Source organism: Comamonas badia DSM 17552 (assembly GCF_000484635.1).
Lineage (GTDB): Bacteria > Pseudomonadota > Gammaproteobacteria > Burkholderiales > Burkholderiaceae_C > Comamonas_C > Comamonas_C badia.
The window spans coordinates 392,453-504,250 of record NZ_AXVM01000002.1 but is presented as its reverse complement, the minus strand read 5'-3'; the positions used below and the strand labels follow the sequence as shown (position 1 = coordinate 504,250).

At 63.9% G+C, this 111,798-nt stretch carries 108 protein-coding genes, 3 tRNA genes and 2 pseudogenes (1 of these 113 running past the window's edge); 48 read left to right on the top strand and 65 right to left on the bottom strand.

The features are described 5' to 3' along the window. Nucleotides 1-42 precede the first annotated feature (42 nt). Nucleotides 43-1,983: a SpoIIE family protein phosphatase gene (locus K320_RS0106535; RefSeq protein WP_024538032.1), complete on the bottom strand. Its 1,941-nt coding sequence runs from the start codon at nt 1,981-1,983 to the stop codon at nt 43-45. 224 nt (nt 1,984-2,207) lie between these two features. Between K320_RS0106535 and K320_RS0106530 the strand changes: the two genes are divergently transcribed. After that, nucleotides 2,208-2,543, top strand: coding sequence for an STAS domain-containing protein (locus K320_RS0106530; RefSeq protein ID WP_024538031.1), 336 nt, complete (start codon nt 2,208-2,210; stop codon nt 2,541-2,543). A 30-nt stretch (nt 2,544-2,573) separates the two neighbouring features. Continuing rightward, entirely contained in the window at nt 2,574-3,035 is a 462-nt protein-coding gene (locus K320_RS18060; RefSeq protein WP_024538030.1) for an ATP-binding protein, read from the top strand. 67 nt (nt 3,036-3,102) lie between these two features. Here K320_RS18060 and K320_RS0106520 read toward each other — a convergent pair whose 3' ends face one another. Then, nucleotides 3,103-4,089: a GlxA family transcriptional regulator gene (locus K320_RS0106520; RefSeq protein ID WP_024538029.1), complete on the bottom strand. Its 987-nt coding sequence runs from the start codon at nt 4,087-4,089 to the stop codon at nt 3,103-3,105. Between the two features lie 380 nt (nt 4,090-4,469). Between K320_RS0106520 and K320_RS0106510 the strand changes: the two genes are divergently transcribed. From K320_RS0106510 to K320_RS18055, 3 genes and pseudogenes are all read left to right on the top strand, one after another. Then, complete coding sequence (locus K320_RS0106510; RefSeq protein WP_024538028.1) at nt 4,470-5,303, top strand: amidohydrolase family protein; 834 nt, start codon at nt 4,470-4,472, stop codon at nt 5,301-5,303. Between the two features lie 24 nt (nt 5,304-5,327). Continuing rightward, nucleotides 5,328-5,600: pseudogene (locus K320_RS19475) on the top strand (enoyl-CoA hydratase-related protein); the annotation flags it as partial. Beyond that, nucleotides 5,491-6,105, top strand: a complete 615-nt coding sequence (locus K320_RS18055) for an enoyl-CoA hydratase/isomerase family protein (protein ID WP_245593832.1) — start codon at nt 5,491-5,493, stop codon at nt 6,103-6,105. The pseudogene K320_RS19475 and the gene K320_RS18055, both read left to right, overlap by 110 nt. Nucleotides 6,106-6,146: 41 nt before the next feature. Here K320_RS18055 and mfd read toward each other — a convergent pair whose 3' ends face one another. Continuing rightward, a complete protein-coding gene (mfd, locus tag K320_RS0106500; protein ID WP_024538027.1) occupies nt 6,147-9,737 on the bottom strand; it encodes a transcription-repair coupling factor in 3,591 nt (1,196 codons plus the stop codon). Between the two features lie 263 nt (nt 9,738-10,000). Between mfd and K320_RS0106495 the strand changes: the two genes are divergently transcribed. The 7 genes from K320_RS0106495 to K320_RS0106465 all read left to right on the top strand — a co-directional run bounded on the left by K320_RS0106495 (nt 10,001) and on the right by K320_RS0106465 (nt 16,231). Next, the gene (locus K320_RS0106495; protein ID WP_024538026.1) at nt 10,001-12,328 is read left to right on the top strand and encodes a xanthine dehydrogenase family protein molybdopterin-binding subunit; all 2,328 of its coding nucleotides are present in this window, start codon (nt 10,001-10,003) and stop codon (nt 12,326-12,328) included. Continuing rightward, nucleotides 12,321-13,016, top strand: a complete 696-nt coding sequence (gene ispD / locus K320_RS19470; protein ID WP_024538025.1) for a 2-C-methyl-D-erythritol 4-phosphate cytidylyltransferase — start codon at nt 12,321-12,323, stop codon at nt 13,014-13,016. The genes K320_RS0106495 and ispD overlap by 8 nt, the downstream gene beginning before the upstream one ends. 105 nt (nt 13,017-13,121) lie before the next feature. Then, nucleotides 13,122-13,616 (top strand): 2-C-methyl-D-erythritol 2,4-cyclodiphosphate synthase, encoded by a 495-nt coding sequence (gene ispF / locus K320_RS19465; protein WP_029695875.1) that lies wholly within the window; start codon nt 13,122-13,124, stop codon nt 13,614-13,616. Between the two features lie 15 nt (nt 13,617-13,631). Next, complete coding sequence (locus K320_RS0106480) at nt 13,632-14,135, top strand: ecotin family protein (protein ID WP_024538023.1); 504 nt, start codon at nt 13,632-13,634, stop codon at nt 14,133-14,135. 26 nt (nt 14,136-14,161) lie between these two features. After that, a complete protein-coding gene (locus K320_RS0106475) occupies nt 14,162-14,767 on the top strand; it encodes a LemA family protein (protein WP_024538022.1) in 606 nt (201 codons plus the stop codon). A 64-nt stretch (nt 14,768-14,831) separates the two neighbouring features. Then, nucleotides 14,832-15,695 carry a TPM domain-containing protein gene (locus K320_RS0106470; protein WP_245593831.1) on the top strand — a complete coding sequence of 288 codons (864 nt, stop codon included), beginning with the start codon at nt 14,832-14,834 and terminating at the stop codon, nt 15,693-15,695. 2 nt (nt 15,696-15,697) lie between these two features. Then, a complete protein-coding gene (locus K320_RS0106465; RefSeq protein ID WP_024538020.1) occupies nt 15,698-16,231 on the top strand; it encodes a TPM domain-containing protein in 534 nt (177 codons plus the stop codon). A gap of 1 nt (nt 16,232) precedes the next feature. Here K320_RS0106465 and K320_RS0106460 read toward each other — a convergent pair whose 3' ends face one another. From K320_RS0106460 to K320_RS0106390, 15 genes are all read right to left on the bottom strand, one after another. Beyond that, entirely contained in the window at nt 16,233-16,919 is a 687-nt protein-coding gene (locus K320_RS0106460) for an FAD-dependent oxidoreductase (RefSeq protein WP_024538019.1), read from the bottom strand. A 17-nt stretch (nt 16,920-16,936) separates the two neighbouring features. Beyond that, nucleotides 16,937-18,016, bottom strand: coding sequence for an ADP-ribosylglycohydrolase family protein (locus tag K320_RS0106455; protein WP_024538018.1), 1,080 nt, complete (start codon nt 18,014-18,016; stop codon nt 16,937-16,939). 101 nt (nt 18,017-18,117) lie between these two features. Further along, nucleotides 18,118-20,262: a 5-histidylcysteine sulfoxide synthase gene (gene ovoA / locus K320_RS0106450; RefSeq protein ID WP_024538017.1), complete on the bottom strand. Its 2,145-nt coding sequence runs from the start codon at nt 20,260-20,262 to the stop codon at nt 18,118-18,120. Between the two features lie 106 nt (nt 20,263-20,368). Then, the gene (gene phaR / locus K320_RS0106445; RefSeq protein ID WP_024538016.1) at nt 20,369-20,908 is read right to left on the bottom strand and encodes a polyhydroxyalkanoate synthesis repressor PhaR; all 540 of its coding nucleotides are present in this window, start codon (nt 20,906-20,908) and stop codon (nt 20,369-20,371) included. An 84-nt stretch (nt 20,909-20,992) separates the two neighbouring features. Then, a complete protein-coding gene (mgtA, locus tag K320_RS0106440; protein WP_024538015.1) occupies nt 20,993-23,707 on the bottom strand; it encodes a magnesium-translocating P-type ATPase in 2,715 nt (904 codons plus the stop codon). A gap of 169 nt (nt 23,708-23,876) precedes the next feature. Next, nucleotides 23,877-23,953: transfer RNA gene (locus tag K320_RS0106435), tRNA-Pro, on the bottom strand. A gap of 24 nt (nt 23,954-23,977) precedes the next feature. Beyond that, nucleotides 23,978-24,358 carry a MerR family transcriptional regulator gene (locus K320_RS0106430; RefSeq protein WP_024538014.1) on the bottom strand — a complete coding sequence of 127 codons (381 nt, stop codon included), beginning with the start codon at nt 24,356-24,358 and terminating at the stop codon, nt 23,978-23,980. An 85-nt stretch (nt 24,359-24,443) separates the two neighbouring features. Further along, nucleotides 24,444-24,782: an integration host factor subunit alpha gene (locus tag K320_RS0106425; RefSeq protein WP_029695874.1), complete on the bottom strand. Its 339-nt coding sequence runs from the start codon at nt 24,780-24,782 to the stop codon at nt 24,444-24,446. Further along, nucleotides 24,779-27,208, bottom strand: coding sequence for a phenylalanine--tRNA ligase subunit beta (pheT, locus tag K320_RS0106420; RefSeq protein WP_024538012.1), 2,430 nt, complete (start codon nt 27,206-27,208; stop codon nt 24,779-24,781). The genes K320_RS0106425 and pheT overlap by 4 nt, the downstream gene beginning before the upstream one ends. Nucleotides 27,209-27,327: 119 nt before the next feature. Further along, nucleotides 27,328-28,401: a phenylalanine--tRNA ligase subunit alpha gene (gene pheS, locus K320_RS0106415; RefSeq protein ID WP_024538011.1), complete on the bottom strand. Its 1,074-nt coding sequence runs from the start codon at nt 28,399-28,401 to the stop codon at nt 27,328-27,330. A gap of 102 nt (nt 28,402-28,503) precedes the next feature. Further along, nucleotides 28,504-28,863: a 50S ribosomal protein L20 gene (gene rplT / locus K320_RS0106410; RefSeq protein WP_024538010.1), complete on the bottom strand. Its 360-nt coding sequence runs from the start codon at nt 28,861-28,863 to the stop codon at nt 28,504-28,506. A 26-nt stretch (nt 28,864-28,889) separates the two neighbouring features. Next, entirely contained in the window at nt 28,890-29,093 is a 204-nt protein-coding gene (gene rpmI / locus K320_RS0106405; protein WP_024538009.1) for a 50S ribosomal protein L35, read from the bottom strand. Nucleotides 29,094-29,273: 180 nt separating this feature from the next. Continuing rightward, nucleotides 29,274-29,882, bottom strand: coding sequence for a translation initiation factor IF-3 (infC, locus tag K320_RS0106400; protein ID WP_084301183.1), 609 nt, complete (start codon nt 29,880-29,882; stop codon nt 29,274-29,276). 80 nt (nt 29,883-29,962) lie between these two features. After that, nucleotides 29,963-31,882 carry a threonine--tRNA ligase gene (thrS, locus tag K320_RS0106395; RefSeq protein WP_024538007.1) on the bottom strand — a complete coding sequence of 640 codons (1,920 nt, stop codon included), beginning with the start codon at nt 31,880-31,882 and terminating at the stop codon, nt 29,963-29,965. Nucleotides 31,883-32,082: 200 nt separating this feature from the next. Continuing rightward, nucleotides 32,083-34,359: an arginine/lysine/ornithine decarboxylase gene (locus K320_RS0106390; RefSeq protein ID WP_029695873.1), complete on the bottom strand. Its 2,277-nt coding sequence runs from the start codon at nt 34,357-34,359 to the stop codon at nt 32,083-32,085. Nucleotides 34,360-34,500: 141 nt separating this feature from the next. Between K320_RS0106390 and K320_RS0106385 the strand changes: the two genes are divergently transcribed. The 7 genes from K320_RS0106385 (at nt 34,501) to K320_RS0106355 (ending at nt 39,211) form a co-directional block, all read left to right on the top strand. Beyond that, nucleotides 34,501-34,938, top strand: a complete 438-nt coding sequence (locus K320_RS0106385; protein ID WP_029695872.1) for an NfeD family protein — start codon at nt 34,501-34,503, stop codon at nt 34,936-34,938. Nucleotides 34,939-34,970: 32 nt separating this feature from the next. After that, complete coding sequence (locus K320_RS0106380; protein WP_024538005.1) at nt 34,971-35,894, top strand: SPFH domain-containing protein; 924 nt, start codon at nt 34,971-34,973, stop codon at nt 35,892-35,894. A 48-nt stretch (nt 35,895-35,942) separates the two neighbouring features. Beyond that, a complete protein-coding gene (gene pgsA / locus K320_RS0106375; protein WP_024538004.1) occupies nt 35,943-36,509 on the top strand; it encodes a CDP-diacylglycerol--glycerol-3-phosphate 3-phosphatidyltransferase in 567 nt (188 codons plus the stop codon). Nucleotides 36,510-36,615: 106 nt separating this feature from the next. Then, nucleotides 36,616-37,011: an HU family DNA-binding protein gene (locus tag K320_RS0106370; protein WP_281172616.1), complete on the top strand. Its 396-nt coding sequence runs from the start codon at nt 36,616-36,618 to the stop codon at nt 37,009-37,011. A 16-nt stretch (nt 37,012-37,027) separates the two neighbouring features. Next, nucleotides 37,028-37,103: transfer RNA gene (locus K320_RS0106365), tRNA-Val, on the top strand. Nucleotides 37,104-37,165: 62 nt separating this feature from the next. After that, nucleotides 37,166-39,088, top strand: coding sequence for a SurA N-terminal domain-containing protein (locus K320_RS0106360; RefSeq protein ID WP_024538002.1), 1,923 nt, complete (start codon nt 37,166-37,168; stop codon nt 39,086-39,088). 47 nt (nt 39,089-39,135) lie between these two features. Then, nucleotides 39,136-39,211, top strand: a tRNA-His gene (locus tag K320_RS0106355). Between the two features lie 183 nt (nt 39,212-39,394). Here the strand turns inward: K320_RS0106355 and K320_RS19000 are convergent. From K320_RS19000 to K320_RS0106320, 8 genes are all read right to left on the bottom strand, one after another. Continuing rightward, on the bottom strand, nt 39,395-39,688 hold the full coding sequence (locus tag K320_RS19000) for a hypothetical protein (RefSeq protein WP_156913860.1): 294 nt from the start codon (nt 39,686-39,688) through the stop codon (nt 39,395-39,397). 377 nt (nt 39,689-40,065) lie between these two features. Next, nucleotides 40,066-40,752, bottom strand: a complete 687-nt coding sequence (locus K320_RS0106340) for a hypothetical protein (RefSeq protein ID WP_024538001.1) — start codon at nt 40,750-40,752, stop codon at nt 40,066-40,068. A 158-nt stretch (nt 40,753-40,910) separates the two neighbouring features. Then, nucleotides 40,911-43,229 (bottom strand): AAA family ATPase, encoded by a 2,319-nt coding sequence (locus tag K320_RS18355; RefSeq protein ID WP_051384847.1) that lies wholly within the window; start codon nt 43,227-43,229, stop codon nt 40,911-40,913. Next, complete coding sequence (locus K320_RS18995; RefSeq protein WP_156913858.1) at nt 43,229-43,594, bottom strand: hypothetical protein; 366 nt, start codon at nt 43,592-43,594, stop codon at nt 43,229-43,231. The genes K320_RS18355 and K320_RS18995 overlap by 1 nt, the downstream gene beginning before the upstream one ends. A 1-nt stretch (nt 43,595) precedes the next feature. Then, nucleotides 43,596-43,829, bottom strand: a complete 234-nt coding sequence (locus K320_RS0106325) for a hypothetical protein (protein ID WP_024537998.1) — start codon at nt 43,827-43,829, stop codon at nt 43,596-43,598. Between the two features lie 163 nt (nt 43,830-43,992). Then, nucleotides 43,993-44,874, bottom strand: a complete 882-nt coding sequence (locus K320_RS18990) for a hypothetical protein (RefSeq protein WP_156913856.1) — start codon at nt 44,872-44,874, stop codon at nt 43,993-43,995. A 467-nt stretch (nt 44,875-45,341) separates the two neighbouring features. Next, nucleotides 45,342-45,998: a hypothetical protein gene (locus K320_RS18985; RefSeq protein WP_156913854.1), complete on the bottom strand. Its 657-nt coding sequence runs from the start codon at nt 45,996-45,998 to the stop codon at nt 45,342-45,344. Beyond that, on the bottom strand, nt 45,995-47,350 hold the full coding sequence (locus K320_RS0106320) for a tyrosine-type recombinase/integrase (protein WP_029695869.1): 1,356 nt from the start codon (nt 47,348-47,350) through the stop codon (nt 45,995-45,997). Before K320_RS0106320 ends, K320_RS18985 begins: the two co-directional genes overlap by 4 nt. A 945-nt stretch (nt 47,351-48,295) precedes the next feature. Here K320_RS0106320 and K320_RS0106315 point away from each other — a divergent pair. The 3 genes from K320_RS0106315 (at nt 48,296) to K320_RS0106300 (ending at nt 49,153) form a co-directional block, all read left to right on the top strand. After that, on the top strand, nt 48,296-48,574 hold the full coding sequence (locus tag K320_RS0106315) for a BrnT family toxin (protein WP_024537996.1): 279 nt from the start codon (nt 48,296-48,298) through the stop codon (nt 48,572-48,574). Then, complete coding sequence (locus K320_RS0106310) at nt 48,549-48,827, top strand: BrnA antitoxin family protein (protein WP_024537995.1); 279 nt, start codon at nt 48,549-48,551, stop codon at nt 48,825-48,827. Before K320_RS0106315 ends, K320_RS0106310 begins: the two co-directional genes overlap by 26 nt. A 62-nt stretch (nt 48,828-48,889) precedes the next feature. After that, entirely contained in the window at nt 48,890-49,153 is a 264-nt protein-coding gene (locus tag K320_RS0106300; RefSeq protein WP_211236095.1) for a BrnA antitoxin family protein, read from the top strand. A 75-nt stretch (nt 49,154-49,228) separates the two neighbouring features. Here the strand turns inward: K320_RS0106300 and K320_RS0106295 are convergent, their stop codons facing one another. Both K320_RS0106295 and K320_RS0106290 read right to left on the bottom strand, forming a co-directional pair. Beyond that, nucleotides 49,229-49,582, bottom strand: coding sequence for a BrnA antitoxin family protein (locus K320_RS0106295; RefSeq protein ID WP_051384846.1), 354 nt, complete (start codon nt 49,580-49,582; stop codon nt 49,229-49,231). After that, nucleotides 49,566-49,835, bottom strand: a complete 270-nt coding sequence (locus tag K320_RS0106290; RefSeq protein ID WP_024537992.1) for a BrnT family toxin — start codon at nt 49,833-49,835, stop codon at nt 49,566-49,568. Before K320_RS0106290 ends, K320_RS0106295 begins: the two co-directional genes overlap by 17 nt. Before the next feature lie 198 nt (nt 49,836-50,033). Here K320_RS0106290 and K320_RS19460 point away from each other — a divergent pair, with 198 nt between their 5' ends. Both K320_RS19460 and K320_RS18045 read left to right on the top strand, forming a co-directional pair. Next, complete coding sequence (locus tag K320_RS19460) at nt 50,034-50,183, top strand: hypothetical protein (RefSeq protein WP_245593830.1); 150 nt, start codon at nt 50,034-50,036, stop codon at nt 50,181-50,183. Further along, on the top strand, nt 50,184-50,747 hold the full coding sequence (locus K320_RS18045; protein WP_051384845.1) for a type II toxin-antitoxin system HipA family toxin: 564 nt from the start codon (nt 50,184-50,186) through the stop codon (nt 50,745-50,747). A 195-nt stretch (nt 50,748-50,942) separates the two neighbouring features. On the opposite strand, the gene K320_RS0106280 is transcribed toward K320_RS18045, so the two are convergent. Next, nucleotides 50,943-51,206, bottom strand: a complete 264-nt coding sequence (locus tag K320_RS0106280) for a helix-turn-helix domain-containing protein (protein WP_024537991.1) — start codon at nt 51,204-51,206, stop codon at nt 50,943-50,945. A 240-nt stretch (nt 51,207-51,446) separates the two neighbouring features. On the opposite strand from K320_RS0106280, the gene K320_RS19620 reads away from it, so the two are divergent. Beyond that, nucleotides 51,447-51,569: a hypothetical protein gene (locus K320_RS19620; RefSeq protein WP_281172609.1), complete on the top strand. Its 123-nt coding sequence runs from the start codon at nt 51,447-51,449 to the stop codon at nt 51,567-51,569. Nucleotides 51,570-51,771: 202 nt separating this feature from the next. Here K320_RS19620 and K320_RS0106270 read toward each other — a convergent pair whose 3' ends face one another. Together K320_RS0106270 and K320_RS0106265 are read right to left on the bottom strand one after the other, a co-directional pair. Then, a complete protein-coding gene (locus K320_RS0106270) occupies nt 51,772-52,161 on the bottom strand; it encodes a type II toxin-antitoxin system HicB family antitoxin (RefSeq protein WP_024537990.1) in 390 nt (129 codons plus the stop codon). Nucleotides 52,162-52,190: 29 nt separating this feature from the next. Continuing rightward, entirely contained in the window at nt 52,191-52,373 is a 183-nt protein-coding gene (locus tag K320_RS0106265; RefSeq protein WP_024537989.1) for a type II toxin-antitoxin system HicA family toxin, read from the bottom strand. 99 nt (nt 52,374-52,472) lie between these two features. Here K320_RS0106265 and K320_RS0106260 point away from each other — a divergent pair, with 99 nt between their 5' ends. The 10 genes from K320_RS0106260 (at nt 52,473) to K320_RS18980 (ending at nt 59,592) form a co-directional block, all read left to right on the top strand. Further along, complete coding sequence (locus K320_RS0106260) at nt 52,473-52,844, top strand: BrnT family toxin (protein WP_245593829.1); 372 nt, start codon at nt 52,473-52,475, stop codon at nt 52,842-52,844. Then, nucleotides 52,822-53,079: a BrnA antitoxin family protein gene (locus tag K320_RS0106255; RefSeq protein ID WP_024537987.1), complete on the top strand. Its 258-nt coding sequence runs from the start codon at nt 52,822-52,824 to the stop codon at nt 53,077-53,079. Before K320_RS0106260 ends, K320_RS0106255 begins: the two co-directional genes overlap by 23 nt. A gap of 189 nt (nt 53,080-53,268) precedes the next feature. Next, nucleotides 53,269-53,583: a helix-turn-helix domain-containing protein gene (locus K320_RS0106250; protein WP_024537986.1), complete on the top strand. Its 315-nt coding sequence runs from the start codon at nt 53,269-53,271 to the stop codon at nt 53,581-53,583. Nucleotides 53,584-53,651: 68 nt separating this feature from the next. Further along, nucleotides 53,652-54,959 (top strand): nucleotide sugar dehydrogenase, encoded by a 1,308-nt coding sequence (locus K320_RS0106245; protein ID WP_024537985.1) that lies wholly within the window; start codon nt 53,652-53,654, stop codon nt 54,957-54,959. 117 nt (nt 54,960-55,076) lie between these two features. Next, nucleotides 55,077-55,649, top strand: coding sequence for a nucleotidyltransferase domain-containing protein (locus tag K320_RS0106240; protein WP_024537984.1), 573 nt, complete (start codon nt 55,077-55,079; stop codon nt 55,647-55,649). Then, on the top strand, nt 55,642-56,091 hold the full coding sequence (locus tag K320_RS0106235) for a hypothetical protein (protein ID WP_029695868.1): 450 nt from the start codon (nt 55,642-55,644) through the stop codon (nt 56,089-56,091). The genes K320_RS0106240 and K320_RS0106235 overlap by 8 nt, the downstream gene beginning before the upstream one ends. Before the next feature lie 66 nt (nt 56,092-56,157). Continuing rightward, nucleotides 56,158-57,240: a glycosyltransferase family 4 protein gene (locus K320_RS0106230; RefSeq protein ID WP_211236094.1), complete on the top strand. Its 1,083-nt coding sequence runs from the start codon at nt 56,158-56,160 to the stop codon at nt 57,238-57,240. A gap of 14 nt (nt 57,241-57,254) precedes the next feature. Next, a complete protein-coding gene (locus K320_RS18630; RefSeq protein ID WP_084301182.1) occupies nt 57,255-57,707 on the top strand; it encodes a hypothetical protein in 453 nt (150 codons plus the stop codon). After that, a complete protein-coding gene (locus K320_RS0106225; protein WP_024537981.1) occupies nt 57,704-58,732 on the top strand; it encodes a glycosyltransferase family 4 protein in 1,029 nt (342 codons plus the stop codon). Before K320_RS18630 ends, K320_RS0106225 begins: the two co-directional genes overlap by 4 nt. Further along, a complete protein-coding gene (locus K320_RS18980) occupies nt 58,729-59,592 on the top strand; it encodes a glycosyltransferase family protein (RefSeq protein ID WP_156913852.1) in 864 nt (287 codons plus the stop codon). The genes K320_RS0106225 and K320_RS18980 overlap by 4 nt, the downstream gene beginning before the upstream one ends. Here K320_RS18980 and K320_RS18625 read toward each other — a convergent pair. The 8 genes from K320_RS18625 to K320_RS19615 form a co-directional block, all read right to left on the bottom strand. Then, on the bottom strand, nt 59,538-60,536 hold the full coding sequence (locus K320_RS18625) for a glycosyltransferase family 2 protein (protein WP_084301181.1): 999 nt from the start codon (nt 60,534-60,536) through the stop codon (nt 59,538-59,540). The two genes, K320_RS18980 and K320_RS18625, sit on opposite strands and share 55 nt — an antisense overlap. Nucleotides 60,537-60,542: 6 nt before the next feature. Next, nucleotides 60,543-61,403 carry an FkbM family methyltransferase gene (locus K320_RS18620; protein WP_084301180.1) on the bottom strand — a complete coding sequence of 287 codons (861 nt, stop codon included), beginning with the start codon at nt 61,401-61,403 and terminating at the stop codon, nt 60,543-60,545. Nucleotides 61,404-61,415: 12 nt separating this feature from the next. Continuing rightward, entirely contained in the window at nt 61,416-62,666 is a 1,251-nt protein-coding gene (locus tag K320_RS0106215; RefSeq protein WP_156913850.1) for a lipopolysaccharide biosynthesis protein, read from the bottom strand. Then, a complete protein-coding gene (locus tag K320_RS0106210; RefSeq protein ID WP_024537978.1) occupies nt 62,663-63,904 on the bottom strand; it encodes a type II toxin-antitoxin system HipA family toxin in 1,242 nt (413 codons plus the stop codon). Before K320_RS0106210 ends, K320_RS0106215 begins: the two co-directional genes overlap by 4 nt. An 11-nt stretch (nt 63,905-63,915) precedes the next feature. Further along, nucleotides 63,916-64,188 (bottom strand): helix-turn-helix domain-containing protein, encoded by a 273-nt coding sequence (locus K320_RS0106205; RefSeq protein WP_156913848.1) that lies wholly within the window; start codon nt 64,186-64,188, stop codon nt 63,916-63,918. A gap of 167 nt (nt 64,189-64,355) precedes the next feature. Continuing rightward, the gene (locus tag K320_RS0106200) at nt 64,356-65,216 is read right to left on the bottom strand and encodes a glycosyltransferase family 2 protein (RefSeq protein ID WP_024537976.1); all 861 of its coding nucleotides are present in this window, start codon (nt 65,214-65,216) and stop codon (nt 64,356-64,358) included. 10 nt (nt 65,217-65,226) lie between these two features. Next, complete coding sequence (locus K320_RS18975) at nt 65,227-67,053, bottom strand: hypothetical protein (protein WP_156913846.1); 1,827 nt, start codon at nt 67,051-67,053, stop codon at nt 65,227-65,229. A gap of 86 nt (nt 67,054-67,139) precedes the next feature. Beyond that, nucleotides 67,140-67,559, bottom strand: coding sequence for a pilin (locus K320_RS19615; RefSeq protein WP_029695867.1), 420 nt, complete (start codon nt 67,557-67,559; stop codon nt 67,140-67,142). A 223-nt stretch (nt 67,560-67,782) separates the two neighbouring features. Here K320_RS19615 and K320_RS18350 point away from each other — a divergent pair, with 223 nt between their 5' ends. Together K320_RS18350 and K320_RS18030 are read left to right on the top strand one after the other, a co-directional pair. Beyond that, complete coding sequence (locus K320_RS18350) at nt 67,783-68,298, top strand: hypothetical protein (RefSeq protein ID WP_156913844.1); 516 nt, start codon at nt 67,783-67,785, stop codon at nt 68,296-68,298. Between the two features lie 111 nt (nt 68,299-68,409). Next, nucleotides 68,410-68,663, top strand: a pseudogene (locus K320_RS18030) (helix-turn-helix domain-containing protein); the annotation flags it as partial. A gap of 25 nt (nt 68,664-68,688) precedes the next feature. On the opposite strand, the gene K320_RS0106170 reads toward K320_RS18030, so the two are convergent. The 5 genes from K320_RS0106170 to K320_RS0106150 all read right to left on the bottom strand — a co-directional run bounded on the left by K320_RS0106170 (nt 68,689) and on the right by K320_RS0106150 (nt 72,320). Then, on the bottom strand, nt 68,689-69,474 hold the full coding sequence (locus K320_RS0106170) for a peptidylprolyl isomerase (RefSeq protein ID WP_024537973.1): 786 nt from the start codon (nt 69,472-69,474) through the stop codon (nt 68,689-68,691). A gap of 64 nt (nt 69,475-69,538) precedes the next feature. Then, nucleotides 69,539-69,832: a BolA family protein gene (locus K320_RS0106165; protein ID WP_024537972.1), complete on the bottom strand. Its 294-nt coding sequence runs from the start codon at nt 69,830-69,832 to the stop codon at nt 69,539-69,541. Further along, a complete protein-coding gene (locus K320_RS0106160; protein WP_024537971.1) occupies nt 69,829-70,386 on the bottom strand; it encodes a septation protein A in 558 nt (185 codons plus the stop codon). Before K320_RS0106160 ends, K320_RS0106165 begins: the two co-directional genes overlap by 4 nt. Before the next feature lie 39 nt (nt 70,387-70,425). Then, entirely contained in the window at nt 70,426-70,833 is a 408-nt protein-coding gene (gene msrB / locus K320_RS0106155) for a peptide-methionine (R)-S-oxide reductase MsrB (protein ID WP_024537970.1), read from the bottom strand. After that, nucleotides 70,830-72,320 carry a protein adenylyltransferase SelO gene (locus K320_RS0106150; protein WP_024537969.1) on the bottom strand — a complete coding sequence of 497 codons (1,491 nt, stop codon included), beginning with the start codon at nt 72,318-72,320 and terminating at the stop codon, nt 70,830-70,832. Before K320_RS0106150 ends, msrB begins: the two co-directional genes overlap by 4 nt. A 151-nt stretch (nt 72,321-72,471) precedes the next feature. Here K320_RS0106150 and K320_RS0106145 point away from each other — a divergent pair, with 151 nt between their 5' ends. The 6 genes from K320_RS0106145 to K320_RS0106120 all read left to right on the top strand — a co-directional run bounded on the left by K320_RS0106145 (nt 72,472) and on the right by K320_RS0106120 (nt 79,251). Further along, nucleotides 72,472-74,112, top strand: coding sequence for a 3-(methylthio)propionyl-CoA ligase (locus tag K320_RS0106145; RefSeq protein WP_024537968.1), 1,641 nt, complete (start codon nt 72,472-72,474; stop codon nt 74,110-74,112). 131 nt (nt 74,113-74,243) lie between these two features. Further along, nucleotides 74,244-75,482: a branched-chain amino acid ABC transporter substrate-binding protein gene (locus tag K320_RS0106140; protein WP_024537967.1), complete on the top strand. Its 1,239-nt coding sequence runs from the start codon at nt 74,244-74,246 to the stop codon at nt 75,480-75,482. Nucleotides 75,483-75,550: 68 nt separating this feature from the next. Then, entirely contained in the window at nt 75,551-76,498 is a 948-nt protein-coding gene (locus K320_RS0106135) for a branched-chain amino acid ABC transporter permease (protein WP_024537966.1), read from the top strand. A gap of 13 nt (nt 76,499-76,511) precedes the next feature. Next, on the top strand, nt 76,512-77,789 hold the full coding sequence (locus K320_RS0106130; RefSeq protein WP_024537965.1) for a branched-chain amino acid ABC transporter permease: 1,278 nt from the start codon (nt 76,512-76,514) through the stop codon (nt 77,787-77,789). Further along, the gene (locus tag K320_RS0106125; RefSeq protein ID WP_024537964.1) at nt 77,786-78,556 is read left to right on the top strand and encodes an ABC transporter ATP-binding protein; all 771 of its coding nucleotides are present in this window, start codon (nt 77,786-77,788) and stop codon (nt 78,554-78,556) included. Before K320_RS0106130 ends, K320_RS0106125 begins: the two co-directional genes overlap by 4 nt. Continuing rightward, nucleotides 78,556-79,251 (top strand): ABC transporter ATP-binding protein, encoded by a 696-nt coding sequence (locus K320_RS0106120; RefSeq protein ID WP_024537963.1) that lies wholly within the window; start codon nt 78,556-78,558, stop codon nt 79,249-79,251. The genes K320_RS0106125 and K320_RS0106120 overlap by 1 nt, the downstream gene beginning before the upstream one ends. A gap of 108 nt (nt 79,252-79,359) precedes the next feature. On the opposite strand, the gene K320_RS0106115 is transcribed toward K320_RS0106120, so the two are convergent. The 8 genes from K320_RS0106115 to glnA form a co-directional block, all read right to left on the bottom strand. Then, nucleotides 79,360-80,841, bottom strand: coding sequence for a glutamate synthase subunit beta (locus tag K320_RS0106115; protein WP_024537962.1), 1,482 nt, complete (start codon nt 80,839-80,841; stop codon nt 79,360-79,362). 53 nt (nt 80,842-80,894) lie between these two features. Next, nucleotides 80,895-85,700, bottom strand: coding sequence for a glutamate synthase-related protein (locus K320_RS0106110; protein WP_051384844.1), 4,806 nt, complete (start codon nt 85,698-85,700; stop codon nt 80,895-80,897). Between the two features lie 187 nt (nt 85,701-85,887). Then, nucleotides 85,888-86,556, bottom strand: coding sequence for a transposase (locus K320_RS0106105; RefSeq protein ID WP_024537960.1), 669 nt, complete (start codon nt 86,554-86,556; stop codon nt 85,888-85,890). Between the two features lie 45 nt (nt 86,557-86,601). Then, complete coding sequence (gene ntrC, locus K320_RS0106100; protein WP_024537959.1) at nt 86,602-88,029, bottom strand: nitrogen regulation protein NR(I); 1,428 nt, start codon at nt 88,027-88,029, stop codon at nt 86,602-86,604. Between the two features lie 11 nt (nt 88,030-88,040). Continuing rightward, entirely contained in the window at nt 88,041-89,132 is a 1,092-nt protein-coding gene (gene glnL / locus K320_RS0106095) for a nitrogen regulation protein NR(II) (protein WP_024537958.1), read from the bottom strand. A 51-nt stretch (nt 89,133-89,183) separates the two neighbouring features. Beyond that, a complete protein-coding gene (locus tag K320_RS0106090) occupies nt 89,184-90,401 on the bottom strand; it encodes an LL-diaminopimelate aminotransferase (RefSeq protein WP_024537957.1) in 1,218 nt (405 codons plus the stop codon). Between the two features lies 1 nt (nt 90,402). Beyond that, entirely contained in the window at nt 90,403-91,239 is an 837-nt protein-coding gene (dapF, locus tag K320_RS0106085; protein WP_024537956.1) for a diaminopimelate epimerase, read from the bottom strand. 12 nt (nt 91,240-91,251) lie between these two features. After that, a complete protein-coding gene (glnA, locus tag K320_RS0106080) occupies nt 91,252-92,667 on the bottom strand; it encodes a type I glutamate--ammonia ligase (protein ID WP_024537955.1) in 1,416 nt (471 codons plus the stop codon). 271 nt (nt 92,668-92,938) lie between these two features. Here glnA and K320_RS0106075 point away from each other — a divergent pair, with 271 nt between their 5' ends. Together K320_RS0106075 and K320_RS0106070 are read left to right on the top strand one after the other, a co-directional pair. Beyond that, on the top strand, nt 92,939-95,035 hold the full coding sequence (locus K320_RS0106075; RefSeq protein WP_024537954.1) for a 3-hydroxyacyl-CoA dehydrogenase NAD-binding domain-containing protein: 2,097 nt from the start codon (nt 92,939-92,941) through the stop codon (nt 95,033-95,035). Nucleotides 95,036-95,125: 90 nt separating this feature from the next. After that, entirely contained in the window at nt 95,126-96,301 is a 1,176-nt protein-coding gene (locus tag K320_RS0106070) for an acetyl-CoA C-acyltransferase (RefSeq protein WP_024537953.1), read from the top strand. Between the two features lie 108 nt (nt 96,302-96,409). On the opposite strand, the gene K320_RS0106065 is transcribed toward K320_RS0106070, so the two are convergent. Next, the gene (locus K320_RS0106065) at nt 96,410-96,850 is read right to left on the bottom strand and encodes a thioesterase family protein (RefSeq protein WP_024537952.1); all 441 of its coding nucleotides are present in this window, start codon (nt 96,848-96,850) and stop codon (nt 96,410-96,412) included. Between the two features lie 86 nt (nt 96,851-96,936). Continuing rightward, entirely contained in the window at nt 96,937-97,608 is a 672-nt protein-coding gene (locus tag K320_RS0106060) for a TetR/AcrR family transcriptional regulator (protein ID WP_342667226.1), read from the bottom strand. 72 nt (nt 97,609-97,680) lie between these two features. Here K320_RS0106060 and K320_RS0106055 point away from each other — a divergent pair, with 72 nt between their 5' ends. Together K320_RS0106055 and K320_RS0106050 are read left to right on the top strand one after the other, a co-directional pair. Beyond that, a complete protein-coding gene (locus tag K320_RS0106055; RefSeq protein ID WP_024537950.1) occupies nt 97,681-99,294 on the top strand; it encodes a 4-hydroxyphenylacetate 3-hydroxylase family protein in 1,614 nt (537 codons plus the stop codon). Nucleotides 99,295-99,405: 111 nt separating this feature from the next. Then, the gene (locus K320_RS0106050) at nt 99,406-99,681 is read left to right on the top strand and encodes a hypothetical protein (protein ID WP_024537949.1); all 276 of its coding nucleotides are present in this window, start codon (nt 99,406-99,408) and stop codon (nt 99,679-99,681) included. 109 nt (nt 99,682-99,790) lie between these two features. Here the strand turns inward: K320_RS0106050 and K320_RS19445 are convergent, their stop codons facing one another. From K320_RS19445 to K320_RS0105990, 11 genes are all read right to left on the bottom strand, one after another. Beyond that, complete coding sequence (locus K320_RS19445) at nt 99,791-102,313, bottom strand: Tex family protein (RefSeq protein ID WP_024537948.1); 2,523 nt, start codon at nt 102,311-102,313, stop codon at nt 99,791-99,793. Nucleotides 102,314-102,488: 175 nt separating this feature from the next. Next, nucleotides 102,489-104,222, bottom strand: a complete 1,734-nt coding sequence (gene soxB, locus K320_RS0106035; RefSeq protein WP_024537947.1) for a thiosulfohydrolase SoxB — start codon at nt 104,220-104,222, stop codon at nt 102,489-102,491. A gap of 109 nt (nt 104,223-104,331) precedes the next feature. Beyond that, entirely contained in the window at nt 104,332-105,006 is a 675-nt protein-coding gene (gene soxX, locus K320_RS0106030; protein WP_024537946.1) for a sulfur oxidation c-type cytochrome SoxX, read from the bottom strand. 17 nt (nt 105,007-105,023) lie between these two features. Then, the gene (gene soxA, locus K320_RS0106025; protein ID WP_029695864.1) at nt 105,024-105,833 is read right to left on the bottom strand and encodes a sulfur oxidation c-type cytochrome SoxA; all 810 of its coding nucleotides are present in this window, start codon (nt 105,831-105,833) and stop codon (nt 105,024-105,026) included. An 85-nt stretch (nt 105,834-105,918) separates the two neighbouring features. Continuing rightward, nucleotides 105,919-106,230 (bottom strand): thiosulfate oxidation carrier complex protein SoxZ, encoded by a 312-nt coding sequence (gene soxZ / locus K320_RS0106020; RefSeq protein ID WP_024537944.1) that lies wholly within the window; start codon nt 106,228-106,230, stop codon nt 105,919-105,921. 53 nt (nt 106,231-106,283) lie between these two features. Next, a complete protein-coding gene (gene soxY, locus K320_RS0106015) occupies nt 106,284-106,748 on the bottom strand; it encodes a thiosulfate oxidation carrier protein SoxY (RefSeq protein WP_024537943.1) in 465 nt (154 codons plus the stop codon). A 92-nt stretch (nt 106,749-106,840) separates the two neighbouring features. Further along, a complete protein-coding gene (locus K320_RS0106010; protein WP_024537942.1) occupies nt 106,841-107,914 on the bottom strand; it encodes a c-type cytochrome in 1,074 nt (357 codons plus the stop codon). Next, nucleotides 107,898-109,277: a sulfite dehydrogenase gene (gene soxC / locus K320_RS0106005; protein WP_024537941.1), complete on the bottom strand. Its 1,380-nt coding sequence runs from the start codon at nt 109,275-109,277 to the stop codon at nt 107,898-107,900. The genes K320_RS0106010 and soxC overlap by 17 nt, the downstream gene beginning before the upstream one ends. A gap of 100 nt (nt 109,278-109,377) precedes the next feature. Then, complete coding sequence (locus K320_RS0106000) at nt 109,378-109,707, bottom strand: hypothetical protein (protein ID WP_024537940.1); 330 nt, start codon at nt 109,705-109,707, stop codon at nt 109,378-109,380. Between the two features lie 34 nt (nt 109,708-109,741). Then, nucleotides 109,742-110,230: a thioredoxin family protein gene (locus K320_RS0105995; protein ID WP_024537939.1), complete on the bottom strand. Its 489-nt coding sequence runs from the start codon at nt 110,228-110,230 to the stop codon at nt 109,742-109,744. Beyond that, complete coding sequence (locus tag K320_RS0105990; protein WP_245593828.1) at nt 110,227-111,192, bottom strand: MBL fold metallo-hydrolase; 966 nt, start codon at nt 111,190-111,192, stop codon at nt 110,227-110,229. Before K320_RS0105990 ends, K320_RS0105995 begins: the two co-directional genes overlap by 4 nt. Before the next feature lie 180 nt (nt 111,193-111,372). Here K320_RS0105990 and K320_RS0105985 point away from each other — a divergent pair, with 180 nt between their 5' ends. Beyond that, nucleotides 111,373-111,798, top strand: partial view of a carbonic anhydrase family protein gene (locus K320_RS0105985; protein ID WP_084301179.1) — the 5' portion only. Its footprint extends 282 nt past the window's final position; 426 of the gene's 708 nt are visible here — the first part of the coding sequence; the start codon lies at nt 111,373-111,375; its stop codon lies off the right edge, out of view.

Genomic DNA, 111,798 nt, shown 5'->3' with positions numbered 1-111,798 from the left:
ACCGCGTGCGCCATTGGGGTATGCGGGCGGCGATGTACGCCATCAGCCGCCGCGCTCGCGGGGCGCTGCGAGCAGGTGGACGGCCATCACCGTGATGTCGTCCGACTGCGTGGCGCCCGCCGCAAATTGATTGACATCGGTGGTGATGGCGGCGGTGGTCTCCGCGGCGCTGCGGTCTTCGAGCGTCGCCAGCGTGGCCAGCAGGCGTTGTTCGCCATAGAACCCGCCCCAGTGGTTCTGCGCTTCCGTGACGCCGTCCGTATAGAGCAGCAGGCGGTCGCCTGGATCGAGCTGGGTTGTTGCGTTCTGATAGACGTAGTCTTGCATCGCACCGATGACGAGTTGGCGCTTGCCCTGCAGAAAACGCGGCTCGTTTTGGGCAGGCGCCAGCACCGGCGGGTTGTGCCCGGCGTTGACCCAGGTCATGCAGCGTGTTTGCAGGTCGATCACGGCATAAAAAAGCGTGACGAACATGTTCTGCTCGTTGTCTGCCGCAAGCTGAGCGTTCAGCTTGCCCAGCACCAGCGCAGGGTCCATTTCGTCGGCTGCCAGGGCCTTGAGCAGCGTGCGGCTCATGGCCATGAAGAGTGCCGCGGGCACGCCCTTGCCGGAAACATCGGCCATGGCCAGGCCCAGACGCCGTTCATCCAGCCAGAACCAATCGTAGAAGTCACCGCCCACTTCCTTCGCCGGCTCCATCACCGCGCACAGATCGACCACGCCCTGACCTGCAAAGGGCTGGGGCACCCTGGGCACCATGGCCCTCTGGATGGCGCGTGCGACGCCCAGCTCGCTGGCGATGCGCTCGCGGGCGGAGTTGGCCTTGAGCAGTTCGCGGATGTGCTGCTGCAGATCGTTCTGCATCTTGATCAGGGCGCGGCTGAGGTCCCCGACCTCGTCCCTGGCGCGCCCTGCCGGCGGCACTGCGCTGAAATCCCCGCCGCTGATGCGCGCTGCCGCAACGGCCAGATCGCGCAGCGGCTGGGTGATGGTGCGCGAGACGACCAGGATGACGAGCGCAATCAGCAGGATGCCGATGGCGCCGATGACGGCGGCGACGAAGGTGAGCCGGTTGGCGCCGCGAAACAGCTCGCGCTCCGGGAACACGATCCCGAGCGACCAGCCGGCGCTGGACACCGGGCCGTAGTAGAGCCGCACCTTGGTGCCGCCGGGGGTGGTGTGGGCAATGAACCCGGTCTCGCCCTTCATCATGTGGTCCGCGAGCTGGCCGAGGCCGGGGCCGAAAATGCTTTCCTCCGCGGATGGGGCGATCCGCTGCATCGCGTACCCGCTCACGGGGTGGTAGATGATTCTTCCTTCGCGTGACAGCAGAAAGACATAGCCGGTATCCAGGATCTTGACGCTGGAGAGCGCCCTGGCCAGCCAGCCCAGCTCCAGGTCGCCCGTCACTATGCCCGCCAGCTGTCGCGCTTCGCCCCGCCCACGGTAGAACGGCACTGAGTAAGTGGTCATCGGGCTGTCGCCGCCGCCGGCGTCGAAATACGGCTCGCTCCACCTGGCGCGCCCTTCATCCGCTGGCAGCCGGTACCAGTCCTTCTGAAGATAGTCGTAGCTTTGGCCGAGATCGCGAAAGGCAATTTCCGCGCCCTGGCGCCACGCATAGGGGGCGTAGAGCGCGGATGGCCCACCGCCCGCGGCGGGCTGAAATGCCGCTGCGCTGCCGTAGATCTGCGGGTTGTTGTCCAGTATCCCGCGCAGCAGGCTGTGCAATGCCGTGCCGCCGGATTGGTCCTCCTCCAGATGGACGGCGGCCTTCTCGATCACCCAGGTGGTGTCGTCCAGTATGGCGGCGATCTGGTTGGAGGTGGACTGAATCAGGTTTCTGGCATCCGTGACCGCATCCTGCTCCAGCATGTGCCGCGCATACCACTGGATGGACGCGAGCAGCAGCGCGAAGACCAGCGTGGTGCCCAGGCCTATGGCCAGGACGAGGCGGGTGGCAACGCTGTGTCTGGATCGCATGGTTAAGAGCCTGGTCATGATCTTTTCATGGCGCCCGTTGCCCCGCCAAAGCGGCACTCGGCGTTGCGCGCCTTGCCCAGGCCGCCAGCATGGCCTGCGGCGCGCGCCTTGATTGCGGCTGTTTGCTGCCTTGCGGGCACCATGAAAAGATCATGAACAGGCTCTAAGATTCAGCAGGGCTGCATTCTGCAAGACGCTGCTTTGCGTTCAGAGGAATTTCCGTCATGGACATCATTACCGAAACAACGGGCAACGCCACCATCGTTGCACTGCAAGGGCAGGTGAACAGCGCCAATGCGCAGGCGCTGGAAGTGCAGTTGGTGGCGCTGGTCGATGCAGGGGCGCGGCAACTGGTGCTCGATTGTGCCGGGCTGGATTACATCTCCAGCGCGGGTCTGCGGCTGGTGCTGGTACTTGCCAAGCGGCTGAAGCTGGAAGGCGGAAGATTGGTCTTGTGTGCCATGCGCTCGCATGTGCACGAGGTGTTTGATATCAGTGGCTTTCTGGCGATCCTGGACGTGCAGCCCACGCGCGAGGGTGCGCTGGCCCGGCTGTTGTAGCCGGCACTCCCATATGCAACGGCGTATCTGATGACAGTCCACGCCCCCCGGCACCCGTGGCCCGATTGGCAGGGTGAGCCGGCGCAGTTTGCGCCAGGCCGCGGAGCGCAGGCAGTACAGGCGGCCATCGACTGGCTCGAGTCGCTGTGCGGGCAATGGACCTTGCCGGGCAAGCTCGCGCTGGCCATCGGCCTGTGCGCCGATGAGCTCCTCGCGAATGTGACATCGCATGCGCGGCGACCGGATGGATCGGCCGCCGAAATTGGACTGCGCCTTGGCAAGCTGGCGGGTGGCATCGGCCTGCTGGTCAGCGATGATGGCGCGGTGTTTGACCTGACCGCGCAGGAAAGCCCCGAGCTGGCGGCCAGCCTGGACGATGCCGTGCCGGGTGGACATGGCCTGAGGCTGATACGCCACTACACGCGGGCCATGCACTATCGCCGCGAGGCCGGGCGCAACCAGCTGCTGCTGGAATTTGACTATCCCTCCTGAGGCCCGCCTCGGGCGGTGATGGCTGCCTTTTCCGGTGGATTCGATCCGCGCAGCAGATCGTGCGTGGTCACGGTTGCCTCTGGAAGCGGCTGCGATAGCTGCCGGGGCTCATGCCCACGCGTTGGCGAAAGAGTCTGGAGAAGGAACTGGCGTCGTTGTAGCCGACCTGGCTTGCCACTTCTTCAACGCTGTGCGAACTGGTCTCCAGCAGCGCGCGCGCTGCCTCCAGGCGAAGATCCTGAAGGTAGGCGAGTGGCGTTTGGTCCAGCACGCTGCGAAAGCGCCGGATCAGCGTTCTGTCGCTGACCGCAAGCGCGCCGGCAAGCTCGGTGATCCTGAGGTCCTTCGTCATATTGCCTTGCAGCCAGCGTTGGGCCCGGTGGATCAGCGCGTCGGAGTGGTTTTTTTGTGCCAGCAGCGGAAGGTAGGGGATTTGGCTGGTTTGGCTCACGTCGATCAGCATCGCCTTGGCGCATTGCGATGCAATGGCCGGCCCTGCAAAGCGCTCGACAATGTATACGGTTTGAATCAGGTATGACGCTGATGCGCCTGCGCAGATCAGACGGTCCATCTCCGTGACCACGGGACGCAGCTGCAGGTCCACACGCGGAAACTTGGCCCTGAATTGCCGCTCCATCCACCATGTGGTGGTTGCCGTGCGTCCATCCAGCAAACCGGTCTGCGCCAGGATGAAGGTGCCAGTGCAGTTCGCGGCCACCCAGGCTCCGGCGCGCCATTGTGCCGTCAGCCAGGCACAGGCATCGGCTTGCCGCTCAAGGAACTGGTCGAACTGCCGGTGCCCGCCATAGTGGAAGCTGGGCACAAACACCAGGTCATACCGCTCGCGTGGCCCCAGCTTGTGGGTTGGCAGCGGCAGGCCGTTGCTGGCCATCGCCGTCTCGCCGGATGGCGAGACGAAACGCCAATCGAACAAGGCGGATGCGGGCGCCCGGTCCAGCCTCAGATGTGAATTGGCGATCTGAAGAATGTCGGCAAATCCCGCCACGCTGGAGGCGTAGCAGCCGTCGAAGGCGAGGATGGCGGCACGTGGCATGGTGAGTCGCAAATAGCACGGTTTGAGCTATTTTCGCCACTTCGCATGGTGCTGGTGGTTTTGCACGGTAAATGGCGAAATTCGCATGAATAAAGTCAATTTCGCCAATGTACGGCGAGGCTGTCGTGTCGGTTAATGCAGGGGGCGGCATTCGGGCCGGGCACGCATGGAAGAAATTCCCCATGAGCCAACGCATTGACGAAGAAATAACTGAGTTCGACGTGGCCGTCCGCCGCCGAAAGGCCATGGAGAGCACGTCATGAAACGCGCGCACATCGTTGATGCGCACCCGGAACCGAATTCCCTCGTCGCGGTCGTGCGCGACGGGACCAGGGAAGCCTTGGAGAAGGGTGGCTGGCAACCGCTCAAGGAGCAATGAAATGACCGAAATCATCGACGCATGGATGCAGCTTCCGAACCAGGCGTACCTGCTCGACCCCATGTTCGATTCGCTGCGCCGCTGGCCGACGGCCTGGCGGACGCTGGCGCAGGACAAGCCCGGCATCGCGCACGACGAGGCGCTCCAGACCTTTCGCGAGCAGGGTGTCACGCGGGCGATCGCCAGCGCGTGGTGGGGGCCGGCCGGGCCGATGATCACCAACGACGAAGTGGCTGCGGCGGTCAAGGCGAACGCCGGCTACGTGGTCGGCGTGGCATCCGTCGATATCCACCGGCCGATGGACGCGGTGCGGGAGCTGCGCCGGTGCGTCAGGCAGTTGGGCTTCAAGGGGCTGCGTGTTTTGCCCTGGCTGTGGGGAATTCCTCCGGATGATCGAAGGTACTACCCGCTCTATGCCGAATGCGTCGAACTCGACGTCACCTTCTGTCTGCAGGTGGGCCATGCTGGGCCGATGCGGCCTTCGGAGCCTGGGCGGCCGATTCCCTATCTGGACAACGTCGCGCACGAATTCCCGGAGCTGCGCATCGTCGGCGGACACATCGGGTTCCCCTGGGTGAACGAGATGATCTCGCTCATGATGAAGCACCCGAACGTGTACGTTGACACCTCGGCTTACAAGGCGTCCCGCTTTCCGCCGGAGCTGGTGGCCTACATGCGCGGCCCCGGCAAGCACAAGGTGCTGTTCGGCACCAACTACCCGATGCTGACCCCGGCGGAGTGCCTGAAGGACATCCAGGCGCTGGAGCTCGGCGACGATGTGCTCCCCCGGTTCCTCGCGGGCAACGCACGCCGCGCGTTCAGGCTGGAAGCATGAATCAACCACTGAAGGAGACCGCCCATGGCATGGGATATCGAAGTCATCGATGCATGCGCCGTCGTGCGCATGAACACCAACAAGGTCAACGTCCAGAACGACCAGTTCTTTGCCGACCTGCACGCGGCATTCGACCGCCTGGAACGCGAGTTCAGCGCGCTGCCCGTCGTGCTGACGGGGCAGGGCGATGCGTTTTCGGCGGGGATTGATTTCCAGTACAGCTTCGAGATCTTCGGCAGCGGCAGCCACGACAAGATCCGCGACTGGTACAAGGCCTACCGCGAAACCAATCTGCGCATCTTCCGCTACCCCCGGCCGACGGTGGCGGCCATCAACGGCCACGCCATCGCGGGGGGGCCTGATCACCGCGCTGGATTGCGATTTCCGCGTCGCGGCCCGCAAGAGCGCGAAGTTCGGCCTCAACGAAGTCCCCATCGGCATTCCCATGCCCGCCGCCTACGTGGAAATCATCAAGTACGCCCTGGGCGACAAGGTGGGCGCGCTGACCACCCTGCGGGGCGAGCTGTACGGTCTGGAAGCGGCCGAGCGCCTGGGGTTCTTTCATGAAGTGGTGGAACCGGACCAGCTGCTGCCGACGGCCATCCGCTATGCGCGCTGCATCACGCCCGACTGCAACGTGGCCTATGCGATGTCCAAAAGAGCGCTGCAGGATGCAACCAACCGGCAGATCGACGAGCGCACCGTGGCTCTCGATGCCTTGCTGCCGAACGGCATGAGCGACCCCGGCAACCGGCAGGCCCAGGACCTGCGCCGACAGGAAATCATGCACAAGGGCAAATAAGGCCAGCGTGCCATGCGCGCCCTGCGGCTTTTGGCGTTTTTTCAGGCCGCCACGGCTTCTCGTTCTGGCTGCCCCAGGCTGCGCAGCAGGTCACGCACCATCTGCGCGCGCAGGTTCGGCTCGGGTAGCGCGCGCTCAATCCGCAGTTTCTCGTTGCCCGCCAGCTTGATGTCGCGGTTTTTCTGCACCAGCCGGATGATGGCCATGGGGTCGATGGGCGGCTGCGGGGTGAAGCTGATGCTGATCACGCCGGGGGCTGCGTCCACCTTGGTCACGCCGTACGGTTCGCACAGTACGCGCAGGCGGTGGGTGTCGATCAAGGTCTGCGCCTGGGCCGGCAGCTTGCCGAAGCGGTCGACGATTTCTTCCAGCAGCGTGTCGATCTGCGCGCTGGTATGCGCGGTGGCCAGTTTTTTGTAGAGCGACAGGCGCGTCTGCACGTCGGCGCAGTAGTCCGAAGGCAACAGCGCCGGGGCGTGCAGGTTGATGTCGGTCGTCGCCTGCATCGGTGCGAGCAGGTCGGGCTCCTTGCCGGCCTTGAGGCAGCGCACGGCCTCGGCCAGCATCTCGTTGTAGAGCTGGAACCCCACCTCGACCATGTTGCCTGACTGGTTCTCGCCTAGCACCTCGCCGGCGCCGCGGATTTCCAGGTCGTGCATCGCGAGGTAAAAGCCGCTGCCCAGTTCCTCCATCTGCTGGATGGCTTCGAGGCGCTGCGCCGCGTGGCCCTTGAGTCCGTGCACATCCGGCACCATGAGGTAGGCGTAGGCCTGGTGGTGGCTGCGGCCCACGCGACCGCGCAGCTGGTGCAGCTGCGCCAGGCCGAACTTGTCGGCGCGGCTGATCAGGATGGTGTTGGCCGTCGGCACGTCGATGCCGGTTTCGATGATGGTCGAGCACAGCAGCACATTGGTGCGCTGTGCGACGAAGTCGCGCATCACGTGCTCCAGCTGCCGCTCCGGCATCTGGCCGTGGGCCACGGCGATGCGCGCCTCGGGCAGGATGGCGGCGAGCGCCTCGCGCCGGTGCTCTATCGTTTCCACCTCGTTGTGCAGAAAGTACACCTGCCCGCCGCGCTTCAATTCGCGCAGCACCGCTTCGCGGATCACGCCCTGGTTTTCCTCGCGCAGAAAGGTCTTGATCGCCAGACGCCGCTGCGGCGCGGTGGCGATCACCGAGAGATCGCGCAGGCCTTCCAGCGCCATGCCCATGGTGCGCGGAATCGGCGTGGCGGTCAGCGTGAGCACATCCACTTCGGCGCGCATGGCTTTCATCGCCTCCTTGTGGCGCACGCCGAAACGGTGCTCTTCGTCGATGATGAGCAGGCCGAGGTTTTTGAACTTCGTCGGGGGCGAGAGCAGCTTGTGCGTGCCGACGACGATGTCCACCGAGCCCTCGGCCAGGCCCTTGAGCGCGGCAGTCGTTTCCCTGCCCGAGGCGAAGCGGCTGACCTGCGCGACCTTCACCGGCCAGCGCGCGAAGCGATCGACCAGCGTCTGGTAATGCTGCTCCGCGAGCAGCGTGGTGGGCGCGAGCAGCGCCACCTGCTTGCCGCCGGTGACGGCGATGAAGGCGGCGCGCAGCGCGACTTCGGTCTTGCCAAAGCCCACGTCGCCGCAGACCAGGCGGTCCATCGGCCGCGGGCTGATCATGTCCTGGATGACGGCGTGGATCGCGGCGTTCTGGTCGGCGGTTTCCTCGAAGCCGAAGTCGCTCACGAACTGTTCGTAATCCTGTGGCGAGAAGCGGAAGGCAAAGCCCTCGCGCGCGGCGCGGCGGGCGTAGATGTTGAGCAGCTCGGCGGCGCTGTCGCGCACCTGCTCGGCGGCTTTTCTCTTGGCCTTTTCCCACTGGTTGCCGCCGAGCTTGTGCAGCGGCGCTTCGTCGCCCGCGATGCCGCTGTAGCGGCTGATCTGCTGCAGCTGGCTTACCGGCACATAGAGCGTGGCCTTGTCGGCGTATTCCAGGTGCAGGAATTCCTGCAGCGCAGGCGTGCCGTCGGGGTTCTTCTGCCCCATGTCCATGTTGACCAGGCCCCGGTAGCGGCCGATGCCGTGCTGCGCATGGACGACAGGGTCGCCGATCTGGAGCTCGGCGAGGTCCTTGATCATGGATTCCAGGTCGCTGGTCTGCTCCTGCTTCCTGCGCCGGCGCACGGTGCCGCCTGCGGCTGCAAACAGTTCGGTTTCGGTGACGAAGTCGATGCCTTCTTCCACCCAGGCGAAGCCGCTGGCGAGCACCGAGGTGGCGATGCCCACGCGCTCGCCCTGCGCGCCGAGAAATTCTTCCAGCGAATCGAAGGCCGGCGGGTTCAGGTGGCTGGCGCGCAGGAAGTCCAGCAGGCTCTCGCGCCGCCCGTCACTCTCGGCCAGCAGCAGCACGCGGTGCGGCGTGCGCTGGATGTGGGCCTGCAGCTTGGCAATCGGGTCTTCCGCGCCGCGCACGGCCGTCAGATCCGGCAGCGCCGTGAATTCCACCCTCCCGCTCTGCGGGGGCGCACCCGGTTCCACCCTCCCCCCCTGGGGGAGGGCAGGGGTGGGGGCTGTCTCGGGCGCAGCCTGTCCTTCTGCGCCCCTCTCCCCAACCCTCTCCCCGGAGGGGCGAGGGAGTGAACCCTGCCTGAGCGATAGCTGCGGGTGCGGCCTGGCGCTGGCGTAGAACTGCTCGGCGCTGAGGAACAGCGCCTCGGGCGGCAGCGCGGGGTGCTCGGGGTCGCCCGCCAGCAAGCGGTGGCGCTCGCGCGTGTCCTGCCAGAAGCGGTGGAACGCCGCCTCCAGGTCGCCATGCAGCACCAGCGTGGCGGCATCGCCCAGGTAATCAAAGACCGTGGCGGTCTGCTCGAAGAACAGCGGCAGGTAGTATTCAATGCCCGCGGTCGCCAGGCCCGCGCCCATGTCCTTGTAGATGCGGCTCTTGGTCGGGTCGCCCTCCAGCAGTTCGCGCCAGCGGTTGCGAAAGCGCGTGCGCGCCTCCTCGTCCATGGGAAATTCACGCCCGGGCAGCAGGCGCACTTCGGGCACGGGGTAGAGGCTGCGCTGGGTGTCGGGGTCGAAGGTGCGGATGGAGTCGATCTCGTCGTCGAACAGGTCGACGCGCAGCGGCTGCGGCGAGCCCATGGGGTAGAGGTCGATCAGTCCGCCGCGCACCGCGTATTCGCCGTGGCCCACCACCTGCCCCACGTGCTGGTAGCCCGCCAGCGTGAGCTGCGCGCGCAGCTTGGCTTCGTTGAGCCTCTGCCCGGTCTTGAAGTGGAAGGTGTAGCCCGCGAGGAAGGAGGGTGGCGCCAGCCGGTAGAGCGCGGTGGTCGCCGGCACCAGCACCACGTCCGCTTCCGCCTCGCGGATGCGCCAGAGCGTGGAGAGGCGCTCGCTGATCAGATCCTGGTGCGGCGAGAAATGATCGTAGGGCAGCGTCTCCCAGTCCGGGAACAGCGCGCAGCGCAGCTCGGGGGCAAAGAAGGCGATTTCATCCTGCAGGCGGCGTGCGTCCGAGGCGTCGGCGCAGACGATGGCGGCGATGCACCGGTCGGCGCGCACGCTCTGCGCCAGGCGCGAGAGCAGCAAGGCGTCGCTGGAACCGGCGCAGCGGGGCAGGGTGAAGCGCTTGCCGGCGGTGAGGGTAGGGAGTTGCATGGCGGGCTGAAAACGGCAAAAACCCCCGGCGGTAAGGGCGGGGGTGCGAGAGGCGCTATTTTAGGCCAGGAGATGGGGTGGATGGATTTGAATGAAAAACGTTGATTGCGCTTTACTGGCGTGCGCTTGCAGCTATCAAAAATATATTCTCCGGCGCGGCCGATTCGCATGGCCGACAGCAAGGTCTGCAGGTCGGCGCCTGACCCCCTATAGTCAGGGGATTGCATTTGCATCCGCGGCCCGTGGGGCCGCGCATTTTCCTTATGACTGAATCCACCTCGCCCATTGCGACGCGCTTTGGCAGCGGGCGCGCCGTGCAGCGCGTCGAAGATGCGGCGCTGCTGCAAGGCCGCGGCCATTACGTGGACGACCTGGAACGGCCGGGCGATGGCTGGGCCGTGTTCGTGCGTTCACCCCATGCGCATGCGCTCATTCGCAGCGTGGACGCCGCCCAGGCGCGCGCCATGCCCGGTGTGCGCGGGGTGTTCGGCGGCGCGGACCTGAAGGCTGCGGGCGTGCCGCCGATGCAGATCGGGGCACCGTTTCAGCGTGCGGATGGAACGGCCTGCGCCACGCCGGAGCGCTATCCGCTGGCCGTCGATACGGTGCGCTTCGTCGGTGAGGCACTGGCGGTGGTGGTGGCCGATACGCAGCAGCAGGCACGCGATGCGGCAGAGGCCGTGCTGGTGGATTACGAGGCATTGCCCGCGGCGGCCACGTTGCAGCAAGCCCTTGGCGCACAGGCGGCGGTGACGCCGCTGGCGCCGGACAACATCGCCTGCGAGGCACGCCATGGCGACGCGCAGGCCGCCGCTGCGGCGTTCGCGCGCGCGGCGCATGTGGTCACGCTGGATCTGACGCACCAGCGCGTGGCCGCGCTCACGCTGGAACCGCGCAGCGTGCGCGCGGCCTGGGACGCGACCGCGGCGCGGCTGGACATGCACATCTCCTCGCAGATGCCGACGGCGGTGCGTGGCAATGTGGCGCGCACCCTCGGCCTGGCGCCCGAGGTGGTGCGCGTGCGCGTGGGCGATGTGGGCGGGGGCTTTGGCATGAAGACCGGCTCCTACCCCGAGGATGCGGTGATCGCCTGGGCGGCGCGCGCCACCGGCGGGGCGGTGCGCTGGGCGGCGGACCGCAGCGAGGAATTCCTCTCGTCCATGCACGGGCGCGATCTGCAGTCGCATGCCGAGCTGGCACTGGATGCCGATGGCGCCATCCTCGCGCTGCGCGTGCATTCGCTGGCCAATATCGGCGCCTACGCGCTGACCACCGGCGTGGTCATCCAGTTGCTGATAGGCCCCTGGGTGCAGACCAGCGTCTACCACGTGCCGGTGATTGATTTCCACTTCCGCGCCGTGCTGACCCACCAGGCGCCCACCGGCGCCTACCGCGGGGCGGGCCGGCCGGAGGCGATCTTCAACATCGAGCGTCTCATGGACGAGGCCGCGCGCCAGATCGGCATCGACCGCGTGCAGCTGCGCCGGCGCAACTTCATCCGGCCGCAGCAGATGCCCTACACCAACCCGATGGGCCAGACCTACGACACCGGGCGCTTCGAGCATGTGCTGGACCAGGCGCTGCCGCTGGCCGACTGGGCGGGGTTCGATGCGCGCGTGGCGCAGTCCAGGGCGCGCGGGCTGTGGCGCGGGCTCGGCATCGCCACGTTTCTGGAATGGACCGGAGGCAATGCGTTTGAGGAGCGCGTCACCGTCGACGTGCAGGCCAGCGGCGTGATCGAGGTGTACTCGGCCGTGAACCAGATGGGCCAGGGTATCGCCACCTCGCTGGCGCAGCTCGTCGTCGATGCGTTTGGTGTTCCCATCGAACAGGTACGCGTGGTGCTGGGCGATACCGACCGCGGCAACGGCTTCGGCACGGCGGGTTCGCGCTCCTTGTTCACAGGCGGCTCGGCCATGTTCACGGGCGCGCGCCGCACGGTGGACGAGGCCAGGAAGCTCGCCGCCTCGGAGCTCGAAGTGTCGGAGGCCGATATCCGCTACGAGGCCGCGCGTTTCACCGTGGCAGGCACTGACCGCAGCATCGACCTGTTTGCGCTGGCGGGCAAGCAGGCGGGCGGCCATATCTACGTCGAACATACCCACACCGTGGCCGGGCCGACCTGGCCCAACGCGGCGCATGTGAGCGAGGTGGAGATTGACCCGCAGACCGGCACGGTGGAGGTCGTTGCGTATACCGGCGTGAATGACATCGGCCGCGTGGTGAACCCTACCATCGTGCGCGGGCAGCTGGTGGGCGGTGCGGTGCAGGGCATAGGCCAGGCACTGATGGAGCGGCTGGTGTACGACGATGAAACCGGACAGTTGCTCACCGGCAGCCTGATGGATTACTGCGCGCCGCGTGCGCAGAATTTTGCCTGCGGGTTCCACATGGAAATGGATGAATCCACCCCCTGCGCGAACAATCTGCTGGGCGTCAAGGGCGTGGGCGAGCTCGGCACCATTGGCGCCACCCCGTGCGTGGTCAATGCCATAGCCGATGCGCTTGCGCGCAATGGCCGTGCTGAAGCGGCGCCACGGCTGCAGATGCCGCTCAGCCCCGCGCGGCTGTGGTCTCTGCTTCATGAATGAGGCGCCGCGGCTGATCGCGCTCGTCCCCTGCGCCGGCAGCGGCGCGCGCGCGGGCGCGCAACGGCCCAAGCAGTACCAGCCGCTCGCCGGGCGCATGCTGGTGCAGCACACCCTGGCAGCGCTGGCGGCGGTGGGCCGGATCAGCCGCGTGCTGGTGGTGGTGGCGCCGGACGATGCCACGCTGGATGCGCAGCCGGGTGTGGAGGCTGCGCATTGTGGCGGTGCCACGCGTGCCGAGAGTGTCTTCAACGGTCTCGTGCATCTGCGGGCCAGCGGCGCCGCCGATACGGAGTGGGTGCTGGTGCACGATGCGGCACGCTGCCTCGTCACGCCCGCACTGGTCGATGCGCTGATCGATGCCTGCCTTGAGAGCGATGAAGGCGGGTTGCTGGCGCTGCCCCTGCCCGACACGCTCAAGGTGGTGCAGGGCGGGCGTGCTGTTCGGACCATGGCGCGCGACGGCAAATGGCTGGCGCAGACGCCGCAGATGTTCCGGCTTGGCCACCTGCACGCTGCGCTGCAAGCCCATGCGGCCGGCGGCTTTGCCGGCATCACGGACGAGGCCAGCGCGATGGAACTGGCAGGCTGCCAACCCTTGCTGGTGCGTGGCGGCGCACTCAATCTGAAAGTGACCTACCCAGAAGATTTCGCCGTCGCCCAGGCACTGCTGCTGGCGCGGCAGCAATGACAAAATGACCAGTGCGCCAGGTATCCGCCTGCCGTCATCGGCCGCGCCAGCGGCGGGTCATCGAGCGCAGCGAGGTCATTCCGTCATTTGTCACCCAAGCCCCACATGAATCCAATTGCAACATCTCTGCGCATAGGCGAAGGCTGGGACATCCACGCGCTGGTACCCGGCCGGCCGCTGGTGATCGGCGGCGTGCGCATCGACCACGTGGCGGGACTGCTCGGGCACTCGGATGCCGATGTGCTGCTGCATGCCATCACCGATGCCTTGCTCGGCGCCGCGGCGCTGGGCGACATCGGCAGCCACTTTCCCGATACCGATGCGCGCTGGAAGGGCGCCGATTCGCGCGTGCTGCTGGCCGGTGCGGCGCAGGCGGTGCGTGCCGAGGGCTGGCGGATCGTCAACGTGGACAGCACCGTGATCGCCCAGGCGCCGGGCCTGGCGCCGCATATCGTCGCCATGCGCGAGTGCATCGCCCAGGTGCTGGGGCTGCAAGCGGGCTGCGTGAGCGTCAAGGCCAAGACCGCCGAGCGCCTGGGGCCGGTGGGGCAGGGCCTGGCGATGGAGGCGCGCGCCGTCGCGCTGCTGGCGGCAGGCTGATACAGTGCCGTTCCCATGAAAAATCATTTCGGAAAGCGCCGCCTGGTGCTGCTGCTGGGTGCCGCGGCGCTCGCAGCCTGCGCCCAGCAGCCCATGGCCAACACCTCCAATCCGGATGCCGCCAAGGAGCTCAAGGCCTTTCCCAGCGAGATGGCAGGCCACCGGCGGTACGTTATCGAACTCCCGCGACTGCCTGATGAGGCTGAGCACAAACTCGAATTGATAGGCGGCAAAACCACGCAGGTCGATTGCAACAGCCGCGGCATGGATGGCCGGTTCGAGGCGCGTGAGGTGCAGGGCTGGGGCTATTCCTACTGGGTGTTCGGCAGCCAGGGCCGCGTGCTCTCCACCATGATGATGTGCCCGCCGGGCAGCGCCAGGCCCGGCTTTGTGCAGGCCGAGCCGCTGCTGGTGCGCTACAACAGCAAGCTGCCGGTGGTGGTGTTCGTGCCCGAGGGCTTTGAGCTGCGCTGGCGTGTCTGGCAGGCCGGCGCAGTGCAGGAAGCGATGCCGCGTTGAGTGGCCATGATCTTGAGGAAACGGTGATGAAGCGCTTTTTTCAACTGATGGCGGCCGCGCTGCTGGCCAGCCTGCTGATGGGCTGCGGCTACAACGACTTCCAGCGCCTGGATGAATCGACCAAGTCGTCCTGGAGCGAGGTCGTCAACCAGTACCAGCGCCGCGCCGATCTGATCGACAACCTGGTGGCCACCGTCAAGGGCGAGGCGAATTTCGAGCAGGAGACGCTCACCAGGGTCATCGAGGCGCGCGCCAAGGCCACCAGCATCCAGGTGACGCCCGAACTGCTGAACGACCCGCAGGCCTTCCAGAAATACCAAGCCGCGCAAGGTGAGCTGGGCAGCGCCCTCAGCCGCCTGATGGTGACGGTGGAGCGCTATCCGGACCTCAAGGCCAACAAGGCGTTCGCCGATCTGCGCGTGGCGCTGGAGGGCACGGAAAACCGGATCGCCGTGGCGCGCGGGCGCTATATCGATGCGGTGAAGGCCTACAACGTGCTGGCGCGCGAGTTCCCGACCAACCTCACGGCCAAGGTCTTTGGCTATGCGCCCAAGGAGAATTTCGGCGTCGCGGATGAAGCCGGAATCAGCAAGCCGCCCAGGGTGGACTTTGGCACGGGTACGGCCAAGTAAGCAAAATATTTAGATAAAAATGCCTCTGGCGCTTATGCTTAAAGCGCTGACAGCTATCTTTTTGATGGTTGGCTTGCTCTGTGGTTCCTGGGCGCAGGGCCTGCCGCCGGTACCCCTGCTCACGGGCCATGTGATAGACCAGACCGGCACGCTCAGTGCGCCGCAGCGTGAGGCGCTGGAGCACAAGCTCGCTGCCCTGGAGCGCGACAAGGGCGCGCAGGTGGTGCTGCTCATGGTGCCAGGCACGGCACCGGAAGACATTGCCGCCTACGCCAACCGCATCGGCAATGCGTGGAAGATGGGCCGCGGGAATGTGGGCGATGGCCTGATCGTCGTGGTGGCCAAGGACGATAGGCGCGTGCGCATCGAGGTGGCCAAGACGCTGGAGGGTGCCGTGCCCGATATCGCCGCCAGCCACATCATCAGCGAGGTGATGGCGCCGGCTTTTCGCCGGGGCGACTACGCCGCCGGGCTGGACGGCGCGGTGGACCAGCTTGCCGCGCGCATCCGTGGCGAGGCGCTTCCGCCCGTGGCAGGCGGGGGCGCTTCCACGCCGTCGTCCATCGCGTTCGATCCCGTGGAACTGCTGGTACTGGGACTGTTTGTCGTGCCGTTCGCCAGCAGCGTGCTGCGCGGCGTGCTGGGGCGCAATCTGGGATCGCTTGCGTTGGGAGCCGGGGCCGGCGCGCTGGCACTCTGGCTGGGCATCGGGCTGGTGCTGGCCGTGCTGGTCGGACTGGGCGCCATGCTGTTTGCGCTCTTCAGTGCGGTCGTCAGCCCCGGGCTTGCGCGCTCATCGCGTGGCGGCTACGGCGGGCATGGCGGTTTTGGTGGCGGGGGGTTCGGAGGAGGCTCGGGCGGCGGCGGGGGCTTCAGTTCCGGTGGCGGTGGTGATTTCGGCGGCGGCGGCGCCAGCGGGAGTTGGTGAGCATGCTGACGACGCTGCTGCGCCTGTGGCGCCATTGGTGGATGGATGAGCGCTCGGTGCGCCGCGCCGTCCCCGCGGATGCGCTGCAGCGGCTGCGCGCGCGCGTCGCGGCCAGCGAACAGCGGCACACGGGGCAGGTGCGCCTGTGCATGGAAGGCAGCCTGCCGATGAGCTATCTCTGGCGCCACCTGCGCCATGGCGTGCCCATGGCGCGGCTGCGGCGTCAGCGCGCGCTCATGATGTTCTCCAGGCTTGCCGTCTGGGACACCGAGCGCAACAACGGCGTGCTGATCTACCTGCTGCTGGCCGAGCATGCGATCGAGCTGGTGGCCGACCGCGGTCTTGCGCCGCAGGTCACTCAGGCGCAGTGGGATGCGATGGTGCAGCGCCTGGGCGCGGCGCTGCAGGCCGGGCGCTTCGAGGAAGGCCTGACGCAGGCGCTGGAGGAAATCTCCGCGCTGCTGGTCGAGCGCTTTCCACGCCAGCCTGGCGCATTCACGGCTAACGAACTGCCCGACGAACCCGTTCTGCTCTGAGTCAATACCCTTCGAATTCCTCGGTGCGGAGATTGTCTTCATCCGCGCCTGCCGCCAGCGCGACGGCCCGCAGCGCGTTGACGGTCGCGATCGGCCCGGAGATATAGACGCGGGCCAGCGCCAGATCATCGGCCTGCCTGCGCAGCGCGGCGGCATCCAGCGCAGGGGCCAGGACGGGCGCGTAGGTGAAGCGTGGGTTCCGTACGGCGAACTGGCGGAAGTCGGCGTCATACGCCGCCTGCCCGGGTCGCTCGTTCACATAGACGAGGGTGATGCGGTGCTGCGCCTTCTCGTGCGTGGCCTGCGCGATGATGCCGCGCACCGGCGTGATGCCGATGCCGGAAGTGAGAAACACGGCGGGTGTTGCCGGGTTCTTGTGCAGCACGAATTCGCCCCAGAGCGCCAACAGCTGCACCATGGTGCCATCGGCCACCTTGGCCGCCGCCTGCTTGAAGGCGCTCGCGCGCATCAGCGTGGTCATGCGCAGCCGGTCTTCAAACGGCGCGCTGGCAAAGGAAAACCCGTGCTTGTTGTTGCTCTCGGTCAGGCCGGTGGAGGCGGGCAGCACCATGTCGCCGAACTGCCCGGCGCGGTACTCGAACCCCTGGGGTTTCTCCAGCGTGAATTCCAGCGTGTTCTCGGCAACCTCCTGCTTGTGCAGCAGGCGTACGTCATAGGCGGTGACCATCGACGCTCTCCCGGCCTTCAGGCATTGGCCTGGGCTGCGATGCGCTGCGCCAGCGCCAGGCGCTCTTCGTGCCGGTCCAGACCTTCGATGAAGCGCTTGGGGATGCCGCTCACCCCCACCATCGCGCCCACCAGGGCGCCGGTGAGGATGGCGCGCGCCTGGTTCTGCCCGCCGCCGTTGACGGCGTTGAGCACCGCCGCCTCATAGTCATCGGCAAACCGCGCCGCCAGGTGGTAGGCCGCGGGGAACTGGTGGTACACCGCGCAAGGCATGCCGTAGACCTCGGATACCTTCCACGCGGGCTCTATGCGTACCGCCGGATCGATCGCGGCACCTGCTATCTGCCCCATGCCGATGAGCGCATCGGGCGATGGATACTGCCCGGGTTTGCGCGCACGCTCGGGTCCGTCAGGCACGGCGTCCTCGCCTTCCTTGGTCACGCTGTGAAACGGCAGCGCGCCGGCGCGCACGCGCTGCATCAGCTTGTCCGTGATCTGCCCGTCAAAGCGCTCGCCTTGTACCAGCAGGCCCAGCGCCAGGCCGTAGGCCGTCGTCATCGCGCCGACCACGCCGTCGCATTGCGTGAGCGCGGTATTGCTGCTCACATGCTCGGCCAGCGCACCGACGTTCCTGGCGTCGCGCACGGCGATCGCCAGCACCCGCTCGGCGGCTTCCGTCGTGTCGGCCCAGCCGCTGGTCTGCCCCCAGGGTCTGCCCAGCGTGACGCGCAGCCGGTAGGTTTCGCGGATGGACTGGCTGGTGTAGCCGCCCGGTCCATGGTTGGGCGTGCCGTCGATCCGCGGGAAGAAATCGTGGTCCAGCCGCCGGCAGAAATCGGCTTCGTCGTACTGTCCGCGCTCGGCGAGCGAGCGCATGGTGAGCTCCAGCAGCACGCCCGCCTGGGATGATTCGCCGGCCTTGAGTCCCTCGTGGTAGCGCCCGGGCTTGGGTGTGGTGTAGCCACTGATCCACGGGCCGTAGGCGGTGCGCAGTTCGTCCAGGTTGTAATACCAGTGCGGGCCGACGGCCAGCGCGTCGCCGATGAGGGCACCGATCAATGCGCCGGTGGCGCGGTCTTCAAATGCAAGGTCCGCCATGAAGGTTCCTGTCCGAATGTTGACTGCAGGGTAGGACGATGCGACGACGCGCGCAGTGGCGTGTCTTCAAGCCCCTACTCGCTGCTTTGCCAGCGAGGATTTCAGCGCACGCGTTTCCAGATCGTTGCCTGCGCGAGCGTGTGCTGAAATTTGCGCCTGGTTTCGCGGATGACGAAGGGCACGTCCCGCGGTTCGCCCTGCAGCACGAAGTGCGCGCCCAGCGAGAGCTTGAGGGCATCGAGCGTGCGCCAGCTCTCGCCATCCTTCTTGAAGCCGCCCAGCCATTTCTCGCGCGGCGTGTGTTCGGTGAGCCAGGTGTAGGGCGAGGTAATCATGAGGATGCCGCCGACGTTCAGGCGCTCATGGATCATCTGCAGGAAGTGCGCGGGCTCGTAGAGCCTGTCGATCAGATTGGCCGCAAGGATCAGGTCGTAGCCGGAAAACTGCGGCTTCAGATTGCAGGCGTCGCCTTGCCAGAACTGCACGCGGGCGGCCGTGTCCGCAAGGCCCAGGTCGGCAAGGTTTGCCGCCTTGTATTCCACCAGATCACCTTCTTCCGTCGCGGTGTAGCGCACGGTGTCGCCGCGTGCCAGCGCCACGCCCTGGTCGATGAAGCGGGCCGAGAAATCCATGCCCACGACGCCATCGAAGTGCCGGGCAAGCTCGAAGGTGGCGCGCCCTACGGCGCAGCCCAGATCCAGGGCGCGGCGGTGCGCTCCCGCGCCTGTGGCCTCGATGGCGATTTGCGCCAGCGCCTTGGGGAAGTTGGGTACGCCCCAATACTCGGCGCCAAAATGGAATTCCATGTACTGGGTCACCAGATCATCGGTTTCATAAAGCGATGCCAGCGGAACGACGGGAGCGTCCGCCACCACGTAGCGAAAACCGGCGTGCTGGAAGAAATGGCGCCTGAAGGCGTAGCGTGATTCGGGCTCGGCCTCGTTGCCGGCCGAAATCCAGGAGCCGCCCTTGATCAGGTTGTGCCGGTCGTCAAACGTGGGCGTGGTGAAATCGTCATAGATCGGATGGGTCTTGAAGCCTTCGAACGGGTAAGTCGGTGTTTCGGTCCACTGCCACACGTTGCCGACGGCATCGCAGAGCGGCCCATGCTCGAAGCGATCCACGGGACAGGGAGAGGCCCAGTGTTCGAGGTAGAGATTGGCATCGGCCGGTTGTGCCGAGGGCGGCTCCCATTCGCTCGTCGCCAGGATGCGGTGCCATTCGTCCTCCGTGGGCAGACGCACGCTCTGGCCGGTTTCGGCCGCCTTCCAGCGGCAGAAGGCGCGTGCTTCCAGGCAGTTGACTTCCACCGGCCAGTTCCACGGCATGGGGATTTCCTGCGCCAGCAGGCGCAGCCGCCAATGCTCGCCATCCGGTACCCAGAAGGTGGGGTGCGTGGCCTTGGCAAAGTCGCGCCAGCGCTGCCCCTCATCGTCCCAGCAATCATCGCTGGCGTAGCCGCCGGCTTGCACGAAGGCCAGGAATTCGCCGTTGCTCACCAGCAGGCGGCTGGCCTGGAAGGCCGGCACGTCGGCCTCGTGGCGGCCGTATTCGTTGTCCCAGCCGTAACGCGGGCTGTCAAACGGCTTGCCCAGCCGTACATGCCCCTGGGCAATATCGACCAGGGTGTTGTGCGGCGCCTTGCCGCCATCGCTGCAGACGGGCCAGTCCGCCTGCGGCCGCACCCGGTCCAGGCGATGCTGGCGCATCAGCACGGAGGAGGTTTCTATATGGATGCGCTCATGCTCCACCCCCATCACGATTGCCCACCACGGGTTTTCCCAGTTCACCGGCAGGGTGAGCGGCGCGTGATCAATGAGGTTCAGAACCATCGCCCGTACCTTGTTGCGGTAGTCCTGCACCCGGGCGATGCTGGGCCAGTCGTAGTGGGCATCGTTCAGGTCATCCCAGCTCATCTCGTCCACGCCGACGGCGAAGATGGATTCAAGGTGCGGATCGATGCGCTCGCTGATCATGCGCGTGAGCAGCAGCTTGTTGGTGAAGAACGTGGCCACATGGCCGTAATAGAAAATCAGCGGATGGCGCAGCGTGATCGGCCGCTGATACCAGGCGTCTTCGCAGGCCAGGGTGCGGAAAAGCGATTCAGTGCAGTCAAAAGTCTGCGTGAAATAGTGGCGCAGCCGCTGGCGGAAATCTTCCGGGCTGTCGGTCCTCAGCTCAAAGCGCCGAGCGAGAGAAAAGGGCTTTTGCGGCGTCGTGAGCAGGGCAGGGTCGATTCGGTTCATGGGATGGTCTGACGAGAAAGGCCGGAGCCAAAAAGGGTAACATCAATATCGCTTGGATGCCTGAACCCGGTTTTTCGCTCCCGATCGCCGCCGGGGCGATGGCACATCAGCGCGGCTTGATCCCGAAAGCCCCCAGCATTTGCTCGGTCTGCTTGTTCATCTGTTCCTGAAGATGTTGAAAGACCGTCTGGGACTGCTCCACGTAGCTGCCCATCAGGCTCTGCATCATGGGCGATTGCAGGCTCATGAAGTGGTTCCACATCTCGGGCGTGATGGTCTTGGTCTGCTGCGCGAGTTTGGCCTGCACCTCGGTGAACATCTGCACGTTCTTTTCGAGGTAGGCGCCCATGAAGCCCTGCATCGCATGACCGTAGAAGCGGATGATGTTGGCAAGAGCCGCCTCGCTGAACATCGGGGCGCCGCCGGCTTCTTCTTCCAGGATGATCTGCAGCAGGATGGAGCGCGTGAGGTCCTCGCCCGATTTGGCGTCGCGCACCGCGACCTGCGCGCCGTCGATCACCAGCTGGCGCACTTCGGCCAGCGTGATGTAGGTGGACGTGGATGTGTCGTAGAGCCGCCGGTTCGGGTATTTCTTGATGATCCGCGGCGCGGTTTTGGATTCCTGGGGGGCGGTATTTTCTGGCACCGTTGTCTCCTTGAGGCAATCGCCTGCGGAGGCAGGCTGTATCGCAGTGCAGCAGATTTTAAGGGCGAGCCCCATTGGGTGGGTTTACTGCCATCCCCAGCGGCGGCGGTAAAACCCCTTCATGGCCTGGGTCAGCGCCACATAGCCGAAGACGATGAACGGCAGCAGCACGAAGTAAAGCCAGGGCAGCGGCTGCAGCTTGAAATAGTCGGCCAGTGGTCCTTCGGGCAAGAAAAGGCCGATGCACACGATGATTCCGGTCATCGCCAGCAGCGCATTCGCGGGGCGGCTCTGCACGAAGGGGATCTTCGGGGTGCGGATCATGTGCACGATCAGCGTCTGCGTGAGCAGGCTCACGACAAACCAGCCTGATTGAAACAGCGTCTGCCGCTCGGGCGTGTTCGCGCCGAAGACGAACCACATCATCGCGAAGGTGATGATGTCGAAGACCGAACTCAGCGGCCCGAAGAAAAGCATGAAGCGGCCGATGTCGCCGGGCTGCCAGCGCTGTGGAAGCAGCAGCATTTCTTCGTCCACGTGGTCCAGCGGAATGACGATCTGCGAGATGTCGTACAGCAGGTTGAGCACCAGCAACTGCATCGGCAGCATCGGCAGGAAAGGCAAAGCCGCCGAGGCGATCAGCACCGAGAAGACATTGCCGAAGTTGGAACTGGCCGTCATCTTGATGTACTTGAGCATGTTGGCGAAGGTGCGCCGGCCTTCCTGCACTCCCTGTTCGAGCACCATCAGGCTTTTTTCGAGCAGGATGATGTCGGCCGCCTCCTTGGCGATGTCCACGGCGCTGTCCACCGAAATGCCGATGTCCGCGGCGCGCAGCGCAGGGGCATCGTTGATGCCGTCGCCGACAAAGCCGACCACGTGCCCGCCCGCCTTGAGCTGGCAGACGATGCGCTCCTTGTGCGCGGGCGTGAGGCGGGCAAAAACGTTGTGCTCTTCCACCGCGCGGGCAAGCTCGGCATCGCTCAGGCGCTCGACTTCATCGCCCACCAGCAGACCTTGCTGCGCCAGCCCGACTTCACGGCAGATCTTGGCCGTGACGCGCTCGTTGTCGCCGGTCAGCACCTTGACGGCGATGCCGTGCGCCGCCAGGGCCTTGAGCGCGGGAGCGGTGGATTCCTTGGGCGGATCCAGAAAGGCCACATAGCCGATCAGCACGAGCCCGCTTTCATCCGCGCGGCCATAGACCTCGCGCGCGGGGGGCATCTCCCTGGCCGCGACGGCCACGACGCGCAGGCCGTCTTCGTTGAGCGTGGCAGTCACCGCGCGGATGCGTTCAAGCAACGCGGCGGTGAGCACCTCCTCTTCGCTGCCGTGGCGAACGCGGGTGCAGACAGAGAGAATTTCCTCGACGGCCCCCTTGGTGATGAGCAGGTGTTGCTGCGCCTGCGTGGCCACGACCACCGACATCCGCCGGCGGCTGAAATCGAACGGGATTTCATCGACCTTGCGGTAGTGGTTCGCCGGGCTGAGCTTGCGCTGCATTTCCGCGTGTTCCAGCACTGCCACGTCCAGCAGGTTTTTCAGGCCGGTCTGGTGGTAGCTGTTGAGGTAGGCGAGCTCCAGCACTTCATCGGATTCTTCGCCCCAGACGTCGACGTGGCGTGCAAGAAAGATTCGATCCTGCGTCAGCGTGCCGGTCTTGTCGGTGCACAGCACATCCATCGCGCCGAAGTTCTGGATGGCATCCAGCCGTTTGACGATCACCTTCTTGCGCGAGAGGAACACCGCTCCCTTGGCCAGCGTGGAGGTGACGATCATCGGCAGCATTTCGGGCGTGAGCCCGACGGCGACGGAGAGCGCAAACAGCAGCGCCTCCATCCAGTCGCCCTTGGTGAACCCGTTGATGAAAAGCACGGCTGGTGCCATGACCAGCATGAAGCGGATCAACAGCCAGCTCACGCGGTTGACGCCGCTTTGGAACGAGGTGGGCGCGCGCTCCGTGGCGCTCATGCGGCTGGCCAGGGCGCCGAAATACGTTGCGTTGCCGGTGGTCAGCACCAGGGCATGGGCGCTGCCGGAGACCACATTGGTGCCCATGAACAGGATGTTGTCCAGCTGCAGCGCGTTGACGGTCTCGAGGTCGCGCTGGATCGCAAATTTTTCGACCGGGAGAGACTCCCCCGTCATGGCGGCCTGTGCCACGAACAGGTCCTTGGCGTTCAGAATCCGGCAGTCGGCCGGGATCATGTCGCCTGCGGACAGTGCGATCACATCGCCCGGCACCAGTTGCTGAATGGGCAGTTCCAGGCGGCGGGCGGAGCCGCTGTCGTCCGGGCGCAGAACGGTGGTGGTGTTGCTGACCAGACTTTTCAGCGCTTCGGCAGCCCGGTTGGACTTGCCCTCCTGCCAGAAGCGCAGGAGCGTCGAGATGAGCACCATGGCGCCGATGACCGTGGCAGCCTGCATGTCCGCCGTGGCCAGGGACACCAGCGCCAGCAGCGTCAGCAGCAGGTTGAAGGGGTTGCTGTAGCAGTGCCATAGATGGCGCTGCCAGGACAGCGGCTTTTCCTGCTCGATTTGATTGGGGCCGACGTGGGCGCGCACCAGATCAGCCTGAGGCTCGGGCAAACCCACCTCGCGGCTGCCAAGGCGAGTGAGCAGCTCGACGCTTTCGCTGCGCGCCGCGGAGACCAGTGCGCGCCCGAGAGCGGCAGGCAGTTCGCGGCTGGCGTCAGGGCGCGCCAGCGTCTCCAGCAGCGCCAGGCGCCGGAAGTGCCGTGTGATGTGGCGCGTGCGCAGAAAGCCTGCGAAGAATTCCCGGAGTGCATTCAGAAGCATGGGTTTTCCAAACCTTTTGCTCAGGCTGGGCGGGTGCAAAAGCGGGTTGGATGAGTGCTTCAGCCGGCGTGTGCTGTTGCGCGGCTCTCCCGCAGTGCTTCACCTCTGTGGTTTCCGAGTGCACGCAAAAGGGGTTGCAACTTCAACAGTTGCAACCCCTCTCCAGGTATGGTCGGCGTGGCGGGATTCGAACTCGCGACCCCTTGCACCCCATGCAAGTGCGCTACCAGGCTGCGCTACACGCCGAAGCGTGCAATTGTAGCGTGACTGTCACTGGTCCAGCAGCAATCTGCGGATTTCTTCGAGCTCGGTGCGCATCTGCTCCGGCGTCAGTGGCGGCAGGGTGGCGCCAGCCGCTTCGGGCGTGGCGAGAACCGCGGACGCCGTGGGCACATGGGCCAGCTCCTGGAGCCGATTGCGCGCCCCGCTGATGGTGAAGCCCTGTTCGTACAGCAGATCGCGGATGCGCCGAATCATCAGCACTTCATGGTGCTGGTAGTAGCGCCGGTTGCCGCGGCGCTTCATGGGCCGCAGCTGTGAAAATTCCTGCTCCCAATAGCGCAGCACATGGGCCTTGACGTTGCACAGTTCAGCCACTTCGCCAATGGTGAAATAGCGTTTTGCGGGGATCGCGGGCAGCACGGAACTCATGTCGGTCAGATCAAAGGATGCGCCACAAGCCACATAGGGTACCGCAGGCAGTCATCGACAGGCGGCGCCATGGCGGGAAGCCGCCTTACTCCTGCAGTTGCTCCTTGAGTTTGTTGCTTGCATGGAAGGTCACCACGCGCCGCGCCTCGATGGGTATCACCTCGCCGGTGCGCGGATTGCGCCCCGGGCGCGGAGCCTTGGTGCGTATCTGGAAATTTCCGAAGTTGGACAGCTTGACGTCTTCGCCGCGTGCCAGGCTTTCGACGATCAGGTCGAAAAACGCGTCCACCATGTCCTTGGCCTCCCGTTTGTTCAGGCCGATCTGCTCGAACAGCAATTCGGCCAGATGCGCTTTCGTGAGCGCCGGTGTCTCCAGGCTCTCGACGGCGAGTTCGATCTCGAAGGGCGCGGCGGGTTGATTCATCGCAGTCGGGCTCCTGTTTGTTGCGCCAGCGCCTGCAGTACCTGCTGGACGGCGGCATCGATGGCGGCATCGGTGAGGGTGGCATTGCCGCTTTCCAGCGTCAGGCGGATCGCCAGGCTTTTCTCGCCGCTCGCGATGCTGCCGGAGGAGGCACCTCCCTGCGGGCGAAAGACGTCGAACAGGACGCAGGAGCGCAGGAGATCGGCGGCCAGTGCGCCCTGCGCCGCCTGCAGGACCTGCTGGTGGGTGATGCGCTCGGCCACGACGACGGCAATGTCGCGTTCCACATGCTGCAGTCGCGCCACCGACGTGAAGGCGGGCACCTTGCGCTGCAGCACGGCGTCGAAGTCGAGTTCGAACAACACGGGGGGCTGGGCCAGGCCCCATGACTGGCGCCAGCGCGGGTGCAGCTCGCCGACGTGGCCGATCACCTTTCCATCCAGTGACACGCTTGCGCAGCGCCCCGGGTGCATCGCCGGGTGTTCGGCGGCCTGAAAGGTGGGCGTCAGGGGGGACAGCAGTGCCTCCACGTCGCCTTTGGCGTCGTAAAAATCCACGGCGCGCTCTTTCGTTCCCCACTGAAGGGCGCTGGCGCTGCCATGCGCCAGGGCGGCGATGTGCACCGGCTGGGCGTAGCCCTGCACAGTGGTGTCGGTATCCGCCACGCTGGCATCGCGCCGGTAGATGCGGCCCACCTCGAAGAGCCGCACGCGCGCGGCCTTGCGATCCAGGTTGAACTTGAGCGCCTGCAGCAGCGAGCCGAGCAGCGTGGAGCGCATCACGCCCATCTGGCTGGCGATGGGATTGAGCAGACGGATCGGCGTGTCGTTGGCCGCCAGCTCGCGTTCCCAGCGTTCCTCGACGAAGCTGAAGTTGATGGTTTCCTGGTAGCCGAGCGCGGCCATCTCGCGGCGTACCGCGTAGCGTCCGCGCTGGCTCTCGGCGCGCAGGCGCGGCGCGGTGCGGCCCAGCGGCGCGGCCGAAGGCAGATTCTGGTAGCCGATGATGCGGGCCACTTCCTCGATCAGGTCTTCCTCGATGCGCAGGTCGAAGCGGTAGCTGGGCGGGGCGACGGTGATCGTGCCTTCGCCCTGCGTGAGCGGCAGGCCCAGCCGCGCGAGCGCATCGGCGCACTGCGCCTGGGTGAGCGGCATGCCTATGACCTTGGCGGCCCGCGCCACGCGCAGCGCCACGGGCGCGGGCGCGGCCATGGCGGTGTGCTGGTCGGTGATGGGGCCGCAGGTGGTGGCGGGCGTGCCGCAGATGGCGATGACGAGCCCGGTGATGCGCTCGATGTGCTCCACGGTGAGGGCCGGATCGACGCCGCGCTCGAAGCGGTGGCCGGCGTCGGTGGAGAAGTTGAAGCGGCGCGAGCGCCCGGCAATGGCTTCGGGCCACCAGAAGGCGGCCTCGATGAAGATGTGGCGCGTGCCGTCGCTCACGGCGGTGGCGTCGCCGCCCATGATGCCGGCGAGCGATTCCAGGCCGTTGCGGTCGGCGATCACGCCCACCTGGTCATCGACCGTGACGGTGGCGCCGCTCAGCAGCTTGAGCTGTTCGCCCGCGCGGCCCCAGCGCACGGCGAGGCCGCCTTCGATCTTTTCGAGATCAAAGATGTGCGTCGGGCGGCCGAGCTCGAACATCACGTAGTTGGAGATGTCCACCAGCGGCGACACGCTGCGCTGCCCGCAGCGCGCCAGGCGCTCGACCATCCACTGCGGCGTCTGGGCGCGCGGGTTGATGTCGCGCACCACGCGGCCGGAGAAGCGTCCGCACAGGTCGGTGGCTTCGATCGCCACGGGAAGCTGGTCGGCGTTGGTCGGTGCGATCTTCGGGAACTGCGGCGTCTTGAGCGGCGTGCCGGTGAGCGCCGCCACTTCGCGCGCCACGCCATGCACGCTCAGGCAATGTCCGAGGTTGGGCGTGAGCTTGAGCGTGAACAGGGTGTCGTCCAGCCGCAGGTGTTCGCGGATATTCTGCCCCAGCGGCGCGTCGGCCGCGAGTTCGAACAGCCCGCCGTGGTCCTCGGAGAGCTGGAGCTCGCGCGCCGAGCACAGCATGCCGCGGCTCTCCACGCCGCGCAGCTTGCCCACCTTGATGTGAAACGGCTTGCCGTCCTCGCCCGGCGGCAGTTCGGCGCCCACCAGCGCGCAGGGCACGCGGATACCCGCGCGCGCATTCGGCGCGCCGCAGACGATGGTGAGAAGCTCTGCGGCGCCCACGTCCACCTGGCACACGCGCAGGCGGTCGGCGTTGGGATGCTGCAGCGCTTGCTTGATCTCGCCCACGACGATTCTGGAGAAGGGCGGAGCGACCGGCCGGGTCTCTTCCACCTCCAGCCCGGCCATGGTCAGCGTGTCGGCCAGCTGCTCGGTGGTGAGGGGCGGGTTGCAGAATTCGCGCAGCCAGGATTCAGGAAATTGCATGGTCGGTTTCTCTTGGGTGCTCTCGATACAGGAGCTGTTCGCGCTGGATGGAAGCCGATTCCAAATGTAAACCACATTGAAAATGGCCAGAGACGAGCGCTGAATGCTCCTCTTTTTGCTTATTCAAATTGCGACAGGAAGCGGATGTCGCCATCGAAGAACAGCCGCAGGTCGTTCACGCCGTAGCGCAGCATGGTCAGGCGATCCGGCCCCATGCCGAAGGCGAAGCCGATGTAGCGCTCGGGATCGAGCCCCATGTGGCGCACCACGTTGGGATGCACCTGGCCCGAACCGGCCACCTCCAGCCACCTGCCGGCCAGCGGCCCGGAGGGGAACTGGATGTCGATCTCGGCGCTGGGCTCGGTGAAGGGGAAGAAGCTCGGGCGAAAACGCAGCACCAGGTCGCCGTTTTCGAAAAAGGTGCGGCAAAAACCGGTGAAGATGGTCTTGAGGTCGCTGAAGCTCACGTTCTCGCCCAGCCACAGGCCTTCGCACTGGTGGAACATCGGCGAGTGCGTGGCGTCGGAATCGACGCGGTAGGTGCGCCCCGGCACGATCACCCGGATGTCGGGCATGGGGCCGTCGTAGAGCCGGCCCGAGCGCGGATCAAAACCCTTGCCGTACCTGCGCACGTGGGCGTGGGCATAGCGCACCTGCATCGGGCTGGTGTGCGGGCGCAGGTTCAGCGGCAGGCCGTCGGCGCCGTTGCCGTCGATGTAGAAGGTGTCCTGCATCGAGCGCGCCGGGTGGTTGGGCGGGTTGTTCAGCGAGGTGAAGCTGAACCAGTCGGTCTCGATCTCCGGGCCGTCGGTCACGTCAAAACCCATGGAGCCGAAGATGCCCTCGATGCGCTCCATGGTGAGCGTCACCGGGTGCAGGCCACCGCGCCCGCGCTGGCGCCCTGGCAGCGTCACGTCCAGCGCCTCGGCCTTCAGATGGGCTTCGAGCTCGGCATCCTGCAGCGTCTGGCGGCGCTCGTTCAAGGCCGCCTCGATGGCCTGCTTGGCCTGGTTGATGGCGGCGCCGCGCGTACGCTTTTCCTCGGGCGAGAGCTGCGCCATGCCTTTCATCAGCTCGGTCAGGCGCCCTGACTTGCCGATGAATTGCGCCTTGGCGTTTTCCAGATCGTGGGGCGCACTGGCGGCGGCAAATTGCGTACGGGCGCTTTCAACCAGGGTATCCAAATCGTTCATGACAACTTCGCAAATAAAAACGAGGGCCAGTGCCTTTGCAAGCTCTGGCCCTCGTGGGGAGTGCGCGAATTACTACGTTTAAAATAGCAATTGCGTGCCGACTCAGGCTGCCAGCTTGGCCTTGACCTGCTCCACGATGCCGTTGAAGGCGGCTTCGTCGTGCACCGCGAGATCGGCCAGCATCTTGCGGTCGATCTCGATCATGGCCTTCTTCAGTCCGTTGGTGAACTGGCTGTAGGTCAGTCCTTGCGCACGCACGGCCGCGTTGATGCGGGTGATCCACAAACGGCGGAACACGCGCTTCTTGTTGCGGCGGTCACGGTAGGCGTACTGGCCCGCCTTCATCACCGCCTGCTTGGCGATGCGGAAGACGTTGCCGCGGCGACCGCGAAAGCCCTTGGCGAGAGCGAGAACCTTTTTATGGCGGGCGCGAGCCGTAACACCACGTTTGACGCGAGACATGTGTTTTCTCCTTGTTCGTCAGTGAATTACAGACCGGCCATGGGCATCATCTTGGCGATGGAGCCCATGTCGCCGTCGTGCACCCCGACCATGCCACGCAACTGGCGCTTGTTCTTGGTGCTCTTCTTGGTCAGGATGTGGCGCTTGAACGCCTGGCCCCGCTTGACGGTGCCCCCTGGACGAACGCGGAAACGCTTCTTCGCGCCGCTCTTGGTCTTCATTTTGGGCATTTGCATGCTCCTCTTCATTTGTGCTCGTGAGGCGTGTGCGCAACCTTGCGCACCCTTGCAGGCCCCGAGCCACTTTTGACGATCAGGCCTCGCGGCGCTGCCCGTGCGGCAGTGCGTTCACCACACTGCCTGTTGGCGCTGCAGCAAGCTGCCGCGCCACATTCGATTCCATTTCCGGCCTCATGCGGCGGCCGTCGTGCTGCCGGGCGCAGGTGCTTTTGCCGGGGCGGCTGCCTTTTTGCGCGCCGGGGCGATCATCATCACCATCTGGCGCCCTTCCAGCTTGGGGAATTGCTCGACCAGAATGCTGTCCGCGAGCTCGTCGCGCAGCCGGTTGAGCAGCGCCAGACCCAGGTTCTGGTGCGTGATCTCGCGGCCGCGAAAACGCAGCGTGACCTTGATCTTGTCGCCATCGGCCAGAAACCGGCGGATGTTGCGCAGCTTGATGTTGTAGTCGCCATCGTCGGTGCCGGGGCGGAACTTCACTTCCTTGATGTCGATGACGGTCTGCTTGGCCTTGGCCTCGGCCGCCTTCTTCTGTTCCTGGTACTTGAACTTGCCGTAATCCATCAGGCGGCAGACGGGCGGGTTGGCCGTGGCGGCGATTTCGACCAGATCCACATCCAGGTCGCCGGCCATGCGCAGGGCTTCCTGCAGGCTCACGACGCCTATGGCTTCGTTGTCCGGCCCGGTCAGGCGTACCTCGGGGGCCATGATCTCACGGTTGAGCCGGTGCTTGCGTTCCTCGCGGTGACGACGGTCACGGAATTCAGTAGCGATGGTTTTCACCTCAATTCAGTTTGACTACGAAAAGCGTAGCCGCTCACGCACATCCGGCGCGCACCAAAGCGTGGTTTGACCACTTGAATTCAAGCTTTGGAGGCGATGTCCCGTGCGATTCGTTCGACGAAAGCGTCGAGGGACATCACGCCGAGATCCACGTTGCCCCGGGCGCGCACTGCGACTGCTCCCGCCGCCTTTTCCTTGTCGCCAGCGACGAGGATATAGGGCGGCTTTTGCATCGCCTGCTCGCGTATTTTATACGTAATCTTTTGGTTGCCGAGTACCGTCACTACCCTAAGGTCTTGATGCGGCAGTGCTTTTTGCAGTTGTGCGGCAATTTCGCGACAGTAGTCGGCCTGCGCGTCGGTGATGTTGAGCACCGCAATCTGCACTGGTGCGAGCCAGACGGGCAGGGCGCCCGCGTGCTGCTCGATCAGGATGCCGATGAAACGCTCCAGGCTGCCGACGATGGCGCGGTGCAGCATCACCGGGCGGTGGCGTGCGCCGTCTTCGCCCACGTATTCGGCGTCCAGCCGTTCGGGCATGGAAAAGTCCACCTGGATCGTGCCGCACTGCCATTGCCGGCCGATGGCATCCTTGAGCGTGTACTCGATCTTGGGGCCGTAGAACGCGCCTTCACCGGGGGAAATTTCGTAGCTGCAACCCGAGGCGTTCAGGCTCTCGATCAGCGCGGCTTCCGCCTTGTCCCAGACCTCGTCCGAGCCAATGCGTGCGTCTGGCCGGGTGGCGATCTTGTAGATGATGTCCTTGAAACCGAAGTCGGCATACACCTTCTGCAGTACGCGCGTGAACGCCAGCACCTCGCTGTGGATCTGGTCTTCGGTGCAGAAAATGTGGCCGTCGTCCTGCGTGAAGGCGCGCACGCGCATGATGCCGTGCAGGCCGCCCGTGGGTTCGTTCCTGTGGCACTGGCCGAATTCGCCGTAGCGCAGCGGCAGGTCGCGGTAGCTCTTGACGCCCTGCTTGAAGATCAGGATGTGGCCGGGGCAGTTCATGGGCTTCAAGGCGTAGTCGCGCTTTTCGCTCTCGGTCGTGAACATGTTTTCGCGGTACTTGTCCCAGTGCCCGGTCTTCTCCCACAGGCCCTTGTCCAGAATCTGCGGCGCCTTCACTTCCTGGTAGCCGTTGTCGCGGTACACCTGCCGCATGTATTGCTCCACCTCCTGCCAGATGGCCCAGCCGCGCGGATGCCAGAACACCGTGCCGGGCGAATGCTCGTCGATGTGGAAAAGATCGAGCTCGCGGCCCAGGCGCCGATGGTCGCGCTTTTCCGCCTCTTCCAGCATCGTGAGGTAATTCTGCAGATCCTCCTTGCTGGCCCAGGCCGTGCCGTAGATGCGCTGCAGCATCTCGTTGCGGTGGTCGCCGCGCCAGTAGGCGCCCGCGACCTTCATCAATTTGAAATGCCTGAGCTTGCCCGTGGAAGGTACGTGCGGGCCGCGGCACAGGTCTTCGAAGCCGCCTTCGCGGTACAGGCTCACGTCCTGGCCCGCGGGAATGCTGGCGATGATCTCGGCCTTGTAGTGCTCGCCCAGGCCCTTGAAATACGCCACGGCCTCGTCGCGCGGCAGCACGCGACGCACCACGGGCTCGTCCTTGGCGGCGAGTTCGGCCATGCGCTTTTCAATCGCAGCCAGATCTTCGGGCGTGAACGGGCGCTTGTACGCGAAGTCGTAATAAAAGCCGTCTTCGATCACCGGGCCTATCGTCACCTGGGCATCGGGGAACAGTTCCTTGACGGCGTAGGCCAGCAGGTGGGCCGTCGAGTGGCGGATGACCTCCAGGCCCTCGGCATCCTTGGCCGTGAGAATGGAGACCGCGCTGTTGCTGGTGATGGAAAAGCCCGTGTCCACCACCTTGCCGTTCACCTTGCCGGCGATGGCCGCCTTGGCCAGGCCGGCACCAATCGATGCCGCCACCTCGGCCACCGTGGCGGGTCCGGGAAACTGGCGCTGCGAGCCGTCGGGAAGCGTGATCTCAAGCATGGCGTGATCCTTGGAATAGGGAGTCAAGACAACAAAAAGCGCGGAACTCGGTCCGCGCTGGCAGGGTGAAGCAGGTTTCCGGACAGGCGCGAACCGTCAGCCGCGTTGGCTGAATTGCATCTCCGTGGTAGTTCGCGGTGTCATAACCGAATCTGCCTTTCTCGCCCTTGTTGACTGGGAAATGGCTGCAATTTTAGCCCTCAAGCCACGCAATCGGCAAAGTAGCGCACCGTGCCATTCTCATCCTCGATCTCCACCAGTCCGTGGATATCGGTCTCGAACCCCGGGCACAGGCGCGAGAACTCACGCGCGAACTTCAGGTAGTCGACGATTTTTCGGTTGAATACCTCGCCCGGAATCAGCAGCGGAATGCCGGGCGGGTAGGGCGTGATCAGGCTGGTCGTCACGCGCCCTTCGAGCTGGTCGATCTCCACCCGCTCGGTCTTGCGCGCGGCGATGTGGGCAAAGGCGTCGCTCGGCTTCATCGCCGGCGTGAGCGGCGAGAGGTACATCTCGGTCGTGAGGCGTGCCACGTTGTAGCGTGCGTAAAGCTCGTGCACGTGCTGGCACAGATCGCGCAGGCCCATGTGCTCGTAGCGCCGGTGCTGCTGGCAGAACTCGGGCAGGATGCGCCACATCGGGTGGTTCTTCTCGTAATCGTCCTTGAACTGCTGCAGCGCCGTCAGCATGGTGTTCCAGCGGCCCTTGGTGATGCCGATGGTGAACATGATGAAGAAGCTGTAGAGCCCGGTCTTTTCCACCACCACGCCGTGCTCGGCCAGATACTTGGTGACGATGCTGGCCGGGATGCCCACCTTGTGGAATTTGCCGTCCAGATCCAGCCCCGGCGTGACGATGGTGGATTTGATCGGATCCAGCATGTTGAAGCCGTCGGCCAGATCGCCGAAGCCGTGCCACTTGCTGCCGTTCTTCTTGCCCTTGCCGTCGCTGCGGATGATCCAGTCCTCGGCGCGGCCTATGCCTTCCTCGGCGATTTTTTCAGGTCCCCAGACCTTGAACCACCAGTCGCCCTTGCCGAATTCCTGCTCCACCTTGCGCATGGCGCGGCGGAAGTTCAGCGCCTCGATGATGGATTCCTCCACCAGCGCCGTGCCGCCGGGCGGCTCCATCATCGCCGCCGCCACGTCGCAACTGGCGATGATGCTGTACTGCGGCGAGGTACTGGTGTGCATCAGGTAGGCCTCGTTGAAGAGGTGCCGGTCGAGCTTGGTGGTCTGGCTGTCCTGCACCAGCACGTGGCTGGCCTGGCTGATGCCCGCGAGCAGCTTGTGGATGGACTGTGTGGCATACACCACCGATTGCCTGGGCCGCGCGCGCTTCTTGCCCATCGCGTGGTAGTTGCCGTAGAAGGGGTGGAAAGCCGCGTGCGGCACCCAGGCTTCGTCAAAGTGCAGGTTGTCCACGTAGCCGTCAAGCAGCCCCTTGATGGTTTCGGTGTTGTAGAGCACGCCGTCGTAGGTGGATTGCGTGAGCGTGAGGATGCGCGGGCGCACCTTCTTCGCATCGACGCCCTTGAGCAGCGGGTTGGCGCGGATCTTGGCCTGGATGGTCGCGGGCTCGAATTCGCTTTGCGGAATCGGCCCGATGATGCCGAAGTGGTTGCGCGTGGGCTTCAAAAACACCGGGATCGCCCCGGTCATGATGATGCTGTGCAGGATGGACTTGTGGCAGTTGCGGTCCACCACCACCACGTCGCCCGGCGCCACCGTGTGGTGCCACACCATCTTGTTGCTCGTGCTGGTGCCATTGGTCACGAAGAAGCAGTGGTCGGCATTGAAGATGCGCGCCGCGTTGCGTTCCGATTCGCCAATCGCGCCGTTGTGGTCCAGCAGCTGGCCCAGCTCCTCCACCGCGTTGCACACGTCGGCGCGCAGCATGTTCTCGCCGTAGAACTGGTGGTACATCTGGCCGATCGGGCTCTTGAGGAAGGCCACGCCGCCCGAATGCCCCGGGCAATGCCATGAATAGGAGCCGTCCTCGGCGTAGTCCAGCAGCGCCTTGAAGAACGGCGGCTGGATGGTTTCCAGGTAGCTCTTGGCCTCGCGGATGATGTGGCGCGCGACGAACTCCGGCGTGTCCTCGAACATGTGGATGAAGCCGTGCAGTTCGCGCAGGATGTCGTTGGGCAGGTGGCGGCTGGTCTTGGTCTCGCCATAGATGTAGATCGGCACGTCGGCGTTCTTGCGCCGCACTTCCCCGATGAAGGAGCGCAGGCTGTGCACGATCGGGTCCTGCCCGGCGCCAAGCGTGAACTCCTCGTCGTCGATTGAAAGGATGAAAGCGCTGGCACGGCTTTGCTGCTGTGCGAACTGGCTCAGATCGCCATAGCTGGTGACGCCCAGCACCTCGAAGCCTTCTGCCTCGATGGCCTGCGCGAGCGCGCGGATACCCAGTCCTGAGGTATTGTCGGAACGGTAGTCCTCGTCGATGATGACAATCGGGAAACGGAATTTCATGCGCTGCCTCCGGCAAGCTCGGAATCACAAAACGGCGCGAAGTGTATGAAAAATCGGCGGGCCTCGGAGATCATCGGCTGTTTGACCCACAATCGAGCGGCGCAAACGGCGTTGCCCGTCAAGCAATGAAAGGGAGTGTCCATGGATTTGGGTGCATCCACCCTGTGGTGGCTGGCGACGGCGGTGGCAGTGGTGATTGAACTGCTCAGCGGAACGTTTTACCTGCTGATGCTGGCCATTGGCCTGGCTGCGGGCGCCATCGCTGCCCACCTTGGATTGTCCGGGGTTGGGCAGATCGTGGTATGCGCCGTGGTGGGTGCGGGGGCGGTGTTCGCGGCATACTGGGCCAAGCGCCGCCGCCCCGGCGACCTGTCCGCGCGGGCGGACCGCAGCGTCAATCTGGATGTCGGAGAAACCATCCAGATAAACGAATGGGCTGCGGACGGAACGGCCATGGTGAAATACCGCGGCGCCAACTGGACGGCGATACACCGCGAGGGGGCCGTTCCCGTGGCAGGCCCGCACAGGGTGGTGGAACTGGTGGGCAGCCGCCTGCTGGTGGAATCGCTCAAGGCCTGAATGAACGCAACAAGGGAAGAGAGGAACCAGTCATGTACGTCGCCATCGCCATTTTTGTCATTGCCGTCATCTTCATCGTCCGCGCCGTCAAGATCGTGCCGCAGCAGAACGCGTGGGTCATAGAACGGTTGGGGAAATACGCCGGCACGCTTGCCCCGGGACCGAAATTCATCATTCCTTTCGTTGACAAGGTGGCCTACAAGCACAGCCTCAAGGAGATCCCGCTGGATGTGCCCAGCCAGGTCTGCATCACGCGTGACAACACGCAGCTGCAGGTGGACGGGGTGCTGTATTTTCAGGTGACCGACCCGATGCGTGCCAGCTATGGGTCGAGCAATTACGTCGTGGCCATCACCCAGCTCGCGCAGACCACGCTGCGCAGCGTGATCGGCAAGCTGGAACTGGACAAGACCTTCGAGGAGCGCGACATCATCAATGGGCAGGTGGTGGCCGCGATCGACGAGGCGGCGCTCAACTGGGGCGTGAAGGTGCTGCGCTACGAGATCAAGGACCTCACGCCGCCAGCGGAAATCCTGCGGGCCATGCAGGCCCAGATCACCGCGGAGCGCGAAAAGCGCGCGGTGATCGCCACGTCCGAAGGCAAGCGCCAGGAGGAGATCAATCTCGCGGACGGACAGAAGCAGGCGGCCATCGCCAAGTCGGAAGGCGAAAAGCAATCGCAGATCAACAATGCCGAAGGCGAGGCCGCCGCCATCATGGCCGTCGCCACGGCCACCGCCGAAGCGATCGGACAGGTGGCGGCAGCCATTCGCCAGCCGGGCGGGGAGCAGGCGGTGCAGCTCAAGGTGGCGGAAAAGGCGGTGGATGCCTATGGCCGCCTTGCCACGGATGCCACGACGACGCTGGTCGTGCCGAGCAACATGACCGAAGTCTCCGCCTTGATCACGTCGGCCATGAAGATGATCCAGACCGGGCAGCGCCCGGGCGGGGCCTGACACCGTTCGCACCAGAGGCCATTCACCGCAGGCTATTGCACCAGGCCTATGTTTCTGACCATTCCAACGCTCCTGACGTGGGCGCGCATCGTTGCAATTCCCTTGATCGTCGGGGTGTTCTACATGCCGCTGAGCGGCGCCGAACGCAATCTGGCGGCAACGGTGCTGTTCGTGGTGTTTGCGGCAACCGATTGGCTCGATGGCTACCTGGCACGCAAGCTGAACCAGTCTTCCGCCTTTGGCGCCTTTCTGGATCCGGTGGCTGACAAGTTCCTGGTCAGCGCCTCGCTGCTGGTGCTGGTGCACCTCGGGCGTGTGGATGTGTTTGTCGCGCTGATCATCATTGGCCGGGAGATCGCCATCAGCGCCCTGCGCGAGTGGATGGCCCATATCGGCGCCAGCAGCAGCGTGGCCGTGCACATGCTGGGCAAGCTCAAGACCACCGTGCAGATGCTGGCGATACCCTTGCTGCTGTACGACGGGCGTCTGTTTGGAGTGCTTGATACGGGCGTCTGGGGCACGTGGCTGATCTGGCTCGCGGCGGTGCTGACCGTATGGTCGATGGTGTACTACCTGCAGCGCGCGCTGCCGGAAATCCGCGCGCGCACGCGATGAAGCAGGTGTCGCGCAAGTGTGCGGAAAGGAGAAAAAATGCGACTAGAATTCGCGCGGCCGTGCATCGGGATGGGACGGATTGACACCTGAAATCACCACGGCTTTAATGGGGCGGCTGCCAGGCGCAGTTGCCCTTGTGCCGTGCAAGTGCCGCGAGCGGTTTCGCGGCAAATTGCAGCCACTGCACAGAACACGACATTTCATTTCTTCTATCCATGAGAGGCACCTTGTGAACAAGACCGAACTGATCGAGCACATTGCAAACCACGCTGACATCTCCAAGGCTGCCGCCACGCGCGCGCTGGAGTCGACCATTGACGCAGTCAAGAAGACGCTGAAAAAAGGCGGCACGGTCTCGCTCGTCGGTTTTGGCACTTTTGCAGTGGGCAAGCGCGCGGCGCGCACCGGTCGCAACCCCCGCACGGGCGCAACGATTAAAATCAAGGCCGCGAAAGTGCCGAAGTTCCGTCCCGGCAAGGCGTTGAAGGATGCCTTGAATTGATGGACGATTGATGAAGGGGTGCTTAGCTCAGTTGGTAGAGCGGCGCCTTTACACGGCGTAGGTCGGCGGTTCGAGACCGTCAGCACCCACCATTCACGACGCGAAGGCGAACCTGGGTTCGCCTTTTGTTTTGCTGCCGTTAAGAGACCAGTTCATGTTTGAAGCCATCCGCAAGCACTCCAAGATCGTCATGGGGGTGCTGTTTCTGCTGATCATCCCTTCCTTTGTGCTCTTCGGCATTGATGGCAACTATTTTTCCGAAAAAAGCCCGACGGTCGCGAGCGTGGACGGGAAAGCCATCACGCAGACCGATTGGGACAATGCCCACAGGGAGCAGGCCGATCGCCTGCGCGCCCAGCAGCCGGGAATGGACAGCAGGCTGCTGGATTCGCCACAGGCACGCTATGCCACGCTTGAGCGCCTGGTGCGCGACCGCGTGCTGGCTACCGCGGCGCAGCGCCTGCATCTGATGGTCAGCGATGCCCAGCTGGCGCGCGAGTTGCAGAATATTCCGGCCATCGCGCAGCTGCGCAAGCCGGATGGCAGCCTGGATACGCAGGCCTATCGCGCCCTCGTGGGCGCGCAGGGCTTGACGCCGGAAGGTTTTGAGGCGCAGATGCGCAACGATCTTGCTGTGGCGCAGGTGATGGGCGGAGTGGTTTCCACCGCTTTTGCCACGCCGGCCGAAAGCAACCTGGGCATGGATGCCTTGCTGCAGCGCCGTGAAATTCAGGTGGCGCGCTTCGATGCGGCCAGCTATGCATCCAAGGTCACGGTCAATGAGGCAGATCTGCAGGCGTTCTACCAGGCCCATCCGGAACTCTTTCGTCAGACCGAAGAAGCGTCGATCGAATATGTCGTGCTCGACATCGACGCCATCAAGCAAGGGCTGACCGTCAGCGAAGACGATCTGCGCACCTACTACAAGGAAAACCAGGATCGCCTGGGTACCAAGGAAGAGCGGCGCGCAAGCCATATCCTCATCAACGCACCCAAGGATGCGCCTGCCGCCGAGCGGGAAAAAGCCAGGAAGAAGGCCGACGAACTGCTGGCGCAGGTGCGCAAGGACCCGGCCAGCTTTGCCGAGGTGGCGAAGAAGAATTCGCAGGATCCGGGCTCGGCCGCGCAGGGCGGAGACTTGGGCTTTTTTACCCGTGACGCCATGGTCAAGCCGTTTGAAGAAGCAGTGTTTTCCATGAAAAAGGGCGACATCAGCGACGTGGTGGACACCGATTTCGGCTACCACATCATCATGCTGACGGACATCAAGCCCTCCAAGATTCCGAGTTTTGATGAGCTGCGTCCCAAGCTGGAAGCCGAGCTGCGCCAGCAGCAGGCGCAGCGCAAGTTTGCCGAAGTGGCCGAAACCTTCTCCAACATCGTGTACGAACAGCCCGACAGCCTGCAGCCGGTGGCCGAAAAGCTCAAGCTCAAGATCCAGACCGCCACCGGCGTCGCGCGAACGCCCAACCCGGGCGCCGAAGGCGTGCTTGCGAACCCACGCTTTCTGGACGCTCTTTTCTCGCCAGAATCGCTGCAGACCAAGCGCAACACCGAAGCGGTTGAAGTGGGGAGCAATGAAATGGCCGCAGGCCGAATCACCGCCTACCAGCCGGCCGAGACCTTGCCCTTCGACAAGGCCAAGGACCGCGTGCGCAGTGCCTATGTGGCGCAGAAATCGGCTGAAATGGCCCAGGCGGATGGCGCCGCCAAGCTGGCTGCCTGGCAGCAGGCGCCAGCCAGCGCCACCGGCCTTGCACCGGCCATCACGGTTTCAAGAGACCAGGCGCAGCAGCAGCCCCCGCGTTTGCTGGATGCTGTTCTGCGCGCCCCTGCGGACAAGCTCCCGGCCTGGATTGGGGTTGATCTGGGAGCACAGGGCTATGCCGTCGTGAAGCTGGAGCGCATCGTGCCCCGGGAAGCGGAAGGCGAGGCCCAGCAAAAGGCGCTGCAGCAGCAATACGCCCAAGCCTGGACTCAGGCTGAAGCCCTTGCATACTACGACCTGCTCAAGCAGCGCTACAAGGCGCAAATCAAGGTGCCGCGGCCTTCTGCCGATCCGACGGAACAGGAGTGACGCTGCGCTATCGCGCCCACAATTGCCAGATATAATCGTCGGCTACGGTGGCTGTAGCTCAGTTGGTAGAGTCCAGGATTGTGATTCCTGTTGTCGTGGGTTCGAGCCCCATCAGCCACCCCAGACTACATAAAGAAACCCCGCTATGCAAACGCTAGCGGGGTTTGTCTTTTTCCAAGTCGTGTAGCCACCATGTAGCCAACGGTGCAGGGTTTTGTGTCGTGTAGCGGGCATGTAGCCACCCAGCACCAGAAAAAGAAAAGCCCCGCAGCGGGGGCTTGCATGGGGGTGTTGCTCAAATGCGCGTTATCGGCAACCCGGCAGCGTTACCAGTTCCATAACCTCGCACGCCTGCACGTCAAAGGTCAGGCTCGCCGGGTCAGCAGCAGCGCACGCTTTGCGCAGTCTGGCCTTAGCCGATGCTTCGGCCTTGCGTGCATCATCGAATGCTCGGGATGCCATCGCGTACTGTGGGTGTCGCCAGTCAGGCACGCGCCGGGCAACCTCGATACGGGCCAGCCGTGCGCGATTCCATGCCAGCGCAGCAGTGGCCACGGCTTCAAGTAGTGCGGTTTGATTCATTGGTGCGGTGTCTTTCACTTCGCTTTTTCATGGTAGTAGGGCAGCAGCGCCTTTGCCGCGTTCATCCGTAGGCGCAGCGGTGCCCTCTCATGGTTCACCAGCGCCAAAAGCCACCGCCGCGGGTCGTCGACCACGGGCAAGCCCTCAATCAGCCTCGAGCGGTTGCGCGAACCCAGCGGCCTTCCAGCACCAGGACGACGGCCACCCCAGCCCGAGCTACTCGTTTTGCGTGGGCGGGTCATCTTGATTGTTTTCGGCGGGCGATATTTTTTGCGCGTGCGGAACCGGGCGGTATCCAGTCGAAGGGGCTCTAGACTTTTTGCCGTACCCCCCTAGTGCCCCTGCACAGCGAACCATGCAGGGGCAGTGCCGCCTTACGGATACGCTCCCGTGCCTCAATCGGCCAGGATTCCCACGTCAGCAGATTTCGCCAAAGCCTTCACCGCAGCATCACGCGTGCGGCGTGCGGCGACATGGGCGGCCTGCTCGGCTGCCTCGGTCGGTATCTGTTTCGTGCGCGTGTACTCGCCAGCCTCGCGCAACCACGCGGGCGCATATCCACCGTCCGGGCTGCTGGTGTCAAAGTACTCCACGCCACGCGGCATGAAAGCCATAGGCGGCAGGTGCGTGCTGCTGTAGCCCGCTTGCTCGATGGCTTCGCGGTATTGCCGCTCGGCACAGTTCGCGGCGTGCAGTTCCTCGACTGCCTTGATGATGCGTGCCACCAAGGCCACATGCTCGGAAACGGCGGCGCGGCAGACATGGTGCGAATGCTCGCCACGGATGCGCGTTACCTCGGCGCGCTGGTGTTCGATGGCGCGGCGAAGGGTTGCAATCCTGCGCGCGGTATCCGCGATGCGCTTGCCCAAATCGTCGTGAACGGCAGCACCGGATAGCAGCTCGTCGGCCAGCGCGATAGGGTCGCCCGCCTCATTCTGCGGTTTGGAATCGCGCGCAGTCCGCTTGGCGTCCAACTCGGTTGCCACCTGCTGCTCGCCAGCAAGCGCGCTCATGTAGCCCCCAAGTTTGGCGATGGCTTCGCGGTAGTCGGCCTGGGTGTCGATGTTTTGCAGTTCGGTCATGGTTTGTCTTTCGTCGATTGATGATGTAAACGGGGTGGCGGTGCCCGGCCTTTCACGGCCCCTGCGGCTCACCCATCACAAAGCCCGCCCGGTGTTTTCGGTTCCAAAGAGAGCGCGCTGCGGGCGGTAAAAGTGCGGCGCGCTTTCCCCCATACCCCCTAGGCACTGCCCGCACTGCCCGCAGTAGGTGCGGCAGGTGCGACAGGTGCGGGTTCTTCATATGTGCCCGCACTGCCCGCAGTTGCAGGCGGCAGCCCGGCAAACTCGCGCCCCTTGCTGGTGACGCCCCATGCGTCGCGACCTTCTTGGTTTTCGTTCCAGCAGGCAGGTAATGCGCCATCTTTTGCGCGCGCGCTCCCCCCTATAACCCCCCGCGCAGTTTGCGCAGTTGGCGCAACTGCTGCGGCATCTGCGCAATCTTCAATAGTTCGCGCAGTTCGCGCAGTTGGCGCAAGCCCCGCAAATTGCCTGCCCTTGCTGGTGACGCCCCAGCGCTCGCGTGTCTTGCGTTGGCTGTCCCTGTAGCTGGTGCGCTCGATATGCCCGGCGCGTTCAGCACGGCGTAGCAAATCAAACACTTCGCGTGGTTTGCGCTTGGGGTATGTCGATTCATGCGCCAGCAGGCGGGCGGCGTTGCTGGGTGACGTGGTGCCCGGTGCGATGTACTCGCCACGCTCGGAAAATTCCGCTATCAGCTTCAGCAGTGCCTTGCTATCCACGTTGTCGGCAATGTGCGCAACAACCCCGGTTGCAGGTGTGTCCACTTCGGGCAGGCCACCATGCGGCCAGTGCAGCGTGAGCGGCGCGGCCAATGGCCCTAGGTTGCTTTTCTGGTGTTCCAGGCTCAGGGTGCCATCCTCAGCGCGGGCCATGAATAGGCGGCTTCGCACGCTGTTATTCCAGGCCGTTGAACCACTGTAGCCCTCGCCGCCTTCGGCTTTGCGCGTGCGGCTTGTGCTCTTATCCACGTGTGCCAGCAGCAGCACGGCGCAATCCTCAGCACGCGCGATTTCTGCCAGGCAGCGAATGAAGGCGCGCACTTGCTGGCGCTGGATTTCGTCGCCCGCGTAGGCGTCCGATGCGTTATCAATCACCAGCAACGCGGCCCTCTTCACAAGCTCGCGCAGTTCGGCATAGCTGGGCGTGGTGTGCCCTTGTTCGCGGCGCTCAGCGGTGAATAGTTCCGGGTGGCTTGTGCCATCGGCTATCACAAGATTTTGCGCCAGGGTGTGCGGCGCAATGCCCCATTGCTGGCAGATAAACGCCAGGCGGTGGCGTACCACGTCCGCGCCATCTTCCAGCGAAGCAAACACCACGCGGCCCTGTTCGGTTTCATGCCCGAAAAGCTCGCGCCCTGTTGCCACAGCAGCGGCCAGCATCAATGCAATGGTGCTTTTACCAGTGCCCCCATGCGCGCCCAGCAACGCCACTTGCTGGCGCGGCAGGTACTGCCCCCATACAAAGCGCGGCGGGGCGCTCGGGTGGCTCAGCACCCCGGCAACGTCAACCACGGGCAGCAGCGGCGCGGGCCTGGGCGGCTCGCTGGCACGTTCCAGCAAATCGGCCAGCACGTCGGCACCTTCACGCTGTGCGTAGTCGTTGCAATCGAAGTTTTGCGGCTCGCCTTCGGGCATGGTTGCCACCTTGCAATCAAGCTCAGCGGCGATGCGTAGCGCGTCGGCTTCCTTGCCCACGTCAGGCACCAGCACCAGCCGGGCGGCGGTGTCCCCTTTGCGAATAGCGCGCGCCACGGTGCCCACGTTGCCCCAGCCAAAGCAGCAGACGGCAGCGTGTCCGGTTGCCTGCCAGCAGGCCCATGCTTGCCCGATACCCTCACACAAGTACGTCGGCTCCCCGGCCTCGGGTGTGCCCACGGTGAACCGAGCCCCGGCCATCGGTGCGCCGGGCAGGTTCATCTTTGGGCCGCTTGCGGGTATCAGTTGCAGACTTTGCAACGTGCCGTCTGCGGCATAGGCGGGAATCACCAAAGACCCGGACATGCTCGCACCACGGATGCGCAGGGTGTCGCCTTCAGGCAGTACGCGCAGGCCAGCCAGCGGCGGGCCATCGATGCCCTTGCGCTTGCAGTACGGATGCGCTGGCGTAGCAGGCTCACAGCGCGCCCAAACCTCAGCAGGTGCCATGCCCTTGCGCGGTGTGCGCGGCGGCTGTGTGGCCTTCCTGGGGGCTTGCTGCGGGTGTTGCAGGGGTTTGCCTTCACCCATGCGCCAGCCGTGTTCAGCGGCCACGCGGTACAACGTGCCAGCGCCTACACCCCGGCCCGGTTTGAAACTGCGCCACGTGTCGCGGCAGGCTCGGGCATCGTAGTTTGTGGCCCCGGCACTCCAGGCGTCAAAGTCGGCAAACTCCAGCCCGGCGGCTTGGGCGGCCATGCCCGCACGCACCCAATCATCACGCGGCATGTCGGGCGGGATGGCTTGCAGTGCTTCGCGTGCGCGGTCGATATCTGCGGCCATCAGACTGCACCCCCATTCATTGCCAGGGCTTGCGCGGTGTATTTGCCATCCAGACGGTAAAGGGCAATCACGCGGTCGGGGCTGTGCTCGGTAGGGCTCGGGATTTCAATGGTTTCCACCGGCCAGCCAAGTGCGCGCAGCGTGAAAATCACGGCTCCCAAGCGCCAGGACTGCGTGACATCCTCAAATTCCGGATGGTCAATCACGCGGCCATCCATCAGCATTCCCAGCGCCTTATCGGCAAGGGTTCCACGTTTGGGCCATGTCGGGCAAAATGGCGGCGGCGGCAGAAAGCTAAGTTGTTCGCCCTGAGCCCCGGTTGCTGTGAGAGGTGCCGGGGCTTGGCATTTTCGGGGGGCGTTCATGTCATACCCCCAGCACGGCACGGATGCCAGCAACAGGCCAGCCCAAGCGGCCATTGATGCGGACGGGGCGCAGGCCATCCGGGAAGGTTTCGGCGCAGGCCCAGCCCCGCAGGGTCTGCGGGCGGCGGTTCAGGTAGTGCGCGGCTTGCTCAGTCGGCACGCGGGGGCGGGTTTCCAGTTCCAGCGGGGGGAACTGCTGGGGCTCAGATACAGCGCTGTGATTCGTTGCTTGCATCGCAATTTGCTTTCAACCCAGCAGCACGGGCTAGGTATGGGCGAATTGCGACAACCCCGGATTTATCCGAATAACCCCAAGGTTCTGGAATCAAGCATTCATGCGGGTCTGCGGGCGATTTCCCTAAAAATCCAGGGTTCACCCCCGGGGTTCTGGCGGCGTTTCAATCGTTGTCGAGATAGTCGGCCTCGTAGGTTTTCCATGCCTCTAACCAGTCTCGTAGCTGTGGCTTGGTTTGGAACCTTGCGCGAATGCTGTTCTGCTTCGCGTGTCCATTGCGCACCAGCGCGGCACCGATAAGAACGGGGTTCCAATGGTGTTCCCTAATCCCTTGTTGCCCACGTATCGCAATGCAGCTATCTAGCCACTTTGGCGGGCTTCCTAAATTGTCTTTCCACGCCCTTTCATTCCATCCTCGCAGGCCATCAAATGCGAATGCAACATGACCGGTTGCCACCGGCGACGGGGTCATTTCTGGCGCATTGCTGGCGCTGCCTGTCACCACGGGCGCAGGCGCTGCGGCCTGGGGCTCGGAACCGACTTGAACCGGCAGCTTTGAACCGAAGTGCAGCAATGCAAGCTCGCCCGCCTCAATTGCTTTTTCTAGCAGGCGTCGCCATTGTTGGTGGGCATCGGCACTCACCAGCCAGCGCGGGGCGATTTCGGCGGCGCGGTTTTGCGCTAGGTGCGGCGTTGCTTGCACAACTGCGGCGGCCATCGGTTCGGGTGCGCTGTCCATTGCGGCGCGCTCGATGGCGCACAAAAGCGCCTCCACTTGAACGAACTTGAAACGCTCGATAGGCGGCTGTGCGACAACCTCTAGCCCTTGCTTTGCGGCCCATTCAGTCAGCTTTGGCACCGATAGCAGATGGCTCCCAAACTCTCTATCCGCTAGGTCAGGATGAAACAGAATGGGGTTTGGCAGCGGCGCAGGCTGGGCGGGTGCCTTGCCGATGTGCCTAAGCAGAATTTCATGCTCGGCAGCGGCATCAATTTCATCCTCGTCCGGCTCCCAAGTGCCGGTAGTTTCGTTGTATGTCGGCAAAGTGGCACTCCTTCAAGTGCGGCCCTCAAAAGGTGCCCCAGCAGGTCGGTGAAGGTGTCCGACTTTTCAGCAGGATTGCGGCCCTGCCTAGCTGGGGCGTAACGGTTACGCGAGGCGTTTTGAAAGCGCCTGAAAAAGTAGGCGCGCTCCACTTTCGCGGGAATGGGACGCCACCCATTCGCCGTCATCCAGGATTTGGAAGTCCACGCGGTCAAGAGGCTGGAAACCGTCCCGCTTAGCAACAGTTCGCCATAGCTGATATCCGTTGGATTGGGCCAACAATACGTGATTCAAAGTTGCAGACGGCTCGTAATGTTCGCCCAGCGCTTGGGGGGTTGATACAGTAGCAACAGCCATTTTCAAAGCTCCGTTTTGACGATGGTCAGGGGCCGCTCTGGTGTTTCCGCACCTTGCGGCCCCGTCTTTTGCCCCGGTCTTGCCGCGCCGGGGCTTCGCGGTAAATCAGTTCACGGCGCGCAGCTTGCCCGGCTCTTTGAGATGGCATTCTTTGCGGCTTCATATCGGCATGCTGCAACTTGCCAGTCGGCTACATCGCCACAAACCACGGCAGCAGGCGGGCGCAACAAAACCGCCTCCCGCTCGCTACGGCCATCATGAAGTAGCGCAACGTCAGCCTTATTGATTTCGGCTCGCAGCACCATCGGGGAACCGTTGAGGTCGGCAAAGCGCATGGCAAACCAGCAGGCGGTGTCTCTGTCCCATGTCCACGAATAACCGCGTACTGCATCGCGCTGCGATAGGTAGGACGTGCCCCGCCATAACGTCAGGCGCTCTGGCATGTCTGCGGGCTTGGGGAAGTCGGCATATCGAAACATCGCCGCCAGCGTGCGGCGGGTTTTGGCGGCTCGAATGACGTGCCGATGGTCATGGTCCCAAACGCTGGAAAAGTAAGCTCGGAAGGCTTCGCGCTTTACTCGCCCACGCCACATCATCAAAGCGACTGTGCCGCGATTGTGATTTTCAAGGACGATTGAAAGGCTGGAAGCGGCCTCAATATCGCCGTCAAAGGCAGCTTGTGCGCTTTCTGCAATGGCTGGATTAGTGCCCTCGACACGCAAAATTTCTTGAACGGCATAAGCGCGTTCAAACTCATAGACGCTCATTTATCACCCCCGACAATGCGCAGCTTGCCCGGTTCGGCCTGGGGCTGAAACTCAATCCCGGCCTGTTCCAGTATCCACACTTCCAGCTTTTCATGGTGCACGCGCAGCAGGTCAAGCGGACGCACGCGGTAATGCTTCTCAGCGGTGGCGCTGGGCTTGTGCCCCTGAATCTGCGCAACAACCCCGGCGGGCAGTTCCAGCCACTCGGACAGACTGCCGAAACTGCGGCGCAGGCCGTGCAGCGTGAGCCCCTGCAGGCCAGCTACGGCGCATGCCTTGGTGTGCGCCACGTTGGGCTTGTGCAGCGGCTCGCCACGGGTGCCAGCGAAAACGTAGAGGCCATGGCGCGGCAGGCTCGCCAGCAGGTGGTGAACGTAGGGCGTGAGCGGGATGATGCGGTGCCCGTCTTGCCCGCCCTTGCTTTCGTCCTTGTCGCGGATGGTCAGCCCCTGCCACTGCGTATCCACGTCGTCCCATTTCAGGGTCAGCAACTCGCCCGGCCTTGCGCCAGTCAGCAGCAGGCATTGCAGGTAGGTCGATATGGCCGGGTGGTTGATGGCACTCACGGCGGCGAACCATGCGGGTAGTTGTTCTTTCAGCAGCGCGTCACGCTTGGGCTTGGGCAGCGGCAGAGATTCACGGGCTAGGCGGGTGTGTGCGGGGTTCTTGTCCCCCACCACGTCGGCAAACTGCGCTTGTTCGCTGCACCAGTTCAGGAAGGCGTGTAACAGGCTCAGGGCCAGCCGGGCGCGGGTAGGGCGGCGCGTAGCTTCATCGCTGGCCCATGCCTGCACGGCCTCGGGCGTCACGTCCGCCAGGCGCATCGATGCGAAGTGCGCCAGCGGGCCGGGTTCGGTAGTGCCCTTGCCGCGCTTCTTGGGCTCGCCCCCTGGGGCCATCATGCCTGCATGGTCGCGCTGGTGCAGCTCGCCCCAATGCGGGCGGCGTGCCTTGCAATAGGTGGCCCATGCCTCGCCTACAGTGACGGCCTGGGCGGCGTCTGCGGCCTTTTGCGCTGCTTGGGCGGCCCGTTGTTGGCGCTCAATCTCTCTCGGGTCTCGCCCGTTGTCCAGTACCACGGCAAGGCGTCGGGCTTCGGTGCGGGCCTGTTCGATGTTCCACAGCTTCACGTCCCCGATGGTGCGGCGAATGGTTTGCCGGTTCAGCTTGGCCTCATAGACAAACGATTTCGCACCGGCAGCGGTTACACGCACGCGCAGGCCTGGGGCTTCGCTGTCGCGCATGAATGCCTGTTGCTTGTCAGCCGGACAGGTCAGGCGCTCGATTGCCCCAGCGGTCAGATTTATCCGGTCGGACAGGTCGGGAGCTTCGCTTTTCTTCGGTCGCGCCATGCTGATTGCTCCGGGTTGGTGGTTCATGTAGCCACCATGTAGCCAGAATTACCCAATTTTAGGGAATATCAATCAACACTAAAACTGTTTTTATATCCAGTATATATGTTGTAATGTATTGATTTATATGGATTCTATCGGCGCCAATCAACGCGGGCAAATGCTACTCTGAAAGGATTGTGATTCCTGTTGTCGTGGGTTCGAGCCCCATCAGCCACCCCATAAATGCTAAGTCTGCTGCTACATAGTTTGTAGCCGTGGGAAATTTAAAGGCCTCCGTGGGAAATCGCGGGGGCTTTTTTCATAGAGACTTCCGCTTGGAAACCCGGCTGCGCTCGTACACGCGGGTGGTTGTTGCCGGGTCGGTTTGCCGCCGATGGGGTGGTAGCGGTAGGTGATGGTCTTGCCGTTGCGCCACGGCCGCGCTTCCATGAGCGGCAGCAAGCCCTGGGCGCTGGCGCGTTCGCGCTTGGGTGGCATTTCAAGTGCCCCAGTTCAATCAGTTGTTGGTAGCAGTCTGGTCCTGGCGTTCGTTAGGATCCAGGCGACGCAGCATATCGTGCGTGATGTGTTTCCAATGTGTCGTCGATGACGCTCCACCAGTGAATGCCGATTTCCTCGATCTGGCTTAACACATCGAAGGCGGTGATCGGGTTGGAGGTTGGTTCGATTGTTCCAGCGCTGGACTGCTGAGGGGCGGAAGCAATCGTCTGGCTCCCTTCAGCCTGGATTGCCGGTGCGGGTGCGAGTGTTGTGGAGTCTGTTTCCTTGTGAGAAGGGTTGCGGGTCAAGAGATCACACGGTTGGCGCCGTGTGGGTTCGGACGTCGGGCTGGCAGTTGACGCTGCCAGTCCGAAGTTTTTTTGGCTGAGGGCCTGTCAAATCACACAGATTCGTACATACGATTTGCTTGCCTTGATCCCTGATCGTATGCACAATTAACCCGTGCTGATCGAATTCGATCCTGTCAAGAACGAGAGAAACATCGCCGGTCGCAGACTGTCGTTCGAGCGGGCGGCCGAGTTTGATTTCAGCAGCGCCATCGTTGGTGTGGATGACCGCAAGGTCTACCCGGAGGTGCGTTATGTGGCTGCTGGCTACCTGGACCAGCGCTTGCACATGCTCTGCTTCACTCCGATCGAAGGTGGCATTCGTGTGATCAGCTTTCGCAGGGCGAACAGCCGGGAGGTCAAGGCATATGAGCAAGCGCGCACCACTGATTGATGCGGACGGCGAGGTTCGCGAACTCACGGCAGAGGACTTGGCCAAGTTCCGGCCTGCCCATGAGGTGCTGCCGTTGGCGCTGCAGGAGACGCTGGGTATCCGTCGGCGCGGCCCGCAAAAGACACCCACCAAAGTGTCAACCACGATCCGGTTGTCTCCGGAGGTGGTCGAGTTCTTCCGCAGCACCGGGGAGGGCTGGCAGTCGCGCATGGATGGCGTGCTGCGCAAGTACGTGGCGCAGCATTCGCGTTGAGTGGAGACTTGCATCACGCCCAGCCTCCGGCGATGAGGTTGCGCAGGATGGCGGGGCTCTCGATGAAATCTTCGGCGTCGCGCTTCTCCATGTGCTCCAGCACGGTCAACCCCGAATGGAGCGCACCCGAAGTGGCCCGCGCACTGCGGGCTGATCAATTGCCCGCGCCGCTGCGCGCCAAACTGGGCGGACGTCCCAAGGCGGCGGCCACCAAGGAAGCCGTCAAGTTGCGCCTTGATCCCGACTTGCTGGTCGTGCTGCGCGCCACCGGTGACGGCTGGCAAACCCGCGTCAACCGCATCCTGCGCGAGCGGTTTGCGCTGTAACCATCGCCGTCGGCAATCCATTCCCGCATCGCTTCGGTTTGAATAGCTCCCTGCGCTTGCCAGTTGACGATTGGATCAAGACATTGCCTTGAGACGACCGGCCTTGATGTCCGCGCGCAAGAGGTCGTTCACCTTGGTGTGCCACCCTCGCCCAGAAGCGCGCAGGGCATCCAGAACGTCAGGATCAAGGCGAAGGTTCACCTTCTCTTTGGTTTGCTCGGCAACACTGCCAACAGGCCGCCCGCGACCGCGTTTGAGCGCCGCAACAACCTGTTGGCCGAGCGCTTCAGGCGCGGGCTTGGCCTTGGCGAAGAACTCGGCACCGAGTTCGGGGGTGTCAGGGTCTTGAGCGATCCCGGCGTTGATGGCTTGATCTTCTGCTTCGGTGGGTACGTGGAGCTTGCGCCCCGACTTAGATGTGATTTGCATAGCGGCGAACCTCACGATTGTTTGCCCTACGCAGGCTGATGATTCGAACGGAAGTCTCGCGCAGGTTGAAGACCATCACGTACACGCGCTCACCAACCAAGCCAACGGCGGTGAAGCGGATTTCACCGTAGGCGTGGCGGTTGTCCACTTCGACCAAGGCAGTTTCCCACTCGAAGTCTTGGGCCGCCGCGAAAAACACGCCATGTTTGGCCACGTTGGCTGCTTGCTTGGCGAGATCGAATGTGTAGCGCACGGTTTAAATTGTAGAGGCAATTTAATCCGGTATCAATGATTATTTTGTGGTGGCGAAAAATACCCATTCAAGGCGGGCTCCAGGAATTTTTGCCGTAAAGGCAACGCTGAACAAGTCCCTGGCGCGCGGCGCATCCCTGGCTTGGGCGGTCTGCGTCGTTGCAAATGCTCGCCATGGCTGCGGCCATGTCTGGCCGGCGTGCAGCACCCCCGGCAGGTGTTCTTCCTCGCGCTGGAGGACACCGCGCCCGACGCCTGGGGCGAGCGCGTGATCCGGCGCGCCCATGCGAAGCTGCGGCAGGAAGACCGCGGCACGCCTGTACTGGACCCCGCGGATTTCGTGATGTAGGTGGATGACGAGGCGCGCATCCCTTACGTGTCGGCCGCGACGGTGCTCCAGTCCGATGGTCGCGATGCGACGCATGCCCACACCGAACTGGTGGATGCGCTGCTTCAGTCGGGCGCCGATCCGATCGCCGACATCCATGAGCTGTGGCGCCGGCTGGTCTTCAACTTCCTGATCTGCAATACCGACGACCACCTGCGCAACACCGGCCTCCTGTACGACGCGCGCCGGCGCGGCTGGCGCCTGTCGCCGGCCTTCGACCTGAACCCGATGCCGGGCGACCATCGGGAGAGCAAGACCTGGCTCACCGAGGACACAGGCGCCGTCGACAGCCGGGACATGCTGATGGCCGCCGCGTCGTACTTCAGGCTGGATGCTGCGCAAGCGCAGGCGATTTGGAGCGAAGTGGCCCAGGCCGTGGCGGGCTGGCGCGCAGTGGCTCGGGGGGTGGGCATGCGCGGCACCGACATGCTGGACTTCGAGCCGGCCTTTGCCCAAGAGGGCGGCTTTGGGGCGGCGGGCGATCCGCCCGCGCAACACCAATGCACGAGAAGTCAAGAGCCGTGATGAATATAAATTGATAGCTTTCAGCGCTTGATGGGTGGGCGTTTGCGGTAGATTTTGCTTGAAAACGCTGCCACCAGCACATGACGATCCAGCAGGGCGATCCAAGACGGGTCTCGATCATGCCGGCCGTCGGTGGCCGAACGGTTCTCAGTTCAACCTGCAGCAGCTTGATGGATGCCTGCATGGCGGCGGCGCCTATTCGTCATCGTCGTCGGCAAAGCGCTGGCGCATTTCCTCCAGCGTGGGCAAGGCCAGCTTTTCCAGCCGCAGCGTGTAGCCCATGCTGTGCAAAACGTCCAGCAAGGCACTGGTGGTGACATCGCCGCCGCCCTCCAGCCGGTGCAGCAAGTCGCGGCTGCGCCCCGCCTGGGCGGCTACCCGGGTGGCTTTCAGGCCCGCATCCTGGCGGGCGCTGCGGACGGCCAAACCCAAGTCGGCAGTGGTGCGGATGGGAAGCATCTGGCCTATAAATGTCTCGATTATAAGATGATTATTGCTAAATTCAAGAAAAATGTCCTTCATGAAGGACAGGTTGAAGTTTTGAACATAGCGCTGTCCGGTGACTGCTTTTTCATTTTATTTGACTTGTTCTGACACGATCAGAAAGACGCAATCCCGGATTAGTCAATTCAATATTCCGAATCAGACATAGATAAAATCCAAAATGGGCGACCCCTCGATTCAACCTGAACGCACTACATGACTGCTGAACGACAGCATTACCCGCGCTTCTCCGCACAGTTGGGGCGGCGGGTTCAGATTGTGGTGGGGCCTGACCAGCAGCCCGAGGCGGCTGGCATGGTCGAGGTGGTGTTTTCCTGAAATTGAAGTTGCGGAGCCTGTCCTGATTTATTTTTGTGTATGAGGCATAGCCTGACGATCAGGAGCCTGTATGCCTTGCGTAGCAGATCGCGCGCCTTCACGCCTCCATCGCACCATGCGGCGAGCCAGGGGCAGCTTGAAAAAGCGGACAACTACGTTGACAGATACCGCCTGAAAAAACCAATTTTTCAGGGCCGACCAATCAGGCTAGAGCCATCTCACGCTCTGCTGCCATGGCAAGGAAGGCTGAACGAGACTGCCCGCGGCGGCGCGCTGCTTCATCGATGCGGCCGACGAGAGATTCCGGAAGGCTGATATTCACCCGAACCGCGCGCGAGCGAACCTTGTTCAGATCGATATCCACCAGGAGCCAGAACCCGCCCCGGTAGTCTTTGTTCTTTGCCCAGGCTTCCGGAGAGCTGGGGGCGGGGATCGGATCGCCATCGGCCCCGAAATGGGCTTCTGCAGCCTCTTGAGCTGCCGCGGGAAGGTCTTTGAGCTCATCCGCTGCGGTGAAGCAGCCGGGGAAATCCGGAAAGATTGCCCCATAGGCCGAGCCTTGGTCTTTGTGAACGTAGATGGGATAGAGCACTTGGTTTTCCTTTCTCAAAAGGCTCCTTCTCAGCGGAGCCCGGCTTGCTTGAGGATGCTGCGCACGGTGGGCAGCGGCAGGTCTTTCTTCGGGTGTGGCACGGTGACCTTGCCCGGTTTCGTCGGGTGCTTGAACTGATGGTGCGAACCAACGGTATGCACAAGCACCCATCCATCCGCCTTGATTCGCTTGATGAGCGCTGCACTATCCATGTGTGTAGTCTTGCACAATTACACAAAATTGCGCAATAACTATTTGATCGTCTTTGCAAGCAGCGCGTAGCAGCGTACAAGCGGGCATGGAAAGACAATATGGATGTCCTATCGGTTCAGCGCACTCGAAATCCTACGGCTCTCAACCGCCTCAGCAGAAAATTGGATACCGGTTCATGGGGGTACAATAACCAAGTGGAAATCAGCTACGATGCAGCCAAAAGCGAGCGCAATGTGGCGATGCGCGGTATTGCGTTCGATGCGGCGGCGCAGTTCGACTTCCAGGGTGCCGTGTATGTGGCGGACAACCGCCGCGACTACGGCGAAGTGCGCTGGCGCGCGCTGGGCCCGCTGGCCGGGCGCGTGCATGCGCTGGTCTTCACGGAAACGGCCCGGGGCGTGCGGGTCATCAGCCTGCGCAAGGCCAATGCGCGAGAGGTCAAAAGGTATGAACAAGCAACCCAAGCCTGAACGAGTCGATGCGGACAACCCCGAATGGAGCGCGCCCGAAGTGGCCCACGCACTGCGGGCTGATCAATTGCCCGCGCCGCTGCGCGCCAAACTGGGCGGACGTCCCAAGGCGGCGGCCACCAAGGAAGCCGTCAAGTTGCGCCTTGATCCCGACTTGCTGGTCGTGCTGCGCGCCACCGGTGACGGCTGGCAAACCCGCGTCAACCGCATCCTGCGCGAGCGGTTTGCGCTGTAGCCATCGCCGTCGGCAATCCATTCCCGCATCGCTTCGGTTTGAATAGCTCCCTGCGCCTGCCAGCCGGGCGCAGGCGGCTGATTGGATCAAGACATTGCCTTGAGACGACCGGCCTTGATGTCCGCGCGCAAGAGGTCGTTCACCTTGGTGTGCCAGGAACATGCTGAAAACCGAACTGGAGGCCCGTCGATGAAAAAGCGAAACCTGTTTGCGGAACTGACCGAAGGCTTTGAAGCCTTGTCGGACGAACGCCAGGGCAAGCAAACACTGCGCACGCACGAGGTGCAAGTGAAGCACGCGCCCGATATTGCGGCTGCCGAACTGCTTGCCCTGCGTGAGCGCCTGCGCCTGTCGCGCCCCGTATTCGCAAGCTACCTGCGCACCAACCCCCGCACGCTGGAGAACTGGGAACAAGGCCGGGCCAAGCCCAACGCCCAAGCTGCTCTGTTGATTCGTCTGGTTGAGAAGTTTCCCGATACCGTGCAGCGGCTGGCGGCTGTCTGAATACAGCGGCAAAGATATCCAAAGTCTCGTCTGATGTGAGAAGCTCACGGGTGAGAAAAGGTTATCCCATGTCGCACCTTCAGTTCCTCCACGATCGCATCGTCAGCAAAGCTGTGGTGATTGGTGTCTATGGTCTCGGCTATGTCGGCTTGCCGCTGGCGTTGCGCTTTGCCGAAGTAGGGCTCAAGGTCATTGGGTTTGATATCGATGCCACCAAGACAACGCGGCTCAATGCGGGGCAGAGCTATATCGAACGCCTCACTCCGGAACTGATCCAGTGCGCCTTGCAGCAGGGCTTCGAAGCCACAACCGACTTCACCCGCACTCCCGAGGTTGACGCCCTCATCCTCTGCGTGCCCACCCCGCTGGACGCGCACCGCGAGCCAGACCTGAGCTTCATCGTCAACACCGTTGAAGCTGCACTGCCCCACATGCGCGCCGGCCAGCTCGTCAGCCTGGAGAGCACCACCTGGCCCGGCACCACGGATGAAGTGCTTGCACCACGCTTACGCAAGCGCGGCCTGGTACCCGGTGAGAACTGCGCGCTGGTCTTCAGCCCCGAACGTGAAGACCCCGGCAACCCGCACTACGGCACGAAAGACATCCCCAAGGTCATCGGCGGCACCACCCCCACCTGTCTCGCGCTCGGCAAGGCCTTGTACGAACACGCCATTGCCACCATGGTGCCCGTCAGTAGCACCCGCGCGGCCGAGATGACCAAGCTGCTGGAAAACATCCACCGCAGCGTCAACATCGGCCTGGTCAACGAGATGAAGATCGTCGCTGACGCCATGGGCATCAACATTCACGAAGTCATAGCCGCGGCCGCCACCAAGCCCTTCGGCTTCGTGCCCTACAAGCCCGGCCCCGGCCTGGGCGGGCACTGCATCCCCATAGACCCCTACTACCTGACCTGGAAGGCGCGCGAATACGGCGTGAACACCCGCTTCATCGAACTGGCCGGCGAGATCAACCACCATATGCCGCACTGGGTGGTGGGCAAGGTGGCCGACGCGCTCAACGACCGCGGCAAGGCCATCAAGGGCAGCCGCATCCTGGTGCTGGGCCTAGCGTACAAGAAGAATATCGACGACACGCGTGAATCCCCCGCTGTCGAAATCATGGACCTGCTGCAGGGTAAAGGCGCTGAGGTCGCCTACAGCGATCCGCACGTGCCAACCTTCCCCAAGAAGCGCAACTACGCCTTCGACCTGCAGTCCGTGCCGGTCACGCCCGAAAACATCGCTCGGTTCGACTGTCTGGTGCTGGCCACCGATCACGATCGCTTCGACTATGCGCTGCTGCAAATGCACGCGCAGCTGATTGTGGATACGCGAGGTCGGCTGGGAGCGAGCAGCAAGGTCGTCGCAGCTTGAATCTTGACGATGACCGTTCGGATTCAAGGCGCCCTGCTTGCATTGACGAACGCTTGATACAGACCATAAAATGTTTCTTTTTTAAGAACAATTGTTTCCGTTTTTGGAACATTCTCAATGCTCTCCGAACTGCTCTTTCCCAACCAGACTCGCCGCAAAGCCCTGGCCTGGCTGTGCATGCATCCCGAGCAAAGCATTCACCTGCGTGAGCTGGCTCGCCAGGCGTCGGCCGCACCCGGCTCACTCAAGAAAGAACTGGATGCGCTGTCCCATGCAGGCCTGCTGCACAGCCAACGGGTTGGCAATCAGGTCCAGTTTCGGGTCAACAACCAGCATCCGGTGTTTCCGGAATTGCAAGCCCTGGTGCGTAAAACCATCGGCCTGACCGATGTGCTGCAGCAGGCCCTTGCCCCACTTCGCCCGCATATTGACTTGGCTTTTGTCTATGGTTCCATGGCCAGCGGAAGTGCACACGCGGGCAGTGACGTGGATGTGCTGCTGATGGGCCGCATCAGCTTTGCGCAGGCGGTTGAGGCTCTGCACCCCGCGCAAGCTTTGCTGGGCCGTGAAATCAACCCCAAGGTCATGGCTCCAGCAGAATGGGCACAAAAACGGGCCGAGGGCAATCCCTTCGTTCAAGATTTATTGGCCAAGCCACGCCTGATGCTGCAAGGGGAACTGCATGTCTAAAGAAGAATTGAATAATTTGGCACGGATAGGCCAACTGGACAAGGTTCCTTTTTCCGCACAGCTTCTGCAAAAAATGCTGTCTACGGCGCGTATCCGTCTGTACGATGCCCAGCGCACCGAAAACAGTATGGAAACCCGATTTGACTGTGCGTACACAGCCATCCGCGCCATTGCGGATGCAGCCTTGCATGCACGAGGTTGGCGCACCTCCACCAACAGGCCGGGGCACCATCAAACAACGCTCCAATGCTTGGTGCATACCCTTGATGTCACGCCCGTCACCATTCGTGTTCTGGATGCACTGCGCAAACAGCGTAACCTGAGCGACTACGAGGGAGAAATGGTGACCGATCAAGCCTTGCAGGAGTGCTTGCAGCAGGCTGAAATGTTGATCCGTCTGGCTGACGAGAAATTGAGTTCCCGATTGCCGAAGGACACTTGATATACCCCCATGTGCGTGCCCCGCATCCTTCTCATAACCCGCAACCTACCTCCTTTGGTGGGCGGCATGGAGCGGCTGAACTGGCACATCGCCGACGAGCTTTCGCGCCACGCGCAGGTGCAGGTGATTGGCCCGCAGGGCAGCGCCGCGCTGCGCCCTGCCGCCGTGCCGGTGGTGGAAGTGCCGCTGCGCCCGCTGCCGCGTTTCCTGCTGGCATCCGCATGGCAAGCCGTCACTGTGGCGCGACGCTTCAAGCCGCACATCGTGCTGGCAGGCAGCGGCCTGACCGCCCCCGCCGCCTGGCTGGTCGCCCGCGCCAGTGGGGCTCGCGCCCATGTGTATCTGCACGGGCTGGACGCCGCCGTGCAACACCCCGTTTACCGCGCCCTGTGGCACCCTGCCATCCGGCACATGGACGGCGTCATCGCCAACAGCCAGCCCACCGCCGAACTGGCCCGTGGCCTGGGTGTGGCGGCAGACAAAATCCGCATCATCCACCCTGGCGTCACCCTGCCGGAGACACCGCAAAGCGTGGCAGCACTGCAAGCGTTTCGCGCCCGCCACAACCTGGGCAGCGCCCGCCTGCTGCTGTCGGTGGGCAGGCTGACCACCCGCAAGGGCCTGCGCGAATTCGTCCAGCGCGCCCTGCCCGCCATCGTCCAGGCCGCGCCCGACACCGTGCTCGTCGTGGTCGGCGAGGCTCCTGCCGATTCGCTGCACGCCAGCGTGCAAACCCGCCCCAGCATCCAGGCCGTTGCCGACGCAGCAGGCATTGGCCAGCACCTCCGTTTTCTGGGCGTGATCACCGACGAACAGGAACTGGCTTGTGCCTATGAAAGCGCCGCCTTGCACATCTTCCCCGTGCGCCATCTGCCCGGCGACCCGGAAGGCTTCGGCATGGTCGCCGTCGAAGCTACCGCCCATGGCTTGCCCACAATTGCTTTTGCAACGGGCGGCATCGTTGATGCGGTCGGAGAGGGCGTATCTGGCCATCTCGTGGCACCGGGTGACTATGGTGCTCTGGCATCGGCAGCAGTGACTTTGCTGGGCGAAGGCACAGCTGTCTGGCAAGCCGGTTGCCGCTCTTTCGCAGCCCAATTTGCCTGGCCTTTGCTGGGCGAAAAAATGCGCAATGAGCTGATGAGCTGAAGGCTCGGCCGCCCATGTCCCCTACCACGCGCCACGCGCACGCCGTTACCGATCTGGCTTCCCGTCGCTTCAAGGCACTGAAAACTGAACGCCTGCTGGGCTTCACTCTTCAGACGTCGCCGTTGCAGTTGCTCGAAATTGGCTGTGGCTCCGGTGGTATTGCGCGCTATTTCGCCACGCACCTCACACTGCCACCGTCGCGGCGCAGTCCCTATCTGCGCTGGCGCGGGAAGGGCGATTTTTATGACTGCGAACCACTGGAGGTGGCTCAGCTGAAAACGCTGCTTCAGGCTATAGCATTGCGCTGGCATAACCTGTGTCTCCAAGGTTGGCGTGTCACTTTTGATATCGAGCGCCCGCACAGTTGGGGTAACCGTCTGTTGCGGCGCGTTCCCGACGCCCTGTTGCAGTCGCTTGTTCCCATCATCCCTACCTTGATCTACCGACTGGAGCGGCCGCGCCCATGATGTCAGCCTCGCCCGCCATCTGGTTTCCCGCTGTACGTGCTGGCACGGGCACCGACGTATTTACCGAGCGCCTGGTGGCCGGTTTGCAGGAGCGCGGGCTGCGTGCAGGCATCAGTTGGCTGCCACTACGTGCAGAATTTGCACCGTGGACGGTTGCCATTCCCAAGGCACCCGATTGGGCGAGCATTTGCCACGTCAATACCTGGCTGCACCCACGATTTCTCCCAGGGCACCTGCCTGTAGTGGCCACGCTGCACCATGCGGTCCATGATCCGGTCCTGCTGCCTTACAAAGGCTGGTTGCGCGGCGCTTATCACCGATGGTGGATTGCGCCGCGGGAGCGCCGTACCATGCGGCGCGCATCTCAGGTGGTAGCGGTCAGTCATTTCGTGACAGACATGGCGCGTAAAACGCTATGCGATGTGCCAATCGAGGTGATACATAACGGCGTTGATACGGAGTTTTTTCGGCCCGGAAGGCGGCAGCGTCCGCTGCAGCGGCCGTTCCAATTGCTTTTTGTCGGTGGCTGGATGGCGCGCAAGGGAGTGGACCTGCTTGCGCCAGTCATGCGCGAACTGGGAGACGGCTTTGAGCTACGTTATACCGGTGGTGCGGCAGCCGCAGATGACAAATCGCACATGCCATCCAACATGCATGATCTGGGTCGGCTGCCTGCATCGGCAGTAGTATCCGCGATGCAGGAAGCCGATGCGTTCTTGTTTCCGTCGCGCAGCGAGGGTTTGCCTCAGGTGGTGATGGAGGCCATGGCCTGCGGGCTGCCTGCCATCGGCATGCGCGGCACATCGGTGGAAGAAGTGATTTCCGATGGCGTGAATGGTGTGCTCTGCGCTCGTGAAGATGTGGCGGGCATCGCCCAGTCCATAAGGGACTTGGCCGAAAATCCCACCAAACATGAAAACTTGGGCCGGGCTGCACGTGACACCGTTGTTGCCAGCTATGACATTTCGACGATGTTGGATGCTTACATTAATATGTACTGCGGATTGCCGGAAAGACATACGTGACCGCAGCCATCACCATTCATTATCGAGAGCCCGGAATCACCGCCGCTTGCATCGAAAGTTTGTTGGCCGATGGTTGGGCACCGGTACTGATCTGGGATAACTCGGCTGATGGGGGAATAACGCTACGCGCCCTTCAGGAGCGATTCGAAGGCGATGGCCGCCTGCTATGGGGTGAAAATCAGGAAAATCTTGGCTTTGGCAAAGGGATGAATGCTGCATTGGCCATGCTCGGGGCGTTTGGATATTCTGGCCCTGTGCTGCTGATAAACAATGATGCCCAGATTGTCCCAGGCATGCAGCATGTATTTTTGGAGCGCCTGCAGAGCGTGGAAGGTGATGCATTGCTGGCTCCGATGATTTTCCAGACCGGTCGCAAACAAGGCTGGTTGTATTATCAACCGTGGTTTGCGCTGGTTACGCACAGGCATTTGCCGGGTAGCTTTGCTTATCTAAGCGGCTGTTGTCTTCTGGTGCAACGTGCGGATAATACACAGCCGTTGTTTGATGAGGATTTCTTCATGTATGGCGAGGATGTTGAATTGTCGTGGCGTTGGAGAAAACAAGGAGGGCAACTGATCCTGCTTGAAGGTGTTTTGCTAGGGCATCAAGGTTCCGCCAGCAGTGGGCCAGCCAGCGAGGCATATGAACGATTTCTGGTGAGTTCGCATTGGCTCCTGGCGGGAAAACTCGCGAGTACGCCATATCAAGCTTGGTGCATGCGCCTGTCTCGAATTTTCCCTCTGCTGACCCGTGCCATTTTGCGTGCGGTGCGTTACCGTACATTGAGACCATTGCGGGCATTTGCTCAGGGATTTTTTGGCGAAACCAATTTGCCTATTTCCCAAATAGCGCGCCGATAACTCCGAGTCAGGTATCGTGTGGGCAGCAAAGCCCATTCGCTTGCCAGCAAGTGACGAGCTAATTTCGGATGTTTGGTGAAAAAAGGGTGCTGAGGCGTTGCTAACGGATCCATCGCCAGTGCCTGCTGGATGATTGATCCAAGGTAGAAGGGGCTGGCGGGAAACACCGAGTGGGCATGCGTCAACAGGGCTTTGGCGGCTGCAGATGTGCGCTCTGGCGTAAGCCTTTCTGAAGTACGCAGGTGTTGATGCAGGCGCAAAATGGCATCAACCGGTGCTTGCGAATTCGTGCTGTTACGCGCAACACGTGACAAACGACTTCCGTTGTGTTGGACATAGGTGGCGACAGGCTCATGCGTCGGTTGCCAACGCAGCTCCCGAATTTCGGCCACGTCCAGAATCCAGAAATAATCATCATATAACACGGTGTCTTCGCGCCATGATATGCCCTGAATGAGGGATTTTTTGAAAATTGAACCTTGCGTGAGACCAAATCCGGCAGATATGGATAAAAACGCCAAAGATACAAAATCCATCGTTTTTGGCATCTTGAAAAATTCGCGAGACGTATTATTTGAGAATTTATTCAAAAGAGGCGCGGAGCATATATCCAGATCGTTCGTTTCAATAAGTTCCAATTGATCTGCGGCAGCAGGCAATAAATCATCATCGTCATCAAGAAATCTTATGTATTTGCCTTCGGCATGTCTCAGGCCATGATTGCGTGCGGCACAGGCATTTGCTTCTTGCAATGGCAGCCAGCGAACCCTGGTGTCGTTGCTGAAATTATTTGCAATTTTTGTCCAGGTGCCATCTTGACCGTTTGGGACAACCAGAATTTCGATATCATCGTTTATTGTTGTATAGATCGCACTCGTAATTGCCTTTTCAAGGAAGGTGGGGCGGCGATATGTTGGTATGATGATGGAAAGCAATGGCTGCATCTTGAATTATTTTTGAATTGCGATTATATCTGTCCATTGTTGAGTGCACGGAAGTTTCGATAATTCATCGTCAATGGCAGCTAGGTTTGTTTGTGTTTTTGTATTATTTTGCAATTCGAAAATTTTCCTGTTATTCAATGCTTCCCTGAACATTGTCGCACCCTTGGATTTATTCAAAAAAAGCGGATTGTATTCACACACTATCGCGATGCCTGTTGCGAGCAAATGTGCTGCGCCCGCGAGTGCGTGCCCTTCATAGCCTTCTATGTCCATCCATAGCAGTGAGTTTGGGGGGAATGGTAAATCATCCAGTCGCATGCATTTTATCGGTATACCATTGACTCCTATGCTGTGATTGCCACTGTTGGTGGGCGATTCGTTCAGATATAGTGTTGTAGCGGATTCTTTGCCTACTGCTTGCGGTATTACATTTACTTTGCTGTCCAAATCATTCAAGGCGAGGTTGGCCTTCAACAATCGAAGGTTGTCTGGGTGTGGTTCAATTGCTGTGGCTGTTTTTACCAATCCTCGTTTGATGGCTGGAATGGTAATCGATCCAATATTGGCGCCTACGTCGATCAGGTGTGCAGGGCAGGATTGCCCCTCTCGATTCAATATGGTCAAGGCAGTTTGAAATTTTTTGAAATCAAATTCACCGCGCAAAAATAACTCTCTCCCTATCACTTTGTCTTTTGTGGAGACGACATAATGCTCCTGGTGCGTGGTCACGATGTAGGGTACCGACATGGCGTCATAAACGGCTCGTTGGAAAATCCCCGGACCGCCCTGAAGCAATCCGAATACCTTCCTCGTTAGTGCCAGCAAAGGTGCTCGCAAGATTGTTGAATTACGAAAATCTTCAAGCATGAGAAGTGATTTTTAAATTTTTCTGGGGCGCGATATCTTTTTTGTGCAGTATGCCAAAAAGACGAACATGAGTATTTCGGCTGCATAGCTCGTCAGGACGGCGCCAGACACGCCATAAACAGGCACGAATGCCAGTACGCCCAGTACGCTGGCTGCGCCTCCCAGTGTGCAGGCCCAGCCGATCAGGGCCATGCGCCCGCAGTAGATGATGTGGAAATTTAATAGAGATCGCCCCACCTGCAGCAAAGGGAGCCATGCCAGCATGCGCAAGACGGATATCGCTTCGTCGTATTCCCTTCCAACGATCCATCGCAATAGTGGGGCCGTCAGCCACAATCCGCAACCCAGCAACAGCGCCAGAGCCATCAACATCAATCCACTGCGCCGCAATTGCGGCAACGGGTTGGCCTGAGCATAGAGCCGGGGCCACAAGGCCTCCTGCAGCGCCATCAGAGGCAAGCTGGCCATGTCCACGGCCCTTTGTGCGATGTTGTAGTTGCCTGCAAGGTTGGTACCCAAGCGCGCCAGAATGGGCTTGTTGAACTCGCCTTGCAAGCGCATCGCCAACGCCGCCAGACTGAATGCAAGTCCACTGCCTAGCGTCATGTCCTCAGTGGGTTCTGCCGTTGAGGTTGTGTGAGGCATGCGCACTCCGGGCATCAGAAGCAGGATGTAGAGCATGCTGGCGAAAGCATAGGCCCACAGCGCATCGGATAGTGTCAACATGCCAGCACCGCCGACGAGCAGACCAAGCACTACCAGGCGCAAGAGCGGCAATCCCGCGTTGATCGCACCATATCCGCCAATTTGATGCTCGGCCTGACGCTGGCGCGCCCGCAATTCGGTCAGAGTCGTTGCAGCCACTTCGGCGCTGGTTGCGGCAAACATTGCAGACAAAGGCAGGCCTGCTGGAAGCAGCCAGACCACAAGGGCGGCTACCAGTGCCATGCCTGGCATGAGTGTCATGCCCCATATCCGGGCTGCACGCTGAAAGTAATACGGCAGGTGCGTTGGATCACGCGCGCCGTTGCGCAGGACGATGTTGGATAGACCCAAGCCGACCAAGGGAGCGACAAATCCTGCCACAGCAATGGTGGCGACGAAGGCGCCATACGACGAAGCCCCCAGAACACGCGCCAGCAGGATGACTGTGGCGGCCTGTGCGCCAGCGCGCACCAGCATCCAGGCCAGGAGCACACCGCCATGACGGGCAAGCTGGCCAGGGCGCCAACGCAAAGGAAAATGGTGACGATTCCAGTTCATACCTTGATCTTCCCCGCCAACGCCCTTGCATACCCCATCCCCGCCTCCCACACCGGCACCATTTGTTCATATAGGCGGTGCGGTATGCGGGCATCGCCGCGGGCAGCATGCAGCGTTTCGCTCATGGCTTGGGCGATTCGGGCCAGTACCTGGGCGGGGTTGCGTACCTGGCACACCTGGCGGCCAAAGTGCAGCAATTCATCGGGCAGAGGGTAGGTTTTGGAACGCTGGCCCTTGCCCGCAAACAGGCGCAGCGCCATGGTGTTGTCTTCCAGCTCGGGGCCACCGGGAGAGCGCTGGTAGCGATAAATGCGCGTCGTCACCACGTCGTACAAGGGCGAGAGGCGAATGTCGTCTGCCACGCCTTGGTACAGCACGCCAAAATTCTTCAGGTGCGCATCGCCGTTGCCCACCATGATCGAGAGCGTCAGTTGTTCAAAAAACCGCTGCAAATCTTCGCGCTGGCGTGTGACCAGCCCCAGCAGTTCGACCACCCTCTGGTAGCTGCCGTGGTATTTGCGCTCAGACAGGGTGTCGCGCACACGCAGCCCCATCAAGGAGGCCACATCTTCAAACCCCAGGCGCTGGCCATCAGCGGCAATGTCAAAGCGTTCCACCAGCAGCATCTGGCCATCGTCGCTCAATTCCGCCTGCGCCACGTCAATGCCCGCACGCTGGGCGACTTGCAAACACATGAACTCGTTGGCCGCCAAGCCAGGGTAAGCCGCGCTACCTGTCTTGACGATCAGGTTGGGGATGGGAATCGTGGCCCGGTCGGGCACCATGATCTTGGGCTGCATGCCCGCTACGCCCATGCCCGTCGCCAAATAGGCCATCACCAAATCGTCAAACACCTGCTCCGTGAAAGGCATGCGCAGCAAGGTGCTGCGGGCAATGGGCTCTGCCGGTGGGGCCGGTGGTTGGCCCGGTACGCCGTAGCCCAGCCGACCGATGCCATTGCGCCCCATCAGCGCCAGCAGACGCATGGCAGTCATCGGCTGCTTGGGAAAGTGCTGGCGCAGCCGGTTGAATAAATCACCCTCCGGCAAATTCTGATCCATGACGGGGAACAGCGCGCCATCGCGCCAGGTAAGCTGGCTGGGCGGCATCAGCAAGCCCACCGCGGGCTGCGTGGCAGAAGCTTGCAGGTAGCGGTATTCAAAACCGGACTGCTGCAGCAACTGACCAGACAGCGCGCCGCCCAGTTCAACCTGCAGCAGCTTGATGGATTCCTGCATGGCGGCGGCGCCTATGCGTCATCGTCGTCGGCAAAACGCTGGCGCATTTCCTCCAGCGTGGGCAATGCCAGCTTTTCCAGCCGCAGCGTGTAGCCCATGCTGCGCAAAACGTCCAGCAAGGCACTGGTGGTGACATCGCCGCCGCCCTCCAGCCGGTGCAGCAAGTCGCGGCTGCGCCCCGCCTGGGCGGCTACCCGGGTGGCTTTCAGGCCCGCATCCTGGCGGGCGCTGCGGACGGCCAAACCCAAGTCGGCAGTGGTGCGGATGGGAAGCATCTGGCTCATGATTGACCTGAATATAAGCCAACTATGGAGAATATTCAAAAAATGTCTTTAATAAAGGACAAATTTTGAGTTCTTACCAAGCCTGCTGCCAAAGCATGTGAATGCTACTGAAAATCAGCCTTGAACACTTGCCCAGCAAGCGCGGATAGCTATCTTTTTCGATAAAGTCACTGTCTATCCTTGTACATCAGTGCCGTGATCTGCTCGGAAATCAGGCCGAGCAGAAAAATTAGCACGCTGGAGGTGTATAGCAGCGCGCTCATGTTGGTGAAGCGCCCCTCGTGCCACCAGGTCCAGCCATACCAGGCGGATGCCAATGCGAACATGCCTGCCGCCACCGGGGCAAAAATCTTGAGCGGCGAAAACAGCGTGCCGATCTTGAAGATGATGAGCAGAAAGCGCGTGCCGTCGCGCAGCAGATTGATGTGGCTTTTGCCGATACGTTTGGCGGCGTGGATGGGCACATAGGCCACCGAATAACCAGCGCGGAAAAATGCCATGGTGCTGGTGGTGGGGTAGGAAAAGCCGTTGGGCAGAAGGTAGAGAAATTCACAGAATTTGTCCGCACGCACCGCGCGAAAGCCGCTGGTGAGGTCTTCCACCCGGTGCCCGGTCATCCAGCTGGCCAGACGGTTGTAAAAGCCATTGGCCAGGCCCCGCCCGATGCTGGCCTGCGAGCCTTTCTGGCGCGCGCCCACCACCATGTCGTGGCCCTCCTGGAGCTTTGCCAGCAGACGGGCGATATCCGCCGGGTCATGCTGGCCGTCGGCATCCATGAAGACGATGACGTTGCCCTGCGCTGCACGCGCACCGGTCTTGATGGCGGCGCCGTTGCCTTTGCCATAGGGGTGGTGGATGACGCGGGCGCCTGCTGCCTCGGCGACGGTAGCGGTATTGTCGATGGAGCCGTCGTTGATGACCAAGATATCAGCCTGCGGGTACTGCAGAGCAAGAATTTTTGCTATCGTTTGGCCAATGGCGGCAGCTTCGTTTTTGGCCGGTAGAACGATGCTGATGTCAGTGTTCATGCTTGTTGGCTTATGGATTGTGTGTCTGCAAATATACGTGAATTTTTTCAATCAGCAGCATCCATTCTGCGGAAGGTGTTCCTTTAGGAGCTGACATTCCGGTCAGCAATCGGTTCAATTTCTCAATGGCTTCGACATTGTTGTTCTGCTGCGCGACATCTAGGTAGAATTTTGCTGTAGCGTAAGACGGTGATGACTGAAACCCCATATATAAAAAATCCAACGCCTGATTTGTCTGGCCTTGATGCAATGCAACCACCCCAAGTATGCTCAATAAATTGTGCTGAATGGGCTTGGAGCATTGATAAGCAGATCTGTTCAGGAAGGTAGTGGCAATTTCTGCGATCTCGGTATACCCAACACCGTGACATTGTTGCTTATCAATCGTGGTTAGCAGATTTTCAACAAGATCCGGAGCCCAGCCCTCATAAGGAAGGGTGCGAATTGCATGCGTGGCATCTTTTACCAATGCTGAATGATCGGTTTCAGGATCAAGACGGCACGCACTGATCAAGCTTTGCAAGCGCAGCCCGGTACTATCTCGTTGCGTAGTCATGACATGATTGAGAAAATCTTGCGCTGTCGCTACGCCTTGTGTTTTTTCCAGGTAATAGGCTAAATTCAGTGTCGCTCGGGTACTGAGGGGTTCCTGTTTTGCCCAAATTTCTGCCGCCAGCGCGCGATTTCCCCATAGAGATGTATTCATCCAGGAAACGGCAATAAGCAAACCAAGATAGATTATCCCGATACCGCGCCACAAAGCGCCAGTTTTTGGCAGCGAAAACCAAGCGACCAAGAGAAATATAGGGCCCAGTGCTGCCAAATAATTGCGATGCGCAAAATAGGGTTCCAGCGATAACCATCCGGATTCCATGATGTGGCCATAAAAAAACCAGGCGCACGCCAAGGCTACCGGCAATGCGCGCCGGCCACCAAGCCGCCATGCAATCAAGGGAGAAGCCATGAACGTGAGCCAAAGCACGATACCCCAATGCATGTTTTTATGGTCACGCAAAAAAAATTCGAAACGGAAAGGGTTCAATTCCGCACCTGTTGGTAAAAAAATCCCCTTCAGATAGTTCAATAAAATAACGCCCTGACTCCCCAGGCGATCCCATACCGTGAAACCACGGGTAAGCTCGGTGCAATCGGGCCACGGTAGAAAAGAAAAAAGCCCAAGAAGGAGAAGCGTATTACCAAACAGGAATGCTTTTGCGGCCCATGTGATTTTTTTATCACGCACATGGAAAATCAAAAGACACTCAATTATCAGTGCGTAAACAACTATCAGCGCACCATTTTCTTTGGCAAATATTGCCAGAATGCCAAAAAAACCCAATGCTGATAATGCCAGTAATTGATGCTTCCAATGTGAATATTTATCACCACGCAGCTTTAAAAATGCAATCAACCCACCCAAAACAAAGGTGGCGGAAAGCAGCGTCATGCGCTGCACGATGAATAATACAGATGTATTGAGCAGGGGTAGCGTTGCCCATGCTGCAGCTACAAAAAATCCGACGTAAATTTGTCTTTTTTCTTTGTAGTTGAGCCGTTGCGTTATCAATACCGAGAGCCATAAAACCAACAAGGCGTTGATCGTGTGAATGGCGATATTCCAAAGCAAGAATGATTCTGGGTTGGGCCATTCATAATATTGCAGAGCAAATGTGATCAATGAAAGAGGGCGTCCCAGAGGGCCCGCATGTCCTTCACGCACCCAGTGCCACGCAGTGCTCAAATCGTTGATCGATGCCAGACCCTTCAGGTTGCCGATATCGTCAAAATGCACGATACCCGGCAAGGCGGCGCTGAAAATCAGCCAGACTGCAGCCATCAGCAGGCTGATGGCACTAAGGCAAAAAAGAAAAAACCCGCCTCGCGGGGCGGGTTGATTGGTTGAAAAAACCACTGGCTAAAATATTAGCCCTTGCACGAAGCAGGGCGGTATTTTGCCGGAATGGTACCAGCACATGTCCATGTCACCTGACCATTCGATTGCTTTGCTCCTGTCAAGATAATGGTTCCCGAAACACCACCACTCAGACTTTTGGATGTGGCAGTAATTATACCAGTAGCGTATGCAACGCCTGAGACAAATTTCGACGTTTGGCTTTCGATAGAGACGCTGGTAGGCATGGCCGTGCCTGACTCCACTGCTGCGGCTTCCGACACCGTGGTACGGGCCGAAGATGCGGCCAGCATCACTTCGGACACTTGCGATTTCACGATGTAATCCTGATACGCCGGCAGCGCCACCGCAGCCAGAATACCGATGATCGCCACCACGATCATCAATTCGATCAGGGTAAAGCCCTGCTGCACTTTCTTCATCGTTTTCATATTTCCATTCCCTTGCAAAGTAGAGGTTGAACCTTGGAGACACTACGCATGGTGCGTCGCCGCACGGTGTAGTTTCAAGCACGCATCGTGCCAGGCAACTGTGAACCAGGTTCCGGGGTGAAAACGCGCGATGAGCCGGTGGAAATGGGGGTAGATCGGCGCTTGTCGCCAAAAAACTGCGACACGCCGCGCGGTGTCGGGTGGGTGGGGTGACAATGCGCGCATGTCCACGGAGTACCCCCCGCCTTGCGTCGCCCTTCACGTCAACACGGTGGCCGCCGTGACGGGGCGCAGCGTGCGCACCTGGCAGCGGCGGATGGAGCAGGGGCTGGTGGCGCGCCAGGCCGATGGGCGGGCGCTGGTGCCGTGGGCGGCGCTGCAGGCGGAGCTGGCGGTGCCCTTGGCGGCGCAGGATGCGCCGCTGCTGGAGCGCGCGGACCGGGGCGAGGCGGCGGCGCAGGCAGACATGGGGGCGCTGCTGGCGCTGGCGGCGCTGGACGCGGCGCAGGGCAGCGAGGGCAACGATGGGGGCGTGGCGGCGGCGCGGTATTTTCTGGAATTGGCGGCGCAGCAGGGCGAGGCGGATGCGATGCATTGGCTGGCGCTGCTGCATGCGGCCGGCCGGGCAGGCGGCGCCGAGGGCGATGCGCTGGCGCTGATGTGGCTGGCCAGGGCGGCCGCGCACGGGCATGTGCTGGCGCGGGAGCAGGTGGCGGGGTTGGTGCCGCCGACAGGCTAGCAGGCTGCGCTCTTGACCCGTATTCGTCTATATGGAGGCGACAAGCCAACAGGATAAGCGCATCGCCGAGGCTCGCTACCGGGCCATCGCCAATGCAAGGAAAGGCAAACCATGAAGATCGACACTGAAATCCGCCGCGTGACCAAACCCGGAGCAAATCTGTTCCTGGAGTTGGGATTCCCGCACGAAGAAGCCCAGCGGCTGCATCTGGCATCGCAACAGCAGATCAATGACACCAGGCAGCTCAGGGAGCAGCTCATGACCGAACTGGCGGGGTGGATCGAACAGCACCACTTGAAGCGGCAGAAATCCTGATGCTGCCCCGTCCACGCGTATCGGACGTGGTGAACAAGAAGACCGGGAAGGCGGCGGCCCTGCCGCCGGCCGGTTTTACTCGACCTTGGCCTTGGAGCGCAGATCCTGCTGGAATTGCCCGAGTTTCTGCTGTTCCAGCTGCTGGCGGATCTGGCCTTTCACGTCGTCGAGCTTGGGCAGCTGTGCGTCGCGGATGTCGTTCAGGCGGATGATGTGCCAGCCGAACTGGCTCTTGACGGGCTCCTGCGTGATCTTGCCTTTTTCGAGCTTGATCATGGCTTCGGTGAATTCGGGCACGTAGCTGCTCGGGTTGGCCCAGCCCAGATCGCCGCCCTTGGCGCCGGAGCCGGGGTCCTTGGATTCCTTCTTGGCGATGTCTTCGAATTTCGCGCCCTTGTCGAGCTGCGCGATGATGTCCCTGGCCTGGTCTTCCTTCTCGACCAGGATGTGGCTGGCCTCGTATTCCTTGCCGGCGCTGGCGGCGGCGAATTTGTCGTACTCGGCCTTGACGTCGGCATCCGTCACCGGGTTCTTCTTCTGGTAATCGGCGAACAGCTCGCGGATCAGCAGGGCCTGGCGCGCCAGTTCCATCTGGTCCTTGAAGTCCTGGCTGTTCTGCAGGCCACGCTTCTGGGCTTCCTGCATGAAGACTTCGCGCGCGATGACTTCTTCCTTGATCTGGTTCTTGAGTTCGGGCGTGATCGGGCGCCCGGACTGCTCAACCTGCTTTTGCAGTTGATCGGCGCGGGTCGTGGGAACCGCTTTGCCATTGACGATGGCGAGGTTCTGGGCGGCCGCCGGCAGTGCCGTGGCGCCAACGAGAGCAACGGCCAGCAGGCCGGACAGGAGCTTGTGGTGCATGGAAATGATGCGAGGAGGGAAAAGAGGGAGAAAGCGGCGCGGGCCGCTCGGGGGTAAGGACGGATCAGAGAACTTCAATGGCGATCGCGTGGGCGCCCTGGTCGATGAATGGGCGCAGCGCATCATACACAAGCCGGTGCTGCGCCACGCGGCGCAGGCCGGCGAGCCGCGGCGCCGCGATGCGCACGCGAAAGTGCGTGCCGAAACCGGTGCCATTGGCGCCCGCATGGCCTTCGTGCTGCCAGCTTTCGTCCAGTACCTCCAGCTGGCTGGGGGCGAGGGATTGCCGCAAGGCGGCGTCCATGGCTTGGGCGGTCACCGCGTTGCCGGTATCCGCCGGTGCGGGGGGGATGCTCATTCGGAGGCTCCGGGCGAGGGCACTTCAGGCGATTCACTCATGTGGCGTGCAATGTAAAGGCCTTGGCCAATGATGAATACGACGGGGAAGACATAGCCCCAGAGCTTGAAGTCCATCCAGGCATCGGTGGAGAAATAGGCGGCCACGTAGCCGTTGAGGGCGGCCATGAACAGGCAGTAGCCTATCCAGGCCACGCTGAGGTGCCCCCAGATGGCCTCCGGCAGCGCGATCTGGCTGCCCAGCATGATCTTGAGAAAGTTCTTGTGGTAGACCCAGAGCGCGATGGCCAGCGCCAGCGCCATGGCGGCGTAGAGCACGGTGGGCTTCCATTTGATGAAGCGCTCGTCCTGCAGGACGAGCGTCAGCGCGCCGAAGAGCAGGATCAGCACTAGCGTGGCCTTGTGCATGGTGCTGAGCTTTCTGTCCAGCCACCAGACGATGGCCATCTGCACGCAGGTGGCGGCCATCAGCACGGCGGTGCCGGCGTAAATGCCGTGCCATTTGTAGGCGATGAAGAACAGCAGGATGGGGACGAAGTCGAGCAGCAGGCGCATGGCGGGCTAGTGTAGTGGCGCGTTCTTGCTTATTGCGGCTTATTGCGGCTCGAAGTCCAGCGAGGCGGAGTTCATGCAGTAGCGCAGGCCGGTGGGCCCGGGCCCGTCGTTGAACACATGGCCCAGGTGGGCGCCGCATTGGGCGCAGGTGGTCTCGGTGCGCAGCATGCCGTGGCTGCGGTCCACGGTTTCGCGGATGGTGCCGGGGATGGCCTCGGAGAAGCTGGGCCAGCCGCAGCCGGCGTCGAATTTGGTGCCGGATTCAAACAGCCTGGCGCCGCAGCAGATGCAGTGGTAGCTGCCGTCGGCCCAGTGGCGCTCGTATTTGCCGCTGAAGGGCCGCTCGGTGGCGGCATGGCGCGTGATCTGGAAGGCGCCCGGCTCGGCCTGCTTGGCGGCCAGCGCGGCGCGCCATGCGTCTTCGGATTTCTGGATGGGGTAGGTCATGAGGAACAGCTCAATACGAGGGAGGAAGCCCAGTCGGGCGGCAGCCCGGCCCAGGCAGCGTGCCGCGGGTGTTCGTCGAACGGGCGCGCCAGCAGCGTCTGCAGGGTTTGGAGTGGCTGGAAGTCGCCAAGTTTCGCAGCGCGTATCGCCTGCTCGGCCAGGTGGTTGCGCAGCACGAATTTGGGGTTGGTTTTCAGCATCAAATCAGCCTGCAGGGCACGGCTGTCTTGCGCCAGAAGCTTCTGATACGAGAGCAGCCAGTGCTGGAAGGCATCACGGCCCTTGAACAGGGCGAGCACCGGCGCAGGGTTGCCGGTGGCCACCATCTCCGACAGCCGGCGCCAGAAGAGCGGGTAGTCCACCGCGTCCTGCGCCATCAGCCGCAGCAGCTCGGCCAGCAGCGCCTCGTCGTCCGCATGCGGCTGGCGCAGGCCGAGCTTGGCGCGCATGCACTGCAGGTACTGGGCATTGAAGGTGTCGGCATACGATTGCAGCGCCGCCTGCGCGCTTGCCATGTCGCCGATCAGCGGCACCAGCGCCTGCGCCAGGCAGCGCAGGTTCCAGTGGGCGGCCAAGGGCTGCTGGTCGAAGGCGTAGCGCCCCAGGCGGTCCGTGTGGTTGCAGATGTGCCGCGGCTCGAACGCATCCATGAACTGGAACGGCCCGAAATCGAGCGTCAGCCCCAGGATGCTCATGTTGTCGGTGTTCATCACGCCGTGCATGAAACCCACCGCCTGCCATTGCGCCATGAGGCGCGCGGTGCGTTCGCTCACGGCGTGCAGCAGGGCGGCATGGGCATTGCCGCCGAAGCCTTCGCCGGCGCGGCATTCGGGGTAGTGGCGCTGAACGACGTAATCGGCCAGCCGGCGCAGTTCTTCGATCTGCCCGCGCGCGGCGAAGTGCTCGAAGTGGCCGAAGCGGATGAAGCTGGGCGCCACGCGCGTGACGACGGCGGCGGTCTCGATTTCTTCGCGCAGCACCGGCGTGGGCGAGCCGACCAGCGCCAGCGCCCGCGTGGTCGGCACGCCAAGCCCATGCAGCGCGATGCCGGCCAGGTATTCGCGGATGGAGGAGCGCAGCACCGCGCGGCCATCGGCGCCGCGTGAATACGGCGTGCGCCCGCTGCCCTTGAGCTGGATCTCCTGCCCCTCTGCCGTCTCGCCCAGCAGCAGCGCGCGGCCGTCGCCCAGCTGTCCGGCCCAGGTGCCGAACTGGTGGCCGCTGTAGACGCTGGCCAGTGGCGCGCTGCCCGGCAGCAGTGCATTGCCGCTGAAGGCGGCCAGCGCCGCCTCGCTGCCCATCCACGCGGGCGAGAGGCCCAGCAGCGCGGCCACGTCGGGGTCCGCCGCCACCCAATGCGGGTCTTCCAGCGGCGTGGGCGCCAGGCGCGTGAAGAAGGCCTCGCCCAGCGCGGCAAAGCCTTGCTGCCAATGCAGGACGGCGCCGGCGTCACTGGGGCGGGCGGGGGCGGCGATGGTGCTGGACATGGATGCATTGTCCTTCACCACGCGGCGTGGCGCAGAGGGCGGATTTTGTCCTGTGGGTGACAACAGGGGCGTTTGCGCGCACGGCGCCGCGGACGCGGCGCTACCATTGCGCCGTTCATTCCACCCAACGAGCCTACAAGGAGACACCATGTTGCTGGGCCAGATGCAGAACCAACCCCTTTTGACGTCGATGCTGCTGGATTTCGCGGCGCGCCACCACGGCGACGGCGAAATCGTCTCGCGCCGCGTCGAGGGCGACATTCACCGCTATACCTATGCCGATCTGGCCAGGCGCTCGAAGCAATTGGCCAATGCGCTGGAGGCCAGCGGCACGCAGCAGGGCGACCGCATTGCGTCCATCGCGTGGAATGGCTACCGCCACATGGAGCTGTACTTCGGCGTGGCGGGCTCGGGGCGCGTGATGCACACGCTCAACCCGCGCCTGCACCCCACGCAGCTGGTGTGGATCGTGAACCACGCCGAGGACAAGGTGGTGTGCTTTGACGCCACCTTCCTGCCGCTGGTGCAGGCGGTGCATGCCAAGTGCCCGACGGTGAAGACCTGGGTGCTGCTGTGCGACGCCGACAAGCTGCCCGCGGACAGCGGCATTCCGGGCCTGCTGAGCTACGAGGCCTGGATTGCCGGGCAGTCCGACCAATACGCCTGGCCGCAGCTGGACGAGAACACCGCCGCCGGCCTGTGCTACACCAGCGGCACCACGGGCGACCCCAAGGGCGCGCTCTACAGCCACCGCTCCACCGTGCTGCACGCCTACGGCGGCGCGCTGCCCGATGCCTTGAACCTGTCGGCGCGCGATTCGATGATGCCGGTGGTGCCGATGTTCCACGTCAACGCCTGGGGCCTGCCGTATGGCGCGGCGCTCACCGGCTGCAAGGTGGTCTTTCCCGGCCCGGCGATGGATGGCAAATCGATCTACGAGCTGATGGAATCCGAGCAGGTGACGATGGCGGCCGGCGTGCCCACCATCTGGCAGATGCTGCTGGGGCACTTGGGCGCCAACAAGCTCAGGTTCAGCACGCTCACGCGCACCGTCATCGGCGGCTCGGCCTGCCCGCCGGCGATGATCGACACCTTCCGCGAGCAATACGGCGTGGACGTGCTGCACGCCTGGGGCATGACGGAGACCAGCCCGCTGGGCACGGTCTGCACGCTCAAGAACAAGCAGCTGCATCTGCCCGCGGCCGAGCAGCTGCACATCCGCACCAAGCAGGGCCGCGCGATCTTTGGCGTGGACATGAAGATCGTGGGCGACAACGGCGAGGACCAGCCCTGGGACGGCAAGACCTATGGCGACCTGCTGGTGCGCGGGCCGTGGATCATGGACCACTACTTCAAGATGGAGGGCAGCCCGCTGGTCAAGGACGCGCAGGGCCGCGGCTGGTTCCCCACGGGCGACGTGGCCACCATCGATGCCGATGGCTTCATGCAGATCACCGACCGCAGCAAGGACGTGATCAAGTCCGGCGGCGAGTGGATCAGCTCGATCGACATCGAGAACGTCGCGATGGCGCACCCCGCGGTGGCGATGGCGGCCTGCGTGGGCATGCCGCACCCCAAGTGGGACGAGCGCCCCATCATCGCCGTGGTCAAGAAGCCCGATGCGCAGGTGACGCGCGACGAGCTCATCGCCTTCTACGAAGGCAAGATCGCCAAGTGGCAGATTCCGGACGACGTGGTGTTCGTCGAGGCGATCCCGCTGGGCGCCACCGGCAAGATGCAGAAGAGCAAGCTGCGCGAACAGCTCAAGGATTACAAGCTGCCGGGGCTTTGATGCGCGCGGCCTGCCCGGCCCTGCAGTCATCCATGTGACTGAATCGGTTCAAAACCCGGGCAAACCCTGAAATGCCGGAGCGGAGGTCTCCTGTAGGCTATGGCGCCATGCCAACCCCTGCAGGAGACACTATGCATTTCACTATCAAGATGATGGCTGCTTGCGCAGCGCTGGCGTGCGCTGGCGCGGCTTTTGCTCAAAGCGGGCAAACCGTCAAGATCGCCATGATCGAGGGCCTGTCCGGCCCCATGGGCCCGGTGGGCACCAACCAGCTCAAGAGCTGGCAGTACGTGGCCGAGCATCTGAATGCCGCCGAGAACCCCGCCGGCATCAAGTTCGAGGTCGTGCCCATGGACAGCAAGAGCTCGCCGCAGGAGGCGCTGAACCTGCTGAAGTCGGCCGTGGACCAGGGCATCCGCTACGTCGCGCAGGGCAACGGTTCGAACGTGGGGGTGCCGCTGTCCGACGCGGTGGGCAAGAGCAACGAGCGCAACCCCGGCAAGGAGGTGGTCTACATCAACTACGCCGCGGTCGATCCGGCCCTGACCAACGAGAAGTGCAACTACTGGCACTTCCGCTTTGACGCCGACACTTCGATGAAGATGGCGGCGCTGACCAGCTTCATGAAGGACCAGAAGAACATCCACAAGGTGTACCTGGTCAACCAGAACTACTCGCATGGCCACCAGGTCAGCAAATACTTCAAGGAGGGCATCGAGCGCAACCGGCCCGACGTCAAGATCGTCGGCGACGACTTCGTCGCGCTGGGCCAGGTCAAGGATTTCGCGCCCTACGTGGCCAAGATCAAGGCCGCCGGCGCCGACACGCTGGTGACCGGCAGCTGGGGCCAGGACTTCACCCTGCTGGTCAAGGCCATGAACGACGCGGGTTTCAACATTCCCATCTACGCCTATTACCCCAGCGTATCGGGCACGCCCACGGCGCTGGCGCAGGGCAAGGAAACCGACGTCTATCAGATTGCCTACGGCCATTCCAACTACAGCGGGCGCACGCGTGAATTGGCCGATGGCTTCAAGGCCAAGTACAACGACGACCTCTACACCCTCTCGATCTACAACGCGATGATGGCCTTGTCGGACGCCATGGCCAAGGCCAAGTCGACCGACCCGGTGAAGGTGGCGGCGGCGCTGCAGGGCCTGCGCTTCAAGGGCTTCAACGGCGAGGATGCGCAGATGCGCGCGACCGACCACCAGCTGCAGATGGGCATGTGGATTTCCAAGTGGCAGAAGGTGGACGCCAAGAACACCTACAACGTGGAGAACACGGGCTATACCTTCGCGCCGGTGAAATACCTGGAGCCCTTCGTCGCCAGCACGCCCACCAGCTGCCAGATGAAGCGGCCTTCCTGATTCGAATGCACCTTGTCTGAAACACGCCGGGCGTCTGCGCCCGGCGTGGTCTGTTGCCGCGCCAAACAATGGAATTTTTCTCGATCTCGCTGCTCAACGGCCTGAGCTACGGGCTGATGCTGTTCATGCTCAGCTCGGGGCTGACGCTGATCTTCAGCATGATGGGCGTGCTCAACTTCGCGCACGCGAGCTTCTACATGCTGGGCGCCTACTTTGCGTATGCGCTGTCCACCTCCATAGGCTACTGGCCGGCGCTCTTCATCGCGCCGCTGGCGGCGGGCCTGCTGGGCGCGCTGTTCGAGCAGGTCTGCCTGCGGCGCGTGCACCGCTTCGGCAATGTGCCCGAGCTGCTGATCACCTTCGGTCTTTCCTACCTGGTGCTGGAGGTGGTGCAGCTCGTCTGGGGGCGCAATGTGGTGCCCTACGGGCTGCCGGAGCAGCTGCAGGGGCCGCTGTTCACGCTCTACGGCACGCAGTTTCCCAGGTCGCGCGCCTTCATCATGCTGGTGGCGGTGCTGATGCTGGGCGGCATCTGGCTGGTGCTCACGCGCACGCGCATCGGCCTCATCATCCAGGCGGCGCTCACGCACCCGGACACGGTGCAGGCGCTGGGCCACAACGTGCCGCGCGTGTTCATGCTGGTGTTCGGCGGCGGCGCGGCGCTGGCGGCGCTGGCGGGCGTGGTGGCGGGCAACACCTACGTGACCGAACCGGCCATGGCCTATGCCGTGGGTTCCATCATCTTCGTGGTGGTGGTGGTGGGCGGCATGGGCTCGCTGGCGGGCGCCTTCCTGGCATCCCTCCTCATCGGCGTGGTGCAGACTTTCGCGGTGGCCATCGATACCTCGCTGGCCGACCTGCTGCGCGTGGTCGGCGTGCAGGTGGCCAGCGGCAACCCGCTGGAACAGGCGCTGCGCCTGACGGTGTCGCAGATTGCACCCATGCTGCCCTATCTCTTCATGGTGCTGATCCTGATCTTCCGCCCGCGCGGACTCATGGGCACGCGGGAGGATTGAGGTGGGTGCTTCCATGGTGTCTTCTTCGCGCCGCAAGTGGCTTGCCTGGGGCGGCTATGCCGCGGTGCTGATCGCCGCGCCGCTGGTGTTCCGCAGCAGCCTGGCGGTGAACATGCTTTCGCAGATGGGCTTTCTCATCGTCATCTGCCTCTCGTACAACCTGCTGCTGGGGCAGGGCGGCATGCTGAGCTTCGGGCATGCGGTCTACACGGGGCTGGGCGGCTATGCGGCGGTGGCGGCGATCAGCTACGTGGATGCGCACGGCATCGCGGTCCCGCTGGTGCTGATGCCGCTGGCGGGCGGCCTCATGGGCGCGCTGATCGCGGTGCCGCTGGGCTACGTCTCCACGCGCAAGGCGGGGCTCACGTTCGCGATGATCTCGCTGGGCATTGGCGAGCTGGTGGTGGCGTTTGCCATCATGCTGCCGGATCTCTTCGGCGGGGATGGCGGCATTTCGATCAACCGCACCTATGGCAAGCCGTTGGCGGGCATCAGCTTCGGCCCGCAATTGCAGCTTTATTACCTGATAGCGGCCTGGTGCTTCGTCTGCACCGCGCTGATGTATGCCTTCACCGCCACGCCGCTGGGGCGCATGCTCAACGCCGTGCGCGACAACCCGGAGCGGGCGCAGTTCGTGGGCTACAACACCCAGCTGGTGCGCTGGTACAGCTTCATCATCGCGGGCTTCTTTGCCGGCATCGGCGGCGCGCTGGGCACCATCAATTTCGAAATCTTCAACGCCGCGGATTCGCTCAGCGGCCTGCGCTCCGGCGCCTACCTGCTGTTCACCTTCCTGGGGGGCGTCACGTTTTTCTTCGGGCCCATCATCGGCGCGGTGCTGATGGTGCTGGCCATGGTGCTGCTGTCGGAGCTGACCGCCGCCTGGCTGCTGTATCTGGGGCTGGTCTTCGTGCTGATGATCATGTACGCCCCCGGGGGCATCGCCAGCCTCGTAATGATGAACGTGCAGATGGCGCGTACCGGCAGGCTGGGCCGGTTTGCCGGGCCGTACGGCGCGCTGGCGCTGGCCTGCGCGCTGCTGTTTCTGGGCGTCGCGCCGCTGATCGAAATGGTCTATCACCTGCAGCTCAATGTGGGCGCGGGCAGCACCATCACCTTCTTCGGCATGCCGCTCGATGCCGCCACCGCGGGCCCGTGGGTGGGCAGCGCGGTGGTGGCGCTGCTGGGCGCGCTGGCGGTGCATCGGGCCGGCAGGCGCTTTGCGCTGGCCTGGGGCAGGGCGCAGGAGGAAATCCAGGCAGAGCTCCAGCGCGCGGGAGCGGCGGCATGACCTACGCACTGGAATTGAAAAACCTCTGCAAAAGCTTTGGCAGGACGGAGATCATCCGCGGCGCCAACCTCGCGGTGCGCCCGGGAGAGCGCGTGGCCATCATCGGGCCCAACGGCGCCGGCAAGTCCACGCTGTTCAATCTCGTCAGCGGGCGGCTGCAGCCCACGAGTGGCGAGGTGCACCTCAATGCCCAGCGCATCGACGGCAAGAAGCCGCACGAAATCAACCGCCTGGGGCTGTCCCGCAGCTTTCAGATCACCAACATCTTCCCGCACCTGTCGGTGTTCGAGAACCTGCGCTGCGCGGTGCTCTGGAGCCTGGGCTACCGCTACACCTTTCTGCGCTTTCTCTCGGGCCTGCACGATGCGAATGCGCGCGCCGACCAGTTGCTGGCGCAGGTGGGCCTGGCCGCCAAGCGCGATGTGCAGGCCGTCAACCTCACCTATGCCGAGCAGCGTGCGCTGGAGATCGGCGTGACCATTGCCGGCGGCGCGCAGGTCATCCTGCTGGACGAACCCACTGCCGGCATGAGCACGACGGAGACGGCGCACTTCATCAAATTGATCCGCGAGGTGACCGAAGGCAAGACGCTGCTGACCGTGGAGCACGACATGGGCGTGGTGTTCGGCCTGGCGGACCGGATCGCCGTGGTGGTCTATGGCGAGGTGATCGCCTTCGACACCCCGGAGGCCATACGCGCCAACCCGCGCGTGCAGGAAGCCTACCTGGGCTCGCCCGTCGCCGAGGCGCAGGGAGGGGCGCACTGATGCTGCAAGTGACCGATCTGCAGGCCTGGTACGGCAAAAGCCATGTGCTGCATGGCGTGAACCTTGCGGTGCAGCCGGGCGAGATCGTTGCCCTGCTCGGACGCAACGGCTCGGGCCGTTCCACCTGCGCCAAGGCCATCATGGGCATGGTGCACGCTGCCGGGCAGCTGCGCTTCAAAGAGCAGGACTTGCTGGGCAAAAAGCCCTTCGAGATTGCCCACCTGGGCCTGGGCTACGTGCCCGAGAGCCGTGACATCTTTCCGCGCCTGACGGTGCACCAGAACCTGATGCTGGGCCAGAAGGGCAGCGGGCGCGCCAGCCGCTGGAACTTCGACGACATGTACGCGATGTTCCCGCGCCTGAAAGAGCGCTGCAGCGTCGAGGCCGGGCTGCTCTCCGGCGGCGAGCAGCAGATGCTGACGCTGTGCCGCACGCTGATGGGTGACCCGGATTGCATCCTCATCGACGAGCCCACCGAGGGCCTCGCACCCAAGATCGTCGAACAGGTCGGGCAGTATCTGCAGCGTCTGCAGGAACGCGGCATTGCCGTGCTGCTCATCGAGCAAAAGCTCACGATTGCGATGCACATTTCCAACCGGGTGCTGGTCATGGGGCACGGCCGCATCGTGTTCGAAGGTACGCCCGACGCGCTGCGCGCCGATGCGCAGGTGCGCAAGGAGTGGCTCGAAGTCTGATACGGCTTCGCCTTCAAACGTATAACTGCGTTGGTTCGCCTTGTCGTGCGACAAGCACTGCCTGCGGCTTCCCGCCTTGTTCTACGCTTGAATGCAAAGCCGTTTGGTTCAGCGCGGCAGCACGGTGCTGCCTATCAGGTATTTGTCCACCGCACGCGCCGCCTGGCGGCCTTCGCGGATGGCCCAGACCACCAGGCTTTGACCGCGGCGCATGTCGCCGGCGGCGAACACCCCTTTGGCATTGGTTTTGTAGCCCTTGGCGTCGTCCACGCTGGCATGAGCGTTGCCGCGCGCGTCCTTTTCCACGCCAAAGGCATCCAGCATGGTGGTGCTGGGCCCGGTAAAGCCCATGGCCAGCAGCACCAGTTCGGCCGGCCAGTCCTTCTCGGTGCCGGGCACTTCGGTGATCTTGCCGTTCTTGAATTCGATCTGCACCGTCTTGAGCGCCTTGACCGCCTGGCCGCGGCCGCTGCCGACGAAGGCCTTGGTGGAGATGGCGAACTCGCGCTGCGCGCCTTCCTCGTGGCTGTCGCTGGTGCGCAGCTTGATCGGCCAATAGGGCCAGGTGAGCTCCTTGTTCTCGTGCAGCGGCGGCATGGGCATGAGCTCGAACTGCGTCACGCTTTTGGCGCCCTGGCGGTTGCTGGTGCCCACGCAGTCGCTGCCGGTGTCGCCGCCGCCGATCACGATGACGTGCTTGCCCTTGGCCGAGATCGCGTCCCTGACCTTGTCGCCCGCATCGATGCGGTTTTGCTGCGGCAGGAATTCCATCGCGAAGTGGATGCCGCGCAGTTCGCGGCCCGGCACCGGCAGGTCGCGCGATTGCTCGGCGCCGCCGGTGAGCAGCACGGCGTCGAATTCCGCCAGCAGCTGATCGGCCGTGACGGTCTCGCGCGAGAGGTTGGTGATGGTGGCGCCCACGCCTTCGCCCGGCATGCCGGCCACCAGCACGCCGATGCGAAACGTCACGCCTTCGCCCTGCATCTGCGCCATGCGCCGGTCGATGTGGGATTTGTCGAGCTTGAAATCCGGGATGCCGTAGCGCAGCAGGCCGCCGATGCGGTCGTTCTTCTCGAACAGCGTGACGGCATGCCCGGCGCGCCCGAGCTGCTGCGCCGCCGCCAGTCCCGAGGGGCCGGAGCCGACCACGGCCACGCGCTTGCCGCTTTGGCGCGGCGCCGGGCGCGGGACGACCCAGCCCTCCATCCAGGCGCGGTCGATGATCGCGCGCTCCAGCGACTTGATGCCCACCGGCTCGCTGTTGATGTTGAGCGTGCAGGCGGCCTCGCAGGGCGCGGGGCAGATGCGGCCGGTGAACTCGGGGAAGTTGTTGGTCGAATCGAGCACCAGGAAGGCGTTCTTCCAGTCGCCCCGGTAAACGAGGTCGTTGAAGTCCGGAATGATGTTGTTGACCGGGCAGCCGTGGCTGCAGAACGGAATGCCGCAGTCCATGCAGCGCGCCGCCTGCTGGCGCGCCAGCGGTTCGGTCAGCGTGGTGACGAATTCGCGGTAATTGGTGACGCGTTCGGCCACCGGTGCATGTGGCTCGGTGATGCGGTCAAACTCCAGAAAGCCGGTGATCTTGCCCATGGTGTTGGTGTCCTGTGGTGGGTCGCTTGGTTTGGCAAAGTACGAGGCGTGGCTCAAGGATGGGTGATTGCTCTTGTTTTTGGAGCGCCCTGCGATGTTCCAGCTTGCGTCGCGGCTGATTTTTGGTCACTGATATGGACCAGCGCACGCTGGTATTCGGTGGGGAACACCTTGACGAAGCGGTGGCGTGCCAGCTCCCACTGGTCCAGCAGTTCGCGCGCGCGCCGGCTTCCGGTCCAGCGCAGGTGGTCGTCCAGCAAGGCCTTGAGCTGCTCTTCGTCGGTGCGCCCGCGGTGCATCGCCGCCGCGCTTTCCTGCGCGGCCTGTTCCGCGCTCGGCAGCACGCGGTCGAGCCGGACCATGGCGTGGTTGCAGCGGCTGGCGAAGCGCCCGTCCTCGTCGTACACATAGGCCACGCCGCCCGACATGCCGGCGGCGAAATTGCGCCCGGTGCCGCCCAGCACGGCGACGGTGCCGCCGGTCATGTATTCGCAGCCATGGTCGCCCGTGCCTTCGACCACCGTGGTGGCGCCCGAGAGGCGCACCGCGAAGCGCTCGCCCGCGACGCCGGCGAAGAAGGCCTCGCCGCTGGTGGCGCCGTAGAGCACGGTGTTGCCGACGATGATGTTCTCGTGCCAGGCACCGCGAAAATCCAGGCTGGGCCGCACCACGATGCGCCCGCCCGAGAGGCCCTTGCCGGTGTAGTCGTTGGCATCGCCGATCAGGTAGAGCGTGATGCCGTTGCACAGAAAGGCGCCAAAGCTCTGCCCGCCGGTGCCCTCGAACTGGACGTGGATGCTGTCGTCTGGCAAGCCCTCGGGATGGGCCTGGGTGACCATGCCCGCCAGCAGCGCGCCGACTGAGCGGTCGCCGTTGCGCGCGGTGTCGAGGATGCGCACGCGCTCGCCCGCGTCGATCGCGGGCCGTGCCTTGGCGATCAGGCGGTGGTCCAGCGCGCGTTCGAGCGCGTGGTCCTGCGCCTCGCAATGGTGGCGCGCCACGTCTTCGGCGGTCTGCGGCTGCGCGAACAGGCGCGAGAAATCCAGCCCCTGCGATTTCCAGTGCGTGATGCCGCGCTGCATGTCCAGCAGATCGGCGCGGCCGACGAGTTCGTCAAACCGGCGGATGCCCAGCTGCGCCATGATCTGGCGCACCTCCTCGGCGACGAAGAGGAAATAGTGAATGATGTGCTCCGGCTTGCCGGTGAAGCGCTTGCGCAGCTCCGGGTCCTGCGTGGCGATGCCGACGGGGCAGGTGTTCAGATGCCCCTTGCGCATCTGAATGCAGCCTTCCACCACCAGCGGCGCGGTGGCGAAGCCGAATTCATCGGCGCCCAGCAGCGCGGCGATCGCCACGTCGCGCCCGGTCTTCATCTGGCCGTCGGCCTGCACGCGGATGCGCCCGCGCAGGCGGTTGAGCACCAGCGTCTGCTGGGTTTCGGCCAGGCCGATTTCCCACGGGCTGCCGACGCGCTTGACGGACGACCAGGGCGACGCGCCGGTGCCGCCGTCGTGCCCGGCGATCACCACATGATCGGCCTTGCACTTGGCCACACCGGTGGCCACCGTGCCCACGCCGATTTCGGAGACCAGCTTGACGCTGATGCTGGCGTGCGGCGCCACGCTTTTCAGGTCGTGGATCAGCTGCGCCAGGTCTTCGATGGAGTAGATGTCGTGGTGCGGCGGCGGGCTGATCAGGCCCACGCCGGGCACGCTGTGGCGCAGGCGCGCGATGTAGTCCGTGACCTTGCCGCCGGGCAGCTGCCCGCCTTCGCCGGGCTTGGCGCCCTGCGCCATCTTGATCTGGATCTGGTCGCTGGAGACCAGGTATTCGGTCGTCACGCCAAAGCGCCCCGAGGCCACCTGCTTGATGCGGCTCCTCAGGCTGTCGGTGTCCTCCAGCGGCATGTCCACCTCGACCACCTCCTTCCCGATGACGGAGGCCAGCGATTTGCGCTTGCGCACGGTGATGGGCTGGCGCCCTTCACGGTAGCGCTGCGGGTCCTCGCCACCTTCGCCGGTGTTGCTCTTGCCGCCCAGGCGGTTCATGGCGATCGCCAGCGTGGCATGCGCCTCGGTGGAGATCGAGCCCAGCGACATCGCGCCGGTGGCGAAACGCTTGACGATTTCGCTCGCGGGCTCGACTTCGTCCAGTGCAATCGCCTTCGCCGGATCGACCTTGAACTCGAACAGCCCGCGCAGCGTCATCAGGCGGCGCGACTGGTCGTTGATGATCTGCGCGTATTCCTTGTAGGTGCCGAAGTTGCCCGCGCGCGTGGCGTGCTGCAGCTTGGCAATCGCGTCGGGCGTCCACATGTGCTCGTCGCCGCGTTCGCGCCAGGCGTAGTCGCCGCCGGCGGCCAGGCGCTGGCGCAGCACCATCTCGTCGCCAAAGGCGGCGCGGTGGCAGCGCAAGGCTTCTTCGGCGATCTCGAAAATGCCAATTCCCTCGACGCGGCTGGAGGTGCCGCTGAAATACTTGTCAATGGTGTCGGTGTTGATGCCTATGGCCTCGAACAGCTGCGCGCCGCAGTAGCTCATGTGGGTGGAGACGCCCATCTTGGACATCACCTTGGACAGCCCCTTGTCCACTGCCTTGATGAAGTGCGCAATGGCCTCGTCGGCACTCAGCTCGCCGGGCAAATCCTTGTGCATCGCGGCCAGCGTTTCCATCGCCAGCCAGGGGTGCACGGCCTCGGCGCCGTAGCCCGCGAGCACCGCGAAGTGGTGCACCTCGCGCGCGCTGCCGGTCTCCACCACCACGCCGGTGCTGGTGCGCAGCCCTGTGCGCACCAGGTGCTGGTGCACGCTGGACAAGGCCAGCAGCGCGGGAATGGCCACACGCTCGCGCGCCACCGCGCGGTCGCTCAGGATCAGCACGTTGTGGCCGTTGTGGATCGCGTCCACCGCCTGCGCGCACAGGCTGGCCAGACGCGCCTGAACGCCCTCGGCGCCCCAGGCGAGCGGGTAGGTGATGTCGATCACGTGCGAGCTGAACTTGCCATGCGTGCGCCGCTGGATGTCGCGCAGCTTGGCCATGTCTTCGGGGTCCAGAATCGGCTGGCTCACCTGCAGCCGCATCGGCGGGTTGACCTGGTTGATGTCCAGCAGGTTGGGGTTCGGCCCGATGTAGCTCACCAGGCTCATCACGATGGCCTCGCGGATCGGGTCGATCGGCGGGTTGGTCACCTGCGCGAACATCTGGCGAAAGTAGTTGTACAGCGGCTTGCTCTGATCGGAGAGCACCGCCAGCGGGCTGTCGTCGCCCATCGAGCCTATGGCCTCCTCGCCGTTCACCGCCATGGGGCTGAGCAGGAACTTGATGTCTTCGAGCGTGTAGCCGAAGGCCTGCTGCAGGTCCAGCAGGTCGGGCGAGGCGGAAGCCACGCCGGCGCTCTGCGGTTCGGTCGCGGCCATCGGCAGTTCGTGCGCGTCGGCGCCCGCCACCGGCTGCACCACGTCATCCAGGCGCACGCAGAGGTTGTCGATCCAGCGCTTGTACGGTTTGGCGTTGGCCAGTTGCGACTTGAGCTCCTCGTCGTCGATCATGCGGCCCTGGTCGAGGTCGATGAGGAACATCTTGCCCGGCTGCAGGCGCCATTTCTTGACGATCTTGTGCTCCGGAATCGGCAGCACGCCCGATTCGGAGGCCATCACCACCAGGTCGTCGTCGGTCACGCAGTAGCGCGCCGGGCGCAGGCCGTTGCGGTCCAGCGTGGCGCCGATCTGGCGGCCGTCGGTGAAGACGATGGCCGCCGGCCCGTCCCAGGGTTCGAGCATCGAGGCGTGGTATTCGTAGAACGCGCGGCGGCGCTCGTCCATCGTGGTGTGCTGCTCCCAGGGCTCGGGGATCATCATCATCATGGCCTGCGCCAGCGGGTAGCCGGCCATGGTGAGCAGTTCCAGGCAGTTGTCGAACACGGCGGTGTCGGACTGGTGCGCGAAGCTGATCGGATAGAGCTTCTTGAGATCCGCGCCCAGGACGGGCGAGCTCATGACACCCTCGCGTGCCTTCATCCAGTTGTAGTTGCCGCGCACGGTGTTGATCTCGCCGTTGTGCGCGATGTAGCGGTAGGGGTGGGCCAGCGGCCACTCGGGGAAGGTGTTGGTCGAAAAGCGCTGGTGCACCAGGCCCAGCGCCGAGACGCAGCGCTCATCCTGCAGGTCGAAGTAATAGGCGCCGACCTGGTGCGCCAGCAGCAGCCCCTTGTAGATCACCGTGCGGCTGCTCATGCTCGGAACGTAATATTCCTTGCTGTACTTGAGCTCCAGGCGCTCTATGGCGGCACTGGCCGTCTTGCGGATCACGTAGAGCTTGCGTTCCAGCGCGTCCTGCACGATCACGTCGGCACCGCGGCCGATGAAGACCTGGCGGATCACCGGCTCCTTCGCGCGCACCGTGGGCGACATCGGCAGCTCGCGGTCCACCGGCACGTCGCGCCAGCCCAGCAGCACCTGGCCTTCGGCGCGAATGGCGCGCTCCATTTCCTCTTCGCAGGCGAGGCGGCTGGCGTGCTCCTTGGGCAGGAAGACCATGCCAACGCCGTATTCGCCCAAGGGCGGCAGCTCCACCCCCTGCGTGGCGAGTTCGGCGCGGTACAGGGCATCGGGGATTTGCAGCAGGATGCCGGCGCCGTCGCCCATCAGCGGGTCGGCGCCGACGGCGCCGCGGTGGTTCAGGTGCTCCAGGATCTTGAGCGCCTGGGTGACGATGGCGTGGCTCTTGGCGCCCTTGATGTGGGCCACGAAGCCGACGCCGCAGGCATCGTGCTCGGAGCGCGGGTCGTACAGCCCGGTGGCTGCGGCGGCGCGGATTTCCTCGGCAGAAGGGGTGGCGAAGTGGTTCAAGGCGGGCCTCATATCAAATTGCATCAAAGTATGCAAAACAGACATAGATTAGCACCGACCAAGACAGTCTTCAATAGAAATAAAACGGGGTCAGACCATTATTAAATTAGAAAAAACAATTGGCTCATCAAATAGGGGACATATCAAAATGCAATCCATTCAACGGGTTGAAACAAATTGACTGCCCGTGTTCCGGCTGTCAGCTGTCCGCGTCGCACCGCGCTGGCCGGCCAGGCGCGCGCGGCGCCGCGGGGCGGCCGCCGGCACCCGCAACCGCGATGAAGCCTGCCGAGCCCAGCGCCCAGCCGCCGCGGGCGGCGCGGCGCAGGCGGGCGTCCTGCGCGCTGGTGCTGCCCCGGCTCAGCCGCTCGCGCCAGGCGGCTTCACGCGCAAAAGGCGTGTTGCCCAGGCTCCAGTAGGCAGGCGGGTCGGTAACGAGCGGGTCGCGGCCGCTGCCCAGGTGGTGCGCGGCGCTGGTGGCGGCGCCGGGCTCGGCGTCCTGCTCGATCCAGGCCATGGCGGCCAGCAAGGGTTCGCCCGGTTCCACGGGGGCTGCGCGAAACCGCCCGTTCCAGAGCGTGCCGCCGCGCCCGTGCCTGCGGTTGAAGGCACTCACGTAGCGCCGGCCTATGGTTTGCATCAGGCGGGCCAGCGACTGCGGCTGCGCCGGGGTGGCCAGCAGCAGCAGTTCCTGCGTGCGCAGCGCGTAGGCGTGCAGTTGCACCTGCTCATCCACCAGCGCCAGGCGCAGCACTTCGGTGAGCAGGGCCAGGTCTTCGGCGTCCTCGAAGATCGGCTGCCGGTCGATCGCGCGCTGGATCAGCAGGTGCGCTTGTCCGGGCAGAACGAGGCGGGGCAAACGGGCCATGGCGGGCGTTGGGGCTATGCGGCGCGCGGTGCGTTCACGCCAAGGTCAGTCATCAAGCCCCAGCTCCTGGATCTTGCGCGTGATGGTGTTGCGGCCTATGCCCAGCTGGTGCGCCGCTTCGGCGCGGCGCCCGCCGGCAACGGCGAGGGCGGTGCGCAGCAACTGTGCTTCGAACTGCTCGCTCAGGCGCTGCCAGACATCGGTGTCGCCGGCCTGCAGGCGGCGGCGCGCCTCGCGCCCCAGCAGTGCACGCCAGTCGGGGGCGCCACCGGTGGCGGCAGTAGCCGGGCTGGCAGCCGCGCCTTCGGCATCGCCCTGCGGCGGCAGGTCTTCCGGGGCGATCACCTGCGCGGGCGCCATCACCGTCAGCCAGCGGCAGAGGTTTTCCAGCTCGCGCACGTTGCCGGGGAAGGCCTGCTCCGCCAGGCGGTCGCGGGCCGCATCCGTGAGGCGTTTGGGCTCCATGCCCAGCTCCTGCGCGCTGCGCGCGAGAAAGTGGCGCGCCAGCGCGGGAATGTCCTCGCGGCGTTCGCGCAGCGGCGGCAGGCGCAGGCGGATCACGTTCAGGCGGTGGTACAGGTCTTCGCGGAAGCGGCCCTGGCGCACGCGCTCTTCCAGGTTCTGATGCGTTGCGGCAATCACGCGCGCGCTGGCCTGCAGCGGCTCCTGGCCGCCGACGCGGTAGAACTGCCCATCGCTGAGCACGCGCAGCAGCCGCGTCTGCAGCTCCAGCGGCATGTCGCCGATTTCGTCGAGAAACAGCGTGCCGCCCGCGGCCTGCTCAAAACGGCCGCGCCGCTGGGTCTGTGCACCGGTGAAGGCGCCGCGCTCGTGGCCGAAGAGCTCGCTCTCCAGCAGATCGCGCGGCACCGCCGCGGTGTTGATGGCGATGAAGGGGCCGCTGGCGCGCGGGCTGTGGCGGTGCAGCGCGTGCGCCACCAGTTCCTTGCCGGTGCCGCTTTCTCCGGTGATGAGCACGGTGGCGTGGCTCGGGCTGAGCCGGCCGATGGCGCGGAACACGTCCTGCATCGCCGGCGCCTGGCCCAGCATCTGCGGCAGGGCGGCGTCCTCGCTGTCCGAGGTGCCGTGCGCCTGTGATTCTTCGGCGGCGCGGCGGATCAGCTCGACGGCGCGGGTCAGGTCAAAGGGCTTGGGCAGGTATTCGAAGGCGCCGCTTTGCAGCGCGCCGACGGCGCTGTCCAGATCGGTGTAGGCCGTCATGATGATGACCGCGACCCGGGGCTGGCGGCGCTTGACCTCGGCCAGCAGCGCCAGGCCGTCGCCGCCGGGCATGCGGATGTCGCTCACCAGCACCTGCGGCGGCGCATCCGCGTCGAGCGCGGCAAGCACCTCCTGCGGGCTGGCGAAGGCGCGTACCGGCAGCTGCTCGCGCTCCAGCGCGCGTTCGAGCACGAAGCGGATGGAGGCGTCGTCATCGACGATCCAGATGCGGGGGGCTGTGGCGCGTGGCATGCGTGGGCAGTCTAGGGTTTTTCGGGCAGCGGCAGCACCAGCGTGAAGCGGGTGGCGCCGGGCAGGCTGTCGCAGGCGATGCTGCCGCCATGCTGCTGCACCAGGGTTTGCGCCAGCGTCAGGCCCAGCCCGGTGCCCTCGGGGCGGCCGGTGACCAGCGGCTGGAAGATGCGCTCGCGCAGCGGCGGCGGCACGCCGGGGCCGTTGTCCTCCACCTCCAGCTCCAGCGCCAGCCGGTGGCGCCGCCCGGCCAGCGTGGCCTGGTGGGCGATGCGGGTGCGCAGCACGATGCGGGCGTCGCCCACTGCCATGCGTTCGGCGAGGGCCTGCGCCGCGTTGCGTACGATGTTGAGCAGGGCCTGGATGAGCCGCTCGCGGTCGGCGCGCAGCTCGGGTAGCGAGGCGTCGTAGTCGCGCTGGATCGCCAGCCCCTGCGGGAATTCGGCCAGCACCAGCGTGCGCACATGCTCGCAGACCTCGTGGATGTTCACCGCCGCCCAGCGGGGTGCGGCCTGGTGCGGCGCCAGCAGGCGATCGACCAGCGCCTGCAGGCGGTCCACCTCGCGCACGATCACGCCGGTGTATTCGCCCGCGCTGCCGCCGGGATGGTCCAGCGCCAGCAGCTGAGCCGCGCCGCGGATGCCGCCCAGCGGGTTCTTGACTTCGTGCGCCAGGTTGCGCAGCAGCTCCTTGTGGGCGGCGGCGAGGTCGCGCGCGCGCCGTTCGCGGTCCAGCCGCGACTGCTGCTCGACTTCGGTCATTTCCACCAGTGCGCGGGCCTCGCCGGCATCGCGCGCGAGCGGGCTGACGGCCACATGCACCGCGAGTGTTTGCGGCCCCGGCGGCACGCAGCGCAGGCTGCCGGCAAAACGGCTGACGACCACGCCGTCCTCGATCACGCGGCGCAGCGCGTCCCGCAGCAGCGCCGGTTCGTTGAACCAGTGCGCCGCCTGGCTGTGCACCAGCCGGCTGCGCGGCAGCCGCAGGGTGTTTTCCAGCGCCATGTTCACCATCAGGCAGGTGCCGTCCGCGCGCACCAGCGCCACCAGCGTGGCGAGCCGGTCATAGGCCTCCTGGGCGTGGGGATCGGACGCGAGAGCCATGGGTGTGCGGGAAGGATTGTCACCCGGAGGCTCGGCCTGTCGGCGGACGGATCAGAGGATGGCCAGAATGCGGGCCAGCGCCTCGCGCGTCGCCTCGGCCGTGTTGAAGGCGGTCAGGCGCAGATAGCCTTCGCCCGACGGGCCAAAGCCCGAGCCGGGTGTGCCGACGACCTGCGCCTCGTGCAGCAGCCGGTCGAAGAAATCCCACGAGCTCTGCCCGCCGGGAATCCGCAGCCACACATAGGGCGCGTGCACGCCGCCGAACACCTGCAGGCCGGCACTGGTGAAGGCGGTGACGATCTGGCGCGCGTTGTCCATGTAGCCGCGCACCTGGGCATCCACCTGCGCCCGGCCGTCGGGCGAGAGCGCCGCCGCAGCCGCGCGCTGGATCGGGTAGGACACGCCGTTCTGGCGGCTCGCCACGCGCCTGCGCCACAAGGCGTTGAGCGACACCGCCTGGCCGTCCACCTGCGCCGTCAGCGCCTGCGGAATGATGGTGTAGGCGCAGCGCGTGCCGGTGAAGCCGGCGGACTTGGAGAACGAGCAGCACTCGATCGCGATCTTCTCGGCGCCCTCGATTTCATAGATCGAGCGGGGAATGGCGTCGTCGGTGATGTAGGCCTTGTAGGCGGCGTCAAACAGGATCAGCGTCTGCGTCTGGAGCGCGTAATCGACGAAGCGCTTGAGCTGCGCGCGCGTGAGCACCGTGCCCGTGGGGTTGTTGGGGTAGCACAGGTAGAGCATGTCCACCGGCTCCGTCGGCAGCTCGGGGACGAAGGCATTTTCCGCGTTGCAGGGCAGGGTGGCCAAGCGGCTCCAACTATCATTTTCATAGTTACCGAGGCGCCCCGCCATGGCGTTGGAATCGACGTAGACCGGGTACACCGGGTCGGTCAGCGCAATGCGTGCGTCGGGTGCCAGCAGCTCCTGCAGCGCCGAGGTGTCGGTCTTGGCGCCGTCGGTGATGAAGACATCGTCCAGCGCCAGCTGCACGCCCAGCGGCGCGTAGTCGGCGTCCAGGATGGCCTGGCGCAGGAAGTCGTAGCCCTGGTCCGGCGGGTAGCCGTGAAAGCCTTCGGGCGTGCCCATTTCGAGCGAAGCCGCCGCCATGGCCTGCGTGATGGCGGGCGCGAGCGGCTGCGTCACGTCGCCTATGCCCAGGCGGATCAGCGGGCGCGGCGCGCTGGGCGCATAGGCGCTCACGCGGCGCGCGATTTCGGCAAACAGATAGTTGCCGGGCATGTGGATGAGGTGGGTGTTGAGGTGCATGTCAGTCTTCAAGCCAGACGCCGTCGAACACGAAGCTCGCCGGGCCGCTCTGGTAAATATGGTTGTCGTCGGGGTTCCAGGCAACCTGCAGTTCCCCGCCGGAAAGCTTCACGCGCGCGCTGCGCTCTGTCAAGCCGTTGAGCACGGCGGCCACCAGCACCGCCGCGGCGCCGGTGCCGCAGGCCAGGGTTTCGCCGCTGCCGCGCTCCCAGACGCGCATCTCGATCCGGTCGCGCGCCCGCACGCGCGCGAATTCCACGTTGGTGCGCTTCGGAAACAGCGCATCGTGTTCGATCTGCCGGCCGATGCCGTGCACGTCGAAGTGCTCCGGGTCATCGACGAAGATCACCGCGTGCGGGTTGCCCATGCCGACGCAGCTCATCTGCAGCGTCAGGCCCTGGATGGTGATCGGGTGATTCAGCACCCTGGCGCCGGGCAGGTTCACCGGGATGGCCTGGGGCGCGAGCTGCGGCTCGCCCAAATCGACGGTGACCTGGCGCACGCGCCCGGCGTCGATCTGCAGCTCAAGCGTCTTGATGCCGCTGGCGGTGGCGAGTTTCACCGTCGATGCGGTGGTCAGGCCGCGCTCGTAGACGTATTTGGCGATGCAGCGCACCGCGTTGCCGCACATCTCGCCTTCGGAGCCATCGGCGTTGAACATGCGCATGCGGAAGTCGGCCTCGCTTGATGGGCCGATCAGCACCAGCCCGTCGGCGCCTATGCCGAAGTGCGGGCGGCTCATCGCCACGGCCAGGGCCGCCGGGTCAGGCACCTGCTCTTCGAAGGTGTTGACGTACACGTAGTCGTTGCCGATGCCGTGCATCTTGGTGAAACGCATGGTTCAACGTGCTCAGAGGCTGTAGTACATGTCGAACTCGATCGGGTGCGTGGTCATGCGAAAGCGCGTGAGCTCGCCCATCTTGAGTTCCATGTAGGCGTCGATCAGCGCATCCGAGAACACGCCGCCGCGCGTGAGAAAGGCGCGGTCTTCGTCGAGGTAATCGAGCGCCTGCTCCAGGCTGTGGCAGACGGTGGGTATCTTGGCGTCTTCCTCGGGCGGCAGGTGGTAGAGGTCCTTGGTGGCGGCCTCGCCGGGGTGGATCCGGTTTTCGACGCCGTCCAGCCCCGCCATCATCAGCGCGGCAAAGCCCATGTAGGGGTTCATCAGCGGATCGGGGAAGCGCGCCTCTATGCGCCGGCCCTTGGGGTTGGCCACATACGGGATGCGGATCGAGGCCGAGCGGTTCCTCGCGCTGTAGGCGAGCTTGACCGGCGCTTCGAAGTGCGGCACCAGGCGCTTGTAGCTGTTGGTGCCGGGGTTGGTGATGGCGTTGAGCGCGCGCGCGTGCTTGATGATGCCGCCGATGTAGTACAGCGCGAATTCCGACAGGCCGGCATAGCCGTCGCCCGCGAACAGGTTCTTGCCGTCCTTCCAGATCGACTGGTGCACGTGCATGCCGCTGCCGTTGTCGCCGACGATGGGCTTGGGCATGAAGGTGGCGGTCTTGCCGTGGCGGTGCGCGACGTTCTGGATCACGTACTTCTGCAGCTGCAGCCAGTCGGCGCGCTGCACCAGGGTGGAGAACTTGGTACCCAGTTCCATCTGGCCGGCAGTGGCCACCTCGTGGTGGTGCACTTCCACGGGCACGCCCAGCTCTTCCAGCAGCAGGCACATTTCGGAGCGCATGTCCTGCGTCGCATCGACCGGCGGCACCGGGAAGTAGCCGCCCTTCACCGCCGGGCGGTGGCCGCTGTTGCCGTGCGCGTATTCGGTGCCGCTGTTCCAAGCGGCTTCCTCGGATTCGATCTTGACGAAGCAGCCGGACATGTCGGACTGCCAGCGCACGCTGTCGAACACGAAGAACTCGGGCTCGGGGCCGAAGTAGGCGGTATCGCCCAGGCCGCTGGCCTTGAGGTAGGCCTCGGCGCGGCGGGCGAGCGAGCGCGGATCGCGCTCATAGGGCTTGCCGTCCAGCGGGTCGTGCACGTCGCACTGCAGGATGAGCGTGGGGTCTTCAAAGAAGGGGTCGATGTTGGCGGTGTTGGGGTCGGGCATGAGCAGCATGTCTGAAGACTCGATGCCCTTCCAGCCGGCGATCGACGAACCGTCAAACGCATGCCCGGCGCTGAACTTGTCTTCGTCGAAATGCGAGACCGGCACGGTCACGTGCTGCTCCTTGCCGCGCGTATCGGTGAAGCGCAGATCGACAAACTTGACGGCCTTGTCGGCCACCATCTTCATCACGTCGGAAACTTTTTTTGCCATGGCGAGACTCCATTGGAGGGTGAGGTGTATGCCGTGTCATCGCAGAAACCGTGCCAGCCCGGCATCACCGAGAGACAGGGCGGACAACGCAGTTTTTGCACCACAATGGGGAGGCGCGACGCACTGATTTGGTGCGCGGGTGCGGCGCCGGGGCATGCCGCAATGGATCCGGTGCTGTTTTGTCCCACAAGAGACAAACACTGGCAGACAGGACGCTTAGACTCCATAAAAAAGCACGATCGTACTTTTTTAATTTCACAAGGAAGACAGCATGACGGCAAGCTACCAGGTGCACGGCGATGTGGCCGTGATCACGCTCGACAACCCTCCGGTCAACGGCCTCGGCCTGGCCACGCGCCAGGGCATCGTTGCAGGCCTTGCGCAGGCGCAGGCGGATGCGGCGGTGAAGGCCGTCGTCATGACCGGCGCGGGCAAGGCCTTTTCCGGCGGCGCCGACATCAAGGAGTTCGGCACGCCCAAGGCCATCCAGGAACCGAATCTGCTCTCGGTCATTCTGGCGGTGGAAAACTGCAGCAAGCCGGTGGTGGCCGCCATCCACAGCGTGGCCATGGGCGGCGGGCTGGAGCTCTCGCTGGGCTGCCATTACCGCATCGCCGCGCCGGGCACCAAGATTGCGCTGCCCGAGGTCAAGCTCGGGCTCATCCCCGGCGCCGGCGGCACGCAGCGTTTGCCGCGCGTCGTCGGCGTGGAGGCGGCGCTCAACATGATCGTGAGCGGCGAGCCGGTGAAGAGCGAGATGCTGGCCATGCTGCCGGGCCAGAAGCTGTTCGACAAGGTGGCCGCATCCACTGAATCGCTGATGGACGAGGCGCTGGCCTATGCGCGCGGCGTGGCCGACGTGCGTCCCTTGCCGCTGGTGCGCAACCTGCCGGCCAAACACCCGCAGGGCGATGCCTACTTCCAGTTCGCGCGCAACATGGTACGCGGCATGGCGAAGAACTTCCCCGCGCCGCTGCAGTGCGTGGATGCGGTGGAAGCGGCGACGAAGAAGAAATTTGCCGACGGCATGGCGTACGAACGCGAGCACTTCATCAACCTGATGTGGACCAGCGAATCGCGCGCGCTGCGCCATCTGTTCGTTGCCGAGCGCGCCGCGAGCAAAATCCCCGATGTGCCTTCGGACACGCCGCTGCGCAGCATCGCCAAGGTGGCGGTCATAGGCGCCGGCACCATGGGCGGCGGCATCGCGATGAACTTCCTCAATGCCGGTATCCCGGTCACCATCCTGGAGATGAAGCAGGAGGCGATCAACCACGGCGTGGAGGTGATGAGCCGCAACTACGAGGCGCAGGTCAAGAAGGGCAAGCTCAAGCAGCAGAAGTACGAAGAGCGCATGGCGCTGCTCAAGACCACGCTCAAGTACGACGACCTGAAGGATGCCGATCTCATCATCGAAGCGGTGTTCGAGGAGCTCGGCGTGAAGGAGGCGGTGTTCAAGCAGCTCGATGCCGTCGCCAAGCCCGGCGCCATCCTGGCCAGCAATACCTCCACGCTGGACGTGAACAAGATTGCCGGTTTCACCCAGCGCCCGCAGGATGTGGTGGGCCTGCACTTCTTCAGCCCGGCCAACGTGATGAAGCTGCTGGAAGTGGTGCGCGGCGAGAAGACCGCCAAGGACGTGCTCGCCACCGTGATGCAGGTGGCCAAGAAAATCCGCAAGACCGCGGTGGTCGCCGGCGTGTGCGACGGCTTCATCGGCAACCGCATGATCGAGCAGTACGGCCGCCAGGCCGGCTTTCTGCTGGACGAAGGCTGCACGCCCAGCCAGGTGGACAAGGCGATCGAGAAATTCGGCTTTGCCATGGGGCCGTTCCGCATGGGCGATCTGGCAGGCAACGACATCGGTTGGGCCATCAGGAAGCGCCGTTATGTGGAAAAGCCCGGCATGAAATACAGCAAGACCGCCGACCTGCTGTGCGAGAAGGGTCGCTTCGGCCAGAAGGTGGGCAAGGGCTGGTACGACTACCTGCCCGGCAAGCGCGACGCCATCCCGAACGCCGAGGTCGAGCAGATGGTGGCCGAGCACCGCAAGGCGCTGGGCATCACGCCGCGCAAGATCGGCGACGAAGAAATCGTGCAGCGCCTGGTGTTCAGCCTGGTCAACGAAGCCGCGCGCATTCTTGAGGAAGGCATCGCCAACAAGGCGAGCGATATCGACATCGTCTACATCTTCGGCTACGGCTTCCCGGTGTACCGCGGCGGGCCGCTGAACTACGCCAACGAGGTCGGCCTGTTCAATGTGGTGCAGGCAATGCAGCGCTTTGCGCAGAACCCGCTGGACGATGCCGCGTTCTGGCAGCCGGCGCCGCTGCTGGCCAGGTTGGCGGCAGAGGGCAGGCAGTTTTGAGGTCGAGCGTTCGGCGTTGAGCGTTGAGCGAACCCGATGCCTCACGCCTCACGCCTCGCTCCTCACATGCAACACAACAGGATTTTGAACATGACTTCCGCATTGATTGTTTCCACCGCCCGCACCCCGCTTGCCAAGAGCTGGAAGGGCGCCTTCAACATGACCCATGGCGCCACGCTCGGTGGCCATGTGGTGCGCGCCGCCGTCGAGCGCGCGGGCATCGAGGCCGCCGCCGTCGAGGACGTCCTCATGGGCTGCGCGAATCCCGAGGGCGCGACCGGCATGAACATCGCGCGCCAGATCGCGCTGATGGCCGATCTGCCCGTCACCGCCGCCGGCATGACGGTGAACCGCTTCTGCTCCTCGGGCCTGCAGACCATTGCCCTGGCCAGCCAGCGCATCATCGCGGGCGAGGGCGAGGTGTACGTGGCTGGCGGCGTGGAAAGCATCTCCTGCGTGCAGCAGGAGATGAACATGCACATGATCTTCGACCCGGCCTTGCAGAAGAAAAAGCCCGAGATCTACTGGAGCATGCTGCAGACCGCCGAGCAGGTCGCCAAGCGCTACGGCATAGGCCGCGAGGTGATGGACGAGTACGGCGCCGCCAGCCAGCAGAAGGCCTGCGCGGCGCAGGCGGCGGGCCTGTTCGATGCGGAAATGGTGCCCATCACCGTCACCGCGGGCATCGCCGACAAGACCCTGGGGCTGATCACCAAACAGGTGACGGTGACCAAGGACGAGGGCCTGCGCGAGGGCACGACGGCGGCGGGCATCAGCGGCATCAAGCCGGCGCTGCCCGGCGGCCTGGTCTCGGCCGGCAATGCCAGCCAGTTTTCAGACGGCGCGGGTGCCTGCGTGGTGGTGAGCGAAGACTATGCCAGCCGCAAGAACCTCAAGCCCCTGGGCCGCTTCCTCGGCTTTGCGGTGGCGGGCTGCGAGCCCGACGAAATGGGCATTGGCCCGGTGTTCGCCATTCCCAAGGTGCTCTCCAAACTTGGCCTGAAGGTGGATGACATCGACCTGTGGGAGCTGAACGAAGCCTTTGCCGTGCAGGTCATCTATTGCCGCGACAAGCTGGGCATCCCGGCCGATCGCCTGAACGTCAACGGCGGCGCGATCGCGGTGGGCCACCCCTACGGCGTGACCGGCCAGCGCCTGACGGGGCACGCCCTCATCGAAGGCAAGCGCCGTGGCGCCAAGCGCGTGTGCGTCACGATGTGCATCGGCGGCGGCATGGGCGCCGCGGGCGTCTTCGAAGTGCTCTGAGCCAGCGGCTCGAAAGCAAGCCCCTGCAGGTCTGTGGCCTGCAGGGACTTTGCTTTTATTGTGATAGCTGTCAGCGCTTGCTGGCCGGGCGCTGGAGGTCAATTTGGCTTAAATCCCGGAAGCGCCCGAATGCGCCGCCGCCTTCGCCGCCAGGCGCTCCTCGAAGCGCCGCGGGTCGATGATGGCGCGCCGGTGCGTGCCTTCGCCGATGAGCCCGGCGTCGTCCGAGCAGGTCACCTTGAACGTCAGCGACTGGCCTTCGACGGCGACCAGTTCCACCTCTGCCTGCACCGCCATGCCCACCGGCGTGGCGGCCACGTGGTTCATGTCCACCTGCGTTCCCACCGTGTGCTGGCCCGGTGCCAGATAGGGGCGCAGCGCCTGGATGCAGGTCTGCTCCATGAAGCCGATCATCATGGCGGTGGCGAAGACCGGCGGCATGTCGGCAAAGCCCGGCCAGCCGCCCACCTGGGGCACGGTGTGGGCCGGTGTGACGACCATGCGCTCGGTGTGGCGCAGGCCGGGTTGCAAAGGCTTGGGTTGGTTCATGGCGTTCCCAGTGAAGGTGGATAGGCAGGCGCCGGGCCTTGCGACGCGGCCGCATGGAGCGCTGCGCGCAGCAGTTCGTTCAGGCGTCATCCGGCCGTCTCACGCTGCGCGCGTTCGAGCAGCTGCGCCAGGTAGGCGGAAAACAGTTCCCGCGACGATTGTCCGAACATGCGTATGCGCCCGGTGTGGCGTAGCACCAGCAGGCCGACGATGTGCGCGAACAGGGCCGCGACCTCCCGGGTGGCGGTTGCGTCATCCTTCCCCAGGCCCTGCAGCGCGGCATGGCACGGCAGCAAGGCGTCGCGCAGGCGAAGGTTGAGGCTGGCGTCCAGCTCGGGCGTGAGGCCGCGCGGCGCCATTCCCTGGAAGAGGTAGAAGCCCAGGTCGAGATCGCGCGGGTTGGCGCGGTAGAACTCGAAGAAGGCGGTGGCCGCGGCGCGCAGCCGTGCGCCATGGCCCGGTTCGGCCGCGAGGGCCTGCGCCACCTGCGCGTTCAGGCGTTCGAGCGATTCGCCGAGCAGCGCGCCATAGATGTGCTCCTTGCTCGGAAAGTAGCTGTAGAGCGCGCCGGGGGTGTAGCCGGCGCGCCGCGCGATCTCGCGCAGGCTGGCCTTTTCCATGCCGAGTTCGACGAACGCCGAGCGTGCGGCCTGCAGCACCAGCTCCTGGCGCACGTCCGCCAGTTTGCGGCGGCGCGCGGCGCGCGGCGTGCTGGCGCGCGTGCCGGCCGAAGCGGCGTTCTCCGTCATGGCTGTCATGGGCCGCATCATAGCGTTGACTAAAAAATTGAACAGTGTTCAAATAACGACACGATTGTTTTGGAGAAGCAAATGGACACCACCGCAACCCCTGGGCCGGCGCGCGTGCCGCTGATGTCCGGCGATGCCTACCGCGAGTCGCTCAGGCGGCTTGCACCCCGCGTGTTCGTCGATGGCCAGCGGATCGAGAGCGTGGCCGACGCGCCGCAGCTCGCGCCCGGCGTGAACGCGCTGGCCTACACCTACGACTTTGCCTTGCGCGAGGAACTGGCGCCGATCGCGCTGGCCACGCAGACCAGCCGCGGCAAGATGGTGCCGCGCATGCTGCATGTGAACGAGGCGGCGGGCGATCTGCTCAACAAGCTCGAAGCCGTGCGCGTGCTCTGCCAGGAGACCGGCTGCGCCCAGCGCTACCTGGCGCACGACGCGCTGAACGGCCTGGCGCAGGCCTGCGCGGCGATCGACGATGCCACGGGAACGAACGCGGCGGGCGACCGGTTTCGCAACTACCTGGTGCATGCGCAGGACAACGACCTTGCCATCGGCATCGCGATGACCGATGCCAAGGGCGACCGCACGAAGAAGCCGCACGAGCAGGCGAATCCTGACGCTTACGTGCACGTGGTGCGCCAAAGCGGCAAGGGCGTGTGGATCAGCGGCGCCAAGGCCATCGTCACCGGCGCGCCCTACATGCACGAGCTCTTGGTGATGCCCAGCCGCAACATGGGACCGCAGGATGCGGCGTTTGCCGTGTGCTGCGCGGTGCCGGTGGATGCACCGGGGTTGACCATGGTCTCGCGCGTGGCGGGGCGTCCGGGCGAGACGCCCGAGCATGGCGCGCCGCTGTTCTCGCGCAAGTATGGGCAAGCTACCGCCGTGGTGCTGTTCGAGGAAGTCTTCGTGCCGTGGGAGCGCGTGTTCTACGCCAATGACTGGGAGCGCAGCCACATCCTCACCTACAGCTACGCCACGCACCACCGCCACAGCTGCATCGCCGCGCGCGCGGGTTTTGGCGACCTGTTGATCGGTGCCGGGGCACTGATGTGCGAGGCCAATGGCGTGTCCGACCCGGGCAAGGTCGGCAGCCTGCGCGAGCCCATGGTTGAGCTCATCAAGATCGTCGAAGGCTTCTATGCCTGCGGCGTGGCCGCGAGCGTCTATGCCGCGCCCGATAAATACAGCCAGACCTTCATGCCCGAACCGGTGTTCGCCAACATCGGCAAGCTGCTGCTGGCCACGCAGATCTACGACATGCACCGGCTGGCGCACGAGGTCTCGGGCGGCCTGATCGTGGCGCTGCCGGGGCCCGATGAAGACCACAACCCGGAGACGGCGGCCAAGCTCTCGGACGTGCTGCGCGCCAACCCGGCCGTGCCCTACGACAAGCGCATCGAGGCCGCGCGCCTGATCGAAGATCTCACCGCGTCCTACCAGGGCGGCTGGTACTCGCTCATCAGCCTGCACGGCGGCGGCTCGCCGGCGGCGATGAAGCAGGAGATCTGGCGCAACTACCCGGTGGGCAGCAAGGTCGAACTGGTCGAGCGCCTGCTGGAGCGCGGCGTGCTGCACGACCCCAAGCGCCCGATCACGCAGAACCGCGAACCCGGCAAGTGCTGCGACAATGGCTGCACGGCGCCGGGGCAGGGCATCATGGCGCCGCTCTCGGTGCAGCGCCACCGGCACTGATTTTGCAGGGCAAGACAATGCGGCCTTCGCAGGTTTCATGGCTGCGCTGCCGACCAGCGCTCTTGGGGCGCACAATGCCCTGGTGCTGAAGCGATGCGAGGAGCGTGTGCAATGACGGCGGATTCTGGAAGCGGGCAGGTGGCGCGGATGCGCTCCGCGATTGGCGAGGCGGTGGCGGCAGCGCCGCCGTTTCTGCGCGGTGAAATCGATGCCGATCAGATGGCGCATCGCATGATTGGCGCCGTGCGTGCTTATGCCGAGCGCGAGCAGGCGCTGGGCGGCGACGGCAAACCGGAAACCATCGAAGCCGAGCACCTGCAGCATGCGCTGATGGAGCTCATGGGCTGCGGTTCAGGCTACCTTGAACACCGATGTGACGCGGCCTGAGTCGGACGCACCATGACCTGGATGGTAGGGAAATTCGGCAAACAATGAAGCAAAACGGGCGCCGGCAAGGCGCCCGTTCCTTTGTGGCTTTCTCCGACCGGCTTTGGGCTCAGCCGCGCCCCTGCAGCTTGGCAAACGCGGCCGCCATGGCCGACGGGGCCTGCGCCTCGTGCGCGCGCGAGCGCTGCTGGCTGCGTCCTGCGGCTTCAAACCGGTTCTCGCGCGGAGCGTCGCGCCGCGCAGGCGCCGCGTCCAGCTTCATCGTCAGGCTGATGCGCTTGCGCGCCGTGTCCACCTCCAGCACCTTCACCTTCACGATCTGGCCGGTCTTCACCACCTCGCGCGCGTCCTGCACGAACTTGTTGGAGAGCTGGCTCACGTGCACCAGGCCGTCCTGGTGCACGCCCAGATCGACGAAGGCGCCGAACTGGGCGACGTTGCTTACCGTGCCCTCCAGCACCATGCCTTCCTTCAGATCCGTGATGTCTTCCACCCCTTCGCTGAAGCGCGCCACCTGAAAATCCGGGCGTGGGTCGCGGCCGGGCTTTTCCAGTTCCGCGAGGATGTCCTTGACCGTGATCGCGCCGAACTGCGGCGTGATGAACTGATCGGGCTTGAGGACCTTGAGCGCATCGCTCCTGCCCATGAGCTGGTCTATCGGCTTGCCGGTCTGGACGAGGATCTGCTCCACCACCGGGTAGGTTTCCGGGTGCACGCCGGTCACGTCCAGCGGGTTGTCGCCACCGCGGATGCGCAGAAAGCCCGCCGATTGCTCGAAGGTCTTGGGGCCGAGGCCGGTGACTTTGAGCAGTTGCTGGCGGTTGGCGAACGCGCCGTGCTGCTCGCGCCAGCGCACGATGGCCTTGGCCGTGGTGCCCGTGAGGCCTGATACGCGCGCCAGCAGCGGGGCGCTGGCGGTGTTCAGGTCCACGCCCACGCCGTTCACGCAGTCTTCCACCACAGCGCCCAGCGTGTGGGCCAGCTGGCCCTGGTTCACGTCGTGCTGGTACTGGCCCACGCCTATGCTCTTGGGGTCTATCTTCACCAGTTCGGCCAGTGGGTCCTGCAGGCGCCGCGCGATGCTGGCCGCGCCGCGCAGGCTCACGTCCACGTCGGGCAGCTCTTGCGAGGCGTATTCGCTGGCGGAATAGACCGAGGCGCCGGCTTCGCTTACTACTACCTTTGTAATAGCTGCCTGCGCTTGTTCTGTTTGCGTTTGAGGCGTTTTTCGTATTAATTTGATCAAATCGCCCGCGAGCTTGTCGGTTTCGCGGCTGGCGGTGCCGTTGCCAATGGCGATCAGCTGGACGCCGTGTTTGGTCACCAGACGCCCCAGCGTCGCCAGGCTCCCATCCCAGTCGCGCCGCGGTTCGTGCGGGTAGATGGTGGCGGTCTCCAGCAGCTTGCCGGTGGCGTCCACCACCGCGACCTTCACGCCGGTGCGGATGCCGGGATCGAGCCCCATCACCACCTTCTGCCCGGCGGGCGCGGCCAGCAGCAGATCGCGCAGGTTGTCGGCAAAGACCTTGATCGCCACGGCTTCCGCGCCTTCGCGCAGGCGGGCGAAGAGGTCGCGTTCCAGCGACAGGCTGAGCTTCACGCGCCAGGTCCACGCTACGCATTTGCGCAGCAGGTCATCCGCTGGGCGGTTTTGGTGGCTCCAGCCCAGGTGCAGCGCGATACGGCCTTCGGCGAGGCTGGGGCTGTTGCTCCTTCCCCCATTGGGGGAAGGCTGGGATGGGGGCGTTGCGCTGTTGGCGGGCGCTGCGTGCCCCCACCCTGACCCCGGTGCTGGCGGCGAGACGCCGCCGCTCTTCCGGCCGTCCAGTTCCGCATTGGCGGAACTGGAGCCGCGGCCTTCAGCCCCAAGGGGGGAGGGGGTGGAATCGGGCAGCACCAGCTTGGCGTCCAGAATTTCCAGTTGCCGCCCACGAAATACCGCCAACGCCCGGTGGCTGGGCACGCGGGCGATCGGCTCGTCGTAATCGAAGTAATCGCGGAATTTGGCCACTTCCGCATCGTTTTCGTTCTTGCCCGCCACCAGCTTGCTTTGCAGCAGCCCCTCGGCCCAGAGCCATTCGCGCAGGTGCTGCACCAGCGCGGCGTCCTCGGCCCAGCGCTCGCTCAGGATGTCGCGCACGCCATCGAGCACCGCGGCCACGCTGGTGAAGTCTTCACCGCCTTCGCCTTTTTCCGCCTTCACGTAGGGCGTGGCGGCCTGCTGCGGATCGAGGCCAGGGTCGGCAAACAGCGCATCGGCCAGGGGTTCGATGCCGAACTCGCGCGCGATCTGGCCCTTGGTGCGGCGCCTGGGCTTGTAGGGCAGGTAGAGGTCCTCGAGCTCCTGCTTGGTCGGCGCCGCTGCGATCGCGGTGCGCAGTTCGGGCGTGAGCCTACCCTGTTCCTCTATGCTTTTGAGCACGGCTTCGCGGCGCTCGGTCAGTTCGCGCAGGTAGCCAAGGCGCGTCTCCAGCGCGCGCAGTTGCGCGTCGTCCAGTCCGCCAGTCACCTCTTTGCGGTAGCGGGCGATGAAGGGCACGGTGGCGCCGCCGTCGAGCAATTCGACGGCGGCCTTGACCTGGGATTCGGAGGCGTGGATTTCAGCGGCGATCTGCCGCAGGATCTGTTGCATGGGGAAGGGAAAGGCTCAAGCGGAAAAGCCGGCAAGTGTGCCACGCGGCGACTTGGCGAACACATTGCCTTGCCAGTACATCCCAAGGGAGAGGCGCAGGGAAATCGTGACGGACGAGGAACTGGCCATGATCCAAAGGCCCGCCATCGCCGCTGCGCATTGATTGCAAGGCAGTTTACGCGGCATACCCCGGATTGGGCAGCCCTCCCGTCAGCTTTGGTGTATTGAGCTTGCGCGGCGCCACCTTGCCACCCCGGGCCTTGAGCCACTGCTCCACCTGGTCCCACACCATGGGGTTTCCGGCCTTGCTGGCCTCTTCGGCCACGGGCGCCCAGCCGGCCACTTTGTAGGTTTTGCTCGGGTCGATCAGCTCGCCCTTGAGGCGCATGTCGCTGATGCGCTTGCCCATGTCCGCGGTCGGGTCGCAGGCGTAGGCGAGACCGCCCACGCGCACCATGTCGCCGCCTTGCTGGTAGTAGGGGTCGGGGTTGAAGAGGTTGTCGCACACGTCTTCCAGCACGGTCTTGATCATTTCGCCCTTCATCTCGGTGAGCGTGGCGTAGCTGTAGGTGGTGGCGGTCATGTCCAGCAGCCATTCGCGCGTGATGGGCTGGCCGGGCAGCAGCGTGGTGCCCCAGCGGAAACCGGGCGAGAAGGCGAGGTCGGCGCCCTGCACGTCCATGAGCGCATCGACGATGAGCTGGTCGCCGGTGCCGTTGAAGTTGCCGCGGCGGTACAGCAGCCCTTCGGTGATGGCGAGCTGCTCGGCGAGCTTGCCCTCGTAGGGCGCGCGGATCTTGGTGATGAGCGCGTCCATCTCCTTGTCGGCCGGCAGCATGTTGGCGAAGATGGGCAGCAGGTGGTATTTGAAGTCGGCGACCTTGCCGTTCTTCACGTCGAAGTCGATGACGCCGAGGAATTTGCCGTTGCTGCCCGCGTTGGTGACGATGGTTTGCCCGGATTGGTTCTTGACGATGGTGGGCACGGGCATGCCGTCGTGCGTATGGCCGCCCAGGATGGCGTCCACGCCCGTCACCCGGCTGGCCATCTTCAGGTCCACGTCCATGCCGTTGTGGCTCAGCACCACGACCACCTGCGCGCCCTTGCCGCGCGCTTCATGAACCATCTTCTGCAGGTTCTCGTCCTGGATGCCGAATTCCCAGTCGGCCACCATGTAGCGCGGGTTGGCGATCGGGGTGTAGGGGAAGGCCTGGCCGATGATGGCCACGGGCACGCCGTTGATCTGCTTGATGACGTAGGGCTTGAACACCGGGTCGCCAAAGTCGGTGGTCTTGACGTTCTGCGCGATGAAGTCCACCTTGCCGGCGAAGTCCTTCTCGATGATTTCCTTGACGCGGTCCATGCCGAGCGTGAATTCAAAGTGCCCGGTCATCACATCCACGCCCAGCAGCTTGCAGGCGTCGACCATGTCCTGGCCCTTGGTCCACAGTGCCGTGCCCGAGCCCTGCCAGGTGTCGCCGCCATCGAGCAGCAGAGAGCCGGGGCGGCTGGCGCGCATGCGCTTGACCAGCGTGGACAGGTGCGCGAAGCCGCCGACCTTGCCGTAGCGCTGAGCGGCCTGGTCGAAGTCGAGGTAGGTCAGGGCGTGCGCGGTGGGCGTGCCGGCACTCACGCCGACAGCCTTCAGCAGTTCCTCGCCCACCCGGTGCGGCAGGCGCCCCTTCATGTCGCCGAGGCCCAGGTTGACGCTGGGTTCGCGGAAATAGACGGGCTTGAGCTGCGCATGGCAATCCGTCATGTGCAGCAGCGAGACGTTGCCGAATTTGGGGATGTCGTACAGCCCTTCGGCGGCGGTGGCGGCGCTCGCATTTGCATAGCTGCCCAGGCTCATGCCGGCTGCGCTGGCGGCGCCCAGCACTTGAAGAAATTCGCGTTTGGTGAGGTTCATGGGGGTTCTCTTGAAGCTGCAATGACAACGGCCCGGGCGGCAATGGCGCAGGCGAGGGTGCCGCCGCATCCATCGCGGCCAGGGCCGCCGGGTTTGGAATGTGCGCTGGTTATTGGTTGACGGGGGACTTGGGATCGAGCAGCAGCGCCATGATGTCGGCCACCTGCTTTTGCGTGAGGATGCCTTTGTAGCCCGCGCGCGGCATGTTGGAGCAGGCGTTGTAGGCCTTGGCGTTCCAGATCTTGCCCCAAGTGTATTTCACGACTTCCTGCGCCTGCGGGCTGGCCGGGTCGGTCACGCCGCGCAGCTTGCCGTAGTGGTAGAGGCTGGGACCGATGGTGCCGTAGGAAATTTCCTTGGGGTCGATCTGGTGGCAGTTGTAGCAGTTGCCGCCGTTGGCGGCGTCAGCCTTGTCGTTCCAGGTGCGGCCTCTGCCGCTCTGGGCGATCTTCTCGCCGGATTTCCAGTCGCCCAGGTACTTGCCGTCGGTGGGCCACTGGATGGCCTTGAGGTTTTCCGCTTCCAGCTTCTTGGCGGTGGCCGGGTCCAGCGGGTGGCCGGCCACGGCGGCGGCGTCGCAGGCGCGCAGCGTGTCGTCCAGCGTCAGGGCTTCCTTGACCTTGACGATGCCCTTGTCGTGGAAACTCGATTGCTCCATCTTCAAGGCCATGGCGTCCAGTTCGGCGTTGCTGGGCAGATTGGAACTGCTGTTGCCGGCACAGCCGGCGAGTACGGCGACGGCCAGTGTGCTCAGGCCTGCGGTGAACAGGGTGGATTTTTTCATGGTGTTGTGCCTCCTGCTCAGCGCTTGATGGTGGGTACGGCGGACTTGGCGCCCTGCGCGTTCACGCCCATGTACACGCCCAGCGCGATGGTGATGGCGCTGCCGTAGGTGGGCTCGGGGAAGCGCTGCTGGCGGTAGCAGTCGTTCAGGCGGTGCTGCATGGTCCACATCTGGCCGTTGGAAACGCGGTAGGCGGGCCAGGCGGCAAAGCCGATGCCATCGCCCGGGTTCCTGGTGAGATTGGGCAGATCTTGCAGGCGGATGCGCTTGCCTTCCTCACCGTGGCAGGTGGCGCAGGAAAAATCATGCGAGCCGCCGCTCTGGAAGAACGCGCGCTTGCCCATTTCATAGGCAATGCGTTCCTGCGGCTGTGACTGCGGCAGGTGGAATTGCATGCCCTTGGACTGCGCCGCCACCCAGGTGGCGAGTGCCGTGGCGTTGGCGCGCTCGCCCTTGCCCCACTGGCCGTTGATGACTTCCTTGGGGTCTATGCCCTGCAGTGTGCTCATGCAGGTGACGAGGCGCGATTCCAGATCCTGCACCTGGTTGGTGTCGGCAAAGTAGCGCGGCAACTGGACGAAGACGCCCTTGGTCACACCGGCGCCCAAGCCCAGATCGCATTTTTCGAGCGAGGCATTCTTCGGGCCGCGGGCCTTTTTCCAGAGCTCCTCGCCCTTCATCTCGTACAGATCGGCGGGATTGCCGTCCTGCAGCATTTCCCGGTATTCCTCGATGGCTTCTGTCGAGGTTTTCTGGGCGATGGCCACGGTGGTGGCAGCGATCAGGCCCAGCGCCGCTGCCGCGGCGGCCAGCTTGTGCACGGTCATTGTGTTGTCTCCTGTTCTGTGCAAAAGAAAAAAGGCAGGTTCGTCTGGTGGCGCCCCTGCCTGTATCCGTGTGGCGGGTTGCCGCTCAGGATACCGTGGCTTCGTCGGTGCGGGTGTCGCCCTTGCTGTCCTTCCAGCTCACGCTGACCTTGTCGCCGGCCTTGCCACCCTTGACGGTGAACTCCAGAAAAGGGTTCTTGGAGACGGCGGGGCCCCATTCGCAGGAGAACACCTGCTTGTCGTTCAGTTTGGCCGTCACTTCCTGGATCCACCAGGCGGGAACGATCTTGCCGCTGGCGTCCTTGCGCTGGCCGGACTCCATCTCGTGGCTCATCAAAATGCGCACCAGGACATTGCCGTCCTTGGCCTGCGCGCGGATTCGCATCGGATCACCCATGGTTCAACTCCTTGTCAATTGCTGTGAATGTGTTCGTGGCGGGGTCGGCGGGTTCAGCCGCCGCAGCCGCCAAGGGTGACCTTGACTTCCTTCTTGCTGAAGAGGGCCTTGCCGTCCTTGGTCAGCGCGATGGCGTAGACGTCCGAGGTCTCGCCCATCTTGCTGCGGGTGGCAAACTTGGCTTCGACTTCCGGCGTGACGTTGAACACCGCGACGAGCGCGTTCGGGTTCTTCTCGACCATCAGGATCAGCTCCTTGACGTCGGGCAGCTTGGTGGACAGCGCGAAAGGCACGACGGCGCCGTTTTCGGCGATGTCCGGCGCGGTCAGCGTCACGTCAGGGCTGGCCGTTGGGTCGCCGTTGATGCCCAAGGCCTTGAGCGTGTCCTTGATGCCTTTGGCCTCGAACGCAGCCTTGTTGAATTCAGCAGCCATCACGCTGGTGGGCAGCAGACCGGCGCCAGCGGCCAGGGTGGCCACGGCGGCGCTCTGCTTGAGGGTTTGCCTGCGGGTTTGCATGGTCGTCTTCTCCTTCAAAGGTTGGATGGTAATGGAATGTCTGTCGTATCGGCGCTATAGGCGTGTCTGGGTATGTCCGGCCCGCCTGCCCGTCACTTGCCGGCCCCGGCCGCAAGCCATTCGGCAATGGTCTTGAGGTCGGCATCCGGGATGTTCTGCGGCGGCATCGGGGTTTCGCCCCAGACGCCGGAGCCGCCGGCCTTGATCTTGCCCTCAAGGTAATCGGTCTTGCCGGCGTACTTCTTGGCCACGTCGGTGAAGCCGGGACCCACCAGCTTGCCATCCATATTGTGGCAGCCCGTGCAGCCCAGCTCCTGCGTGAGCGCGAAGGCCTTGGCGTTGGGGCTGTCGTTGCCTGCAGGGCCGACGACGTTGACCGGCCCGGCGGCGTCGCCCAGCTTGCCCTCGGGCTTGGAGGTATCGGCGCCGCGCTGCGGGCCGACGGTACGGTTCTGTTCCCGCAGATTGCCCCAGACGTTGCGCGCGTGCTCCGGCAGCTCGGAGGTGATCTCGGGCGTGGGGCCGCAGTCCTTCATGCAGGCGGTGGCCTGGGTGTCGGGCTTGACCTTGCCGGCGCCGAATTCGTTGCCCGGCCACATCGCATGCTGCGTGGTCATGCCGTTGCGGTTGGGCATCTTCTGCTGTACTTCGCCGATGTTCTTGTCCGACAGCGTGAAATCCGCCGGGACGATGTTGGCCAGGTTCAGCAGATAGGCGGTGAGCGCGTAGACATCGTTGGGGGCCAGCGACTTGGGGTTGTCCCAGGGCATGGCGCGGTGGATGTAATCCCAGATGGTGGAGATCGTCGGCACCTTCATGAAGGTGGTACGCCCGGGGAAATCCAGACGCTTGAGGGTGGCCACATGGCCGGTCTTGATGTCGTCGGCGGTGGTGCCGCCCACCAGCGGGTTGAAGACGGCGTTGGACTCCCCGAAGATGCCGTGGCAGGTGGCGCAGTGCGCCTCCCACAGATCCTGGCCCTGGTCCACCGAGCCGCTGCCTGCGGGCAGGCCCTTGAAATCCGGGCGCACGTCGATATCCCAGGCGGCGACTTCCTTGGGGGTGGCATCACGCCCGACGCTGGGAAATTTGCCTTGTGACCATGCGGGCAGGCCGAGGGTGGCGGTCAGCGCGCCGATGGCGAGGGCCTCAAGCAACCTGGACATTCTTCACCTCGCCGTTTTCCTGCACCAGCCACGACTGGACCGCGTTGTTGTGGTAAATCGAGCGTGAACCGCGCACCGCGCGCAGCTGCTTGTAGGTGGGCTGAACGTAGCCGGTTTCGTCCATGGCGCGGCTCTGCACGATGGTGGACTTGCCATCCCAGACCCAGTCGATGTTGAAGCGTGTCAGGCACTTGTCGAGCACCGGCGTTTCGAGCCGGGCGGTGCGCCAGTTGCGCCCGCCATCCACCGACACGTCGACGCGCTTGATCTTGCCGCGCCCGGACCAGGCCAGCCCCGAGATGCTGTAGAAGCCCTTGTCCAGCAGCACCTGGCCGCCCGACGGCGTGCTGATCACGCTCTTGCATTCCTGGATGCTGGTGTACTGGCGGTGCTGGCCGTCGGGCATGAGGTCGATGTAGTGCACCGCTTCATCCTTGGTGGCGTAGGGCATGTCGCCCAGTTCCACACGGCGCAGGTACTTGACCCAGCTCACGCCCTGCACGCCCGGAACCACCAGGCGCAGCGGGTAGCCGTTCTCGGGCCGGAGCATTTCTCCGTTCTGTCCGTAGGCCACGAGTACCTGGCCGCTGGTGACGAGCTCGATTGGGATGGTACGCGTCATGGACGAGCCATCGGCTCCTTCGGCGAGGATGAATTTGCCTTTCTTGAGGTCGGCCCCCGCCATCTCCAGCAGCGTGATCAGCGGCACGCCGGTGTACTCGCAGCACGAGAGCATGCCGTGGGTGTACTGCGCGGTGGGCACGGCCACGTTGCCCCAGTTCATGCCGGTGTTGGCGCCGCATTCGATGAAGTGAAAGCGCGAGACGGCGGGCAGGCGCATCAGATCATCCATGGTGAAGACCTTGGGGGTCTTGACCAGGCCGTTGATCATGAAGCGGTGCTGCTGTGGATCGATGTCCCACCAGCCCTGGTGGTGGCGCTCGAAATGCAGGCCGCTGGGCGTGACGATGCCCAGCAGCGACTGGATCGGCGCGAATGACACGGATGCCTGGTTGGTCTGCGTCAGGCCCGGGCTTTGGCGGCGCTGCACATTGCCTTCGTACTTGGAGGGCAGACCGTAGGGGTGTGCGGCCACGGGCTGACCCAGGCTGGTGCTGTGCTTGGGCAGCTTGAGGATGGCCGGGTCGCCGTCGCCGCTATCGGCCGGCTGGGCTGTCGCGTGCAGGGCCGCGCCACCAGCCATCGCGGCGGCGAACGCGCCACGAATGAAGCCGCGTCGCCCCTGAATGCCGTGGGATTCGACGTCACGCACGCTGGCACGGTCCAGGAAGTTTTCGGGCGCCTTGCGCACCAGCCCACGGGGTTGGCTGGCCGGCGCGGGCTGGGGTTGGAGGTCTGTCATGGTCCGTTGGTCGATAGGTCGATATTCGAATTTGCTTATATTAAATGCTAACAGACTCTTTTCGCATTGGGGTTTCCCCGCCCGGATCGGGCACTGCCCGTCAGTTCTTGAAGTGGTAGTACGTTTCGTTCAGCCATGCGGCGATGTCCGTCACTTCTTCCGGAAACAGATTGGCATTGGTGCCTGCATTGCACTGCTCCACCTTGCTCTGCAACTGGCTGGCGTTCTTGATGGCCTGCCCCGGGCGGTAGATGTCCTTGCCGTCGCGCGCCCATTTCATGGCATGGCATGCATCGCACTGGTGCGCGGCCACGAGCTTGCCGCCGTCGACGGGTTTCGCGTCCTTGAAGAGTGCCGGCACCTGTGCATGCGAAGCTGTGGCCAGCAGCATTCCGAACATGAAGGCCAGTGTGCGGGGTGCGGGGTGCATGGTGGATGTCTCCTGGATCTGGAATGCCGCAGTATCAGCCATTGAGCTCCCTGCGTGCGGTTTCCAGGCGCCGATCGAGCAGGCCGGAATAGAAATCGTTGTCGCCGCCTGCCAGGCGGGGCGCCACTTCCCTGCCCCCTTGGCCGAAGAAGAGCACCGTAGGCGCCACCTTGATGTCCCAGGCGCGTGCCAGCGCCGCGTGCGTCGTCGCCTGGCCCGCCAGATCGACGGTGGCGCGCTGTTCCAGCATGTCGATCTGCACCACCTGCAGGCCTTCGCGCTCGTGCATGGGGCCGAGATAGTTGTTGCGCACCACTTCGCAAAACGGGCAGCCATGCAGGCTCACCATGACCACCAGTGGCTCGTGCTTCGCCAAGGCTTGTTTCAGCTCCTGCGGCAGGTTGGCGGACGCGGGCAGGGTGCGGCCCGCAGCCAGGGCGTTTTGCAGCGGAACGACGCTGGCCATGCAGGCCAGCAGCAGATGGCGCCGGTTCACCATCGCCTGCACACCCAGGGGTTTCATTGGGCTTCGTGCTCCATCAGCAGGTAGGTGTTGTAAGCGTTCATGCGGTTGGCGGCGCCGAAGAGCGGCATGTGTTCATACTGGCTCCAGTCCGTTGCCTTGTAGGCCTCGTCGAACGGCGTCATGTCCTCGGCGGCCTGGCCCATGGTCTTGCGCAGGTACCGCAGGTAGTCGCGCGTGAACTGCATGTCCCTGGCGGCGTCGGTGGAGATGTCGCCATGCCCCGGGACCACGACCTGGACACCGAGTTTCAGCAGTTCATCGAGCGACTGGATCCAGTGCCCGCTGTCGGCGTCGCCGACGTAGGGAATGCGGCCGCGAAACACCAGGTCGCCGCAATACAGCGTCTTGCGCTGCGGCAGCCAGACGGCGACATCGTCCGCGGTGTGCGCCGGCCCCACCGGCAGGAGCTGGATCTCGGTATCTCCCACCGTCAGCTTGGTGGGCCCGGTGATCCATTGGTCCGCGGGCACCAGTTCGGTCTTTTCATCGATCCAGGGCGCGAGCTCGGTGCGCGAGGCCTGCAGGCGCAGCCGGGCGGTTTCGGAGTAAAGGTATTCCCGCGCTGCTTGCTGCGCGATGATCTTCGCTCCCAGCGCCTTGAAGACCTGCAGGCCGTAAATATGGTCCGCGTGATAGTGCGTGAGGATGACCGTGGAAATTTTCCTGGGCGTGACCTTGCGGATTTCCGCGACGAAGCGTTCGGCCGCCGCGGGAGAGCCCAGTGCATCCACCACCACCACGCTGTCGCTGGTGACGATGAAACCGGCGTTGGAGATGAAATTCTGATTGGACGAGGAGCCCATCTCGGACACTCCTTCGACATACCAGCAGCCTGGCGAGGCCTCGCGGGCCTTCATCTCCGGCAATGCCGCCAGGCTGTGGCGGGCAAAACCCGTGCCCGCCGCCGTCAGCAGCGACCATTGCAGCAACCTTCGCCGATTCAGTCTCTCGACCATCATTCACCCCATTTGTATAAGCAATTGCTGAATTGATTATCTACATTGTGACCGCGTTTGGCAAAGCCCGCCGCACACAGCAATCCGTCGATAGATGCCCGTGCGTGTGCCCCCCGTGATTGACCATCCGGGGACAGGCCTGTACCGTCGCGCCTTCATGCAACCCCAAGACAGGAGACAAGCGTGCACAGCAATCTTCATCGCAGGCGTGTCCTGCAGGTGGCCGCTTGCGCGGCAGCCGGCGCCATTGCAGGCCCGGCCTTGGCGCGCAGCGATTGCGCCGTATTCACCCGCGAAACGCAGGAGCAGGTAGCACCCGATGCCGCACTCAAGCGGCTGCAGGAGGGCAATGCGCGCTTTGTGGCCGGTGAAACGGTGCACTGCGACCTGCGCCGGCAGGTGCGCGAGACCGCGGGTGGCCAGGCGCCGTTTGCCGCCGTGGTCGGCTGCATCGACAGCCGCGTGCCGCCCGAGCTGGTATTCGATCAGCGCATAGGCGATATCTTCGCCGCGCGCGTGGCGGGCAACATCGTGAACGACGACATCCTCGGCAGCCTGGAATTCGCCACGCAGCTGGCCGGTGCGCGGCTCATCGTGGTGCTGGGCCAC

Excerpts from the sequence above, each read along its gene's own strand:
- K320_RS0106535 (WP_024538032.1), bottom strand. The coding sequence starts at position 1,983 with ATGCGATCCAGACACAGCGTTGCCACCCGCCTCGTCCTGGCCATAGGC.
- K320_RS0106530 (WP_024538031.1), top strand. The coding sequence starts at position 2,208 with ATGGACATCATTACCGAAACAACGGGCAACGCCACCATCGTTGCACTG.
- K320_RS18060 (WP_024538030.1), top strand. The coding sequence starts at position 2,574 with ATGACAGTCCACGCCCCCCGGCACCCGTGGCCCGATTGGCAGGGTGAG.
- K320_RS0106520 (WP_024538029.1), bottom strand. The coding sequence starts at position 4,089 with ATGCCACGTGCCGCCATCCTCGCCTTCGACGGCTGCTACGCCTCCAGC.
- K320_RS0106510 (WP_024538028.1), top strand. The coding sequence starts at position 4,470 with ATGACCGAAATCATCGACGCATGGATGCAGCTTCCGAACCAGGCGTAC.
- K320_RS18055 (WP_245593832.1), top strand. The coding sequence starts at position 5,491 with ATGCGTTTTCGGCGGGGATTGATTTCCAGTACAGCTTCGAGATCTTCG.
- mfd (WP_024538027.1), bottom strand. The coding sequence starts at position 9,737 with ATGCAACTCCCTACCCTCACCGCCGGCAAGCGCTTCACCCTGCCCCGC.
- K320_RS0106495 (WP_024538026.1), top strand. The coding sequence starts at position 10,001 with ATGACTGAATCCACCTCGCCCATTGCGACGCGCTTTGGCAGCGGGCGC.
- ispD (WP_024538025.1), top strand. The coding sequence starts at position 12,321 with ATGAATGAGGCGCCGCGGCTGATCGCGCTCGTCCCCTGCGCCGGCAGC.
- ispF (WP_029695875.1), top strand. The coding sequence starts at position 13,122 with ATGAATCCAATTGCAACATCTCTGCGCATAGGCGAAGGCTGGGACATC.
- K320_RS0106480 (WP_024538023.1), top strand. The coding sequence starts at position 13,632 with ATGAAAAATCATTTCGGAAAGCGCCGCCTGGTGCTGCTGCTGGGTGCC.
- K320_RS0106475 (WP_024538022.1), top strand. The coding sequence starts at position 14,162 with ATGAAGCGCTTTTTTCAACTGATGGCGGCCGCGCTGCTGGCCAGCCTG.
- K320_RS0106470 (WP_245593831.1), top strand. The coding sequence starts at position 14,832 with ATGGTTGGCTTGCTCTGTGGTTCCTGGGCGCAGGGCCTGCCGCCGGTA.
- K320_RS0106465 (WP_024538020.1), top strand. The coding sequence starts at position 15,698 with ATGCTGACGACGCTGCTGCGCCTGTGGCGCCATTGGTGGATGGATGAG.
- K320_RS0106460 (WP_024538019.1), bottom strand. The coding sequence starts at position 16,919 with ATGGTCACCGCCTATGACGTACGCCTGCTGCACAAGCAGGAGGTTGCC.
- K320_RS0106455 (WP_024538018.1), bottom strand. The coding sequence starts at position 18,016 with ATGGCGGACCTTGCATTTGAAGACCGCGCCACCGGCGCATTGATCGGT.
- ovoA (WP_024538017.1), bottom strand. The coding sequence starts at position 20,262 with ATGAACCGAATCGACCCTGCCCTGCTCACGACGCCGCAAAAGCCCTTT.
- mgtA (WP_024538015.1), bottom strand. The coding sequence starts at position 23,707 with ATGCTTCTGAATGCACTCCGGGAATTCTTCGCAGGCTTTCTGCGCACG.
- K320_RS0106430 (WP_024538014.1), bottom strand. The coding sequence starts at position 24,358 with ATGAGTTCCGTGCTGCCCGCGATCCCCGCAAAACGCTATTTCACCATT.
- K320_RS0106425 (WP_029695874.1), bottom strand. The coding sequence starts at position 24,782 with ATGAATCAACCCGCCGCGCCCTTCGAGATCGAACTCGCCGTCGAGAGC.
- pheT (WP_024538012.1), bottom strand. The coding sequence starts at position 27,208 with ATGCAATTTCCTGAATCCTGGCTGCGCGAATTCTGCAACCCGCCCCTC.
- pheS (WP_024538011.1), bottom strand. The coding sequence starts at position 28,401 with ATGAACGATTTGGATACCCTGGTTGAAAGCGCCCGTACGCAATTTGCC.
- rplT (WP_024538010.1), bottom strand. The coding sequence starts at position 28,863 with ATGTCTCGCGTCAAACGTGGTGTTACGGCTCGCGCCCGCCATAAAAAG.
- rpmI (WP_024538009.1), bottom strand. The coding sequence starts at position 29,093 with ATGCCCAAAATGAAGACCAAGAGCGGCGCGAAGAAGCGTTTCCGCGTT.
- thrS (WP_024538007.1), bottom strand. The coding sequence starts at position 31,882 with ATGCTTGAGATCACGCTTCCCGACGGCTCGCAGCGCCAGTTTCCCGGA.
- K320_RS0106390 (WP_029695873.1), bottom strand. The coding sequence starts at position 34,359 with ATGAAATTCCGTTTCCCGATTGTCATCATCGACGAGGACTACCGTTCC.
- K320_RS0106385 (WP_029695872.1), top strand. The coding sequence starts at position 34,501 with ATGGATTTGGGTGCATCCACCCTGTGGTGGCTGGCGACGGCGGTGGCA.
- K320_RS0106380 (WP_024538005.1), top strand. The coding sequence starts at position 34,971 with ATGTACGTCGCCATCGCCATTTTTGTCATTGCCGTCATCTTCATCGTC.
- pgsA (WP_024538004.1), top strand. The coding sequence starts at position 35,943 with ATGTTTCTGACCATTCCAACGCTCCTGACGTGGGCGCGCATCGTTGCA.
- K320_RS0106370 (WP_281172616.1), top strand. The coding sequence starts at position 36,616 with ATGGGGCGGCTGCCAGGCGCAGTTGCCCTTGTGCCGTGCAAGTGCCGC.
- K320_RS0106360 (WP_024538002.1), top strand. The coding sequence starts at position 37,166 with ATGTTTGAAGCCATCCGCAAGCACTCCAAGATCGTCATGGGGGTGCTG.
- K320_RS0106340 (WP_024538001.1), bottom strand. The coding sequence starts at position 40,752 with ATGACCGAACTGCAAAACATCGACACCCAGGCCGACTACCGCGAAGCC.
- K320_RS18355 (WP_051384847.1), bottom strand. The coding sequence starts at position 43,229 with ATGGCCGCAGATATCGACCGCGCACGCGAAGCACTGCAAGCCATCCCG.
- K320_RS18995 (WP_156913858.1), bottom strand. The coding sequence starts at position 43,594 with ATGAACGCCCCCCGAAAATGCCAAGCCCCGGCACCTCTCACAGCAACC.
- K320_RS0106325 (WP_024537998.1), bottom strand. The coding sequence starts at position 43,829 with ATGCAAGCAACGAATCACAGCGCTGTATCTGAGCCCCAGCAGTTCCCC.
- K320_RS18985 (WP_156913854.1), bottom strand. The coding sequence starts at position 45,998 with ATGAGCGTCTATGAGTTTGAACGCGCTTATGCCGTTCAAGAAATTTTG.
- K320_RS0106320 (WP_029695869.1), bottom strand. The coding sequence starts at position 47,350 with ATGGCGCGACCGAAGAAAAGCGAAGCTCCCGACCTGTCCGACCGGATA.
- K320_RS0106310 (WP_024537995.1), top strand. The coding sequence starts at position 48,549 with ATGAGCAAGCGCGCACCACTGATTGATGCGGACGGCGAGGTTCGCGAA.
- K320_RS0106300 (WP_211236095.1), top strand. The coding sequence starts at position 48,890 with ATGAAATCTTCGGCGTCGCGCTTCTCCATGTGCTCCAGCACGGTCAAC.
- K320_RS0106295 (WP_051384846.1), bottom strand. The coding sequence starts at position 49,582 with ATGCAAATCACATCTAAGTCGGGGCGCAAGCTCCACGTACCCACCGAA.
- K320_RS0106280 (WP_024537991.1), bottom strand. The coding sequence starts at position 51,206 with ATGCTTCCCATCCGCACCACTGCCGACTTGGGTTTGGCCGTCCGCAGC.
- K320_RS19620 (WP_281172609.1), top strand. The coding sequence starts at position 51,447 with ATGACTGCTGAACGACAGCATTACCCGCGCTTCTCCGCACAGTTGGGG.
- K320_RS0106265 (WP_024537989.1), bottom strand. The coding sequence starts at position 52,373 with ATGGATAGTGCAGCGCTCATCAAGCGAATCAAGGCGGATGGATGGGTG.
- K320_RS0106260 (WP_245593829.1), top strand. The coding sequence starts at position 52,473 with ATGGATGTCCTATCGGTTCAGCGCACTCGAAATCCTACGGCTCTCAAC.
- K320_RS0106255 (WP_024537987.1), top strand. The coding sequence starts at position 52,822 with ATGAACAAGCAACCCAAGCCTGAACGAGTCGATGCGGACAACCCCGAA.
- K320_RS0106250 (WP_024537986.1), top strand. The coding sequence starts at position 53,269 with ATGAAAAAGCGAAACCTGTTTGCGGAACTGACCGAAGGCTTTGAAGCC.
- K320_RS0106245 (WP_024537985.1), top strand. The coding sequence starts at position 53,652 with ATGTCGCACCTTCAGTTCCTCCACGATCGCATCGTCAGCAAAGCTGTG.
- K320_RS0106240 (WP_024537984.1), top strand. The coding sequence starts at position 55,077 with ATGCTCTCCGAACTGCTCTTTCCCAACCAGACTCGCCGCAAAGCCCTG.
- K320_RS0106235 (WP_029695868.1), top strand. The coding sequence starts at position 55,642 with ATGTCTAAAGAAGAATTGAATAATTTGGCACGGATAGGCCAACTGGAC.
- K320_RS0106230 (WP_211236094.1), top strand. The coding sequence starts at position 56,158 with ATGGAGCGGCTGAACTGGCACATCGCCGACGAGCTTTCGCGCCACGCG.
- K320_RS18630 (WP_084301182.1), top strand. The coding sequence starts at position 57,255 with ATGTCCCCTACCACGCGCCACGCGCACGCCGTTACCGATCTGGCTTCC.
- K320_RS0106225 (WP_024537981.1), top strand. The coding sequence starts at position 57,704 with ATGATGTCAGCCTCGCCCGCCATCTGGTTTCCCGCTGTACGTGCTGGC.
- K320_RS18625 (WP_084301181.1), bottom strand. The coding sequence starts at position 60,536 with ATGCAGCCATTGCTTTCCATCATCATACCAACATATCGCCGCCCCACC.
- K320_RS18620 (WP_084301180.1), bottom strand. The coding sequence starts at position 61,403 with ATGCTTGAAGATTTTCGTAATTCAACAATCTTGCGAGCACCTTTGCTG.
- K320_RS0106215 (WP_156913850.1), bottom strand. The coding sequence starts at position 62,666 with ATGAACTGGAATCGTCACCATTTTCCTTTGCGTTGGCGCCCTGGCCAG.
- K320_RS0106210 (WP_024537978.1), bottom strand. The coding sequence starts at position 63,904 with ATGCAGGAATCCATCAAGCTGCTGCAGGTTGAACTGGGCGGCGCGCTG.
- K320_RS0106205 (WP_156913848.1), bottom strand. The coding sequence starts at position 64,188 with ATGAGCCAGATGCTTCCCATCCGCACCACTGCCGACTTGGGTTTGGCC.
- K320_RS0106200 (WP_024537976.1), bottom strand. The coding sequence starts at position 65,216 with ATGAACACTGACATCAGCATCGTTCTACCGGCCAAAAACGAAGCTGCC.
- K320_RS18975 (WP_156913846.1), bottom strand. The coding sequence starts at position 67,053 with ATGGCTGCAGTCTGGCTGATTTTCAGCGCCGCCTTGCCGGGTATCGTG.
- K320_RS19615 (WP_029695867.1), bottom strand. The coding sequence starts at position 67,559 with ATGAAAACGATGAAGAAAGTGCAGCAGGGCTTTACCCTGATCGAATTG.
- K320_RS18350 (WP_156913844.1), top strand. The coding sequence starts at position 67,783 with ATGTCCACGGAGTACCCCCCGCCTTGCGTCGCCCTTCACGTCAACACG.
- K320_RS0106170 (WP_024537973.1), bottom strand. The coding sequence starts at position 69,474 with ATGCACCACAAGCTCCTGTCCGGCCTGCTGGCCGTTGCTCTCGTTGGC.
- K320_RS0106165 (WP_024537972.1), bottom strand. The coding sequence starts at position 69,832 with ATGAGCATCCCCCCCGCACCGGCGGATACCGGCAACGCGGTGACCGCC.
- K320_RS0106160 (WP_024537971.1), bottom strand. The coding sequence starts at position 70,386 with ATGCGCCTGCTGCTCGACTTCGTCCCCATCCTGCTGTTCTTCATCGCC.
- msrB (WP_024537970.1), bottom strand. The coding sequence starts at position 70,833 with ATGACCTACCCCATCCAGAAATCCGAAGACGCATGGCGCGCCGCGCTG.
- K320_RS0106150 (WP_024537969.1), bottom strand. The coding sequence starts at position 72,320 with ATGTCCAGCACCATCGCCGCCCCCGCCCGCCCCAGTGACGCCGGCGCC.
- K320_RS0106140 (WP_024537967.1), top strand. The coding sequence starts at position 74,244 with ATGCATTTCACTATCAAGATGATGGCTGCTTGCGCAGCGCTGGCGTGC.
- K320_RS0106135 (WP_024537966.1), top strand. The coding sequence starts at position 75,551 with ATGGAATTTTTCTCGATCTCGCTGCTCAACGGCCTGAGCTACGGGCTG.
- K320_RS0106130 (WP_024537965.1), top strand. The coding sequence starts at position 76,512 with ATGGTGTCTTCTTCGCGCCGCAAGTGGCTTGCCTGGGGCGGCTATGCC.
- K320_RS0106125 (WP_024537964.1), top strand. The coding sequence starts at position 77,786 with ATGACCTACGCACTGGAATTGAAAAACCTCTGCAAAAGCTTTGGCAGG.
- K320_RS0106120 (WP_024537963.1), top strand. The coding sequence starts at position 78,556 with ATGCTGCAAGTGACCGATCTGCAGGCCTGGTACGGCAAAAGCCATGTG.
- K320_RS0106115 (WP_024537962.1), bottom strand. The coding sequence starts at position 80,841 with ATGGGCAAGATCACCGGCTTTCTGGAGTTTGACCGCATCACCGAGCCA.
- K320_RS0106110 (WP_051384844.1), bottom strand. The coding sequence starts at position 85,700 with ATGAGGCCCGCCTTGAACCACTTCGCCACCCCTTCTGCCGAGGAAATC.
- K320_RS0106105 (WP_024537960.1), bottom strand. The coding sequence starts at position 86,556 with ATGGCCCGTTTGCCCCGCCTCGTTCTGCCCGGACAAGCGCACCTGCTG.
- ntrC (WP_024537959.1), bottom strand. The coding sequence starts at position 88,029 with ATGCCACGCGCCACAGCCCCCCGCATCTGGATCGTCGATGACGACGCC.
- glnL (WP_024537958.1), bottom strand. The coding sequence starts at position 89,132 with ATGGCTCTCGCGTCCGATCCCCACGCCCAGGAGGCCTATGACCGGCTC.
- K320_RS0106090 (WP_024537957.1), bottom strand. The coding sequence starts at position 90,401 with ATGCACCTCAACACCCACCTCATCCACATGCCCGGCAACTATCTGTTT.
- dapF (WP_024537956.1), bottom strand. The coding sequence starts at position 91,239 with ATGCGTTTCACCAAGATGCACGGCATCGGCAACGACTACGTGTACGTC.
- glnA (WP_024537955.1), bottom strand. The coding sequence starts at position 92,667 with ATGGCAAAAAAAGTTTCCGACGTGATGAAGATGGTGGCCGACAAGGCC.
- K320_RS0106075 (WP_024537954.1), top strand. The coding sequence starts at position 92,939 with ATGACGGCAAGCTACCAGGTGCACGGCGATGTGGCCGTGATCACGCTC.
- K320_RS0106070 (WP_024537953.1), top strand. The coding sequence starts at position 95,126 with ATGACTTCCGCATTGATTGTTTCCACCGCCCGCACCCCGCTTGCCAAG.
- K320_RS0106065 (WP_024537952.1), bottom strand. The coding sequence starts at position 96,850 with ATGAACCAACCCAAGCCTTTGCAACCCGGCCTGCGCCACACCGAGCGC.
- K320_RS0106060 (WP_342667226.1), bottom strand. The coding sequence starts at position 97,608 with ATGACAGCCATGACGGAGAACGCCGCTTCGGCCGGCACGCGCGCCAGC.
- K320_RS0106055 (WP_024537950.1), top strand. The coding sequence starts at position 97,681 with ATGGACACCACCGCAACCCCTGGGCCGGCGCGCGTGCCGCTGATGTCC.
- K320_RS0106050 (WP_024537949.1), top strand. The coding sequence starts at position 99,406 with ATGACGGCGGATTCTGGAAGCGGGCAGGTGGCGCGGATGCGCTCCGCG.
- K320_RS19445 (WP_024537948.1), bottom strand. The coding sequence starts at position 102,313 with ATGCAACAGATCCTGCGGCAGATCGCCGCTGAAATCCACGCCTCCGAA.
- soxB (WP_024537947.1), bottom strand. The coding sequence starts at position 104,222 with ATGAACCTCACCAAACGCGAATTTCTTCAAGTGCTGGGCGCCGCCAGC.
- soxX (WP_024537946.1), bottom strand. The coding sequence starts at position 105,006 with ATGAAAAAATCCACCCTGTTCACCGCAGGCCTGAGCACACTGGCCGTC.
- soxA (WP_029695864.1), bottom strand. The coding sequence starts at position 105,833 with ATGACCGTGCACAAGCTGGCCGCCGCGGCAGCGGCGCTGGGCCTGATC.
- soxZ (WP_024537944.1), bottom strand. The coding sequence starts at position 106,230 with ATGGGTGATCCGATGCGAATCCGCGCGCAGGCCAAGGACGGCAATGTC.
- soxY (WP_024537943.1), bottom strand. The coding sequence starts at position 106,748 with ATGCAAACCCGCAGGCAAACCCTCAAGCAGAGCGCCGCCGTGGCCACC.
- K320_RS0106010 (WP_024537942.1), bottom strand. The coding sequence starts at position 107,914 with ATGTCCAGGTTGCTTGAGGCCCTCGCCATCGGCGCGCTGACCGCCACC.
- soxC (WP_024537941.1), bottom strand. The coding sequence starts at position 109,277 with ATGACAGACCTCCAACCCCAGCCCGCGCCGGCCAGCCAACCCCGTGGG.
- K320_RS0106000 (WP_024537940.1), bottom strand. The coding sequence starts at position 109,707 with ATGCACCCCGCACCCCGCACACTGGCCTTCATGTTCGGAATGCTGCTG.
- K320_RS0105995 (WP_024537939.1), bottom strand. The coding sequence starts at position 110,230 with ATGAAACCCCTGGGTGTGCAGGCGATGGTGAACCGGCGCCATCTGCTG.
- K320_RS0105990 (WP_245593828.1), bottom strand. The coding sequence starts at position 111,192 with ATGATGGTCGAGAGACTGAATCGGCGAAGGTTGCTGCAATGGTCGCTG.